Here is a 104,420-nt window from a genome sequence, read left to right as displayed (position 1 = left end):
ATAAAATTGTGTTAATTATTTTAACATTTGTTGCACTAAATTTCTGAAACGGCGTATTTCATCTTTATATCTCACATAATAAGGTCTTCCACTTGTTGAAATAACAGTTTTCACACTGTCATTAAAATCAACACCTTTTGCATAGAGACGAACGGTTAGAGTTCTATGATTTCCAATATCAGTAATTGCTTCTTTTTTGGGAATTTTTCCAATATTTCGCATTTTCACTGTCTTCCAGATCGTCTCTTCAAACCCTTTCACTCTTTTCTTCCCTGATAGCAACTGCTGTGAAAGACCTTTATTGCGCGACCTAAGTTCTTCAATGGTTTTTTGGCAGGTTTCTATGGCTTTGTCCCAGGCGGAAAGGATTTCAGCGATTTTTTGCTGCTCGGGAAGTGGGGGAAGCGGGATTTTATAAGGATAAACATCATTCCTATTTAATGTCGGAACTCCTGAACCCGAACCAAACCGATTAAAATTCAAATAATTAAAAAGAAAATAAACATATTTTGGTTCACTATCAATAAAGTTTGTAACCCAAAGTGAAGTATTATGAGGCCAATAATCTTCCGTTATATAAAAAACCTTTCCAATTGTTCCAGAACGTCCGGTAACAATACCTGGTGCTTTTGCCTTAAATTCATTATGAAACTTTAGTATGCCATTTGAAAAAACAACAGGGAAATTTCCAGAAACTATATTATTAATCGGCAAATCAAATCCTCTTTGTAAGGGAGCAAATTCATCAACTCTCTTCACCTTCCAACCTTCAGGAATGAGTCCGATGGAAGTTTGTTTGTAGCCTTGTGGTACTTCCATTCTAGACTAAATTTAATTCTGTTAAATATTTTTCCATTTGTGCTTCCACTTCGCTTAATTGCTGTTTCAGCGATTGGATATTGGCGTGCACGGTTTTTATGTCCACTTCTTCCTCTTCCTCAAAAGTGTCCACATAACGCGGGATATTCAGGTTGAAGTCGTTTTCTTTAATATCTTCAATCGTTGCACGGTAAGCGTATTTGTCTTCCAGCACTTCGCCTTTTTCCTGCTGTAAAGGTTCGCTGTTTCTGTAGTTTTTGTAAGTGGTAACGATATGCTCAATATCCTTTTCGCGCAGAACATTTTGGTTTTTACCGCTTTCAAATCCTTTGCTCGCATCAATAAACAACACATCTTTGTTAGCGCTTCTCGCTTTATCAAAAATGAGAATAGCCGCAGGAATTCCCGTTCCAAAAAACAGATTTGCCGGTAAACCAATTACGGCATCCAAGAGATTTTCCTCAATCAGTTGCTGACGGATTTTACCTTCGGAACTTCCACGGAACAACACCCCGTGCGGAACAATTACGCCAACACGACCGTCGGTTTCATTGGCAGTTTCAATCATATGGCTGATAAAAGCGTAATCGCCCTTACTTTTTGGCGGCACACCACGGTGGAAACGCCCAAATTCATCAGCCGCTGCATTATCGGCTCCCCACTTATCCAGAGAAAATGGCGGATTTGCAACGACAATGTTGAATTTCATCAGATTATCATTCTCTAAAAGCAGAGGATTGTTAATGGTATCGCCCCATTTTATGGTCGCGCTGTCCTGCTCGTGCAGAAACATATTCATATTACACAAAGCCCAGGTGCTTCCGTTGTTTTCCTGTCCGTAAAGCGAATAGTTTTTTCCCGGAATTTCTTTGGCCACTTTAATCAATAGTGAACCTGAGCCACAAGTAGGATCGGAAATACGATTGCCTGGTTGCGGATCTACCAGTTTGGCCAACAATGTGCTCACTTCCGCCGGCGTGTAGAATTCTCCCGCTTTTTTGCCTGCTTCACCTGCAAAGAGAGAAATGAGGAATTCATAAGAATCGCCAATCACATCATTGCCATCCAAATGCGAAGGTTGCAGATCCAGTTTAGAAAAATCTACCAATAGATTTTTCAAAATAGCGTTACGCTGTTTGGTAGGACCAAAAGCCGTTTCGGAATTAAAGGAAACCGAACGGAATACCATATTTAATTTTGCACGGTTGGCATCTTCCAGCGCCGCCAATCCCATATCTATAATTTCGCCCACATTGGCTTCGTTGCGGTTTTCAAAAAGATAATCAAAGGTGCTGATTTCCGGAACCTGAAAACGCTCGCGCTGCAACTGTCTTTTTACCATTTCTTCGTTGCCAGGATATTTTTGGCGGTATTGCTCCTGTTTATCTTTCCATACATCAGAAAGGTATTTCACGAAGAGTAAACTGAGGACATAATCCTTATAAGAACCGCTTCCCATCACAGGACGGAGGGAATCGCAGGCTTTCCAAACGATATTGTTGATTTCTTTTTGGGTAATTTTATTTTCAGGCATTATGAGTTATTTTAAAATGTTATTAATGGCGGTTTGGTATAATAGTATTTTCTGATCTTTAATAGCGTCGGCAAGTTTCATTTCTTCATCGTGCAGTTTTTTCATCGCGACAATTTTTTTTTGCATTTCCAAAGTCGGAATTTCAATCTCAAAATCTGCCAATTCTTTTTTACGCAGTGAAGGAATATTACTTCCGGCTCCAGCCTGCTGAAAATAGGCAATGTTTTTTGAAAGGTTCAGCACTGCTGACAGAAAGCCCGGCAACACTTTATTTTCATCCACCTTAAGCACATAAAATAATGAGGAAGGAATGACTTCTCCCCATTTTTCTTCATATTCCACAGCAAAAAAACGGCTTCCTTTTCCTGCAAAGAGAATGTCTCCCACCTGCAAAGCAAAAGCGCGAGTGTTTTCTCTGTCCGGAACAAAAGCATCAAAATTGCCCAACAAAGTACCGGTTTCCGAAAAATTCTTTGCCTGTAAAAATGGCAAAGAACCTTCTGCAGACGGCTTTAGATAAGAACCGAACTGAATTGAGCAGACTTCATTTAGTTTAACTTTTTTCATAAAATAGTATTGTAAGTACTCTACAAAGTAGTGCAAATTAAAATAAAATAACTAAAATATGCAAATTTATTTTTTTGTAGAATTATTCAAATTTATATTTTATTTAAATTAATTTGTTTTTATTAATGTAGAAATGATAAATTTACAAAACAAATTTTGTGGAAAACTTTTAATTAAGACGCTCATTATCTGATAATTAGACAATACGATTTAGAAAATATCCACCTTTTCAGGCTCATTTACTTTCAAACCCCTCCTTAAACTTCAAAAACTTTTCCCCATCTTTCTGATTTTTCTTCATCCATTTGTTCATCAAATCTGTATTATATTTGAGTTGATTGTAGTCTTCAATTTCGAAAATCGCTTTTCCATCTCTCTTGATTTCATCCAAAATCTCCTGCCGAATTTCACTTTTGGCTCTAATGCTTTCGGAATACCATTTGAAAGAAAAATGTCCAGTCCCAAACAAAATTATCACTGCTAAAGACAAAATAGCGAGGCTTCTAGAAAAAATAAATTTTACAAGTTTTTCAATTCTTTCAAAAAAGCTGAGCGTGGTTTCCGACAAATGCGCAGGAATGCTTTCAGGAATTGAAGTTTTGTAATCCCAAATAGAATCAAGTTCTGTTCTAACAAACTGAATCGCTTTCTGCATCATATTGGTTGAACCAATAATCGCATTTTGTGCAGATTGATAAAAATTACGTGCTTCTAAATGAATTGTCTCTGCTTGATTAGCAGATTTAATGCTTTCTTCATTTGTTTCAACCACCTTTTTCAGCAGTTCATAAATATCGATTTGTGGTTCGTTTGGTGCTGTGTTTTGATGTTCCATTTTATCTAAATTTTCGTTTTTTTCGTTTTAATAATTCATCGTCGGGAGCGGTGTACGTTGGTTTTAAAAACTCATCAACCGTTTTTCCAATCTCTTTGGAGATATTGGTTCTTGAAATTTCCGTTTCTTCATTTTCTCGCATTTGCTCAAGCAAGGTTTGAATATGTTCAGCCCTCTCGAAGTTGGAATTCAAAGTTGTCTTGATATCTGCAATTTTCAGTTTGTTGGTAATTTCTGAAAGTTTATAGCCGGGTTTGTATTGTCGTTCGGTTTGGTAGTTGATGTCTTCATATCGCACAATCCGCATTCCCGAAATTCCGTCTTTCACATTTTGTGAAAGAGTTACTCGATAACCTTTTAGATGCATTTTCATTACAAGATCATCGAAGTTTTTAGCGTATTTCAAAGAGTTTGTCAAAGCATAATACATCATCTGTTTCTTCTCTTTTCCAATCTCGATATCTGTTTTCAGATTCAGTTTCTGACAAACTTCTCGGACTGCTTTACCAAAGTTTTCTCCGATTTTGTGTGCGGTAATCGTGTTCTCGCCAAAAGTGTTCACTCGGTTTACAATGAAGTGAATGTGCTTTTGCTTCGTGGAAGAATGAATATCCAAACGAATTTGATTATCATCCGTAACTCCGACTTTTTTTAATGCTCTCAAGGCTAAATCAGTCAGTTCTTCATTTGTCAGCTTATCGCCAATAGATTTCTCCGGAGAGATATATCCTGTTAATGCCCAATTTTTTACATTTTTATTTCTGTTGGCGACTGCTTTCATTTCCTTGAATTGTATTTCGGGATCCTCGCTCAAAAGATTATTGCAATAAACCATTTCCGCAGTTCCTCTATCGTTTCCATTATATTCCACCGCGATTTTGGAAATTCGTCTTGTCGTGGCACTGTTATTCATCTTCTCGGAAGTCCCCTTCTGTTCTAGCGTTCATTTTGTTGTAGAGATAATCGTGGATTAGTTTTGTCACGATCTCAACCTCTCTTAAAATCACTTTGGTGTGGTCCAATTGCGAAAATTCACTACGCCGAAACATATTTTTGATTCTGATGAAATTATTTCCATAGTCAAGCAAAGTTTCATGTTCTTTAAATTCATTAATTCTAAGTTCTCCGTTTGTGATTTTTATTCGGGTATATTTTGAAAATTTGAGATTGTATCGCTTCGCTTCTTGTATGGCTTCATCAAATTCTTTCTGCGTTAATCTTGTTGAAACCACTCTCGTAAATTGGTTAGAAGTCTTCTTTTTCAAACCTCCTTTTCTGCCAATTTCTTTGAAGTAATTTCTTCGTTTTTCTTGTGCAATTTTCTTTTCCTGTTCTCTTGAAATTTGTTGTACAAATTGTCTTAATTGATCATTTTCCATTTGATGTTTTTTCTTTTCTGAAGCAAAAATTTCTATTTTTTGCCGTTAATATTTTTTGAATTTTGTTTGATTTTTTCTCTGAATTTTTCCCTAAATGAGTGTCTGTTTTAAAGTTTTCGACGGTAGGAGAAAACCAAAATGTTCCAATTTTACAATCAGCGGACACGCTTATTGTAAACATTGGGTACTTTTTGCACTAACTATCTGCCGATTTTGCGTGGAGTTATTTTACCCACCTCTTCACTTTCGATACCTGTATCTATTTTACGCAGGTCTGTTTCTTCCAATCCTCTATCTCTTTTGCGCAAGTTCCCATTGATTAAAAACTCATTTAAGTCTTTGCGATTTTTGAATATAATCCGCTCGTCCGACACATTGGAGTTTTGCTTTTTGAGAATTTCGGTGACAGAATCTCCTGTCCTGTCATTGTCCAAATAGAGTTCAATTTGTTGATAGTTTTCGAGTTGATTTTTGACTTTTGAAATCATCGAAATCGAATTCAAAATGATGTAATCCGAAGGTTCTTTTTCGAGTGATTTTTCCAAAATTTTGAACGACAGATAGTCTGCAAATCCTTCAAAAATTCTTAAGGTTTTGGACTGATTTTTTATCGAAGTGAGGTCTTTTTTACCCAAACAAATTTTGATGTATGGATTCCTGACTTCGTATCCCTCCGAATCATTTTTGAAACCTAAACCGAAATATTTTCTGCCGTTCAGTTCATAATGGATTTCTTTGAGTTCAGATTTCTGGGAATCGAGTTTTCTTGATTTTAAGTATTCAATCAAACTGGGATGTTCCACTTCTTTGATTTCAAAAATTTGATATCCTGATTTTGGTTTATAATCTTCGTTTTCCATTTTCTTATCTGTTGGAATTGAATAATCAAATCTTTTCAGATATTCCAATGCTTCGGAAACTGAGCATTTCTTAATGCCTTGAACCAAGGAAACATTATCGTATTTCATTCCTGTTCCGAAATCGAATGCAGTGTTTTGGTTAAAGTTCACCACCAAACTCGGCGTTCTTTCTTTTCGGTCGAAGGCGTAATAAAAGGCGGTTTTACTGTTGTCTTTGCTCGGGAAAAGAGAAAAACTCTCCAATATTTCCCTAATACTGATATTTTCGTTTGCCTGTTTGCAATTCATAATAGTGTGTTTTTTTGTTTTGGGATTTTTGTGTTTTGTGTTTTGTTTTATAAAGTTTTTTGGTGTTTCTACCTACCTTCTTACCTAAGTCTTTAGCAGAAAGTGTTGAGAGTGATTTGGTTGACTTACCTTGACTTACCTTTCTACATATATTTTTTAATATTTTTTCTCTTTAAAATTCTATTATTAGGTAACTTTAGGTAAGTTTATTGTCTATTCTTACCTCTTATAAAAGTGTTTATTAATAATATTTTCAATGGATTTTAGGTAAGCAGGTAATTAGGTAGGAGGATTTTTAATTATTTTTTCATTCATTTTTTTCATCCTCAATTTTCCGTTTGATTAAATAGCCGTAAACCTGCTTTTTGGAATGCTTGATTCTTTCAAAGTTTAAGGCAGTCAATGCTTTTCCGATTTTGACATTGTTCATTCTCACTCCCAAAGCGTTGCTCATTGCAAGCATAATCTCTGTTGCGGTGAGGAAGTCGTTTTTGTTTTCTGATTTTTCAAAGTGTGTGATGAGGATTTCCTGTTCAAGCGTTATTTGCTTGAATTTTTCGTTTCGTTTTTCATTCTCAATTAAATCCTCTGCGGTGAGTTCGGGATTGTAATTTTTCCTTTCAAAAGCATTATAGTATGCTTGCGCCCAAACTTGGTTGATGTCGATTTCTTTGGAATAACCAAAATCAATTCCCAAAACTTCAAAAATGATCCATCGCACACTTCCTGTTTCATCGGTCAAGAAATCGGAACGGTTGGTTGAACCACAGAACGACGAAGTTCTAAACATCAACGACGATTTTCTGTCATAAGGCAATCTTGCATTCACGGTATTCTTAGAAATAAACGCCTTCAAAATATTGACATCCGTTTTGGACATCACCGAAAGTTCATCGATATTGATGATGAAGTTTTTGCAAAGCGCAATGAGTCCGTCCTTGTCCACACCAATATCTTCGGTGTAGTATTTCTCCAAACTTGGCGGAATCAGGAATCTCAAAAAACTTGTCTTTCCACTGTTTTGCTTGGTATTGTAGAGGACGAAGCATTGTTTGTTGATGTAACCTCTTTTCAATGCACACAAGACTGACCTTGTCAACCATTTTTCAAAATGGATTTGGAAAGATTCCGTATCTGTTGTCTTGACAAAACTTGTCAATCGTTGGATGTGGTTTTCACCGTCCCATTTTTCAAGGTTCTGAAAATAGTTCTCGAATGGATTGAAAATCGAAATCAAATGGCTTCGCATCAATATTTCAAGTTTGTTGAAAGCGATATTGATTCCTGCCTGAGTGAGTTCGATGTACAGAGAGTTTAAATTCAATTCCGTCCAATCGCCATTCTCTGTTTTTATCTCGAATTCCAATGCAATTTCGTTGAAACGGAGTTGGTATTTCTTCCCGATATACTTGATTATTTTGTCGAAAACCGTGACCGAACCTTTACTGCTTTGATAGAGTTCTTCTTCCGAATTCATAACCAATTACTTTTTCCATTTTTCTAAAATATCCCCCTCAAAATCATCGTAGTCATTACTATCTTCAACATCATCTGATGAGCTGTTGGAAATGAGATACTCTTCCAAATCTTCTTTTCGGAAATAAATTTTCTTTTGCCCTTTCTTTTTGTAAGCTTTCAACTTTCCGTGAAACTTCAATTGATAGAGATAATCGGGGTCAAGATTTAGAAACAATGCTGCTTCTTCTTTAGAATAAATGGTTTTTGCACTAAGAGCTAGAAGCTGTAGTGCTTTCGATGTAAATTCCTTTTGGGAATTTACTAGAACTGAAACTTGGGTTTCAATTAACTGTAATCTTTCTTGGTCATTCATGTTGTTGAATTTTGTTGTGACCAAGATATTCTAGGATGAAAATACCACCTAAAAGCGACTAAAAAAGTTTTTTGTAAAATAAAGTATAATAAATAATTGAACTTGTAGGAGCAATTTATTCTTTATGATGTTTTAGAATGGTTTGAAGTGAACACGAAAAAATATCGTGTTTATAAAGCTGATAATCAGTAAAATAATTTTTGAAAAATTTTTGAGTTCGAATGAATTTTGATGAAATTTTCAACAAAAAAGTGACCTAAGAAAGGTATTTTGAGAAATTCTTCGGATCTATGGGGTCTTTTTTCGGTATTCCGTGCTTATCGTTTGCCAAAACAATTTCATTGATGATTTTTATGGCTTCAGATTGAGTAGTTGTTTCTTCCTCATTAATTTCTTTGTTCTTGCACTTTTCAATCAAATCTGTATATTTTGAAAAGAAGTCCAAAATTGGTTGAACGCTCACGCCATTTCTTGCAGTTTTTGTAAAGATTATTTTACCACTTTTTCTTTTTTTAAGCAAAAAATCTGAAAGGATCTCCTCAGAATCTTTACTGATAAAATAATCTTCCATCACATCTGCCAAAATCAAATTGGCGTTATTCCGAATTTCAAAATCGAAATCTGAAGTTTTTAACAGTTGATTGTTTTCGGTCGCCAATTGATGAATTTCTCCACTTACATTTTTTTGTTGCAGGATTTCTTGAGATAAACTTTGCTTTGAAATTTGAATCTCTTTTTTTATTTCTTCAGAATGAAGGAGAATAGCATCATCAGTTCTAACTTGCTTTGCAAAAACAAAACGCTCATCATATTTATTTTCACGAAATTTTCTATAAGCGTCGAATGGCTTGAATGAATGATCCATTTTTCCTTCCAAAAGAACGAAACATAGTATTTGTAATAAAGTGTAAAAAAGAATTGACGTAAAATCGATTTGAGCTTCTTTGATTTTCTCTAAAATTGATAATCCCCAAAATAAAGAAAGTACAGATGAAATGAGAAATAAACATAGTACTATTATAAATCGGTTGGTATTCCAGTCATTATACCAATTTTTCTGTTCAGAAGAGTAGTAGTTGATTACAAATGGACTAAAAGCGAACCAAACCCTTCCTGCGAGATAAAGTGGAAAAAATATTGTGAGTAATAACACAATTAAATATACCGCTATATAGAAGGTGTCCATTTTTTTACTACAGTATTATAATGCTAATATATGGAGAAATAAAATACAAATGTTCGTCAAATGTTCGTCAAAATAAAAAAGAAGGGATTTTACATTGCTGCAAAATCCCTTAAAAAGTGGCCCCACTTGGGCTCGAACCAAGGACTTGATGATTATGAGTCATCTACTCTAACCAACTGAGTTATAGGGCCTTATGAATTTTTATATCTAAAAAATTCTAAAAATTTGTTTCCACTTTTTTCAACCTCGTTTTTCCCTTCAAAATGGCTTCGGGCTACTGATTATGAGTCAGCTACTCTAACCAACTGAGTTATAGGGCCTCAAAATTTGGTTAAATTTTGTGAGTGCAAAAATACTAATTTTTCTGTGCTATGCAAATTTTTTATGGCTTTTCTTGGCATAATTCTACCAAGACTCCATTTGTAGATTTTGGATGTAGAAAGACAACTATTTTATTATCAGCACCATCTTTAGGTTCTTCTGATATAAATTGGAAGCCCGCGTTTTTTAATCTTTCAATTTCGGAATGGATGTCGTCAACGCCAAACGCAATGTGATGAATCCCCTCTCCTTTCTTTTCAATGAATTTTGAAATGGGACTTTCTTCTTTTGAAGCTTCCAAGAGTTCTATTTTGGAATCACCTACTTGATAGAAAGAGGTTACAACGCCTTCGCGTTCTACACTTTCTTGCTTGTAAGAGTTTTTTCCTAATAGTTTTGAGAATACGTCGTCGGATAATCCTAAGGATTTGACGGCGATGCCGAGATGTTCTATTTTCATGTTTTAGATCTTATTATGTTTGCGTGAGGGCGAAGTGCATTGTTGGAGCTCTTCCCCAGTGGCGGCTCCGCCTCCACTGGGGAAAGCGACTGCACGCAGACCGACCCGATTGTTTTTGGCCTAGGCAAGCTTCTGGCTTTGCTTTGGAAAAACAACGGGGCACGCCCATATTATATCAAACAAAAGTATTAAATTTGCGCCATGAACGAAAGTAATAGACAAAGAAAAGTCGCACAAATTATACAAGAGGATTTTGCTGAGCTTTTTAGAAAACAATCTGCAGATAGTAACCAGAATTTTCTAATTAGCGTTAGCGACGTTAAAGTGACTACCGACCTTAGTATTGCTAAGATATATTTGAGCATCTTCCCTGCGGAATTGCGCAAACCAATTATGAAGGAGATTGAGGAAAATAAAACCCAGTATCGTAATTTTATTGGGCAAAAAATGGGCAAACAGGTGCGTATTATTCCTAATTTATCATTCTATCTTGATACAAGTCTTGACGATGTAGAACGTATCGAAAAGGAACTAAAAGGCGAAGGCGACAATCCTATTTTGTAAGATTTGTGAGAAATAATCCGCTTTATATCGCATCGCGTTACATTACTGCTAAAAAAGGTAGTCATGCTGTAACTTTCATCACTTGGCTTGCTGCTTTTGCTATGATGATTGCGGTGGCGTCGATGTTTGTAATTGTCTCTGTATTTTCTGCATTAGAAGATATTAACAGCGATATGATTGCAAATCTACATGCGGATCTCACTATTAAAAGTAAAAACGGAAAAACGCTTACAAACATTAAAGACATTAATCGTCTTCTAAAATCGAATACTAATGTCGAAAGTTTTTCTAAACTAATAGAAGAAAAAGTCTACATCAATTACAAAGATAATGGTGAAATAGCCTATCTGCGTGGTGTAGATTCGGCTTATACACTCGTAAATCCTATCAACAAAACAGTGTTATACGGGACTTATCCAAGTTTTGAATATTCTAACGAAGTTTTGATGGAAGGTCAACTTGACAATCGTCTGGCGATACCAGTTAACTCTTCGCAAGATTTTGCGACCATCTATATGCCGAAAGCTGGGAAAGGTATTATCCAGCAAGAGGATGACATTTTTAACAGAAAAGAAATTTATGTTACTGGGATTTTCCCGAGCAATGATCAACTCAACAATTATATTATTGCGCCAATTGAATTATCTCAACAGTTATTAAATCTTCCAAAAGACGCCGCTTATGAAGTTGTTATTAAACTTAAAAATCCAGAATTAGCAGACCAAGTTAAATTAAGCTTATTAAATCAACTGAAAAATACAGTCGAAATAAGTACAAAATCTGAAGAGAATGCAGCTTTTTGGAAAATGATTAACACCGAAAAATTGATGATCTACTTGATATTCTCATTGGTGATTTTCATTACAACATTTAATTTGGCTGGAGCTGTTATTATTTTGCAACTAGATAAAGCGCCACAAGCCAAAACACTTCGCTCGTTAGGTTTTACGCAAAAAGATCTTAATACAACATATTTTAACACAGGTCTACTAATTGTAGTTATTGGTGTAATTTTAGGTCTGGCTGTGGGGACAATTTTATGTTTTGTACAGATACAAACTAACTTCTTTATGGCTGGCGAGAATCTCCCTTTCCCTGTCAAGATTACTCTTTTCAACTATGCAATTGTTTCCGCAGTTGGTTTATCTTTCGGATTATTAGTTGCTTACATATTTTCTAGAAAGCTAAAACGCTAAATTTTAATGAAAATTTAAGTTGTTAATTTAAAATATTCTGTACCTTTACCGCCCAATTTTATTGAAAATGAAAAAAATCTCTCTTTTATTAGGATTAGCTGCATTTGGATTTGCATCAGCGCAGATCCCCGCAGGATATTACAATGGCACAGATGGATTATCTGGAGCTGCTCTTAAAACAAAATTAAGCGCTATTATTAGTGCTGGTTATGTTACTAAAAGTTATGACAACTTGTACAACGGTTATCCATCAACAGATACAGACAAGTATTCGATTGCTGGTTACGAAAATGACGGAACGGTGTTAGATATTTATTCTGAAAATCCAAATGGTCCAGACCCTTACAATTACATACATGGTCAAAGAAAATGCGGAAGCTATTCTGTAGAAAACAACTGTTATAATAGAGAACACATAATACCACAAAGTATTTTCGATAAAAATTCTCCAATGGTTTCTGACATGCACCACATCCGTCCCACAGATGGAAAAGTAAATGGAATGAGAAGCAACTATCCTTTTGCAAAAGTAGACTCGCCCACCTTCACTTCCAAAAACGGAACTAAAGTTGGCAATTCTAGTTCTCCAGGTTATTCAGGTTCTGCCGCTGAACCGATTAATGAATTCAAAGGAGATGTAGCGAGAATGGTCTTATACTTCGCAACAAGATACGAAGATAAGTTATCTAGCTTCAACACTAATGAAATATTATCAACTTCAAAATTCCCTGGACTACAGACTTGGGAGCTTAACACGCTTCTTCTTTGGCATCAACAAGACCCGGTTTCTCAAATAGAAATCGATCGCAACAATGCAACCTATATTTATCAAAACAATAGAAATCCTTTCATCGATAATCCAGAATTCGTTACAAGAACATGGGGATTATCTCCGTTAGCTGTTGAGGATACAGGTTTTTCTAAAAACTACAAAATCTATCCCAACCCTGCTAAATCTGGATCTTCTATTACGGTACAAGGCAGCGATCTAAAACAATATGACAAAGCTTGGATCTACAACATGGTAGGACAAAGAGTACAAGAGATTGATCAACCATTCAAAAATGGAAATACTATCCAACTTAATAACCTTCCAAAAGGAATCTATATTCTGAAAACTAGAGAATTGAATACGAAATTCATCGTAGAATAATTTCTTTTTTAAACAACATTTCGAAAGCATTCAGAGTTTTCTGGATGCTTTTTTATTTTAATATTAAACCATTATTTAACGTCTTCCATCATCTTTGCAGATTTAATAAAAATGAAAAAAAATGAATTTTAAAAATTCACAAAACCTTAGCATTCTGCCTTTTACAAATAAAAAAATATTGTTTATCTTTGATGCCCTTTCAAAAAAAATATTGGACTTGAAATGAATATAAAAGGTCAAATTGTCGAAATCCCCTCAAACTCGCCGCTTTATGGACTTCAGAAACCTGAATTCCAAAATAAAGAAGCTGAGCTTACTTGGGAAGCAGAACATCCTAAGTATTCATTATTTGACGGAATTTTAATTGGTGACCATGATGGTATCGAACATTTTAAAATCGGTCAAAGAAAAGGTGTTAATAAAATAGGTGGCGCAAAAGAATCTCTTTATGTTATCGCTATCGACAAGTCTGAAAACAGAATTTTTGCTGGTGCAGGACACAACCATCCAGGTTTATTTGCGAAAGTTTTTAAATTTTCAAAATCAGATTTAAAATGGAACAACGACGTTTTAATCGATTCACCAGTTAGTATTAAAATTGAAAATCAGTCAACTAAAAAAAATCTAGACGGAACGCTTTATCTATTTGAAGAAATTATTTTTTTAGAATTTGAAAAAGAGATTGAAAAGGCAATTTTTAATGATTCGATTAACATCGTCAACAACAATAATATTATCGCAACAATATAACAAGCTTAAAATAAGAATCGAGTTTATGAAACTAAAGCTATCTTTTTTAGCATCTATTATTACTTTTGTAGTAAATGCGCAATCGGCACCTGCTTATTATAATCAGGTTGATTTTAAAGCAACTGGTAATCAAATGAAAAGCCAGTTAGCAACAACTATCACCAGTACTCACACGACAACGATCTCTTACTCTCAACTTCAAGACCTTTTGAAAGTGAGTGACGTTGACAAAGATGTGGCTGGTAATCTGTTATTAATCTACGGATCTCAAAGTTCTGGTACACACCAAAGAAGTAGAAGCATCAACGGATCTTGGAACAGAGAGCACGTATATGCTAAATCTAAAGGTACACCTAACTTAGGAACTTCGGGTCCTGGTGCTGATGGTCACCACTTACGTCCAGCTGATGTTACATTAAATAGTACAAGAGGAAATCTTTCTTTCGATGATGGTGTGGGCACAATGGCGCAAAAGTCTAGTCGTGGAGGTTGGTATCCCGGCGACGAATGGAAAGGTGATGTTGCAAGAATCCTTATGTATATGTACGTGCGTTACAACGATAGATGTAAACCACTTAACATCACAATGGGTCCTAGCACTTACTCTTCAGACTTCCCAGATATTTTATTAAAATGGAACATCGAAGATCCAGTTTCTGCTTTCGAAGTACAACGTAACAACATCGTTGCTAACAAGCAAGGAAACAGAAACCCTTTCATCGATAATCCATATTTAGCAACAGTTATTTGGGGCGGTCCAAATGCACAAAACACTTGGCCAGATTCATTTAATGGTGCTACTTCTACCGATACACAAGCGCCGACTGTTCCTACTAATTTGGCAGCTAGCAATATTACTTCAACTGCGGCTAATTTAACTTGGACAGCTTCTACAGACAACGTTGGTGTAGCTAATTATACAGTTTTCATGAATAATGAATATGTACAAACGGCTTCTACTAACAGCATCAACATTACAGGTCTAGCGCCAGAAACAACTTACACTTTCTTTGTTAAAGCTAAAGATGCTGCTGGTAACGTATCTGCTGCTAGTAATACAATAGAAGTAACAACTACAAAATCTAACGGAAACGGCGATGGCGATGGTGGCAACACAGGAACAACTTGTGGTACCGAAACTTTCGACAACATCCCAGTTCCTAGTCAACCACCTGCATCAGCTTATTCATTAAGAGAGTGGTCGACTAATGGCATTATCTACGAAGCAACTAATGCAAGAACTGACAAACAAATCTATATCGACGGTGATACTAACAAAGCAATCAACATCAAAACTGGTGGTACTAATGCTGGAAGCCTAAAAGCAACTGGAATTACCGGAGGTATCGGAAGTCTTTCTCTTAAAACCTATTTGCCTTTCGGGACAGATAAAGCTGGAAGTCTTAGTGTTTTAGTTAATGGTCAAAAAGTAGGAACAATCGATTATTCTACAAGCAAAAAAACTTACACTATTTCTAATATTAATATTGAAGGAAATGTAGAATTAGAAATTCTTGATCAAAACCTAAGCGCAAGTAATCGCGTGTCCCTTGACAACTTATCTTGGACTTGTTATACTAAAATGGCAACAGACGAAGTGAAAAACGCTGATAACAAAATTAAAGTTTATCCTAACCCTGTTAAAAACCAAGAGATTTTTGTTGAAGGTATCAAAGCTTCAGAAAATATAGAAATCTACAACCTTAACGGTCAAAAAGTTCAAAACTTTAACCAAGTTAAAAACAAGCAAAAATTTAACTTGAACAAATTGCCAAAAGGAATGTACATTTTAAAAACTTCAACTTCTTCAATTAAATTTATTGTTGAATAATATTGAAAATAATCATACTAAAGACCGGAGATTTCTTCGGTCTTTTTTTATAACTTTACTCTATGAATCAAGCGCAGCAATTTGGACTTTTAGGAAAAAACATCTCCTACTCTTTCTCAAAAAAATATTTTGAAGAAAAATTCAAAAAATTATTCTTACAAAATCATTCGTACAACTTTTTTGATGTTCAGGATTTAAATAAAATCAGTGACTTATTTAATACATCAGAGCTAAAAGGTTTTAATGTAACTATTCCTTATAAAGAAGCGATTATTCCTTTCTTGGATGAATTAAGTGAGGAAGCCGAAAAAATTGGCGCCGTTAACTGTGTCAAAATTATTGCTGACAAAAAAATTGGTTTTAATACCGATGCTTTTGGATTTGAAAAAAGTCTTTTAATTCATAAAAAACCACATCATACCAAAGCTCTTATTTTGGGTGATGGCGGTGCTGCAAAAGCCGTTAAATTTATCCTCGAAAAACATAACATCGAGTACAAAACGGTCTCTCGAAAATCTGAATTAAATTTTGAAAACCTCACATCGGACATTGTTTCAGAACATTTTTTAATTGTACAATGTACGCCAGTTGGCACTTTTCCTAATGTTGATGACTGTATAAAATTCCCTTTCGAGGCTTTAACTAATCAACATTATATTATTGATTTGATATACAATCCGACCGAAACGTCTTTCATTAAAAACGCTAGAAAACAAGGCGCTACAACCATGAATGGCTATTATATGCTAGAACAACAAGCGGAAAAAGCTTGGTCAATTTGGACAAAATAGCTTTTAAAAATCGTTTCAAATATCAAGGATTTAATAAAAAAGCCTTAAAAGTTGGCTATTTCCATAAAAAAAAATTAATTTAGTACGATAAAAAGTTCTTATTCTAATAAAAAGTTGGGTTATGATAACAGAGACTGGAAATCCTGAAAATGAAGAAAACAAAGTATCTTTAGATGAATCTCAAAACAATTCGGAGCAAAATCATCATCACGATGACATCGATTATGAAGCAGAAATAGAAGCTTTGCCCGAAGAAAATCCGATAGAATCCTTGTCTTTGGATCAAATATTGGACGAGTTGGAGAAAATTGTCAACCTAAAAGACGCTGGCTCTCATTCGAGAAAATTCCAACAACTGCGAGATGCTGCTAATCTTCATATTCACGACGAAATTGAAGAGAAAAAACATCAATACACAGAAGAAGGTAACGACGAGACCAACTTCAGTTATCAACATCCAAAGGCGTCGCGCCTTTCTGCTTTAGTCAACATTTATAAAGAAAAAATGGATGACTTCCACAAAAAGCAAGAAGAAGAACATTCTAAAAACTTAGCAGAACGTCACGATATCATCGAAAGATTAAAAAATCTTTATACCAATACCGAAGCTGGCACTAACCTTTTCAAAGCGATTCGTGAGATTAAAGAAGCTTGGTCTAATGCTGGACAAGTTGCAAAATCAGAATTTAAAAACCTGAATAACAACTATTTCCACCATCTAAAGATGTTCAACGAGATGTTAGATCTTAACAAAGAATATCTTGAGCAAGAGTACAGCCACAATCTGGAAAAACGAAATCATATTATTGATCGCGCCAAAGAGCTTCTTAATGAGCCTTTGGTACAAAAAGCACTTAACGAGTTACAATATCTTCACAAACTTTGGAAAGAAGAAGCAGAGCCAGTTGCAGAAGAATTCCGTGAAAAAACTTGGGAAGAATTCAAAGATATTTCGCAAAAAATCCACGAAAGAAAATCTGAACTTTTTGCTAATTTAGAAAAAGATCAAGAAGCTAATCTTGCGAAGAAAACCGAGATTATCGAAGAATTAAAAAAACTTGCTTCACCAAACCAAAACGTCAACCACAATTATTGGCAAAACGCCATTAAAACTGTTGAAAATCTTCGTCTTGAATTTTTAAAAACGGGAAGTGTTCCAAAGAAAGTCTCTAATCAAACTTGGACAGATTTCAAACAAAATCTTCGTGCTTTTAACACTGCTAAAAATAGTTTTTATAAAAACTTAAAAGATTCTCAAATTAAAAATTTGGAAACGAAATTAGCTTTAATAAAAACGGCGCAAGACAATATGTTATCGGAAGATTGGGAAACTATTGTCCCGCTTTTCAAAAAACTACAAGAAGATTGGAAGCATGTTGGACATGTACCAAGATCACAAGCCAATAAAGTTTGGGACGAATTCCGTGAGGCTTGTAACACGTTTTTCAAAAACTTCCGTGACAAAAACAACGCAACAACTGACAATTGGAAAGACAATTTCAAAAATAAACGTGCACTTTTAGATCAATTAAAAACGATTTCTAACGAAGAAGGTAGCATCGAAAAAATTGAGCAAATCAAAAACCAATGGAATGCCATCGGTAAAGTTCCGAAAGATAAATTAGGCATCAATACAGAGTTTAACAAAACGTTGAGAGATAAGCTTAAACTTAACAAAATTAATGAGTTTGACTTAAATGAAGAAAATCTAACAGAAAATCAATTAACAGATAAAGCAAGAAAAATTAAAAATCAAATTTCTGATCTAGAAGCTGAAGTTGTTAAATTGGATAACAATATTTCGTTCTTTAGTAATGCGTCGCGAGAAAATCCATTATTAAAAGACACTTATCAAAAATTGGATGAAAAAAAAGAGCAATTAGAAAGTTTAAAACAAACGCTTCACAACATTATTACCAGCAACGATAACTAAAATCTAAATATCATGTTGAGAAAATTATCATTCCTTTTGATTTTCGGTTTTGCTTTTCTACAGCTAAGTGCGCAAGAAGATACAAAAATCGAAGGTCGCGATGTCGCAGATTATATTTCGGTTCCGGGACCTTTAAAAATTGGAGATTCTGAGTTTTTTCTATATTGGAGTAAAAAAAATTCGGCAACATGGTTTCAACAAAAATATTTGAGAAGTGATGATAACTATGATAATTACGAAGAATTAGTTAATATTTCTTTTTTCAACAAAGAGATTGATATCGATGACGCTGTTAAGAAAAAAGTAGACAACATCACGAAAAGAAAGACCGACCTTAATGACAATTATTCGTTCATCGATGTTATTGAAAGTCCTGATGGCACTGAGTTGATCGTAGATTATTTGGTAACTATTGTTCCAAAAGAAGATAATGGAGAAGCTTATGCAGAATATAATATTGATCGATTTCGTCCTACTAAAAACGTTGATCAAAATGGATTATTAATTTTTTCTTATTCAAAGAGATTATATGGTTCAGATTTTAGAAGTGCTTCCAAATACATCAACAAGCAACGCAACAAATTGCTAGATTATGTAATTACAGCACCCATGCCAACAATTAAAGTTCTCGCTAAGTAAGCATAAACAACCTAATAAAAATTTCAAAACACTTAACTTTGCTTAAGTGTTTTTTATTAATATGACAGACAAATTTTATCTTCAACGCTGCATACAATTAGCAGAAAAAGCGATTGGCAAAACTTACCCTAATCCCATGGTTGGTGCAGTCATCGTTCACAATGATAGAATAATCGGCGAAGGTTATCACAAAAAAGCGGGCGAAGCACATGCAGAAATCAACGCTATTAATTCTGTTAAAGACGAAGATTTTAATTTATTAAAAGAATCTACGATTTATGTTTCTTTAGAACCTTGCGCACATTTTGGAAAAACGCCACCTTGCGCTTTAAAAATTAAAGAAATTGGTTTCAAAAAAGTGGTGATTGGTATTATAGATAGTCACGATAAAGTCAGTGGAAAAGGTATCAAAATAATTGAGGATGCTGGCATTTCTGTAGAATCGGGGATTCTCGAACAAGAAAGTTTGGCGCTTAATAAAAGATTTTTCACTTTTCATCAAAAAAGAAGACCTTACATCATTCTGAAATGGGCAGAATCTTCCGATGGATTTATGGACAAAAACTTCCAACCAACCCAAATTAGTGACAGTCTTTGTAAGCAATTTGTTCATAAAATGAGAAGCGAAGAACATGCGATTTTAGTTGGAAAAAATACGGCTTTGCATGACAATCCGAGTTTGACAACGCGAGAAGTTACAGGAAGAAATCCTATCAGAATTTTAATCGATTTTAAATTGGAAGTTCCTGAAAATTTTACCATCTTCAACCAAGAAGCGGAAACAATTGTTTTTAATTCTGAAAAAAATGAAATTAAAAATAATATTCAATTTATTAAGATTGAAAAAGAAAATTTCGTTCAGAATTTAATGGAAAAATTATTCGAGCTAAATATACAATCGGTTTTGGTAGAAGGTGGATGTTTTACCTTGCAACAATTCATCAATTCTAATATTTGGGACGAAACATTTGTTTTAAAAAATCCTGATTTAAAATTACAAAACGGGACTAAAGCGCCAATTTTTAATTTTAAAACCAAAGAAAAAATAGATTTCCGTGATAACATAATGGAATATTACATTAATCCAAACAACAATTTTATATAAAAAATGTTCGAATATCAAAGTATAGAAAAAGCAGTTGAAGATGTTTTAATAAAGGAAAAAGGCAGCAAATTCATTGGATTTGCTTATCCTGTTGTTTCTGAAGAAGAAGTAAAATCTTGCCTGCAAAAACTCTACGAAGAACATCCAAAAGCAACGCATCATTGTTATGCTTTTCGATTGGGAATTTCTGGTGAAAATTATCGCGCAAATGACGACGGCGAACCAAGTGGAAGTGCTGGTTTACCAATATACAACCAACTTCTTGCGCACCAACTAACCAATATTTTGGTTGTTGTCATTCGTTATTATGGTGGAACAAAATTAGGTGTTTCGGGTTTGGTTAAAACTTATAAAGAAACTGCAAAATTTACTTTAGAATCTGCAAAAATCATCACTAAAGAATTGGAAAGCGATTTAAAATTAAATTTTAAATTCAGTCAGCAGAATGTTATTTTTTCGTTATTAAATAAAAACGGTGCGCAAATCCTCAACTTCGACGCGCAGCAAATTTGCACGATTGATGCCCGAATAAAAACGGCTCAAAAAGAAAACATCTCCAACCAATTGGCGGAGATGCTTCTAGATTTCGAAATTATCGATTTATAATATTTGTTAGTCGCGACGACCTCCAAACAGCATAGATGCCCAGTAGAGCAGCTGTCCAAGAGAGCCAATCGCAGCGACAACATAAGTTCTTGCCGCCCATTTTAGACTATCTTCTACGCCAACATATTCTTCTTCGGTTACAGTTCCAGTAGATTTTAACCACTTCATTGCGCGATTGCTTGCATCGTATTCCACTGGTAACGTCACAAATGCGAACAAAGTTGTCACTGCAAAAAGCGCTACACCGATTGCTAAAATCCAAGTGTTACCTTGCGGATTGTCAATCGTTCTAGACGCGAACATGACACCAATACCCGCCATAATTACGAATTGAGATAAGGTAGAACTAATGTTGACCATCGGCACCAATTTCGATCTTAGTTGCAACATCGAATAACCAACAGCATGTTGAACTGCATGTCCAACCTCGTGCGCTGCAACTGCCGCAGCCGCTGCATTTCTTTGCATGTATACAGCTTCCGAAAGGTTAACTGTTTTATCAGAAGGATTGTAATGATCCGTCAATTGTCCTGGCACTGAAATAACTTGTACATCGTTGATGCCATTATCTCTCAACATCTTTTCTGCCACTTCTTTTCCGGACATTCCGTTCCTTAAGTGGACTTGAGAATAGTATTGGAACTTAGATTTTAACCGATTGGATACAATCCAACTCGCTAACATCGTAAGACCAATAATTAAATAATAACCCGTCATTTTTATATATTTTTATAACTTTTACTTTGACCAAATTTGAGTAAAAAGTATGCCAAAGTATTGTAATAACTGCCATTTGCGCTTATATTTGTTTAATTTTGAAAATTATGTCACAGATCATTATAAAAAAGGTTGAAACTAAAAAGGATTTGGCAGACTTTGTCCAATTCCCGAACGATTTGTATCGCAACAACAATAATTACGTTCCGCCTTTAACCAACGACGAACTTAATATTTGGAATCCTAAAGAAAATCCTGCTTTAGAGTATGCAGATGCACAACAATTTTTAGCATTTAAAAATGATAAAATCGTTGGTCGTATTGCTGTAATGATCAATCATAAGGAAGAAAAAGATTTAGGCATTAAAAAAGTGAGATTCGGTTGGTTAGATTTTATCGATGATCAAGAGGTCTCTAAAGCTTTGATTGATGAAGCTATTAAATATGCTAAAGCCAACAACATCACGAAAATCGAAGGTCCAATGGGCATTACCAATCTCGACAAAGCAGGAATGTTGACACTTGGATTTGATAAGCTTGCAACAATGATTGGCATTTATAATGAAGCTTATTATCCAAAACACTTGGAGAATCTTGGACTTGTAAAAGAAAAAGAATGGGTAGAATTCGAAATTGTTTTCCCTGATGTTTTACCAGAAAAAGTGGTGAAATTCAATGACTTAATCAAAGAAAAATATAAACTGAAAGTTTTAGAATTTAATTCAAAAAAAGAAATTCTTCCTTTGGTAGAGCCAATGTTCAAACTTTTGGATGAAACCTACAAAGGATTGTCGACTTACACGCCGATTACAGACGAGCAAATCAAACATTATAAAGAGAAATACTTCGGTTTTATCGACAAAGATTACATTATTTGTATTGAAGATGAAAACCACAATTTAGTATCCTTCGCGATTACAATGCCTTCCTATTCTCGTGCACTTCAAAAAGCCAACGGAAAACTTTTCCCTTTTGGTTGGTGGCATCTTTTAAATGCAGGAAAGAAAAACGATCGCGCTAATTTTTATCTAATAGGTATCCATCCAGAATACCAAAGACGTGGCGTTACGGCAATTATTTTTAAAGAAATTTATGAGACTTTTAAGAAAAAAGGCGTTAAATTTTTAGAAACCAATCCAGAATTAGAAGAGAACAAAAACATCCAACTTTTGTGGCAAGATTACAATCCTATTAATCACAAAAGAAGACGCACTTATAGCAAAGAAGTCTAAAATATTGGCGAACGGTAAGTTTTATCTAAAAAGGAAAATCACAGAATAATGAAGACTCAAATTATCATATACGCAATTCTTATCATCATATTTTTAGCTTTCAACTTTATTGATCCAATTAAAGATCCGAAAACTAACACATTGATTAACATAGTTTTCGCAAGCATTCTATTCCTTTACATTGCATACATCGCATTTGTTATATTAAAAAAAATGGCCAAGAAAAAATAAGAATCCACTTATTTTTAACAATTCTAAATTAGCTTTTTTACGCCATTCTAAAAAGACTTAAAGCCTAGGTTTTTTCAATTATTCGATCTTAATTTTGTATTTTTGCAGGTGCATAAATTAGGTACAATAATGAATTTACCAGAAAATTATATTCCGATACTCATCCAAGCAGCTGTAGGCCTTGGATTTGTGATAGTTTCTTTATTAGGCGCTCACTTTTTGGGACCAAAAGTAAAAAGTGAAGTTAAAGACCAAAGTTGGGAATGTGGTGTGGAAAGTGTGGGTAATGCGAGAACGCCGTTTTCGGTGAAATATTTCCTAACTGCTATTCTATTTGTTTTATTCGATATCGAAATCGTATTCTTCTACCCTTACGCTGTTAACTTCCGCGAGTTGGGTGTTGATGGCTTTTTAGCTATAGTAACTTTTGTATCCATCTTTTTCCTTGGTTTCTTTTATGTTCTTAAAAGAGGCGCTTTGGATTGGGATAAATAATTTTTAACATTAAAAGATTTAAACCTTAAATAATTGAATTTTGTTTCAAACTTTAAAAACATTAAATCTTTAAATATTTAAATCATAAACAAAAATGTCAGATAATAAACCAGTCGTTAACATGAACAACCCTGCTCCTGCTGGTTATGAAGGAGAAGGATTTTTTGCGACAAAATTAAGTAGCGTTATTGGTCTTGCCAGAAGTTATTCGCTTTGGCCATTACCATTTGCAACATCTTGTTGCGGTATCGAATTTATGGCGACACTTAACCCTAACTATGATGCAGCAAGATTCGGGATGGAGCGTAACTCCTTCTCACCTCGTCAAGCTGATATGTTGATGGTTTGCGGAACTATTTCTAAAAAATTAGGCCCAGTTCTTAAGCAAGTTTACTCACAAATGGCAGAACCAAAATGGGTTGTAGCTGTTGGTGCTTGTGCTTCTAGTGGCGGTATTTTTGACACTTATTCTGTACTTCAAGGTATTGACAAGATTATCCCAGTGGACGTGTATGTTCCGGGATGTCCTCCAAGACCAGAACAAATTATCGAAGGTGTAATGCAAGTGCAAGAACTAGCACAAACCGAAAGTCTTAGAAGAAGAGACTTGCCAGAATACAAAGCTTTGTTAGGATCTTACGGAATTAAATAAATCAGGAAACAATGACAAACGAATTTGTATTAGAAGCTTTAACAAGAGAATTTCCTGATTCTATCCTTGCATCATCGGAGCCTTATGGCATGTTAACCATAGAGGTTAAAAAAGAAGATACTAAAAAGATGATCCATTATTTAAGAGATTCTTCTTTAGAATTTAATTTTTTAACAGATATCTGTGGTATTCATTATCCAGAAACACCAGACAAAGAAATCGGCGTTATATATCATTTACAAAATATGATGGCGAATTTCAGATTACGTCTTAAAGCTTTTATGCCAAGAGAAAATGCTGAAATAGATTCTTTAACAGAATTATTTGCAGGCGCTAACTGGATGGAGCGCGAGACTTACGATTTCTATGGTATTAACTTTAAAGGACATCCTGACCTAAGACCAATTCTTAATATGGACGATCTTGGTTATCACCCAATGTTAAAAGAATATCGACTGGAAGACGGAACAAGAACGGATAAGAACGACAGCATGTTCGGAAGATAAAAAATAATGCAAGAAGCCATAAGCAATAAGCTACCAGCTTAACGCTTAGAGCCTAAAGCCTAAAGCATTAATATTATGAAAGACAACGAATTATCAAACATACTTAACCAATACGAGTCAAAAGAGCAGATTGACGGGCAACTATACACCCTCAACCTTGGACCAACCCACCCTGCAACGCATGGTATTTTCCAAAACGTTTTAACCATGGATGGCGAGCGTATTCTTCATGCTGAACAAACAGTTGGATACATCCACAGAGCTTTTGAAAAAATCTCCGAAAGAAGAAATTTCTCGCAAATTACAACACTTACTGACCGTATGAATTACTGTTCTGCACCTATTAATAATCTAGGCTGGCACATGACAGTTGAAAAGTTAATCGGTTGCGAAGTGCCGAAACGTGTAGATTATATGCGCGTTATCTTGATGGAACTTGCAAGAATTGGTGACCACCTTATCTGTAACGGTGTTACAGGTATGGATGCCGGAGCCATTACTGGTCTAACTTATATGTTCATCGAGAGAGAGCGTATTTATGATATGTATGAGCAAATTTGTGGTGCTCGTATGACAACTAACATGGGTAGAATTGGTGGTTTCGAAAGAGACTTTTCTCCAAAATTCCATGAATTATTAAAAGATTTCCTTAAAACTTTCCCACCACGTTTCCAAGAGTTCTGTAATCTATTAGAAAGAAACAGAATCTTTATGGACAGAACCATCGGTGTTGGAGGTATTTCTGCGGAACGTGCTTTAAGCTATGGTTTCACAGGACCTAACTTAAGAGCTACAGGTGTTGACTATGATATTCGTGTAGCGCAACCTTATTCATCTTACCAAGATTTTGATTTCGATATACCAATTGGTACAGCTGGTGACACTTATGACCGCTTCATGGTACGTCAGCAAGAAGTTTGGGAATCGATTAAAATTATAAAACAAGCTTACGAAAACTTACCAGAAGGACCTTTCCATGCAGATGTTCCAGATTTCTATTTACCAGAAAAACCGGACGTTTATACCAAAATGGAAGCTTTAATCTACCATTTCAAAATCGTAATGGGAGAAACTGAAGTGCCTCGTGGTGAAGTTTATCACGCTGTAGAAGGCGGAAACGGCGAGTTGGGATTTTATTTAGTAAGCGACGGCGGAAGAAGTCCATACAGATTGCACTTCCGTAGACCTTGCTTTATTTATTATCAAGCTTACCCAGAGATGATTACAGGATCTGTAATTTCTGATGCGATTGTAACGATGTGTAGCATGAATGTGATTGCAGGCGAGCTAGACGCGTAATTTGTACGAAGTACAAAGTAAAATGTAAAAAATTTAAATATTATTAAAGTACGCTGTACATTGTACATTGTACATTTTACAAGAAATAAAAATGAGCGAAACTATAGCTTTTAAACCTGAAACTTTAGAACAGGTTAATAAAATTATCGCTAGATATCCAGAAGGTCGTCAAAAATCGGCTCTTATTCCTGTTTTGCATATTGCTCAAAAGGAATTTGGAGGTTGGTTAGACGTACCAGTTATGGATTACGTTGCACAAGTTCTTAGCATCACACCAATTGAGGTTTATGAAGTTGCGACATTCTACACAATGTTCAACATGAAGCCAGTTGGAAAATATGTTTTGGAAGTTTGTAGAACAGGACCTTGTATGGTTAGAGGTAGTGAAAAAATCCTTGATCACATTCGCACAACTTTAAATATTAAAGATGGCGAAACAACGGCTGACGGGTTGTTCACATTAAAACCAGCGGAGTGTCTTGGTGCTTGTGGTTATGCGCCAATGCTACAACTTGGTAAGTTTTATCATGAAAATTTAACCATAGAGAAAGTTGACGAAATCTTGGAGCTCTGCAGACAAGGTCAAGTTGATTTGGGTTAATAAAGTTTTAAAAGATTTGATTTTTTTTTTGAATTAAATCAAACCTAGGTAATAATATTAAAATGCAAAAAGCCGATACACCAAACTTATCGAAGTGTAAAAGCCAATTGCAATAAGCAAATAAAAATGAGTAAAAAACTTTTACTTAAAGACGCCCACGTAGAAGGCATTAGATATTTCGATGTGTATCGAAAGCAAGGTGGCTATGAGGCTGTTGAAAAAGCTTTGAAAATGACAACCGATGAAGTTTTGGAAGAGGTAAAAACTTCTGGACTTCGTGGTCGTGGTGGTGCAGGTTTCCCTACTGGTATGAAGTGGAGTTTCTTAGCGAAACCAGAAGGCGTACCAAGACACTTGGTAGTTAACGCCGATGAGTCGGAGCCTGGGACTTTCAAGGATAGATATTTGATGGAGTTCATTCCGCATCTTTTGATAGAAGGGATGATTATTTCATCTTACACTTTAGGTGCAAACACTTCTTACATCTATATCCGTGGCGAATATTCTTGGATTCCTGACATTCTAGAAGAAGCAATTGACGAAGCTAAAAAAGCTGGTTTCTTAGGTAAAAATATCTTAGGAAGTGGTTTCGATTTAGAAATATATGTTCAACGTGGTGCTGGTGCTTATATCTGTGGAGAAGAAACTGCTTTGCTAGAATCTCTTGAAGGTAAAAGAGGAAATCCTCGTCTTAAACCACCTTTCCCTGCTGTTAAAGGACTTTGGGAAAGACCAACCGTGGTTAACAATGTAGAAACAATTGCGGCAGTTGTCCCGATTATCAATATTACTGGCGCTGAATATGCCAAAATTGGTGTTGGACGCTCAACGGGAACTAAATTAATTTCGGCTTGTGGTAACATCAACAAACCAGGCGTTTACGAAATTGATATGACAATTTCTGTGGAAGAGTTTATCTATTCTGAAGATTATTGTGGTGGAATCCCGAATGGTAAAAAATTAAAAGCTTGTATTCCTGGAGGTTCTTCGGTGCCGATTTTACCAGCGAATTTACTTTTAAAAACCATAAATGGTGAACCTCGTTTGATGAACTACGAATCTCTTGCAGATGGTGGTTTCGCAACAGGAACAATGATGGGTTCTGGAGGTTTCGAAGTTTTGGATGAAGACCAATGCATTGTTGAACATACAATGACTTTGGCTAGATTCTACAATCACGAAAGCTGCGGACAATGCACACCTTGCCGCGAAGGTACAGGATGGATGTACAAAATCTTAAAGAAAATCAATTCTGGAAAAGGAACTTTAGCAGACATCGACCTACTTTGGGACATCCAAAGAAAAATTGAAGGTAACACCATTTGTCCATTAGGAGATGCAGCGGCTTGGCCAGTTGCAGCGGCAATTCGCCACTTCCGTGATGAGTTCGAATGGCACGTTAACAATCCGGAATTATGTTTAACTCAAAATTACGGCCTGGCTAATTATGCCGACCCAATTCCTGTAGTTGCAGGAAACTAAAATGAAAAAATTAATTGTAGCTGGACTTTGTGCCTTGTCAACAACTTTAGGTTTTGCACAATCGCAAACTTCCCAAGAGCATAGTTCTTTAACTAAAAAAGGAAAAATATTTTTATTCTGGGGTTGGAATACTGCAGCTTATAGTGACTCAGATATTCATTTTAAAGGAAATGGTTATGATTTTACATTGAAAAGTGTAAGCGCTCATGATAGAATTACACCATTTACTTTTAAAGATTATTTTGCGCCAGACAGTTGGACAATTCCACAGACTAATGCTAGAATTGGATATTTTGTAAAAGATAATGTTGCAGTTGTTTTAGGTCTTGACCACATGAAATATGTGATGGATCAAAACCAAACTGTTGGCTTCGAAGGTCACATTTCGGATCCGACTTATGCCAATATGATCCAGTCAGGTTCGGCTGTTAATCTTACGAATGAGCAGTTTTTAACTTTCGAACATACCGATGGACTTAACTACATCAACGTTGGTGTTGAAAAATACCAAAATATCCTTAACAAAAAAGGATTCGATGTAGAATTTGCTTACGGAGCTGGTGTTGGCGCTCTGTTTCCGAAAAGTAATGTTAAATTATTTGGAAACGAAAGAAGCGACAGATTTCATTTAGCGGGATTTGGAGCTGATGCGAGAGCGAGTTTCAATGCTATTTTTGCAAATCATATTATGTTGAGATTAGAAGGTAAAATTGGTTACATCAATATGCCAGATATCAAAACGACATTAAATAATAAGTCTGATAAAGCGTCGCAAGATTTTATGTTTGCGCAGGCTAATTTAGGAATCGGATATATTTTCGGTTTAAAAAAGAAAAATTAACAGGCTTTTGCCTTAATGATAAGCTTATAACAATAAGATAATGAGCGAAGAAATTAAAAAATTCAAAGTAACCATCGACGGACAAACAACCGAAGTTTTGCCAGGTACTTCTATTTTGGAAGCTGCTAGACAAATCGGAGGCAAATCTGTTCCGCCTGCGATGTGTTACTATAGCAAGTTGGAAACCAGTGGTGGCCGTTGCAGAACATGTTTGGTAGAAGTGTCAAAAGGTTCTGAAGCTGATCCTCGTCCAATGCCAAAATTGGTCGCTAGTTGTAGAACTGCTGTTATGGACGGTATGGAAGTTAAAAATTTAACTTCGGAAAAAGCACAAGAAGGTCGCAAAGCGGTAACCGAATTTTTATTAATCAATCACCCTTTGGACTGCCCTATTTGTGACCAAGCTGGAGAATGTCATCTTCAGGATTTGGGTTACGAGCACGGCGTTGAAGGCACTAGAACGGAGTTCGAAAGAAATACTTATGATGCTGATGATATCGGTCCTTATATTAAATTAAATATGAACCGTTGTATCCTTTGTGCAAGATGTGTCTTGGCAGCTAATCAGTTGACTGAAAAGCGCGAGCACGGTATTTTGTTCAGAGGAGATCATGCTGAGATTTCGACTTATCTTAACAAAGCTTTGGACAATGACTTTATCGGAAACGTTATCGATGTTTGTCCAGTAGGCGCTTTAACAGACAGAACGGCGCGTTTTGCAAGTAGAGTTTGGTTTACTAAACCTGTTAACGCAACTTGTAAGTGCGAAAAATGCAGTGGTAAAGCAGTGTTGTGGATGAAAGGTGACGAGATTGTACGTGTAACTGCTAGAAAAGATCAGTACGACGAAGTGCAAGATTGGATCTGTAACGAATGTCGTTTCGAAAGAAAAGATCCTAAATATTGGAGCATCGAAGGTCCTAGACATATCGACAGACATTCTGTTATCTCTCTTAACCATTACGAAAAGCCACAAGATTATTACAGACAATTGGATAATCCTGACGCTAAAGAAATTGCTAAAAAAGACGAGGAGAAAATCGAGAACAATAATTAATTTGAAAATTAGATAATTTGAGAGTTTGCCGAAGGATTTTATTCTGAATCGAATTTCAAATTTCAAATCAAAAATATGGAACTATTAACTTTTAAACTAATATTAGTCTTAGCTTTATTCTTGCTAGCACTTACGGTAGCAGCCTACTCGACTTGGGCAGAACGTAAAGTGGCAGCAATTATGCAAGACCGTATTGGACCTAACCGTGCGGGACCTTTTGGACTTTTACAACCTTTGGCAGATGGTGGAAAATTCTTCTTCAAAGAAGACTTTACACCTGCGAATGCCGAAAAATTCCTATTCGTAATTGGACCTGCCTTGGTGATGTTTATTTCATTAATTACAGGTGCGGTTATCCCTTGGGGAAAAAGCCTTAACATTGGTGGACAGTCTTTTGACCTTCAAGTTGCTAACGTGGATGTTGGTGTACTTTATCTTATCGGGATGGTATCAATCGGTGTGTACGGAATCATGATTGGAGGTTGGGCTTCTAACAACAAGTACTCTTTGATAAGTGCGGTTAGAGCGTCTTCACAAATGATTTCTTACGAATTGGCGATGGGACTTTCGTTGCTTGCAATCATTATGATGGCTGGTTCTTTAGATTTAAAAGTTATTACTGAATCTCAAACGCATGGTAAGCTTTGGGGCATAATTCCTGAAATTTCTGGGATGAACTGGAACATCTTCTACCAACCCGTTGCATTTATTATTTTCTTAATTGCAGCTTTGGCAGAAACCAACCGTCACCCATTCGACTTACCAGAATGTGAGTCTGAACTTGTAACAGGTTACTCAACAGAATATTCTTCGATGAAGTTAGGATTATTCATGTTTGGAGAATATGTTAACATGTTTATTTCTAATGCTTTAATTACCGTTTTATTCTTTGGGGGTTTCAACTATCCAGGAATAGATTGGGTTACTCAGAACTGGGGCGAAAACGTTGCTGGTATCTTGAGTGTTGTAGCATTTTTAAGTAAAACAATATTCGGTATTATCTTATTTATGTGGATAAGATGGACGTTACCGAGATTTCGATACGATCAATTGATGCATTTAGGATGGAAAACTTTAATTCCATTAGCATTGGTTAATCTATTAATAACAGGCGCATTAATCTTGTTATTCGGACATTAAAAAAGTGATAATATGATGATGTAAGATGTGCTATCAGATAGAATTTATCTTTTAACATCTAACGTCTAACATCTAATATCTATAATTAAATGAAACTAACAAACAGATCAAAAGTTGTTTCTAACAAGAAAATGAGTTTGAAGGAAAAACTGTACTTGCCTGCAATTGCACAAGGTATGGGGATTACTTTGAAACATGCTGTACGAAATCTTGTTAAAGGCGTACCATCCGTACAATATCCTGAAGAGCAAAGACCTCGCGCTATTATCTGGCGTGGACAACATGTGTTAAAACGTGATGACGAAGGTAGAGAGCGTTGTACTGCTTGTGGATTGTGTGCTGTAGCTTGTCCCGCAGAAGCGATTACAATGACAGCGGCAGAACGTACTAAAGACGAAAAACATCTTTATAGAGAAGAAAAATACGCCGAAATCTACGAAATCGATATGCTACGTTGTATCTTCTGTGGTATGTGCGAGGAAGCTTGTCCAAAGCAAGCCATCTTCCTTACAGATCGTCTTGTAGATGTTGAAATGATAAGACAAAATTTTGTCTATGGTAAAGACAAGTTAGTTGAGAAAATCGAACAACGTATCGATATTAGTGAACGTCAAAAGAAAACTTATTAAGAATGGATCAGATATTATTTTTCACAGTTGCTTTTATTGCAATTCTTAGTGCTGTGTATTTTGTATTTGCAAGAAATCCATTATACAGTGTTTTGTCTCTTATCGTAACATTTTTCAGTATTGCTGCGATGTATATTCTTCTTAATGCTCAGTTTTTAGGAATTGTACAAATCATTGTTTACGCTGGAGCTATTATGGTGCTTTTCCTTTACGTATTAATGATGTTAAACCTTAATGCGAAAGACGAAAGTAAAAAGAAAAACCTTCCAAAATTCATTGGGATTTTCACGGTTTGTATTTTGTTTATTGGGATGTTAGGCGCTTACAAAGGTCTTACTGGTAACACCACAGCAGCGGCAACAGTGGACAGAGGCGTTGGATTGACAAAAAACTTAGGAAGACTATTATTTAACGAATATGTTTTACCGTTCGAGCTAGCATCAGTCCTGATATTTGCAGGTATTGTTAGTGCGGTATTAATTGGTAAAAAAGAAATATAAAAATGGGAGAAGTTAACAGTTTTATACAATCTGTACCTAAGGAGTATTTTATTATTCTAAGTACCATTTTGTTTTGTTTAGGCGTTTTGGGCGTTCTAATTCGTAAAAATGCGATTATCATTTTGGGTTGTGTGGAGTTAATGCTTAACTCGGTCAATCTTTTGTTAGCAGCTTTTTCTGCATACAAAGGTGATGCGCATGGACAATTATTAGTATTCTTTATCATGGTTGTAGCAGCTGCCGAAGTAGCAGTTGGACTTGCAATTATCGCTATGATGTACAGAAATACTAAATCTGTAGACGTAAGTATATTTAATAAATTAAGAGGATAATTAGGAATGGAAAATTTAGTTTACGCAATTATTCTTTTACCATTAGCAGGTTTCCTCATCAATGGTTTGTTTGGAAAGAATCTTCCTAAAGCTCTTGTTGGTGGATTAGCAACTTTGGTTGTTTTTGGATCTTTCCTTATTGCTGTTAGCATTTTTATGGGAATGTCGAAAGACAGCGCACCTGTTATTGTAAAAGCATTTGAGTGGTTCACAGTTAATGGGATGCAGGTTAACTTCGGGTTCCAAGTTGATCAACTATCAATTATGATGGTGATGATTATTACAGGAATCGGGTCGTTAATTCACCTTTATTCTATTGGCTATATGAGCCATGACAAAGGTTTTTATAAGTTTTTTACATACCTAAATCTTTTCATCTTCTCGATGTTATTGTTGGTATTGGGAAGCAATTATCTTATCCTATTCATCGGATGGGAAGGTGTAGGACTTTGTTCTTACTTATTGATTGGCTTCTGGTACGACAATGTTGAATATGGTAAAGCAGCTCGTAAAGCCTTTATCATGAACCGTATTGGTGACTTAGGATTGTTGTTAGGTATTTTTGCTTTAGCACATCATCTTAACGCGATTGACTTCATGAGCGTTGCAGAAAATTCAACAGTTTTTGAATTGGACGGCAATGCGATTATCTTCATCACAATATGTTTATTCGTTGGGGCTGTTGGTAAATCTGCTCAGCTTCCGCTTTTTACTTGGTTGCCAGATGCGATGGCTGGACCGACGCCAGTTTCAGCTTTAATCCACGCTGCAACGATGGTAACTGCAGGTATTTATTTAGTAGTAAGATCAAATTTCTTATTCACGTTAGCACCGACTACACTTAATGTTATTTTGTTAATCGGTTTAGCAACATCTTTGGTTGCAGCTTTCATTGGTTTAAGACAAAACGATATCAAAAAAGTATTGGCCTACTCGACTGTTTCGCAGTTAGGTTTCATGTTTATTGCTTTGGGCGCTGGCGCATACACAACTGGAATGTTCCACGTTATGACGCATGCTTTCTTCAAAGCTTTATTATTCTTAGGTGCAGGATCTGTAATCCACGCCATGAGTGGCGAACAAGATATGCGCTTTATGGGAGGACTTAGAAAGAAAATACCAGTAACCTATTGGACATTCTTAATCGGTACTTTGGCAATTTGTGGTGTTCCGCCATTGTCAGGTATGATTTCTAAAGACGAAATTTTAGTAACGATTTATGAGAAGAGTCCTTTTCTTTGGGCATTGACGTTATTTAGTGCTGCAATGACAGCTATTTATATGTTCAGATTATTGTTCTTAACCTTCTTCGGAGATTTCCGTGGAACTGAAGAACAAAAGAAACACATCCACGAAAGTCCAGCTTCTATGACGATTCCATTAGTTGTTTTAGCGATTCTTTCAGTAGTTGGTGGTTTCATCAATCTTCCGCATTTTATTGCACATGGCGAATATCAAAATTTGGCAGCGTGGTTAAGTAAAGTTTACAAATATCCACAAGCTGCGGCTGAGATTCCGTTTAACATCGAAATGATTTTGTTAGCGCTAACCATTATTATGGTTGCTGTTATCTTCTTCGTTGTTAAAAATATCTATGTTAACAAAAAGAAAGTGGCGCTTCCAGAAGACGAATATACTGGTTGGGAAAGACTTTCTGCAAAGAAGTTGTTTATCGACGAAATATATCAAGCTTGTGTTGTAAAACCAGTTGAAGGACTTGGAAAAGCAGCGTCAATGTTCGATAGATCTGTACTTGACCCGATTGTAACTTTCATTGGACTAGGCGCAGCGGACTCTGGTAGAGCAGCCAAGAGATTGCAAAATGGTAAGGTCGAAAACTATGTTTTGATCATGTCTTTAGCAATCGGAATAATTTTAATTATTAACTTTTTATTGAAATAGTAATGTCATATTTAGCAACACTATTACTATTACCTCTTGTAGGTTCGGGATTGGTTTTTGCATGGAGAAATTCTTCTAGCAAGCATCTTGCGCTGGCAATTGCGTTTATACAAATGTTTTTAGCATTCTACATGTTATCCAATTTTGATTTTGGACCAACGGTAGATTCTAGATTACAATACGAAATCCAATATCCGTGGTTTCAGTTTATTAACAGTACACTTCATTTCGGGATAGATGGGATGAGTATGCTTTTGGTGATACTAACTAATATTTTAGTACCATTAATCATACTTTCTTCATACAACGAAAACAAGCCTTACAACAACAATTTCTATGCGTTAATCTTGTTAATGCAATTTGGATTAATTGGTGTTTTCACAGCATTGGATGGTTTGTTATTCTACATCTTCTGGGAAGTAACTTTGATTCCGATATGGCTAATCGCAGGAGTTTGGGGACAAGAAGACAAACGTATTAAATTCACAACAAAATTCTTTGTTTACACTTTTGTTGGGTCTTTATTTATGTTACTTGGTTTCATCTACATTTACAACTATTCGGCGTCGTTTGCAGTAACAGACATGTACAATGCAGCGCTTAATCTTAATCAGCAAACGGTTATATTTTGGTTTATTTTCTTTGCATTTGCAGTTAAATTACCAGTATTTCCGTTCCATACTTGGCAACCCGATACGTACACTTATTCGCCGACACAAGGTTCGATGTTGTTATCAGGTATCATGCTAAAAATGGCTGCTTATGGAGTTTTAAGATATTTATTACCGATTACACCTTTAGCAATTGGCGGAATTTCGGGAGATATTGTTGTTATTCTTGCAGTTGTTGGTGTTATCTATGGTGCATTAATCGCCATTGTCAACAACGATTCTAAAAGAATTATAGCTTACTCTTCCCTTTCTCACGTTGGGTTGATGGTTGCAGGGATTTTTGCTTCTGCAATTTTGACAGTGCGACTTGCTAATGCAGCGTCTTTGGTTATCGAAGGCGCAGAAGGTGCTTTGGTACAGACATTTGCACACGGTATCAATGTTGTAGGTTTATTCTACTGTGCTGATATTCTTTATAAAAGATTTAAAACAAGAGATATTAGACAAATGGGTGGTTTGGCAAAAATCGCACCTAAGTTTGCAATTCTTTTCATGATTATCTTACTTGGTTCTATGGCAGTGCCATTAACTAACGGATTTATCGGAGAATTTATCCTTCTTAAATCAGTTTTTGATTATAACCTAATCATGGGAGTTTTATCAGGATTAACAGTAATCTTGTGTGCCGTGTACATGTTGAGATTGTACGGAAAAGCAATGTTTGGTAAGACAGATGACATGTTATTATCAACCGCAAAAGATCTTTCGACTGCAGAGTTTTCAGTTCTTGCAAGTTTATCTGTTTTTGTAATTCTTATGGGTATTTTCCCGCAAGTTATTATCGAAATGGTGGGTAGTTCGTTGAAGTTTATCTTCTTATCAATGATAAGTTAATTTGATATATAAAAAATGAGTGTTTTTATAGTATTATTCATTACCGCAGTTTTAGCATTATTTGCTGGTGTTTTCGAACAAGGCAAATATTCAAGATACATCGGCATTGCAGGATTGTTAGTAGCTTTATATGTAAGTTATCTTCCAGATTGCGATTTTTTCGCAGCCTACAAAACGATGTTCGATTACAGTACTAATGCTGCTTTGTTTACCAAAATATCTATCGTAACGACTTTGCTAATTTTCTTTATCGGAGGATTTGCATTTAGTAATCATAGAAGCCACCAGTCGGAGTTGTATGCTTTGATGTTGATGTCATTATCTGGAGGAATTGTACTTTTTGGTTATCAAAATTTAGTAACATTATTCATCGGTATCGAAATTCTTTCTATCCCATTATATGTAATGGCAGGAAGTAACAAAACTGACCTTCGCTCTACAGAAGCCTCAATGAAGTATTTCTTAATGGGAGCTTTTGCAACAGGGTTTTTATTATTCGGTGTGGCATTAGTTTACGGATCGGCTGGTAGTTTTGATCTTTATCAAATAAGTTCGTTCGCGATTAACGATCCTAAGAATATGATGCTAATTGTTGGATCAATTCTTATGTTATCCGCAATGGCTTTCAAAGTCTCGTTAGCGCCTTTCCACATGTGGAGTCCAGACGTATACCAAGGTGCACCATCATTGATTACAGCTTTCATGGCAACAGTTGTTAAAATTGCAGGTTTCTATGCGTTCTTAAAATTAATGACCATGGCATTTGGAGGAATCGTAGGAGAATGGATTAACATTGTTGGCGTATTATTAATCGTGACTTTACTTCTAGCAAACGTAATGGGACTGGTACAAACCAACGCAAAACGTATGTTGGCTTACTCGAGTGTTTCTCATGCTGGTTATGTGACGCTAATCTTCTTCGGCATGAATAGCCTTTCACCTTACAACTTAGCATTCTATTTATTCGCTTATTCGTTATCTACGGTTGGTGTTTTCATGGCATTAATCTGGGTAGAAAAAGTGAAAAGAGAAACCTCTTTCAATGCCTTTAACGGTTTAGGAAAAAGACATCCATTGTTGGCAATTGCTGCTGCAGTTTCGATGATATCAATGGCGGGTATTCCTTTAACAGCGGGATTTATGGCTAAGTTTTCGTTATTCAACCAAGCAATTAAAGGTGGTTTCGAATTCTTAGTATTAATCGCAGTTTTCGGTTCTGCATTGAGTATCGCTTATTATTTACGATTAATCATTGCGATGTTTTTCTATAAAGAAAGTACTTTCAAAACTTCAGAAAAAGTAAGCATCACTTACAACATTGTTGCGGTTGTTATTATCTTAGCCATTATCAGTCTAGGTGTTTATCCGGATTTGTTTGTCAAACAATTTGGACTTTAATAAAATTTAAAAAAAGCTTCAGTTCTTCTGAAGCTTTTTTGTTTGCAATAGTGGATAAACAGTAAAAACATTGTATTTTTAGATTCGAAAAATTTCACATGGAACTCATTATCCTAATTGCATTAATATTACTGAACGGCGTTTTTGCAATGTCTGAAATGGCGTTGGTTTCTTCTAGAAAATTCAAGCTAGAAAGTTTGAAAAAGAAAGGAAGTCCCGCTGCTAAAACCGCTCTCAAGCTAATGGACAACCCTACCCGATTTTTGTCAACCGTACAAATTGGGATTACGCTAATTGGGGTTCTTTTAGGTATTTTCAGTGGTGAAAGTATTACAAAAGATTTAAAAAATCTACTTCTAAAAGTGGATGTTCTTGCGCCTTACGCCAATAAAATTGCAATTTCGGGAAGTGTAATTATCATTACCTATTTTTCTATTGTAGTTGGCGAATTATTCCCGAAAAGACTTGGAATGACTTTCCCAGAATCCATCGCCGTTATGTTGGCTAGACCGATGAATTTACTTTCTAAAATTGCTTCGCCATTCGTTTGGTTGTTATCCATTTCTAATGATTTTTTATCTAAAATATTTAGAATTGATGATAAAAACGACAACACGATTTCTGAGGAAGAAATCGTTTCTATGGTGAAAGAAAGTGCGCAAGGCGGCGAAATCTTAAATATAGAACAAGATATTGTAGAACGTGTTTTTGAGCTTGGGGACAGAAAAGCAAGCGCTTTGTACACGCCGAAAAGTGATATGATTATTTTTGATACTCAAGATTCTTGGGACGACATTCGGTACAAAATACAAGACGGAAAACATTCTGCTTATCCCGTTTGCGAAAACAACAACGTAGATAATATTTTAGGAATTGTAATTTTAAAAGACTTGTTTTTAGCCTCAAATACGCCAGATTTTAAAGTTTCAAATTATATAAAAGAGCCTTTATATTTCAATGAAGCTGCAAAAGCTTATCAAGTACTTAATCTGTTCAAAAAAACAAAAATCCATTACGGAATTGTAATCGACGAATATGGAAGCGTAAAAGGCATCATCACTTTAAATGACCTCATCGATGAGCTAGTTGGTGATACGATGCATGATGAAGAAAAAAATCCAGAGATTAAGAAAATAGATAATGACACCTGGATTGTAGATGCAGGAATGGATATTTATGACTTCCTAGATTATTTCAATAAAGAAGAGGAAGAAGAGCACATCAACAACCAATACAACACCGTGGCTGGTTACATAATCAACAATATCAACAATCTACCACAAGTGGATGACGAATTTGAAATAAAAGATCTAAAATACACCATTTTGGAAAAGAACGGACAACGTATTTCTAAGATTAAGATTGAAAAATAAACATGAATTTTGCAACAAAACTACATAACCCAAATCTTACCAAGTGTATCAATATTTTCCTGATTATTGCGACTTATGCAATGATTGTCATTCGATTTTTATTGAATGAAAAAGGTCGCGTCAATCCAGATTCGATTCGATATATGCGACAAGCGCACATGTTGCCAGTTATCGACAATACAACAGCGCCATTAGGCTATCCTTTTGCGATTTGGTTGTTCACTAATTTTGGCTTGGACGAATTCTGGAGCAGTAAAGTTGTTGGACTTTTAGCCTACACAGCAATGTTGGTATTCGCTTGGAAAAAAAAATTCTACTTCAAAGAAATCTTGATGATTTCGGCGCTTTTTAGTTTTGTATCGGTGTTTTCTTACACGATGAGCGAAGCACCAATTTTGCCATTTGTCTTTTGCCTTTTTTATTATTCTAAACAAGTTATAGCCGAAAATTTTAAAGGTTTAAAAGCAGTTTTGATACTGAGTTTGTTTTTAATTATTTGTTATAATATTAGATATAGCGCTTTGTTCTTGATGGCTGGTTTGGGCTGGTTTGGTCTACTGAAAATAAAAACAACTTATGGTAAATACTTTGTTTTATCGGCACTTTTGGGAGTTTTGTTTGTGGTGCTTTTCAAGTTGTTGTATGTCGATTACTTTAATGAAGATTATATCAGAGATTTTCTAAATATTGGACTAAAACCAACTTCTAAACTTCTAACCGAACTATGGCAAGGCCTTGCCACGACTTTTGATCCTTTTGTACATATTGCTGATCCGTCTGGCGGTATTGTCAATTATGGGATCTATGGTATTGGCTTAATCAATATTGGTCTTACTTTATATTTCGTTATTAAAACAAAACATTCGGATTTTGATTTATTATTGCTTTGGACAGGATTTGTTGGTATTGTTTGTTCTTATTTTGTACAATATTTTTATTCGGTTAACGCAATAGATTATCGATTGTTAGCGCCTTTTAGTCTTCCGATTTGGATGTATTATTTTCGAAGATTATGGACGGTTTTTGGGAATTTGACTTATTTAATTTCTGTAGGAAGTTTGTTAACGGGATTTGCTTTTACATGGTTATCAAAAGGAAATTATTTGGAAAACCGTGAAGAAATACAAACTTTTCTAAAAACCGAAAATAAAGAAACAGGAACGATAAAATTTTGGTTAAAATCGGAAGAAGATCTCGGAAATGTACGATCTGCAGAAATTATTAGTACGGTTAATCCGATGATTTATACTACTTTTTCGGCGAAAGATACTTTGGATCCAAAAGTCTTAACGCCTTATCGTGTTGATTCTAAACTAAAAATAAAGAGAAACCAGTTTCAGAAGTTTGATAAGAAATAGCTTGTCGATTTCAAAAAATATGATTTTCTCCGAAATCTGAATTTTCGGTTTTCGGAATAAGATTTTTTGTTATCTTTGATGCAAGGATTGAGTCTTTGGACTAAGAACGAAGGATGGTTATCGATAGCCCCGATTGGCGTGGAAATCCTTTTTGCGAGAGGCTTTGCCGAGCAAAAAGATTGTAACAAAAAGCGGGACAAATTGTCTAAAGTATGAGAAAATTGACTTGCTCCTAAAAAAAAAATTATTAGAAACTATTAAATTTTATAGATATGACTTTACCCAAGTTTTTATTAGCAGACAACACAGATTTTCCAGAAGATCTTTTTGTAGTACATACAGAATATCCTCGTTTTATCCTTAACGTTGAAGAGGAAGAAGTTGAGTGGTTGGATGATCTAGAAGGTGATGACGAAGAAACTTTGGCTAATGAGGCTACTAAAGTAGTTGAAGAGGCTTTCAAATTCTGCGATGCTGAGTTAGCCAAATACGATGACGAAGAAGAAGAGTAATCTAAATCGATATTAAAAAATGAAAACGGAACCCAAAATTGAGTTCCGTTTTTTTATTATTTTTTGTTGAATTTTAGCAACAATAGATTGTCTTTGTACAGCTCTAGACTTTCGCCATTTACGACATATCTGTTAGCTTGTTGTAGCATGTTAAGAAATCCTGTCTCAACACTCATATTCATACAAGCTTTTCTTGTAGATCCAACCTCGCTTGCTGCAAATGTACCTGCTTTGGCATCGATAGCAACGCTGTTAGAAAAATAATTGTTACATCCTGTATTACCCGTAATCTTGCCTGCTTCTACAACCAAAGTCGGCTGCTCGGTGCTTACTTGTTCTGCCAAAACCCAAGAGCTGCCTTCTAATGCAACTTGGTTTCCGCCTTTTTTAACAGAATAGTTAGACGCGGCACATGATGCCAACATAACAGCTGCTGATATTGTAAGAATTAAATGTTTCATAATTTTAAATTTTTATGATTAGCAATGTCTTGCTTTTCTTTTTCAAAGATAAAATTAATTTTTAAAAAAATTAAACATTGTAATAAAAAGAGGCACCACATCTACTATATGGTGCCTTTATTATTTTCAACAAAGAATGAATTACCAAATTTTAACTCTTTCTTCTGGTTTTTTGTACAATTTATCGCCTGGTTTTACGTCGAAAGCTTTGTAGAACGCATCGGTATTAACCAACGGTCCAAAACTTCTAAAATAACCTGGGGAGTGTGGGTCTGTTTTCACTTGCATTGTCATATATTTATCGCTTGATAAAGTTCTCCAAACTGTTGCCCAGCTCAAGAAGAATCTTTGGTCTTGCGTGTAACCACTGATTGTTCCAGGATTTTCTTTATCTTTTAGATACATCTGCAAAGCATCGAAAGCGATATTAACACCTCCTAAATCTGCAATATTTTCACCATTTGTGAAAGTTCCGTTTACGAAAGTTCCTTTTACTGGCTCGTACTTGTCATACTGCGCTGCTAAAGCTTTTGTAGCTTTTTCGAAGTTAGCTTTGTCAGCTGGTGTCCACCAATCTACTAAGTTACCGTCAGCATCAAATTGTGCTCCAGAATCATCGAAACCGTGTGTGATTTCGTGACCGATAACCGCTCCAATTCCACCGAAATTAACCGCTGCATCAGCATTTGGATTGAAGAAAGGCGGCTGAAGAATTGCAGCTGGGAAAACGATTTCGTTGTTTACTGGGTTATAGTAAGCGTTCACCGTTTGCGGCGTCATTCCCCACTCTGTTTTATCAACTGGTTTTCCGATTTTTGCTAAATCCTTACTGTATTGCCATTCTGTGATATTTTGTAGGTTTTTGTACAATGTTCCACCTTGGTTTTCAGAAAGGATTGTCAGTTTAGAATAATCTTTCCAAGTGTCTGGATAAGCTACTTTAACCGTGAATTTATTTAACTTTTCTAAAGCTTTAGTTTTTGTAGTTTGAGACATCCAAGAAAGATTTTTGATGTGCACATCGAAACTCTTCTTAAGATAATCTATCAATTCTACCATTTGCGCTTTTGCAGAAGCTGGGAAGTATTTTTCAACATACAATTTACCAAAAGCTTCACCCAAAGTACCGTTAATTAACTGGTAACCTCTTTTGTTCAAAGCTCTTTGCTCTTGTTGCCCACTTAGATATTTACCATAGAAATCAAATCTCATATCGCCCAATTTTTGGCTTAAATAAGAAGCACTTCCGTGAATCATGTGGAACTTCAGATAATCTTTAATTAAAGGTAAATTTTTGTCGTTAAAGAATTTATCAAAACTCTTGTAATAACCCAATTCACCAATAATTGCTTTATCAGTTGTTACACCAACGCTTTTAAGATAAGCAGGAAGATCTACATTTTTAACCAAAGTTTTAAGTTCAGCCATTGTTTTTGGATTATACATTAAAGTATTATCACGGCTTTGCTCGTTTGTTAAATAAGTTTTAGCGATTTGCTTTTCAAAATCAACGATTTTCTTAGCAACTTCGTCAGCGTTTTTGTAACCGATTTCTTTTAGCATCGAAGCAACATATTTCTGATACTCAGCTAAAGTTTCTGTGTTTTTTTCATTTACTTTTTGGTAATAATCTCTTCCTAAACCTAAAGAAGCGTCACCAAGATAGATAGCATTCATTTTAGAATCCTTCAAATCTGCATCAACACCCCAACCGTACAAAGTATTTTCTCCTTCTTTGGTTACAGAAATCATATATTTTTGCAAATCAGCCATGTTTTTGATAGCATCAATTCTATCCAAATTGGCTTGAATTGGCTTAATTCCCTCAGCGTTACGCTTGTCCATATTCATGTAAGTAGCGTACAAATCCTGGATTTTTTTACCCTCACTTCCGTCAGCGAATTTATCCTTCAAAAGTGAATTCAAAATCGTCATAGAGTTGTTATCTGTATCCTCAGCAAGTTTGTTAAAACTTCCCCAAGTTGGCTTGTCTGCTGGAATCTTTGCAGTTTTCATCCAAGAACCATTTACATAATTGTAGAAATCATCCTGTGGACGAACCGATTTGTCCATAGCAGAAAGGTCTAGACCGTTTTCTTTTGTTTGGCTCATCGTAGTTTTATTTTGTGCATGAACTAAAGTCTGTGAACAAACTCCTGCTAACAAAAATAGTGAGATTGTAAGTTTTTTCATTTAATATAATTTGTTGAAATATGTCGTAAAAACTTTGTTTTTGTTACGGAACCAAATGTAATTTTTTTTGAAATGTTTTTTCGTTTAAAAAAAATAAACAAACTGTACTTTCATGAAGTAAATTAAAATTTCGCAACTTTAATATTGTACTTAATTTAAAATTCTATTACGGGTTGGTGGCAATATCTTTTACGTTTCCTGTTCGTTTAAGGAAGCCCCAAGTTTTTAATTCGCCTTGTAAAGCTTTTCTTAAACTTCGGAACAAAACAATGTACATCAACCATCTGTAACCAAATCTTTGTGGAATGATGTAGAATAAATCTGTCCATTTTTCCTTTTGCATAAAGAATGCGATAAAGGCTAAAGCGGCATCCACAACCAAAAACAATAAATAGTAGGTGAAAATCTTGCTGCCATTTCCTGATAAAATTCCGAAAAACATAATTAAATCTGCCAACGGCGAGAAAAACGGAATAATGTACTGGAACAACAAAATATTCGGCATCGCCCAAAGTCCCAAACCTTTGTATTTTGGATTGAGGAAAGTTTGACGCTGTTTCCAGAACATTTGCATAATGCCGTAAGTCCAACGGAAACGCTGTTTTAGGAATTGTTTTACGCTTTCTGGAGCTTCGGTAATTGCAACAGCTTTATTTTCGTTGGCAATCGTGTAGCCGTTTTTCAAAATTTTAACCGTTAAATCGCAATCTTCCGCCAAAGTATCCGACGAATAACCACCCGCTTCATCAATCACCGATTTTCGGAAAGCACCAATCGCACCAGGAATTACCGTAATCGCATTGATGTTCGCATAAGCCAATCTATCAAAATTCTGGCTCGTCGTATATTCAATCGATTGCCATCTTGTAAGCCAATTGACGCGGTTTCCGACTTTTACATTTCCTGCAACAGCGGCGATATTTTCGTCTTCTTTAGCATTTAAAAATCGAGCGATTAAATATTTTACAGCATCTTGCTCCAATTTGGTGTCCGCATCGATACAAACCACATATTCGTCGTCTGTTTGCGAGATTCCATAGTTGAGCGCAGTTGCTTTTCCGCCATTTATTTTAGTTAAAATTTTAAGTTTAGATTCGCTGGAAAAAGCTTCTTTTAGCTTTTCCAAAGTCGCATCTTTACTGCCATCATCAACAAATACTATATCAAAATTAGGATAAGTTTGATTCAATAAATTTCGAAGTGATGAAACAATATTCACTTCTTCATTATAAGCTGGAACGATAATCGAAACTTTCGGATAAACTTCCAAAACTGGAAATCCACCAAGTTTTTTCTCTTTTTTATGTTCGCGAATTGCCCAATAAAGCATGAGCAATAATCGGATGATTCCGAGGCCAATAAAAATCGCAAATAATGCCACCAAGAAATGACTTACACCATAAATAACGGTTGCCAAAACCAAGTTAAGTTGCATAATATAATATGCTTTGGTTTTTGGAACTTCTGGCATTAATTCTCTTTTACTTTTGTGCAAAATTGTTGTCAAATTCGTGAAATGATAACCTTGTTTTTGCAGCATCGGAATTAAAATTTTCAAAGCTTTCACCGTTTCCGCACGCGAATCACCACCTGCGTCATGAAGCAAAATAATGTTTCCACGTTCTTTTTTTAAACCATCCAAAACTCGGGCAACAATTTTGTCCGCTTTTACGCCTGGTTCCCAATCTTCGGGGTCGATATTTTCGCCTATATCCAAATAATTTTGTTGTCTCGCCAAAGCCACCGGAATAATTTCCTCGGGCGTTGTAGGCTCGGAATCCGCATTATAAGGCGCACGGAACAAAATCGTGCTATGTCCAGTCACACATTCTATAAGAAGTCGCGTTAATTTTAATTCCATTAAAGCGCGCTCTGGGGCGACTTTTGCAATATTTTCGTGCGTGAAAGTGTGGTTTCCGATTTCGTGACCTTCTTTGTAAATACGTTTTACGAGTGGCAAATTTTTCTCGGCATTAATTCCGACCAAAAAGAAAGCAGCTGGAACATGATATTTTGATAAAACATCCAAAATTTGAGGTGTATAAGTCTCATCTGGACCGTCATCAAAGGTTAAAACCAATTGCTTTTGTGGCGCTGCGCCATATTTTTTAACCTCATATGAACTTGGATAAGTCACATAATTTTCATCCGTGATAATTTGTTCGTTATGGTCAACTTCTAACTTAATTTTACCATCGTGTGGCGTATTCAGAACATCCAAAACTTCGCCGTCACCGATGTAATCGACCATGGTTTGCCCTTTTACATTTTGAAGTTTTTGAACATTAAATTTCTGAATTCCGTCATAAGTTAAATCCTGATTGTAATACAACCAAGTTCTGCTGTCTTCACTTCCCAAACGCCACAAAGCCGTTCCTGCCAACGGATATTCCGAAGCGAAACGCATTGTATTAAACAACGAAGCCGCATCATTAAAATAAACGGTATGCGTGTTTTTTTGACTGTCTTGATAAGAATAATTGAGGTTAAAAGTATTGTCATCAAAATTGATAGAAGCCTTACTGGCATTGGCTTTTGTAATAGCTTGCATGTAAGTTCCGAGGTGTTTTGGTCTTTGTTAGAACTCCAATCATAGCCATAAGCTCCGAGTCCCAAAATAACTTTTTGAGGACTTGTTTTTTTAATCATTTTATCGGTTTGCGCTTCAATCCATTTTTGAGATGAAACTGGCCCTGCATCGCTATCCGCAGAATATTCGTCGTAAGCCATCAACACAAAATAATCTACGTAAGGGTCAAGTTTTTGAATGTTGTAATCGTCATTATCTGTCATCACATCCATCGTAATTAAAAGATTATTTTTCTTGAAAACCGTCCTCAAATCTTTCATAAAATCTACCAAAACTTGGTCTGAATTAAGATTTAAATCTTCGAAGTCGATGTTTATTCCTTTGAAATTATTTTTCACACATTGTGTCGCAACTTTATCAATCAAAGCCATACGTTTTACAGGATCGCCCAAAATCTTCCCAATACCTTCTGAATGGAATTCCTGATTGGAGTTGTTACTCAAAATTGGCATCGCAGCCACTCCAGTTCTTTTAATGATTTTGTAACCTTCGGGATCCATTTGCGTTTTTAAATCGCCCGTTTTAGCATCAATAAAAAACCATTCTGGAAAGACAAGATTTAGGTTTTTGATATTTCTTTTTAAAGACATCAAAGATTGCGGATCCCACGCAACATAGAAAGCAGAGCGAATCCCAGCAGGAAATTGATACCAGTTTTTGCTTTGATTTTTTACACGATCTTCTCTAGCTTTTGTGATTTTTTCTTCATTGGTTTTCATCCCTTTCGCATGAATAAAACTTCTAAAACCTTGATATTCTTTAGAAATTTTGTTCTCTTGCAAAAAAGGTTTATTAGCCGAAATCACAGCTTTGAAATCTTCATGAAAAGGAAGTTGGGGATTTTTGTCTAACTTCATCATTAGCGCTAAAGCCCCGAAAAGTAGCACGATACAGAAGATAATGATACGGCTACTCCATTTTACATTTCTCCAACGTTTTGTATTTTCCGTTTGAAAAATTTGTCTTGATTTTTCCACTTTCTACTCTCTTTTTTCTGATGTGCAAAGATTTACAAGAACCATGAAAAACAACTTAATTTGAACTTAAAATAAAATTAAATTTTAACAAAAAACTCGCTTCTCAAAATTGAAAAGCGAGTTGATTTTTTATTGTAAAAACAATCTATTTTACTGCTGCATCATAACGTTTTGAGATTTCGTCCCAGTTAACCACGCTCCATAAAGCAGTTAAATAATCTGCACGTTTGTTTTGATATTTCAAATAATAAGCGTGTTCCCAAACATCAATTGCGAAAATTGGTGTTCCTTTAACTTCCGCAACATCCATCAACGGATTATCTTGGTTCGCAGTTGATGTAATTGCTAATTTTTTATCCGGTGTAACGATTAACCATGCCCATCCAGACCCAAACCTGTCAGCTCCAGCTTTTGCCATTTTTTCTTTAAAAGCCTCTATAGTTCCAAAATTATCTGTAATTGCTTTGGCTAATTTTGCAGACGCTTTTGTGTCTTTTTTCGGTGTTAAAACCGTCCAAAATAACTCGTGATTATAATGTCCGCCCGCATTATTTCTTACAGCAGGCGACTCTTTAGAAATATGAGAAAGAATCGTGAAAAGACTTTCCTTTTCCATCGGTGTTCCCGCAATCGCTTTGTTGAGATTTGCGGTATATCCAGCTGCATGTTTGCTGTAATGAATTTCCATTGTTTGTGCATCCACGGCAGCTTCTAGAGCATTATACGCATAAGGAAGTGGTGCCTGTTTAAATTGTGCCGACATAAAACTTGAAGCCATCAAAAAACCGATAGCTGCTATTTTCAATACTTTCATTTTTAAAATTTTCGATTAAACATTAATTTAATTGTCTTAAAGATACTTTATTCATGCCTTAAACAACGTACCGTTAACATTAATTAACGCCTATTTTAGAAGTTTTTTGATGTCTTCAATCAAAAGTTCGCGGTCTGGATGAAATTTTCCAACTAAACTGGTTTTGGTTCCCGCTTCGTCTTCGTAATTGAGTCCAGAATAATACAAAATTGGCATTCCATCTTTCCCAAAACGACAACGGATGTTTCCATCTTTATCTACCAAAGCAATTTCTCCGCTGTGGTTTAGACTTTCCGCTTTGTCTTTTTGGTCTCCAACATAAATATCAAATTTCTTGGCAATGTCACCAATGTAAGTTCGATCACCAGTCAAAAAATGCCAGTTTGGAGATTTAGCACCGATTTTTTTTGCGTGTTCTTTTAAAATTTCGGGTGTATCATTTTCGGGATCGATACTTATAGATATTATTCCAAAATTTGGATCGTTGATTTCTTCTTCGATGTGTCGCATATTGGTATTCATCACAGGGCAAATCGTTGGACATCGACTAAAGAAAAACTCCACCAAATAGACTTTCCCGAGCATATCTTTGTTGGTAATCGTTTTATTATTTTGATCTTTTAAAGAAAATTCTGGGACTTTCATCACCGTAAAAAGCGACGAATTCATGTATTGTCGAACACCAAAAACCAAAGCAGCAATCAGTAGAATTACCAAAATGGGAATCCATGTTTTTTTTGATTTTGAAGTTTGGGTATTTTCGGTTGTTGACATTTTATTTTAAATAAGAATTTGGATTTTTCTTAAATTCATCTTTACACATCGAACTGCAAAAACCATAAACCTGACCTTTATAAGTCAAGGTATCACTAAGATGCTCAGCGGTTTTCATGTGACAAACAGGGTCTTCTTCATTTACCACTTTTGCCGAGATTTTAAGTCCAGATTCCATTTCGGAAGCGTGTTTAACTTCAAGATTTTTCTTTTCACAAGAAATCAATGCAAAAGCGACTGCTCCAATTAAAACTAAATTTTTCATAAATGAATTATAAACCTATCAAAGCTACAAAAGAAAATATTGATGCGAGAATTTCAGACAATGAGAATTATCAATGATTCTGCACCAACATCGCCACCAAATCTTGCAAAATACGTTGTGCAACGAAATTCATAAAATCTGTGCGCTCCATATAAGGCAAATGCAAATGCGAAACTTTCTCTATATCGTCGATTCGAATTGAGTAAAAAACGGTTCCGACATCTTTGCCATCTTCTCCTTTGCTCGGTCCAGCAACACCAGTCGTAGAAAGACAAATATCTGTCCCAAAGAGTTTTTGTCCACCACGAGCCATTTCTAAAGCGACTTCTTCGCTAACAACTGTATTTTTAGTAACAGTTTCATCAGAAACTTTTAAAATATCGATTTTCTTTTGGGTTGCATAAGTAACAATTCCGCCAAGAAAGTATTTAGAACTTCCCGAAACCGACGTTATTAATTTTGAAACTTCGCCACCAGTACAGCTTTCCGTTGTTGAAATAGTAAGTTTTCGATCCGTCAAAATTTCGCCTAAAATCTTTTCGATTTTATCTTCATAAGTTGCAATTACGTTTTCACCAATAATTTTTAATAAAGATTGAATTTGCGTTTCAACATCATTTTCTAATTGTGAAAAATCTTTTCCAGAAGCGGTAATTCTCAGTTTCACACGGTTACCAATTGGCAGATAAGACAACAAAATGTGAGAAGGCAAATAATCTTCCCAATCTGCGATTCGTTCAGCCAAAATACTTTCGGGAACGTTAACCACCGAGACAATTCTCGTAAAAATAGAATCGAGCTCGAATTTCTCTTTTAAATAAGGAAGAATTTTATCTTTTATCAAAGGTTTTACTTCGTAAGGAACGCCTGGCAACGAGAAAACCAATTTGCCATTTTGCTCAATCATCTGACAAGGCGCTGTGCCGAAATCGTTTTGAAAAACCACAGCTTTTGATAAAACGTCGGCTTGACTTTTATTTAATTCCAACAAATCTTGTCGATTTCTGGAAATCAAATATTCCGACAAATGCTTAAATGTTTTTTCGTCCGAAATTAATTTATCATCAAAAAATTCCAGAAAAGCTTTTTTGGTTTTATCATCTCTGGTTGGTCCCAATCCGCCCGTTGTTATCACCAAATCACCTAAATCAAAAGCGTCTTTTAACGTAGATTTAATCACTTCTATTTCATCCGAAATCGTGAAAATTTGTTTTACAGAAATCCCGATGGATTTTAGCTCTGTTGCAATAAAGTTGGAATTGGTGTCAATGGTGTTTCCAGAAAGGATTTCATCGCCGATGGTGATGAGAATGGCGTTTTTCATATTTGAAATTTACAGGACAAATGTCGGTAAAAGTCCGCAAATCTTTTTAAATTTAATAAAGTTTAAAACAGATTTAAGATTATACATCCTCCATCCTTTGCTTGATTTAAAAAAAATACAAATATGCCCTGAAATCCTGACGCTTATAATCAATTTAAAAATATTAGATACAAACCTTTTTTTGATTTGATGGACTTGATCAAGATAAAAATAATATGAGCGCCATCGATTTGGGTTGCGGAATTGGCGAACAAACGTCGATTCTTGCAGAAAAATTTTCGACGTCCAAATTTTTACGAATTGACTCATCACCCGAAATGTTAGAACAGTCGAAAGTCTTTAAAAAAGAAAATTTAAATTTTAAAATATCAACAACCGAAGCGATTATCGAAGATGACAAAACTTGGGATTTAATCTTTAGTAATGCGTCTTTGCAATGGTCGGACAATCATCAAAAATTGTTTCCTAAAATTATTTCTAAACTAAATAAAGCTGGACAATTGGCTATGCAAATGCCTTATCAATCAGAAAATAAACTTAACCAAATACTTTTCGATTTAGCGGTAGAGCAAGCTTACAAATCCCAACTTAACAACTGGAATCGCAAATCGGCGGTTTTAAGCATTGATGAGTACGCGAAAATCTTTTTTGAGAACGGATTGTCCGATTTAGATTTATCGTTCAGAATTTACCCTATTATCGCTGAAAGTCATGATCAGCTATTTGATTTTATTTCGGGTTCAGCTTTAATTCCGTATTTAGAAAATATGGATGAGGCGCATCGCGAGGATTTTATCAAGAAATATAAAAATCGAATCGCGGACAATTTCCCAAAACTCCCAGCGATCTATGCTTTTAAAAGACTTTTATTTTATGGAAAGAAATCTTAGTTATGAGTAAGCTTTTTTGAAATCGTTTAAAAGTTCGTCAAGTTTGTGGCGTTCTACGAAGACTTTTTTCTCTTCGTCGTAACGTGGCGATTTGTAAGTCACTTCATGAAAAGACATACTGCCGTTGCCAACTTTTTGGATTTTAATAACATTGATACCCAATTTTTCTAGTTCTTGCTTGAAAGCCTGAAACTCGTCTTCGATACTGAACATATTAATAATTTTTGTAAAAATAAAAAAAGCATCCTTAACCCAATCGTTATAGATGCTTTTTCTTACTAACTAAAATTTTTAATCTTAATCGACAATTTCATATTCGATTGGAAGATGACCTGCTGATAGGCTACCAATCTCTTCAAAGGCTGCTCTCGACATATCAAACGCTCTACTTTTTGTAAAAGGACCTCTATCATTAATTCTTACCACTACACTTTTACCATTACGAAGATTCGTAATTTTCACCTTTGTCCCAAACGGGATTGTTCTGTTAGCAGCTGTAAGGTCGTCGTTATCGAAAATCTCACCGCTTGCTGTTTTTCTACCTTCAAACTTATCGTGGTAGTACGATGCAAAACTTGTTTTAGCATCTGTGGCATCACTCTTGTAAGTAAAAGAGAAAATACCAAGTGTTGAAATCATCATTATGATTACTAGAATGAATCTTTTCATCATGTTGAACATTTTTTTAGTTGTTTTGACGCCGCAAAGTTATCTCGAAATGACTTCAACCCGCAAATTCGAGGGCGACAAGTCTTAAAATTATGTTAAAATTAAATTAACACAAGCTCTAAGTCTTTTATTTACAGTCATTTTCAAAGATTGTTAAAGAATGTTAATTTTATCTTGATTTTGTTAATTTTTAAAAGAAAATCTAATATTACAAAAAGCTTAAAATCTACTTAAAACATTGATATATAAGGTTTTTTAATATTTATTATGAATTTCATATTTTTAAACATATAATAAATCTAAAGCGGTTTTATAAAAAATTCAAAAATTAAAATAGATGAAAATATTATCATATTCGTAAAAATAATATCAAATAGCAATCAATACTTTAAAATATTAAAATTTACAAACATTTAAAACAAATAAAACACTGATTTACAATAGATTAAATCAAAAACAGACAAAATTTAAGAAAAACGAAAATTTGAGCATAAAAAAACCTTGAGGAAGTCTCAAGGTTTTGTGTTTATTTGGTTTTAAAACTAAACTAATTCGCCATACAAATCGAACTCTTCAGCCGATGTAATCTTGACATCCGCAAACTCACCAATCGATATATAAGTATCTGTAGCCTCAACTAACACTGTGTTATCAACATCTGGAGAATCAAACTCGGTACGTCCAACAAAGTAATTTCCTTCTTTACGATCGAAAATACAACGATAAACCTTTCCAATTCTTTCCTGATTCTTCTCCCAAGAAATTTGCGATTGCAACTCCATAATTTCTTCTACACGCGCCTCTTTAAGCTCTTGCGGGATGTCATCTTCTAGAACATGCGCCGTTGTGTTCTCCTCATGCGAATAAGTGAAACAACCCAAACGGTCAAAACGCTGCTCTCGAACCCAATCTTTTAATTCTTGAAAACGTTCTTCCGTCTCACCTGGATATCCAACAATTAAAGTTGTACGAATTGCCATATCAGGAACTTTCTCACGGAATTTTGCTAAAAGAGCATTAGTCTTCTCATGTGTTGTACCACGTTTCATAGACTTCAACAAATCCGAATTGATATGTTGTAAAGGTATATCTATATAGTTGCAAATCTTTGGTTCTTCACGAATAATATCTAAAACATCTTCTGGGAAACCCGATGGGAAGGCGTAATGCAATCTAATCCACTCGATACCTTCAACCTTGATTAATTCTTTTAATAATTCGCCAAGTGCACGTTTTTTATAAATATCAAGACCATAATAAGTCAAATCTTGAGCAATAAGAATTAATTCTTTAGTGCCTTTTTTAGCTAATTTGGAAGCCTCTTCAACCAACTTTTCTATCGGTGTCGAAACGTGTCCTCCACGCATTAAAGGAATGGCACAAAACGAACATGGTCTGTCGCAACCTTCAGAAATTTTAAGGTAGGCATAATGCTTCGGTGTTGTTGTTAAACGTTCGCCCACTAATTCGTGTTTGTAATCAGCACCAAGATGCTTCAGTAAAATAGGTAAATCACGCGTCCCAAAATATTGGTCAACATCAGGAATCTCACGAATTAAATCTGGCTTGTAACGCTCTGACAAACATCCCGTCACAAAAACTTGCTCTACCTCTCCTCTACTTTTCGCTTCAACATAGTCCAAAATCGTATTAATAGATTCTTCTTTGGCATTGTCAATAAATCCACAAGTGTTAATGACCACGATGTCTCCTTTGTCTTCATGAACGACCTCTTTGCCATTAGCTTGCAACTGTCCCATAAGAACTTCGGAGTCGTAGACATTCTTAGAACAACCCAGTGTTACTATATTAATTTTCTTTTTACCTGTTGATTTTGTACGCATTATTAAGAATTTGAGTTTGCAAATTTAGGAATAAAAAAAGAACCAAAATTTGGTTCTTTAATATTTATAAAAATTGTTCATCTTTAAAGCTAGGGGATTGTTTATCTTTTTCTGAAAGAATTACATTTTCTAAAGGAATTTGCCAATCGATTCCAAGATATGGATCATCCCAAGCTACGGCACCTTCCGAGTCTCTTTGATAAAAATTATCACATTTGTAAGAAAACACGGCTGTATCACTTAGTACGGAAAAACCATGACCAAAACCTCTTGGAACATAAAGTTGTAACTTGTTTTCCGCAGATAATTCAATGCCGAACCATTTTCCATAAGTTGGAGAATCTTTTCTAAGATCAACTGCAACATCATATACTTTTCCTTCAAGACAAGATACTAATTTTGCTTGTGCATGCTCTCCTTTCTGCAAATGTACTCCTCTAACTACGCCATAGGAAGATTTAGAAATGTTATCTTGAACAAAATGCCCATTCATACCCGTTAATTTTTCGAATTTATTTTCATTAAATTTTTCAAAAAAATAACCTCTTGCATCTTCAAAAATAGTAGGTTCTATTATATAACAATCTTTTAGTGGGGTTTCTTTAATCGTCATTATTATTATTGCGTTGGTTGAAGTTTCTTCTGTTCTTGTTCAAAAACTGCTTTTTTTAATCCAGAAGTAGAGAAACGATGATCTCTTTTATTATAATAAATTTCAATACCTTTCTCCTCACAATATTGCTTACCTGTGAAGTCTGCATCACGATAGTCATCCCCAATTATACGAACATCGATAACAAAAGATTTTAGGATATCCATAAGATCCTCCTCGGTGTTATATGGAACAATCTCATCAACCGAACGACATGCTTTTAGTTGAATATAACGTTCAACGATGGATTGTGTGGGTTTATTCTTATGTGGTCTATCCAAGGTGGGATCCAATTGTAAAGCAACAATTAAATAATCACAGACAGTTTTTGCTTCTTCCAACATTTTGATATGCCCCGCATGTAACAAGTCGAAAGCGGAAAATGTAATTCCAATTTTTTGAGTTTTCATTTCATTAATTTTCAACAAAAATATTAAATTTAGATTAATATCCAATTATAGCAGCGCATCTAAGATTTATCTTATATGATATTTCTTTACCAAATTTTGTTTTAATCCTAAGTAAACTAAACTACCAACAACTAGCAAACCAATTGCCATTAACCATTGAAAATTCACAGATTGGGTGGTTGAATAAATAATTAACAAACCTACTACCAACTGAACGCTACCATAAACTGTCGATATCAATAAACGGTTTGTTTTATTTTCATTTGCAAAAAACTGATATAAATGCGAACGGTGAGCTTCAAAGATATTTTCTTTTTTTAAAAGTCTTCTTATAATTGTTAAAACCGTATCTAACCCGTAAACTAATAAAAATAAAATGTAGATAATATTGCCTGTTTGTACAATTAGTTTTGCTAAAAGAAAAAGTATAATAAAAGCCATTGCAACAGACCCTACGTCTCCCGCAAAACATTTTGCTTTATTTCTAAAATTAAAAAATCCAAAAACCAAGCATGACAAAATCGTATAATAAATAAGATCTTGATCAACAAATCCTAGAGAATTATTTACAATCGCTAATAAAATAAGTACAGCTAAACTGTTTGAAACAGTTATTCCATTAATACCGTCCATAAAGTTGTATGCATTAATTGTCCCTACAGAAACGACAAGAGCAATTGGTATAATCCACCATGCAAGAAAAAATAAGCCTACTTGATAAAACATTAATATCATACTAACCAATTGTACAAGAAGTCTTATTCTATTAGATAAAGTCATAACATCATCCATAAAACTAATAAGCGTGATTAATGTTAATCCTAAAAAAAAATAGGGATACTGAAAATCTGAAACGATAAAGTATATTACCGTAGCAAAATAAAAAATAACTCCTCCACCACGCAAGGTAATCTGCGTGTGAGAACTCCTCTCGTTCGGTTTGTCTATAATATTGAATTTATCTGCAATTTTGAAGTAAACAAGCTCCGCAACAATGAGTGAAATAAATACAATTAAGTAAATCATTTTTTATAAATTAGTCAGCACAAAAATACATCTTTACAGAATAAAAAAATAATTATAGTTAAATTATCATGAAAAACTATCTTTTTTCTATTTCGTTAGTGCTGGCACTATTACTTTGCCCCGTAATAATCTCTGCAAAAAAGATATCGCAACAACATGAAAATGATCCAGCAACGACAATTTCGTTACTACAGTTTGGCGCTAAAGGAGATGGTATAACTGATGATTCGCAAGCATTTAAAAAAGCGCTAGAGGTTGTATCAAAATCTAATCAAAAGCACCTAATTATCCCTGGTAATTATGTATTTAACCTTGGTAATAACGTCATAGATTTTGAAAATTTTGCTTCTCAGATACTTTTAGACTTTCAAGGAGGTATATTAATTAATGGTAAGCTAAATGGCAGAGTGACACAAATTAAAGCGGATAGGATAAAAATTTTCGAAAACATTGTTTTATCTGGTAAATTTACTTCCGTAACTGATTATGCCTACCCTGAATGGTTTGGAGTATTCCCATATAACATTTCTGTAGATCTTGTAGATGCATTACAAAAGCTAGAGCCTGTTTTTTATGATATTTCTTTAGGTGTTGGTGATTATTATACCAAAAAGGGAGAGTACAAAATAAATGGGTTGAAGGGAGTTTCTATGGCAAAAACTAGGGTAATTATGGAAACCGACAAATCTAACACCTACATTTTTTCGTTAGGAAAGGTTGGAGGAAATGTTAAGGAACGTAATTATGATTATAATTATATTAAAGACATTACCTTAGTAATGTCAACCCCAGGCAAAGTCCGAATAAAAGGTAATAGAGGACTTATTGTTGGCGCAGCTCACAAGCCAACAATAGAAAATGTGAAGATATTCTTATTTGGAGATAAATTGCAATTTTCAAAAACAGATTTAGAACAGTTCTTGGGTTATCAAAATAAAATGGAAGAAGCTAATGTTGGTGTCGAATTTAATGGAGATTCGGAAGTTACTAACATTAATAATTTATTCACACTATCTGACGTGGGAATTTTATTTTCGAGTTTCTGCGATTTTGTTACCGTAAGAGACTATATGCATTGGGCTGGTAATTATGGTTTAACAACTGTATATTATAAATCGGTAGCCTTACCTTCACAAAATATACTTTTCACGGGTGGTCAAAGTTGGTGCCAAGGCTTGTATGGATTGTACGCCGAAAACTCATCAACATATAATTCTTTTGCAAATGCTAAATTTGAAAATATTAGAATTGAACAACTAGTGTCAGATATAAGAAAAGAAAACAAACTACAAGGTGCAAATATATGGATTGGAGAAAACGAAACAATTTCTAACCTTCAATTCCAAAATGTTATGTTTGCCGGTGTGAGTAATGGTCTACATATTGGAAAAACGACATATGGAAGAGTTTTTTTAGAAAATATTATCACTTGGGGGGATACGAAAGTTAATAAAGATTTTGCACTAGATATTAACTATAAAATTCCCGACGCGTCACTACTTATATTTCTAAAAAACGTATCACTACCGCCAGATATGAATTCAAATTTCAATAATGCTAAAATTATCTACAATGGTTATATTCAACAAAATGTACATGAAGAAAAAAATCTTTTTGCAGATAATTTGATCATGGGAAAAACCATTAATCTTAAAAAGTCAAACTCAGAAAGTGATGAATTAGTAACCAATCAACAATTAACAATCGTTAATAATAATAAAGACTTTATATCACTGACCAACTCTAAGCTTTCGGAAAACAAAAAAAACAATACGACTGTTAAATACTCAATAGAGATTTTGGCACCAGATATTTATGATACATTTGAATTTATATTATTTAATAATGGAAATTTTCAGATATTGAAAGATAGTAAATACTTCACTTTAAACAAAGAAAATCGCTTTGAGGACAAAAAAATTAATTTTTTACAGGATAAGGATTCTGGATTAATTTTTCTTTATAATAGATTAGGAGTAGATAGCAAAGTTAACGTAACGGCTACAGAATTAAGATAAAAATCACATTCAACATCGCTGATTTCTAAAAACGGCAATCAACTTCCTTCTATTCGATTAAAAAATATCGTTTATGAAAATTTTCGTGTTTACAGTGTGATAATATATTCCTACAAAGCTAACTTGTACAAATATTTAGGATTTAAAACTTTTAATCGTTATTTCAAGTCCTTGTTCAGCTGACAAAGGTAGATTTTCAATTTGTAAGGCAGCTTTAATTTTATGATTAGAAAGTATTAAATTACTGGTCATTTTTTTCAACCTCTTCGTATTTAACGGTATCGGAATAACGTCACCAACTTTAGCCAGGCCTTTCACTATGGTTTTGGGAATGCTAAGATTCATCACGTTTTTATTTTCAACTTTTTTAATAATTTCTATTATTCGATTAGTTGAAATAGGTTCGTCATCAGAAATATGATAAATGCCAGATACTATTTGATCTTGTTTCTTAATAATCTCTTTAATAAAAAAAGAAAAATTGTCAATAGAAATAAAAGATCTACTATTATCAAAAGAAGCCAAAGGATAAGGAATCCCTTTAGAAATTAACTTGTATAATAATCCAAGATTTCCTTTATCACCAGGACCATGGACCATCGGAGGTCTTAGAATAACTATCTTTTTATTTTGTGGTAAGACTTGTGCCAAAAGCCATTCTTCCGCTGCTCTTTTCGATTTTCCATAGAAAGACTGCGGATTAGCCTTTTGACTTTCTGATAAGGGATTATTACTTTCAAATTCTTCAATTGCTGCTAACGAACTTATATGTATTAATAACTTCGCGTTTGACTGTATAAACTCATTGAAGATTTCCTTTGCCAAATCAAGGTTTGCGTAAAAATAATCGACCTCAGTAGCGGTTCCTTTATGGTCATGCGCTTTTCCAACAAGATTTATAAAAATGTCAGAATCTTTAATTGTAGTCTTCCAACTCTTATTTCTTAAAGAAACAGCTTTAACATCAAAACTATTTGGTAATTTTTTTAATAAATTTTGACCGATAAAACCAGACGCTCCAAAAATTATTACGCTTTCCATATTTATTAGTGAGAAACAAAATTATAAATTAAATCTAAAACAACATTAGATGAAAACTTCTCTTTTGCTAAATTTTGATTTCTTGACATATAACCTTGTATATTACTTCTCTGTAAGGAATTAAGAAATCTTAAAATCTCATTTTCTTCATTCCATGAAAATGACCAACCAATATTATTTACATTATTCAGCATGTCAATTTCCGAACCTTGATCACCAATGTATAAAACAGGTTTTCCCATCGCTAATAAATTATAAGTTTTCGAAGGAACTCCAAGTCCAAACATTCCCTCAGAAAGCGATATTAAACCAATGTCGAACCCGTTAATAAAATCACTTTGCTCGCTTCTTGGCAATGAACCACGAAAATAAATATTCTTTTTCGTAGCAAGTTCTTTGCAGCTTTCTAAATTCGCTCCCTCACCTATAATTTCAAGACGCAGGTTGGAATTTTCTGTTTTGTTGAAAATATTTATAAATCGTTCCAATGCTTGAACCCTACCTATATTTCCGGCAAAGCCAATAACAATATCTTCATTAGTTTTTGGTTTTTCAAAATCTGGAATTATAAGCTCGTCATCGTACCAATTAGGAATGATCGCAATTTTATTGGGCGAAACACCTTTTGCAATAATCAACTGCTTCATATCTTCCCCTAGTACTATAACTTTTGACGGGCATTTGTAAGCCCAGTTATATACTTTTAATAGAATTTTGTAAACAAAAGAATCTTTCTTATTGATTCCCGCAGGAATTGTATTTTCAGGGAACACATCATGCACTAATAGAACATAATCAAAACGCTTTATTTTACTTAAAATACCTAATAAAATTATAAGAAAAAGAGGATTTGTAACTGCGAAAACAGTATCTCCCGCCTTTATTTTTCTAGCAGTCGTCCATACTAATCCAATACTATTAAACAAAGCACTAAAGACTCTGCTGAAAAAAGAATTTTTATTTCCTCCAAAACTTTTACTCTTAAAAACTTCAATAGCTTCTAATTCTTTTCCTACTGTTACATTTGAATCATATTGAATTTTAGATGTAACAACTTTTACATTATTTCCTTTTGCTGCAAAATTTTTTGCAACTTCGGTCATGATGTACGCAGTTGAAGTTTGATTAGGGTAAAAAAGTTCAGAAACAAAAAAAACATTTTTCATATTTCCTCCGACCAAACTGTTCTTTTAATATAATCAGCGTAAGAAATAATAATTCTCACCACTTTTTCAGAAACATTCGGCATCGAATAATCTGCAACAGGACGGAAGTTTCTTTCATCACCTACTTTCTGCTGCAACACTTGAACTAAACCTTGCATAATTCTTTCTGGAGACAAACCTACCATCATTACAGATGCTTCTTCCATCGCTTCTGGACGCTCATGCGCTTGACGAATATTTACTGCTCTGAAGTTAAGAATAGAAGATTCCTCAGAAATTGTTCCTGAATCTGAAAGACATGCATACGCATGCATTTGCAACGCATTGTAATCGTGGAAACCAAGTGGTTTAAGAAACTGAATTTCTGGACGCATCTCGATTTGCATCTTATCAATCATGTTTTGCGTACGTGGATGCGTAGATACAATAATTGGATATTGATACTTTTCTGCAATTGCGTTAAGCGAAGTCATTAATCCACGGAAGTTTTTCTCTGAATTGATGTTTTCTTCACGGTGAGAAGACACAACGAAGAATTTTCCTTTTTCCAAACCTAATTTTTCTAAAACATTAGATGCTTTAATTTCTGGTAAATAATGATTCAGAACTTCAAACATTGGTGAACCTGTTTTGATAATTCTGTCTGCAGGAAGACCTTCTTTCAATAGATATTCACGAGCAATGTCAGAATAAGTTAAGTTGATATCCGCAGTATGATCTACAATCTTACGATTCGTTTCCTCAGGAACACGTTGGTCAAAGCATCTGTTCCCTGCTTCCATGTGGAAAATCGGAATATGTCTTTTCTTAGCAGGAATCGCACACAAACAAGAATTAGTATCTCCTAAAACCAAAAATGCATCAGGTTTCAATTCTTCTAAAAGTGGATCAATTTTAATTAAAATATTTCCAACAGTTTCTGTGGCTGTTTTTCCCGCAGCTTCTAGGAAATAATCTGGTTTACGAAGTCCTAAATCTTCGAAGAAAATTTGGTTCAACTCGTAATCGTAGTTTTGTCCCGTGTGGACTATTGTATGTTCGATGGCTTCAGAGTTGTCCAACGCCATTAATACTCTTGATAATCTTATGATTTCTGGTCGTGTCCCTACGACCGTCATTACTTTCAATTTTTTCATGCTTATTAAGTTAAAAGGAAAAAGGAAAAAGGAAAAATTAAATCGTTGTCTTTAATTATTTCTAACATTTTTCACAATGGCTCCTAATATATTATTAATTTCTTTTGATTCTTTTATTTTATTATAACAGTGAGTTCAGATGATTCTTTTTCCAAAGCTTCAATTAGTCTTAAGCAATAATTTGCCTCTCTTGCTTCTTTAAGAGAGATATTTACTTTATTTATAAAATCTGCTTTAGACGATCCAGCTTGTGCTTCTTCATAATTAGCACCAATAGATGTTGATGACTTTATCAGCTGATACTTTATTATTTTCAAATCACTACTGTCAGGCAAAGTTCTTAAAAAATTAATAACTGCTATACCAAATAAAAATGTTCTATTTAACAAGTCTATTTCCATTACTAAAATACTTTTACCTTTTTACTTTACACTTTTTACCTCTCTGCTACACTTCTAAAAAATAGGTATCAGAATCTTCAGGATTGAATGGTTCATCGATCCAGAAAATAGTATACAAATCTTCAGTTCCTATGTTTTTAATATTATGTGTATACCAAATTGGCATATCTACATAAGCTGGTTCGGTTCCGTCTAAGTAAAAATCAAGAACTTCATCCGTATCAATTTTTCTTAATTGAATTAAAGCTTTTCCTTTAATCACAGCAAATCGTTCGATTTTACGTGTGTGGTAATGGTTTCCTCTTGTAATATCTGGAACCGTTGTTGAGAATGAACATTGACCGCCAATTCCCAAACGAATAACTTCAACAAAAGCTCCTCTTGGATCCGTATGTTGTGTAAATTTAACTGGGAAATGCGTTTTATAATCGATGTAAGAACGATAGGTATTGAATAAATTATGTTGGAATTTATCAGTCAAAACTGGGATTTCGCCACCGTCAAAATATTTAGTTTTGTAATCGTTTAATAAAGCTAAAACTTCAGAAACTTTTTTAGTTGCAGTTGGCTCTACAGATAATTCTGGTTGACTTTTCTCTGAACGAATTTCATTAATAATCGTCATCACCAATTCTTGAACGTAGATAAGTTTAACTTCTCCATCGTTGGCGATTGTTGGCGTTTCTCCATGCGTTAATTGATGACAAAACGTTGCGATAAATGAATTATAAAAAGGCTTACCGTATGCTCCAAAAACATTAGGAATAATAAGGCCTGTAACTTTTCCGCTAGCTTCATTTGCCCAATTTACAATGGCTTCGCGACCTTCACGTTTTGATTTCCCATAAAGATTATCACGTTCTTCTTGTGTTGAAGAAGAAATTAAAACATGCGCTTTGGAATTTGTTCTTTTTAAAGATTCAACCAATTGTTGAGCTAAACCGACATTGGTTTCGTAAATAAACTGTTCTGACTCGTGACGATTCATTGCTGCTAAATGAACAATTACGTCACATTTTGCTGTAAATTCATCCAATTTGGTTTCATCTTCAAAGAATTCTTTTTGAAAATCTACTCTTTCAAATTCTTCTGGGAATAAACCTAAAGTATTGTACAAATGCTTTCCTACGAAACCATTTTGTCCTGTAATTCCTATTTTTTTCATTATTAGCTTTTAAAATAATCTAATGCAAACCTATATTCATCTTGAATTTCGCCCAAGGCATAATCTGCTAGAACCAACAATTTACTACCTTCCTTCTTTGCCTGGATTGCGGTAATGTGTCCAGAAGGAACATGCAGGTAAGTTAAACATTCATCATTTAAATGATATTTCGAAATCTTCAAATCTTTCGAAGGTTGATTAAAATCATCAATTTCAATGACAGAAATTTCAAATTCACCTTCTATTGCGGCAAACCAACGCTGTTCAACTTTATGCCCTTGCCAACCTCGAATAAAATCTAAGGAATGATTCTCTATGGTGTAAATACGTTTGATTTCAGAAGTATCAAATTCATTATTAAATGTGATGATTCCTCTTTCGTCTTGATGCTTTTTACCTTCAAAAATCATATTCTTGAAATTTCGAATTTAAAATTAATAAGGATACTGCATTACATCTTCACCAAAAATCTCTTTACGGATTAACGGTAGAGTTGAAATTAGTTTTTTAAGACCCTCAACACCTTGTTGCTCCGTATTGTGAGAATGATAATCTTCAATTTTAGAAACATCTTCTTCTCCTTCGGAAAAATATTTAGCATAATTGAGATCACGGTTGTCAGCTGGAATACGATAAAAGTCACCCATATCTTCGGCTTTCATCATTTCCTCTCTTGTACAAAGGGTTTCATACAATTTTTCGCCATGACGTGTTCCAATTATTTTAACAGGAACTTCTTTACCTGTCATTTCGATTAATGCTTTAGCCAAGTCTCCGATACTTCCTGCAGGAGCTTTGTTTACAAATAAATCACCTGGATTAGCATTTTCGAACGCAAATAATACCAAATCTACCGCATCTTCCAATGACATGAAAAAACGAGACATATTTGGATCTGTAATCGTGATAGGTTCTCCCTTCTGAATTTGGTTCAAAAATAAAGGAATTACCGAACCGCGAGATGCCATAACGTTACCATAACGTGTTAAACACACAACAGTATCAGTCAAGTTTCTTGCTTCTGCAACCGCTACTTTTTCCATCATTGCTTTAGAAATACCCATGGCATTGATTGGATAAGCTGCTTTGTCGGTAGAAAGGCAAATTACCTTTTGTACTTTATTAACTGCAGCCGCACGAATAACATTCTGTGTCCCTTCAACATTGGTTTTCACGGCTTGCATTGGAAAAAACTCACAAGATGGTACTTGCTTCAATGCTGCTGCATGGAAAATATAATCTACTCCTCGTGTTGCTGGCTCTACCGAACTGTAATCGCGAACATCTCCGATGTAATATTTTATTTTTTCATTTTTATAAAGATTGCGCATGTCATCTTGCTTCTTCTCATCACGAGAAAAAATGCGAATTTCTTTAAAATGATCTGTTGCTAAAAAACGATTAAGGACAGCTGTTCCAAAAGAACCTGTCCCACCTGTTATCAGAAGTGTTTTATTTTTTATTTGCATTTGGTTAATCTTTCAATAATTTTATAAGTTCATCAATATTGTTATAAACATTTTGTTTACTATCAGGTAGGTTTTGGCTAGTGGCTATACAAAAACTATTATAAATGCTATTTTCATCAGTTGGATCAAAAGTTAAGCTCGGTTCACAAGCTTCGTACATATATGCAAGATCAGCCCCAATAACTTTACATCCATTTTCAATAGCTTCAACAATTCCTAATCCAAAGCTTTCTGCTAATGATGGGAATATCAAATACTCAGATTTTCGATAATACAGACACAATTCTTCATGTGTTATAAATCCCAAATTTTGAATTGGGTAGCCTAGCTTCACTTTATCTGCAATAATACCTTTAACTTCTGGAAAACTATCACTAACGGTTAAGATAAGTCTTCCTATTCCAAATTTATCATAAAAATTACAAAAAGAGTTGATTAATCTAATATGATTTTTGTTAGGAGTCGCATTACTGACAAATATAAAAGTATTTTTTTCTCTTTCTACAGTATCTTGTGTTGAAAAAGGTGGATAGAAGGGAATTTCTAATATCCTGTCGCTGTTAATCTTAAATTTTTCGCCTAGTCCTTTTTTAATAAATCTATTCTGAACAATCCAAAAATTGGTGTTTTTATCAAATTTTTTCAGAATAAAAATCTTCATATTAAACTTAATTTTTTCCATTAAGCTAAATTCTCTAGGTATACTTAAATACATTGGTTGATGAAAATATGTATAAGTTGTAGCATTCATTTTTATATTTGGAGGTATGTTTCCAAAACATAAAACTTTTTCAAACTTATTTCTATTTTCTTTTAAATATTTATTCCTTTCAGAAAATGTTTTGAGAAAAACACAATTGATGTGCGTGCTTTTTTTGGCTTCGTACTCATCCTTAATACGTTCGTCAATAAGCATGACTATATTTAATGACGTTTTATCTAAAACGTCATACAGATAATCGAGTAAAATTTTCCCTCCTCCGTTATTAATGAAAATAGCGTCTATTAGTAGCATTATTATCTGTCACTTAATTTGTTAAACAATTCAATCCACTGATTCATAATAAATGGTTTTGAAAACTTTTCAGAAGTTTCTTTCGCTGCCTTTCCTTTCGCTCTTCTTAATTCAAAATCATTCATTAAAACACCTAAAGCTTCTGCAAACTTATCAATATTAGAATCTTCTACCAAAATACCACAATCGTTATTAATAATTATCTCATTTGGACCTGTTTTACAGTCAAAACTAACAACAGGAACCCCACATGTAATACTTTCTAAAAGGACTAATGGAAATCCTTCATATCGAGAAGATAGAGCAAAAATAGAACTACCGAGAATTTTTTCAGTCACATTCTTAGTTTGACCTTCGAAATAAATTGAATCAGAAAGATTAAGTCTTTCTGTTTGATCTTTCAAGCTTTCTTCAAGCTCACCAGTTCCATAAATCTTTAAAGTCCAATCACGATGTTTTTGAGAAACAATAGACCATGCTTGGATAAGTCGATCGAATCCTTTTTGTTCTGTTAAGCGACCGACAGCAATAACCACGTTATTATCAAGTTGAGAAACCTGATCCGACTCAATTGCGCTAAAGTTGTATATCTGATCTACGTTAGAATTTGTAAGTTTCCAGCTTTTTTCGTCTTCTTTTGTTAAAACAACAAGTCTATCTAAGCCTTGACATTGTTTAATAAATTGCTTGGTTCTATAATCACCAATTAATTCCCAAAAGAAACTAAGATTACGAGATAAATAAGCCTGTTTCCTATATTCTTTTGAAAAATGTAATTCACACACTTTTTTGCAATTTGCCTTAAGTTTATACAAAAACTCTATTTCTTTTGCGCCTGTTGAAATACAAATATCTATAGATTCCGAAATTAAAAGTTCCTCAAGTCTAGCTTTATAAGTTTTAAGTTTTTTATGTGTATTGATGTACTTACGGTGTAATTTATCGTTGAAATGATCGTTAAAATTAATATTAAATTCAACAATTTTAATTCTAGTATCAATAGAAAAGAAAGGTTTTGCATTAATACCCTCTGTTGTTACAACAATAACATCAATATTATTATTAACTAAAAAATTAATCTTCTCGATTAGAATTCTTTCAGTTCCTCCACTTGTTGATAAGGATGGGATACAATACAAAAGTTTCATATTAATCTATTGATGTTAAAATATATAAAATAAAACCATAGTTATCATTAACTAAATCTAATTTTTTTAGTTGCAAAGAAAACCACGACTAAAGTCCAAATCAAATATCTCATAAAGAAGAAATACTCCGCTCGTGCTAAATATACTGCATAAGAAATAAGAACCCCATATACAGTCATGGAAAAAATATTATACTGAGCATTTTCTCTATTTTTATTAATAAAATATCCTAAAAATGCCATGAAGATAAATATTCCGAAATCTCCATATGCAATATAAACGTCTGCAACTATCGTTGTACCTACTCCATAAAACTTCGCTAATTCTTCATATGTCAAATATGTGAAAAGTTTTTGAGACGTAATATCTTGCTCTTCGAGCCCCATCTCAAGCAGTAAATTTTGAAAAAAAGGAATTGGTGCTACAAATTGTGATAACAAAGATGTTCCATAAGTGAGTCCATTATTTTTCACTTCTTCAATAGCAAGAAAATTATTTCGATTATTAATAATCAAGTCCATCACAATATCGGCACCCGAAAATTTGCTATCCTGCTTATATCCTCTCGTTACAACAATTGTAAACATTATACCGAGACCTAGAATAATGAAAGAAAAAAATTTGAGTAAAGAAATTTTCTTATACAATAATGAATATAAACCAAATACCATCAATATGACTTGTAAAGGAATAGTCCTACTACCTGCTAAAATTAATCCTCCAACAATGACACCTGTTGAAATATATGCAATTACGTTAATTTTTCTAAATAAAAACTTATCGGGCGAAAGCCGTTTCATATTTGAGAAGTCACAAATAATACCTGCAAATAAAAATGGAGCACAAAACAGATTAATATATTTTGATACAGCATTTGCTTCATAATTACCACCAGAATAAACTGCGCGTAATTCTTGATATCCACCTGTTAAAATATATAAAACAAATAATGTTAATGCAATGAAATAGAATTTCTTAGTTTTTATTATTCTCGTTAATTGCTGCACTTCATTTGGTTGGGTAATAGGTCTTGGTTTTTTCACAAACATTAAAGCACCAAAAATATAACATGCTACACCAAGAACCGCTATAGAGGAGGACTTCGGAATTACATGATAATCATAGGGAAACAAAAAGAAAACATATCTCGTGGCATCCGTTTCGTACATAAAAATCGGATAATACAAAGTCACAAAAAAAAGGGTAAAAAAGAAAAGCGAATCAAAATCGAAGTAATTATCCTTTTTTCTAACTAAATAATATACAATGATTACAGCCAAATAAACTATCCCACAAATTATACTGTATGAATAGTCATATTTACTTGGTGCAAAATAACTTACTAATACACCTGCTAGTAGAATAAGAAATGCAAATATTTTATCCATGTTACTCTATATGTTCTTAAGTTTCATGTATTGCGTAAAGATATCTGTTCTTAAATAAATAACTAAATAAACTACAGCAGCTAAAAAATTCATAAACAAATAAGAAGAAGTCAAATATATTGCTCCCTCTTTAATATTCCAAAAAAATACTAAGTAAGCAAAAATTAAAAAAGTAAAAGAATCTTTAATAAAACAAATAATGAATACCAACCAATTTTTGGAAACGGAAAATAAAAACTGTTCAAGAACATTAATAATACTAGAAAAAACAGGAATAAAAACAATAATTCTTAACACTAAAGTTAACTCAGAAAATGAATTCCCATACATCTGCGATACCCAAGGAGCCATAAAAAAAATAATAGCAGCAGGTATGAGAGTGGTAATTATAGAAATTAAAACAGCATTTTTAAGAACCGATGATCTCGAACCAGATTCATTTCTTGAGAAATATGATAAAATAACATTCCGCAAAACCGTAGGAATAAACAACAAAACGACATACCATTGCATAGCTGCGGAATAAATCGCGACCTCGTCATAGTTTTGATAATTTTGAAGCAAGAAATAATTTAACCATAAAAAGATCGAAAAAAAAGCTTCTATTAACGTTAAGGGAACAGAAAATAACAAAATATCTTTATACTCAATATCTACTGCATTTGCTGATTCAGAATTGGATTCTATAATTTTGAGTTCTTTTTGTATAAGAATATAGTTCAAAATACTATTAACAAATTGTATTAGAAGCAAAGCGATACATGCACCAATTAATCCATTAGTATACGATAGAACTGGGAGTAGAATTATTGTAATAATTCCCATTACTACATTAATTAATGAAAGTTTTTTAAAAATACCTAGTCCACCAATAATCCCGTTTTGCGATGTTGATATAGCCGTAAGTACTACCCAAACTGCCAACAACTTAATTTCATTAGAAAACTCACTATTTTTATAATAAAATGACGAAACGTTAGTTGAAAAAACAAATAATAACAATGAAATAACGCCACTAAATGTTATAGTTATACGATATATTTGATTAACAAGCTTTCTTAAATTCGTTTTTTTTGAATGTAAGAAATCAGCAACAAATTTTGTAGAGGTATATCCCAGTCCAAAAGTTGTAAAAACAGCCAAAGTAGTAAGTGTATTTTTCAAGGAGTTGAACTCACCAAAAGTTGTCTTCAATAAAATATGCGCAAGCATAATTGATGACACCAATGCCGAGCCTCTCAAAATGACACTTCCTAATAATGCCCAAAAGCTGTCTCTAAAAAAACTATTTTGAAAAACTTTATCAAGAATTTGTTTCATTATTACTTACCAAATAGTTTTTTCCACCAAGATTTTTCTTCAGTTTGATTATAACCATAACCATACTTATTCCCATAACCAAAGTGATCTTTTGATACGTCATTTACAACAAAAGCAACATTATTAATTTTACCTGTCGCAATTGTGTCATTTGCAAAACTTATTATATTCTTCTCCGTATATCCTGATCTAGTCACATATAGAGTTACATCTGAAAGATAAGAGAACAATAATGAATCTGTAACTAACATTAACGGCGCGGTATCAACAATTATGTACTCATAATGAGGTTTAAGACTTTCTATAAGTTGCTCGATTCTACCATTACTTAACAATTCTGTAGGATTAGGAGGAATACTACCCGAATAAATAACGTCCAGATCTGGATTAAATGTCGAAACATGAGTTATATCCTTAGTATTTTTACTACTGTCGTATAAATACTCCGTCAAACCTTCGAAACCTTTACGACTGGTATTATATCTCTGCAACTGTGGATTTCTAATGTCTGCTCCAATAATTATTACTTTAACTTTTGGTGAGGCAAGAGTTAAAGCTAAATTAACAGAAGTAAAAGTTTTACCTTCACCTTTAACAGAAGAAGTTACAAAAACAACCTTCCCTTTGTCTTTTCTAGGAAGCATAAAATTCAAATTAGTAATTAAAATTCTAAATGCTTCAGCTAAAGGCGACAAATCATTAGGCTGAACTACTTCCGCGCCTCCTTTTACAACACTTGGTAACTCGCCAATTATACTTGTATTTGTATATTTTTCTAAATCGTGCTTAGATCTAATTTTATCATTTAATAATTCTTTAATATAAATAAGTGCAAAAGGTATTGCAAAGCCACCAACCATAGCAAGCAATAAAACAATTAGCTTTTTAGGAGCAACAGGTTTCTCACTAGGATAAGCATAATCAACAATTTTAGCCTTTGGTGTTGTATTCGCTAAAGCAATCGCCGACTCTTCTCTTTTTTGTAATAAAATTAAATAAAGACTTTCCTTAATAGATTGTTGTCTCTCTATACTTCTAAACATTTTTTCTTGAGTAGGCACTCTGCTTATTTTAGAACTAGTATTTTGTAACTCAGACTGTAACTGATTGCGTAAAGCTTCTATATTTGCTTTGTTCTTATATAAGTTATCAATAACCGCATTTTTTACATTCGAAATTTGTTTAGTTAAATCTACAACAGCAGGGTTTTGCGGTGTTGCATTTTCTAAAAGTCTATTTCGCTGCATTATTAAGTCATTGTAGATGCTGATATTTGCTGATGCTGTGGGATTATTTAACCCAATTGCAGAAGGAAGTACTTGGTTACTACCCTGCTTTTGGAGATAATTAATTAAACTGTTGTTCAATTCCAACTGGGTATCAACGCCAACCAAATCCAATCTAGTCTTAGTTGATGTCTCAAGATTTAGTTTGGCTTCCTCGACAATGTCAGTTATCTTATTTTCTTTTTTGAATCTTTCCTTTTGATCTTCAACCTCACCTAATTCTTTTGCAATAATACCAATTCGAGAATCAATAAATTCAATTGTCTTCTGTGATTCAGAATTTTTATCGATAATAGCATCTTGATTAAATGCATCAACTAGCCTATTAATATAGGCTTCACCTTTTTCAATATTTGATTCTTCAATACTTAAACCAACAACTGTTGCTTCTTTATCAACAAGTTTAACATCCGACTCTTTCTGAAGTGCAGTGATGGTCTTGCTAATGCTTGTGTACTCAAAAGATAATTCTCCTAGCGTCTTTTTATAAAGATTATTAAACTTTGGATTTTTTAATATAATTATAGTTGCGTAAGGTAAATTAATCGTTTTATTATATGTTGTAATAATAGGCTGAGGTAAATTATCCCCGCTTAACTCTAATCTATCACCTTTAATATCAATATCAACAGGTTTAATTTTCTTTTTTGAAAGGGCATATTCTTTTGTATTCCTTTCTGAAACCAATTTCACTATAATCGGAGAAGATTCACCGTAAATTTCTTGTTTTAATAAATCTTTTTTGGAAAATACTCTAATCTGCAAATTGAGATTTTCCACAACATCTTTAATTAATTTTTTTGATTTGAATATTTCAAGCTCATTATTAATTGCACTTGACGTCTTACCTCCAAAGCTCGATAAGTCAGCAATAGCACCAAAGTCTAATGCAGATTTTTTAACGTCACGAATTAAAACCGTTGATTGGATTTCATAAACAGATGGCGTTGTTTTGATATAGAAAAAAGCAAGAGCTAGTGTACATAGTAATGAAATAAAAAACCATCTCCATTTATTAATATATGGTTTAGCAATTTCGCGAAGATTAATTTCGTCAGAAGAAGTTATTTCAGTTTTAGAAGAAGAACTCATCAATATAGATTAATGTTATTAATTTTTAAAAATAGTAATAAAGATACCTGCCAATCCTATTACCATACCTGCTACAGCCATATAAATGCCTGTATTCGGATCTTGTCTTGCAATTTTCTCTTTTGTTTGATTAGCTGAAACATAAATAACATCATTCTGTCTCAATTGAAATGCTGGAGAATTGAAAAAAGAAGCATCCATTAGATTAATTCGCTCTTTCACAATTTCACCATTAACCGTTCGTACAAGAAGTACGTCATCTCTTTTTGCGTAAATTGTTAAATCGCCTGCAAGGCCAAGTGCGTTAAAAACAGTAGAGTTCTGTCCCTCCGGTAAAGTGTATTGTCCAGGTCTATTAACTTCACCTAAAATTGTAACTTTATAATTCGTGATGTTAATATATACTGTTGGATTAATAATATACTTTGTCAAACTAGTACGAAGCTCATTTTGAAACTCCGTTAATGTTTTTCCTGTTGTATTTAATTTTCCTAAAACAGGAAAATCAATATCCCCATTAGAATCTACCAAATAATATGGACTTGTTGAACTATCTAAATATTGCGAATTAGGTACAAATGCTCTTAGAACACTCATATCCTTTGCGACAATGCGTATTCCCAATTGATCTCCCTTTTGGATTGTAGAAACTGCATTCTGCATTGCAACCTCGGTAGCAATTTTTTCTACATTTTGCATATAATTTATTTCACTTGCCTTTTCCTTTGTTTTACATGATGTAAATACAATAAAAGAAGAAAGCAACAAAAGCTTTATTTTTTTATTCATACCCCTTATTAAATGTACAATTTTGCAAATATAATATAAACTTATTTATCTAACGATTCATATTCTGAATTATTACTTTTAAACTCCTTTACTATTTGCTTTATTCTGCCTACAATTTCGAACTTAGTATCTGTCTCTAAAGATTTTAACATGACTTGAAGTAATTCATTAATTTCTTCAAATTTCATCACTGGATCTTTAGAAATTAAGATTTTGTCATGATCTGTTGGTAAAGTCTTTGTATCATCACTTAACAATTCTTCATACAACTTTTCTCCAGGACGTAATCCTGTATATATTATTTTAATATCTGTTTCGGGTTCAAAACCTGAAAGTTTAATCATTCTAGTCGCTAGATCTAATATTTTAACAGGTTCTCCCATATCAAAAACATAAATCTCTCCTCCATTTCCCATTGTGCCAGCATGTAAAACTAATTCACAAGCTTCAGGAATTGTCATAAAATATCGTACAATATCTGGGTGAGTTATTGTAATAGGACCGCCTTTTTCTATCTGCTTTTTAAAGTGAGGTATAACCGATCCATTAGACCCTAAAACATTACCGAAACGTGTTGTAATAAATTTTGTTTTATTCTCTGGCAGCCCTTGTAATGATTGGACAAAAAGTTCAGCAACCCGTTTAGTAGCACCCATAACATTAGTAGGATTAACAGCTTTATCTGTTGAAACCATTACAAATCTATTAACCTCATACTTACTAGAAAGAGTCGCTAAATTTTTTGATCCCATTATATTAACACGTACAGCTTCTTGTGGATTACCTTCAACTAATGGGACATGTTTGTATGCTGCTGCATGATACACCATTGAAAAACTGTGTTTTTTAAATAGTGGCTCGATTCTCTTGACATTAGAAACATCTGCAAGAACGAATTTAAAATTAACATGAGGAAATCTTTCCCTTAAGCTCAATTCCACCTCATATAAAGGTGTTTCTGCTTGATCAACAACAACAACTAAAGATGGATTAAATTTTGAAACTTGATTAATAATCTCCGAACCGATAGAACCAGCTCCTCCAGTAATCAAAACCTCTTTATTAAAGTGTCGTTTTTTTACTTCTTCATCATTTAACTTAATAGGCTTTCTGTTAAGTAAATCTTCTATTTGAACAGCTTTAATAAAATTAGCATTGTCCGTACTTCTTAATTTTTGTACAGATGGTGCTTTTAATATTTTTATGTCTTTTTCCAACAATATTCCAATCCATTCATCTAACTCTTCTTTAGTTAAAGACTCCTTTATTAGAATAACACCTTCTATATCCAATTCAGACTTATCTTTCTTAATAAATTTTGATTTACTAAGAATAGTTTTTCCCAAAATTTTAGCACTAACATTTCCTAGCTTCTCATTAAAAGAGATAAAATTAGTAATCTGATATGGAAGTTTTGGGTTATCAAGTATTGCTCTTGCAATAGCTACAGATTGTTCATCGACGCCGAGTACCATGATTCTTTTTTTCATTCCACTCCTAGAAATCTCTCTCGCATAATGAAATATTTCTTTCACAACTAATCTAAAAGTAAAAAGAAACATAGAAGAAAATAGAAAATAGAGAATGATAAAAGAATTAAGGAATGCCTTTTCATTATCAATAATTAAAAATGCAGAATTAATTAAAAATAATACAGCCAGTGTACAGAAGCTTGCTAGCAATATCTTCAATAAATCAACAAAGGTGGAATGTCGAATTACACCTGCATATGTCTTAAACACATACATGAAAAAAACATTAACTATAATTGCTATAGATGAAGCTTGAAAAGAATTGATGACATCATACGGCTTTGCTTTTAATTTAAAAACAACAAAAAATGTCAATAGTATTGATATTATTAAAAATAATACATCTATAATTAATACAACCCATCGTGGGAGATACTTAATATCTGTAATGCCGATAACATTATCACCATTGTAAATTTTATTATCTAATATCGATTTAAACATAATATACGATTTCTCGTCAATTTTATTTGGTTATTGTTTTTTTTTATATTACATAAACACACACACTTGTAACATTTCTTTACAATAAATTCAATAAAACATTTTTTATATGTATTTTTTCATTTTCCGTCAAATTAGAGCCTGAAGGCAAACACAATCCTTGAGTAAAAAGTTTTTCAGAAACACCAGTACCATAAAACCTACTAGTTTTAAATACAGGTTGCAAATGTAATGGTTTCCATAAAGGTCTCACTTCTATGTTCTCTTTGAGCATTCCCTCTCTTACACTATCTCTGTCTCGCTTTGCTTTACTAGGATCAATTAAAATAACCGAAAGCCAATAATTACAAAAATAATCTTCGTTAGGTTCTGAAAATAAAGTAACCCCTGGCAATTCACTTAAAAAAGAAGCATAAAATTCGTGATTTTGTCTTCTTTGAATTACTCTATCATTTAATACTTCCATTTGTCCTCTCCCAATTCCTGCACAAATATTACTCAGCCTATAATTATAACCTAACTCTGAATGTTGATAATGCGGAGCTGCATCTTTCGCTTGTGTTGAAAGGAAAACAGCTTTATCTTTATACTTCCTATTTTTGACAACAAGAGCACCACCTCCAGAGGATGTAATAATTTTATTTCCGTTAAAACTCAGAATTGACAAATCACCAAATGTACCACATTTGATACCTTTATACATACTACCTAAAGCTTCAGCACTATCGTCTATTAATGGAATTTGATATTTATCTGCAATTGCCCTAATCTCATCTACCTTATAAGGCATACCATATATACAAACTGCTATAATAGCCTTTGGCTTTTTCCCTCTCTTAATACCATCTACAATTGCTTCTTCAAGAGCAACAGGACTGATATTCCATGTTTCGTCCTCACTATCAATAAATACAGGCAATGCACCCATATAAACGATAGGGTTAGCAGAGGCAGAAAAAGTTAAACTTTGACAAAGAACTTCATCCCCAGGCTTCACATTTAATAAAATAAGTGCAATATGTATTGCAGATGTACCAGACATTAAAGCAGCAACGTGAACATTCTCCCCTAAAAACAATTCCAGATCATTTTCAAAACCATTAACATTTGGTCCTAATGGACTAATCCAGTTTTCTTCAAATGCCTGATTTATGTACTTTAATTCGGCGCCTCCCATATGTGGCGAGGATAACCATATTTTTTCTTTCACTTAAATATTATTCACTAAATCATTCATAAAATTCAACAAACGTGATTTGCAACAAAAATACATTAAATAAAACAAAAAACTTTATTTAATTTCAAATAAAATAAATTTCAAAATAAAAAAACTCCGAAACATATTCGGAGTTTTTTTTTTATTTCACATGATTTATTCTTTTTTTCAATATAAAATAACTAATTAGTGTTACTCCCACTAACAACAATCCTACTATACCTCCATCAATTGGAGTTGGATCACCAGGGTTTGATGGCACTTTTTGTGCAACATCACCTCCTTCTTCATAAGTGCTTGTACTAGTGTCATGATATTGCTCCGCATTACCTTCATTATTAAAACGATTATCAGATGCTTGTGAGTATCCGTAACACATAAGTATCATACATATAAAAAGCAATATTTTTTTCATCAATTTTCTTTTTTGCAAATATAAAAAAAGTATTTAAAATCATTAATTTCTTACTAAAGATGAAGCAACTTCACCATTCTTATAATAAATTTTAATTATATAAACACCATTACCCAAAGTACTTCTGTCTATATTAACAGTTTCATTATTAGTACTTACTGTACTTTTTAAAACGCCATTCATATCATACAATTCTGCCTTATGAATTGTTTTATCAGATTTTATATCATATGATGTACTTTCATAAATTACTTGTAAGTTAACTTCTTTCTGTGTTCTCACAGGTAAAACAACGTCATCTTTATAAATAATCTCAAAGCGATTATCTATTAAGCCTTTCACTTCTGTAAAAATATAATCTCCTTTTTTCAGATCGATTACCTTATTTAACTTTTTATCAAAAAGATAAACAGACTGACTAGTAAACAAACCTTCAGATTGAGAAATACTTAACTTGTATGTACCTGCAACAAAAGCGCGCATTCCTAATTTAACACGATCATTATCAACAAAAGTACTACGTCCTTGTATCGTCAATTTTGCTCCATCATCACTTTTGCTATATAATAAATCTGAAGCAGATTCATTAGGTAAATACGAGTCAAATTTATCAAGATTGTTATTTGATCTTTGCGCAAAATATGCAATAGCGGTATTTACTAAAAGTCCTTTTGGTGTAGTTAATTGTAGCCAAAAACGATCTTTTTGACCACCTTTAAAAAACACAGAATTTTGATTACCCGTTCTCTGTGCATTTTTATATACAATAGAGGTAGCAGTTGGTGCAACCATAACAATGAAACCTTGTCCAACTTTAAGATTACTTGTTGGAGTCTTTACAGCTCCAACTTGTGGCGCAGCTACACCTGTTTGGCTTTCAAAATTATATACTGCATAATTTAATCCAGAATAAGAACTTCCCATCTGCGTATAAACAGAATTATTCGTATTATCCCAGAAATAGGCAGTAGCACCATCAGCACTAGGATCTAAGTTTGAAACATTATCTTGATACCAGACATCCAAATTAAGGTTAGACGGATATGGATTTCCAATTAAATTATAGCGATTTCCTGCATTTGACACAATCCCAAGTCCAGTTCCATTGTTAGGTGCACCAGCAAATAATCCAGTTACATTAGGTTGAATTGTGGTTGAACCTTTAATAGAATAACCTTTTCCAAATTCTGATAGTGTACCTGCTGGAACAGACACTAATTTATCATTAGCCGTATTGTATCTCAAAATTAAATTGTTCGGTATACCTGAATACAAATTATATAAATTTTGACCCACAACTGGTGACGACCAATAGGCATATTCTTTAGTAGGAACATAAGCATTTCGTTTCACCAAAATCGCTTTACCATCATTAGTATTATTATTTGAAACTTGAATCAAATTGGCATCTGATTCCACAGTAATTTGATTATCACTATTCTGATAGATCCCTTCGTGTACAGTCACTGAATGACCTGACTGTATGTTTAAACTACCGGTTGTAAGTCTTAAATTTCTTGCCGAAAAATCTACATTCTGTTGATAAGGACCTTCGATAATAGCATTAAGACTTTGATCTGGTCCAACACCGTTAGACCAACTTGCCCCATTCCAAACAACAGAACCTGGCTTAATCATACCTGTAAATGCAAAGTCCAAATCTGAGCTATTATTTTGATCATAAAAATACCAAACACCTTGTCCTGTTTGTCCAGCAACACCTCCCCAATTTACAACACGGAAAGTAACTTGGTTATCATCATAAATATTCTGAAGATCTGGAATTCCTGCTAAATTTATGGGTGAAATGTATCCTGAATAAGCATAATTAATTGCTTGAATATCTATAAATGTATTACCTCCATCAATAGAATATTGCAACATCCCAAACCTAGGTCTGAAACCTACTCTTTTATAGCCAAATACAGACAAACTTGTCAATTCTAATTTATAATAAGTCCCTGCGCCAACAGTGAATGAAAAATACTCCTTATTAGCAATAGCTTCTTCTTTTGAATTGGACATCCAACCTAAACCACCCAAACCACGGCTAGATCCAGATAAAGAATTAGTAAGAACACCAGCCCCTCTCTCTAAACCAGACACAACCACGTTTGCATCTGCATAAGTTGCAGCATACGGCGAGGGTCCATAGTTTTTAACACCTCCTTTCAATGTGCTAAAATCCCAACCAAATAATAAATGTGGTAATTGCTCAACTTCTCCTGTAAATGCAAAATCTAAGTCTGGACTATTATTTTGATCATAAAAATACCAAACACCTTGACCATTTTGTCCAGCAATTCCGCCCCAGTTAACGATACGGAAGGTAATCTGATTAGCATTTTGTAAGTTCTGTAAATCTGGATTTGTTGATAAGTCTATTGCAGGAATCCATCCACCATAAGCATAATTAATTGCTTGAATATCACTAAAAGTCACTCCACCATCAGTAGAATATTGTAACATCCCAAACCTAGGTCTGAAACCTACTCTTTTATATCCAAAAAGAGATAGGCTACTTAAGTTTAATTTATAGTTTAATTTAGAATTTACAGTAAATGTAAAATATTCCTTATTAGCAATAGCTTCCTCTTTTGTATTGGACATCCATCCAACGCCGCCTAATCCGCGACTTGATCCAGACAAGGTATTAGTAATAACCCCCGAACCTCGAGTCAATCCAGAAACCTCCAGATTTGGATTAGAGAAAGAGGCAGGATATGGAGATGGTCCAAAGTTTTTTGCACCTCCTTTTAAAGTGCTAAAATCCCATCCGAAGATAACCTGTGTTGCTTTATTAACAACATTATTGTTTTGAGTTTGTCCAAAAACAATGCTTGAAATAGCAATTAACAAAGCAGAAACAGCTTTTTTAGATAGTATATTTTTAATCATAATTATCATCATTAAATGTGGGTAAAGATATAACAATTTATCAAATCTTTCATCATTTTATAAAAAAAATAAAAATTTAAGAATCAAGGTTTTTGTAAGAATATACCATCTATAAGCAACACAGCATATATTAACATGCTTTGAATAATAAATTTTAAGATTAATTTGATTATGTATTTCTATATAATACATAATAAGAATTTATAATTCCAAAAAAAGAACCTCATATTGAGGCTCTCTTTATATAGTTTTACTTCTATATTATTTCCTGATTTTATTAATATAAACTTGAGTTTTAGTTTTTGTCTTAATTATATAAACTCCATTCGCTAATACTTCGCTAGAAACTTTAAATGTTTTATCATTAAGCTTTTTTGCCAATAATAATTTACCTCCCATATCATACAATTCAATGTCTTCAATTATAGAGTCTGTCACACCAACAAAATCATTATTATTTCTATACACTTTCAAACCTAGTGCTTTGACATTATCTGTATCCAAAATTTTTGATTCTTGATAAGCAATTTCAAAACGATCATTAAATTCGCCAACCTGCGATGTATATATATATTGCTCTTTCGTTAGGTCAATTTCTTTATGTAGCAGTTTATCTCGTAAGTAAATTGATTGTGTACCAAAAGCACCTTCTCTATTACCTAATCTAATAATATACTGCCCCACGTGTCCCTGTCTAACCCCTACACGCACTCGATCTTCTAGATCCAATGGATATTGGCGACCTTGTATCTGCATTTTAGATTGATCTACAAAGCTATAAAAAGCGTTAGTTGGTTCTCCAAATAATTCTGCATCATAATTTCTATCGTAGGCATTAGTAGCACCTTGCACATAACCCAATAATATTGTATTAATAGACGCATTAGGAGCTTCCATCTCTAACCAAAAGCGATCGCTTTGATTATTCTTATCATTAAAAAATACTCCCGCTTCTGCACTTCTCATATCATTTGAAAAATTAAGTGTTTGGTTAAGTCCCACATTGTTAACCTCCACAATGAAACCTTGCCCCAACTTAACATATTGTGTTGGTGTATTTTGTACAACCGCACCACTATATTGCGTTGGCGGAGTACCACCCGTCAATGTTATCGTTGCATAAAAATTATCATAATACCCTGCACCTTGTTGCTGCACAGGAGCTCCTGGCACATTAGTCCAAAACCAAGCCTTACCAGATATTTTACCACTGTTTGCATTAAAGAATTTAACAAAATCCAAATTGGAAGGATAAGGGTTACCAATTAAATTATATCCGCCAGTCGTCGCCGTTTTCTTCTGTACTGTTACTGTAAATGCATCTCCATTATTTGGCACACCTCCGAATTTAAACAAATTAGCAGTCTCCGTATCAGGATCAAATCCATCTTTTCCTCTAATAGCATAACCCTTACCTGGAACAAAATGCGTTTCTGAGGTAGGAATTGCTTTTAGATAATCAGTTGCTTCCTCATAATAATAAATTCTGTTGTTGGGTGTTCCTACTGAGAAGCCATCATTTACGGCTGCATTATTTAACAACTTTTGACCAGCAACCGGACTAGACCAATAGGTATAATCCATTTTTCTCATATGAGCTTGACGCTCAACACCAATGCTTCCAATATTACTAGCGTCTACATCCTGCATCAACACGGCGTTATTTGCTAAAGTAATGACACCACCATTATTTTGTAAACCCTTTTTAGCATACAAAGCATTTGGCGCAGCATTATCAACAGTTTCAGCCACTTTTAGCTCACCTGATACAACACTTACAATATTATTGACTTTCGTAGTTCCAGATGCAGTTTTAACACCAGAGCCAGAAATTCTTAGGTTCTGATAATGTGCATCGCTAGGCGTACTTGGTTGTGCAGTTGTAATAATCTGGCTCGCTCCTGCATAATCGATTGTTGCCAACGGATCCAAAACAATACTTGGTGTATTGGTATTTTTAATTGCTGTATTTGTACCACCGCTAAATCCGTTAGTGTTTATGACTTTAAACACACCTGTATTGGTTACATGGAAGTTACTGCCTGATTGTAATGTTAATCCTCCCGTCGCAGTACTTATTCCAACATTACTTCCAGAAATTACAACATTACTATATAGTGGTGCAAGACGAATATTAGTAGCAGATGCACCAACAAATTCTATAGTAGAAGTTGGCGACAATGTGTAGATACCCCCAATATCTGGTTTAGTGTCAGAGCCTCCAGTTTTCAGCCAAGATGTATCTTGCATGGTAAGGCTAGTTGCTGTACCTCCAAAAGTTCTGGTACCTGTATCGACAATTGTATTATCCTTAATTAAAACAAATTTCACATTATTAATTGGCGCAACCAAAGTTTTTGTCCCACCATTACTAAAAGTCAAATTCTTATACGCAAAAGCAGTAACATCCTGATTACCTTCCAATCCATAGATGATAGTCGAGTTATCCCCCAATGTAGGCACTATAGATGGCAAAACTGTATTTGTTCCTGTAAATCCATCTTTATCTCTATTAACAAAGTTTCCATTAATAATAACCCTCGGCGAACCTCCAGACGAAGTTATTTTATTTTCACCACCGTTATCAAAAGCACCCCCTTCAGCAACATTTAATTCTCCATTTGCATTACTTAGATTTAGATCACTACCAACAGCTGAATTCAATGCAAAATAACCATTATTATTAACATTTAATGCTTCGGTAACTATGGTTGACGCTCCCGCAATATTATTATCTACATTGGCATTTATATTTAAAACTTTAAAATTTGTAGAACCTCCTAACACAAAAGGTGTAGTTGTATTACCGTCAAAAGTATAACCAGCCCCATTAGCCGAGAAACTATTTGTCCCTGACAAAGCTACAGAGCCGCCAACTCCTCCCGAATTAGAGGTCATAATATGTCCTGTAGCCGCTTGTGTAAAACTACCTGTACCCGACAACACATACTGGGCAAACTTCATGGTCCCATTATTCGTAACTCTCCCACTATTAATAACTTTGTTAGAAATCAACGTCAAGACAGTTGCAGTATTAATGCTAAGCCCTCCTGTTGCTAAAGTTAAACTACCTCCACCTAACTCAGCAGTCTTTCCATCAATCACTATTTCATGCGATCCTGTTTGCGTTACAGTACCTGAACCTCGTATACCATTTCTAAAGGTTTTTTTATTGCTATTTGTGAATGATGTACTTCCTGTTACCTCAAGGACACCATTGACAACTAAAGGCGAATTTATTCCCGCTCCTGCACTAGCATCTCCTGAGATTCTCAAAATAGGAATAGTCACATCATCTACATTTGGAAAATAAATAGTATTACCAAAAGCACTACTCTGCGGCCATTCTAACACAGAAGCATTTTTAAAAATATAATTGGATGCACTACTCGTGATTTGACTTACACTCCCTCCTGTCATCAATATGCGTCCACCCGTCTCTACAGATATCGTTGATGAGCCACTAAATGATGCTGCAGCATTTGAAGCGGTATGTTCCAAAGTCCCTCCAGACTGTATAATAATGTCATCACCAACACCGTCATTAAGTGTAAATGTATTTGATGACGCTAAGACACCACCATCTTCTATTACAACTTGATCTATATTAATATTGCTATCAATAGACACATTATGTCCGTTTCTTATGCTAATAGTTTTTGCAACACTAGTAGGCGTAGTCGTTGCCGCTACATAACTAACACCATCTACAGACGCTTCCCATGTAGATATATTAGTCCATGAGCCACTTTGCTTACTTCTATAATAACCATTTGCAGGATTAGCAGCTATTACAACATCATTACTTGTAACACCTCCAATATTCGTAGATATGGCTACTATTTTATAAGTACCCGCCGCATCTATTTGGATGTTATTAAATGTCGCGACGCCTGCAATAGCATTTGTTGTTAATGTTCCTGTCAAATTCCCAGAACCAGATACATTTATTTTACTCAAAGTTACAGCACCTGTATATTCCGTATCAACACTATTGTTAGGACGTCTTGCCTCAACTTTGAAAGTAGTTAAACTAACACCAGATGTACCATTCGCAGGAGGCCCCGGATTAAACACCAATTGACTCGCTCTAGCTAAAGTCGTAACAGTCTGTACATAACCATATATATAGGATGTACCATTATACACATAAGCTTTATAAGAATATTCGCTATTTGAACTCAACGACGGCAAGTCTATACTATAGCTACCAGTACCAACACCAGATACAGAAGATTTTGTTACGCCGACACCTCCTATGAGAGGATCGTTATTATTAGAACTTAAAGAATATACAAAACCCTTTTCTATAACACTAGGACATTGTCCTGATACACTATAGTTAGCATTAAGCCTTGCTGCAGTATTAGCTACATTACTTGCTACATTAGTAGTTACAACAGGCAATACAGGTGTTATTCCTATACCAATAAGGGAGTTACTAGTCGTTGCAGCTTCAGTGCTATTAACCGTAATTTGGGCGGATTTTGACCCTCCTGAAGTCGGGGTAAAAATTACATCATATGTAATCTTTCCTCCATTAGCTCCAATAGTTGTATTAGAAATATTACTAATTGAAAACTCTGGATTACTAGAAGTTATCGTCACTCCAGTTGCCGCAACACCTCCCGTATTACTAACAGTATAAGTCTGTTTAGCAGCAGCTACACTTGGACATATCGTACCGTGATTGGTAATATTACTACCTGTGTGACTCAACAGAGGAGAAGCTAATACCCATTGCGCATACATTGTTGTATTGCTAGCTGGGATTGTATAATTAGATCCTTCGGCATAGCTAGCTCCAGATCCATTGGCAGCAGTATTCCAACCAGTAAAAGTATATGCAGTTCTTGTAAAAGTATTATTACTTACTGTGACATTGGTATTATAATTTGCGCTTTGTGTCGTTGGTGCAGTACCTGTACCTCCATTAGCGTCATATGTGACATTATATTGATTAATCAACCATTGCGCAAATAGAGTCATATCTGCACTAAAATCATAACTAGCTCCATTAGCATAATCTACACCGCCACCTGTCGATACAGTATTCCATTTATCAAAAGAATAACCTGTTCTTGTAAAAGTATTGGCTGTCAAGTTAGCCGCTGTAGAAGAGGTTTGGGTCTTTGTTATAGGTGTTGTTCCATAATTACTATTGAAAGTAACTGTTTTACCAGCTACCAGCGGAATTGAAATTACTATATTTTTTATCCTAACACTCGGAACACCTGCAACTGGATCATAAAATCTAAATTTCACGTTAGAAGAAATAATAGATCCTGAAAAGGTCACACTAGATCTAACGTAAGTCGTACTACTAACCGTAGGATTTGAGGTTTGTGTAGAATTCCAACTAACACCTCCATCCAGTGACATATCTACATTTAATGCAGTTGTACTAGCCGATCCATAAGTTGCAATATCAAAGAATATGCTTACGGAATTTGCTCCATTTATTGAAGAGTATACATTAGAAGTGACATAATCAAGATTCGAGGTTGTTCTTTCAACTAAATAATAGCCACCCTGTTGTATCGATTGAGTAGTAACATTATTACTTGATGTCCAACCAGTAGGAATACTGACTCCTGTTGCTGTATTATCAATGATTGTCTGACCCCAAACTTTCCCTGACAACACACTAAAAAACACAACAACTAAAAGCCTTAAAAAAGATATATTTTTTTCCATAATCGTTTGTAATTAAAATGGGCGGTAAATATAAAATATTTTAACAATCATTTATTATACTTATCAAAAACTTAATAATAATTTAAGAAATCATAATAAAACGAAGCCTTAACATAACTCTATTTAATTATTTCAAAACAAATAATATTCTATTTTTTAATATTTGGTGCTCCTGTTTTTAGTACTAAAATAATATGTCATTCAAAAATTTTCGACAAATTAATAAACCCTAAGACTATGGCCCGGCTTATAACTAGCATAATTGATCGACATTTGTGGTCTCCGCAATATACTTGCAGCTAGCAAAGCCGAAGCACTACTTTATCATCAAAATCTCACTAAAAAGATTCTCCAAATGCAATATCCGTTGGAAAGGACTTTTAATAGCTTTCAACACTTCAGGTCTCTGGATGTAGCTATATCGCGAGGACATATTATGCATATTCGATACGAGGATTAACCAACACTCATCAATCTTGCTTTTATAGAGAGGATATTTAACATTTTTCTTTTCTATAATGTTTAAGATTTTATTTGCGTGCAACTCATCGAACAAAGACAAGTTATAGTCTAAAACCAAAAGAACGCCCTTGTCATAAGGCGTTCTTCTAATCGATGTCACGTATTTAGTCGTTTTTTGTTGCATCACAGCTTTACAAATATCCTTTACTACTTTTTCTTGATGGTTGGTCGTCACAAGTCGAGAGTCCAGACCGATGTGGTAAATTCCTGAAGCCTTATCCGAGGTCGACAACCAATCTTCAACATATCTGAAAAGCTGATTGATAAGCGCCTCTCGCTTCTTTAGTTCAAAATGATTAATAACTTCCGAAATCTCCAAACCAATGCGTTTACCATTAATTCTTACAATAAAATCAGGACTTTCACCAGTTAGATTTTCGATTTCGATATCGGGATAATGTTGCAACAAAGTACTTAGGAGAAGCACTTCGGTTTTCTTTTGATAAGCTTCGCGCTCCGATAGCCGCTCGCGGTCAATCTCGCGCCACCAATAGCTCAACTTTTCGGCAGCATTTTTATGTCGCAACATACATAAAGCTAGAGATTTTCTAAGATCTTCGGTGAACAACATAACAACCTAGTTTACAATTAATCACATCTTAAAGCTAAGCATTATTTCTGCTATGTAATTGATTATTAATAAAATTTAATACCAAGACTCGCATAACATTTAATCCTATTTAAATGAAATACAATGCTTTTTCTAAAACTATTTTTATTCTAAATTCTTAAATTTGTCCACTCTAAACAAATGATAACTTAATGGATTTTAGAAACTTTAAGATGCCATACAGCATCAATCCTCAATATTCTAAAAGAACAGCTTACTTCTCGATGGAGTTTGCGATCGATCAATCGCTTAAGATATACAGTGGTGGACTTGGCTTTTTAGCAGGTTCGCACATGCGAAGCGCCTATAATTTAAAACAAGATTTAGTCGGTATTGGCATCCTTTGGAAGTTTGGTTATTATGATCAAGCTCGTAATCCGGATCAAACGCTTAATCCCGTTTGGACTAAAAAAATGTACTCTTATCTTGAAGATACTGGCATCCAGTTCCAAATCGAAATCCACAACGCGCCAGTTTGGGTAAAGGTTTGGTATCTTAATCCCGAAACTTTTAAGACTTGCCCAATGTTCTTTTTGAGTACCGACGTACCAGAAAATGATCACATTTCTAAAACCATTTGTCACAAACTGTACGACGCCAACGAGTCTACAAAATTAGCACAGTATATTTTATTAGGAAAAGGTGGTGCAAAACTTTTAGACGAAATTAATTGCGAGCGCGATGTTTATCATCTTAACGAAGCGCACGGACTTCCTGCAGCATTTTATCTTTTAAGAAAATATGGCGGCGATCTTTCTAAAGTTAAAGAAAAATTAGTTTTCACAACGCATACGCCAGAAGAAGCTGGTAACGAAAAACACGACCTTGGACTTTGTCACAATATGTCGTATTTCTGTGGATTGAGCAAAGAAGAAGTTAAACAAATTGAAGGTAGTGAGGACGAAAGATTCAACCACTCGCTTTGTGCGCTAAAGATGGCGAGAGTTGCTAATGGTGTTTCTCAACTGCACGGTGTGGTTTCTCGCGCAATGTGGAATAAATACCCTAACATCTGCGAAATAAAATCTATTACCAACGCTCAAGAATTCAAATATTGGGCGGACAAATTATTATACATTTCCAAAGATGATGGTGATACGGCAGCTTTCGATTTTAGAAAACATTATTTAAAGAAAAGAATGTTCCGCAATGTTGCCGATCAATGTGGTAAATTATTTGATCCTAATGTTTTTACAATTGTTTGGGCAAGACGTTTTGCAGGTTACAAAAGAGCCGATTTGTTACTAGAAGACAAAGAGCGTTTCCGTCGTTTATTAGAGAATAAAGAATTCCCGGTTCAGATTATTTGGGCAGGAAAACCTTACCCGATGGACTATTCTGCGATCTCGACTTTTAATAATTTAGTAGAAGAAAGCAAGAATTACAAAAACATGGCAGTTCTTACAGGTTACGAATTATCATTAAGTAAATCTCTGAAACAAGGTTCTGATCTTTGGTTAAATAATCCTCGCGTTCCTCGTGAAGCTTCGGGAACTTCTGGCATGACAGCCGCAATGAACGGTTCTGTCAACCTTTCTACAGACGATGGTTGGATTCCTGAGTTTGCAAGACATGGCGAAAACTCTTTTGTCGTTCCAAAAGCAGATTACGACAACATGACAACTTTGGAGCAAGATCAATACGACCTGCATAAGCTTTATGATATTTTGGAAAATGAAATCATTCCGACTTATTACAACGACAAAAATAAATGGCGCAAAATTGTAACTAACGCCATGGACGACGTACGATTCCAATTTAATAGCGATCGTATGGCAGACGAATATTACAAATTGCTTTACAACAATTAAATTTTAAACATAAATATAAAGCTAGCAGAATTTGACAACTGCTAGCTTTTTTTATTTCAAGACTAAAAAGCCTTTTAGAGTTTGAAACTGAAAGGCTTCTATACGTCAGTCCTAGAAACTTTTTAAGTCTAAAACTGCGCTGCTTCTGTAGAATCTTTCATCGCAACTGTCGCTGCCATTCCGTTGGTCACAACATTTTGTACTTCATCAAAATATCCAGTTCCCACAAAACTTTGGTGTTTCACCGCGCGGAAACCTTTCGCCTGCAAAGCAAATTCTCTTTCTTGCAACTCCGAATAACCCGCCATACCGCGCTCTTTGTAAGCCAACGCCAACTCAAACATCGCGGTGTTCAACGCATGGAATCCTGCCAAGGTGATAAACTGGAATTTATATCCCATTTTCGCTAACTCTTCACGGAAACTTTCCATTTCTTCAACACTTAATCGTGCTGCCCAATTAAATGATGGCGAGCAATTGTAAGCTAACATTTTATTTGGAAACTTTGCATGGATGCCCTCCGCAAATTGTCTTGCTTGCTCCAAATCTGGATTCGAAGTTTCCATCCAAATCAAATCAGCATAAGGCGCATAAGACAAACCACGATCAATACCTTGCTCTACGCCATTTTTAACAACATAAAAACCTTCCGAAGTTCTTTCTCCTGTAACAAATTTCTTGTCTCTATCATCAATATCCGACGTTAAAAGATCAGCAGCATCTGCGTCTGTTCTTGCAATAATCAAACTCGGAACACCCAATACATCTGCTGCTAAACGTGCTGCAATTAACTTATTAATCGCTTCTTGCGTCGGCACCAAAACTTTTCCACCAAGATGTCCGCACTTTTTCGCTGACGACAATTGATCTTCGAAGTGAACGCCCGCAGCGCCTGCTTCTATCATTTGTTTCATCAATTCGAAAGCGTTAAGGTTTCCTCCAAAACCTGCTTCTGCATCCGCAACAATCGGCACCAAATAATCTTTGTCGCCACCACCATTAACCGACTGAATTTGATCTGCACGCAACAACGCATTATTAATTTTCTTTACAACCGCCGGAACCGAATTCGCTGGATACAAAGATTGATCAGGATACATTTCGCCAGAAAGATTCGCATCCGCCGCCACTTGCCAACCAGAAAGATAAATCGCTTCTAGACCAGCGTCAACTTCCTGCACGGCTTGGTTTCCTGTTAAAGCGCCCAATCCAGCAACAAAATCCTGAGTATTCAATTTTTCCCAAAGTAACTCCGACATTTGCGTAGCGATCGTATAATCGAGTTTGTACTTCCCTCTCAGTTTTAAAACTTCCTCCGCAGAATAAGGTCTTGTGATACCTTTCCAACGTGGATTGTTTAACCATTCTTGTTCTAAAATCTGGATTTGTTCTTGTTTTGTTTTCATAATATTTTGTGATTTAATGTGATTAAAATGTTTAGTGCTTTGTTTTAAATTTTGAATAAAATCTCCTTTGTCACTCATTTTTACATTAAGTGACTTTTAAAAAATTGTCTTTAGAAATTGTTTGTTTTTCCTTGCTAAGAAAAAGTTTAATTAAAAATTTAAGCTAAATATGGATAGGCTTTTAAGGTTAAAAATTCGTCGAAGCCATTGGAGAAAATCATGTCATTAAATAATTCCACCGCCAAATTAAATTTTCCATTTTCAAATCGAGTTTCGCCAACATAAGTTTTGATATTATCTAATTCTTCTTTTTGAAGTTTTAAAATAAAATCTTTAGTTACAATTTCTCCACTCTCCAACTTCACCGAATGTTTTAACCATTGCCAAACTTGCGATCGCGAAATCTCCGCAGTTGCCGCATCTTCCATCAAATTGTAAATCGCCGCGGCGCCAACGCCCATCAACCAAGATTCGATGTACAGAATTCCGACATTAATATTTTTGCGAAGTCCTTTCTCTGTAATCGTCCCAACAGGAACTTCCAACAATTGACTTTCAGAAATTCCGTAATCAAACAACTTATGAATCTGATTAGCAGTCGGCATATATTGGTCAAAAACCTCCATCGCAACTGGCACCAAAGCAGGATGAGCAACCCAAGTTCCGTCGTGACCATTTCGCACTTCACGCTCTTTGTCTGTACGTACTTTCTCAAACGCTTCTTTGTTGGCTTGTGGATTATCTTTCACTGGGATTTGCGCTGCCATTCCGCCAATTGCAGGCACACGACGCTTGTGACAAATCTCAACAACTCTTCTGGTATAAGCGTCCATAAAAGGCGAAGTCATCGTCACTTGATCGCGATCGGGCACTAAAAAATGTGGAAGATTTCTAAACTTTTTGATGTACGAAAAAATATAATCCCAACGTCCACAGTTAAGTCCAGCGCTGTGTTCTTTTAGTTCAAATAAAATCTCATCAAGCTGAAAAGATGCCGTAATCGTTTCGATAAGAACCGTCGCTTTGATGCTTCCAGAAAGGATTTTAAGATAATCTTGAGCAAACAAAAATACATCATTCCACCAACGTGCTTCTTCGTAATGTTCAAGTTTCGGAAGATAAAAAAATGGTCCACTTCCCGTTGTTAAAAGTTTTTTAGCATTTCTAAAGAAGTAAATACCAAAATCCACCAACGAAGCTGGCATCGGCTCGCCATCCACCAAAATATGTTTTTCATCCAAATGCAATCCTCGAGGTCTAACCAACAAAACTGCCGTTTTTTCTTTTAATTGATAGTGTTTGCCGTTGGTTTCGAAATCGATTGTTCTGTTAATTGCATCCGAAAGATTAATTTGACCTTGCATACAATTGTCCCACGTGGGCGAATTGCTATCTTCAAAATCCGCCATAAAAATTTTCGCACCCGAATTAAGTGCATTAATGACCATTTTTCGATCAACTGGTCCAGTAATCTCTACGCGTCTGTCATGCAAGTCGCGCGGAAGTGGTGCGCACACCCACGCAGATTCGCGAACGTCTTTGGTTGCTTCCAAAAAGCTTGGTAATTTTCCATTATCAAATTCTTTTTGAATCGCTTCTCTCTGTTTTAGAAGACGCAAACGTTCTGGATTAAACTTGTGATGCAAAGCCAAAAGGAAAGCTTTTAATTCTTCAGTAAACAATTGTCGGTAAGAATCTTGCATTTCTATAGTTAAACTTTCTAAACTTGTCATTCGTACTTTTTATTTGTGATTGATTTGACAAATCTAATAAAAAAACTTTCACAATTAGCGAACGTTCGCTAATTTTTTTAAAAAAATATTATGCCGACAATCGCAATTATTTTATATTTGTTACATGAATGCCGATAGCGACTACATCCGTGTAATTTTTGGACTCAAATTAAGACAACAACGACAAAAAAAAAATTGGTCGTTGCAAGATCTAGCAAACCAAACTGGCTTGTCAAAATCCTATCTTAACGAAATCGAAAACGGAAAAAAATATCCTAAACACGATAAAATCATCCAAATTGCCGAAACTTTAGGATGCAGTTTTGATGATTTGGTATCGACAAAACTTGATCGAAGTTTAGCACCTATTAATGAAATTTTGCAATCGGATGTTTTCAAAGAAATCCCCTTAGATCTTTTCGGAATCAATCGTAACAACCTTATCGGGATGATAAGTGAGGCACCCAAAAAAGTGACCGCTTTCATTACAACGCTTATCGAAATTTCGCAAAATTACAATCTAGGAAAAGAACGTTTTTTCTTTGCTGTACTTCGATCATTTCAGGAATTATACAACAATCATTTTCCTGAAATTGAAGAAAAAGCAGAAGCTTTTTATCAGCAATACAACCTCAATCCACGTGAATTAAAATCCGGCGAATTAGAAAAGATTTTAATAGAGAATTTCGGTTATCAAATCCATTCTGTAGATTTTGATAAATTCGGGACTTTGCAACATCTTCGCTCGCTTTACATTCCTGAAAAGAAAAATCTTTTACTCAACCAAAGATTAGATGAAAATCAAAAAACCTTTATTCTAGCAAAGGAAATTGGGTTTCAGGTTTTGGATTTAAAAGCGCGTCCCAATACTTATTCTTGGGTGGACATCAATAGTTTCGAAGAAATATTGAATAATTATTACGCCTCTTATTTTGCCGGTGGACTACTTATTCCTAAAAAAGAATTGGTTAGAAAAACAGCAGATTTCTTCGATCATAAAGAATGGAATCCAACCCATTTTGAGGATTTAATTCAACATTTTACCAACTCGCCCGAGACTTTATATTATCGATTAACCAATATTTTGGCATCCGAATTTGGAATTAAAGATTTATTTTATTTATGTTTTGTGCAAAAGAAAAACAGTCCAAAAGTTCAGATTCTTAAAGAATTGCACCTCAATCAACAACAAGCGCCGCGCTCTAATGCGATGAACGAGCATTATTGTCGTCGTTGGGTTGCGCTTAAAAATATGGAGCAACTCGAAAGCAGTGATGCGCAATTAACCAACGCACAAATCTCACATTACAAAGATTTTGGATTGAGCTATTTGGTGATTTCGACGTCGCAAAAAAATCCATTTTCTGATGGTAGCAACCGCAGCTATTGCCTCGGAATTTTATTAAACACCAACTCTCTCAAAAAAATTAATTTCGCAAAAAGCGCCAATCTACAGACTGTTGAAGTCGGTGTTACCTGCGAACATTGCAGCATTAGCAACTGCGACGTGAGACAAGCGCCCGCTACACGTCTTGATAAAGAACTTTTCAACAACGATATGAAAAAGTCGATTGATAAAATTAGAAATCTAATTTTAGGAAAATAATTTTTTAGAAAATTCTCAGCTTACTTCATTATTAAAACACAAAATTTTAAATTAAAAAAAATCTCTACTAAAAATTCTTATATTTAAGTAAAGAATTTTGCCATGTTTTTGGATTTACTTTTCCCAAATCGATGTTTGGCTTGCGAAGAAATAATCTCAGCAAATACAATTCTTTGTGATATTTGTGAAGAAAAACTGAGTTTTAGCCATTTTAAATTTGATTCCGAAAATCCTTTAGCTCAAAAAGCAAAACTCCTTTTCCCCATCGAAAAGGCTTATGCTTTATTTATTTTTAAAGAAGAAAATTTAGCACAAAATCTTCTTCATCGACTAAAATATGGCGATCAAGAATTTATTGGAAAACATTTTGCACATTGGATTTTTGACAAAATTGAAATTACAAATATTGACGAAATTATCAGCGTTCCGCTTCATCCAAAAAAGTTGAAAAAGCGCGGTTACAATCAATTGACTTTATTAGGAAATGAGTTATCAAAACTTTATAAGATTCCGATAAATCATCAACTTCTAGAAAGAAATTTCCACAACAAAGCACAAGCTCAAAAAGACAAACAACATCGTACTGAAACCGAAAGTCTTTTCTCAGTTATTGGAAATCCCGAAAATAAACATATTCTTTTAATAGACGACGTTTACACAACTGGAAATACTCTTGCAAGCATTGCATGGGAAATCCTAAAACACCCGAATACAAAAGTTAGTATTTTGGTAGTTGCAATGGATTAAAAAAATTTACGATTTACGATTCTAAAATTAACGTTGTAATTTTTCGCCGTAAGATAAATCACCTGCGTCTCCCAATCCTGGCGTGATATAACCTTTCGAAGTCAAAGATGCATCGATAACACCAACCCAAATTTTAGCATTTGGAAAAGCTGCTTGAATAGCATCAACACCTTGTTGGCTTGCGATTGCTGCAACAATATGCATTTCTGTTGGCGTTCCGTTGGTTAATAAATCTTTAATCGCTTCAATCAACGATGCACCCGTTGCTAACATCGGATCCGCCACAATCAACGGACGACCATCTAGATTAGGACAAGTTAAATAATCTTGTTTAATGGAAAAATAATCGTTAGCATCATGTTTTCTGTAAGCGGCTACAAATCCACAATCTGCTTTATCAAAATAGTTAAGAACTCCTTGAAATAACGGAACTCCCGCTCTTAGAATAGTGGTAATAACGGGTTGTACTGCAATTTCTTTAGCTGCAACTTTATCCAAAGGCGTGGTAATTTCGACATCGACTTGCGCCATACCTTTACTAATTTCGAAGGCTGCAATCTCACCAATCCGTTCAAGATTTCGACGGAACTTCATGCGATCTTGTTGTACATCAACATTTCGCAAGTCATTAATCCATGAGTTGACTAAAGAAAATTCTTGGGACAATTCTGTTATCATAAAAGAGGAATTCTTTTTAAAAATATAAATGAGCTTTAAAGTTAAGAAATAAAAAGCCTTCCGAAAAACCGAAAGGCTGATATTTTATTTTTGTCTGAAATAAACTTCAATCGGAACACCCGAAAATCCAAATTCCTTACGCAATTGGTTTTCAGTAAACCTTTTGTAAGGCTCTTTAACATACTGCGGAAGATTACAGAAAAACACAAACTGTGGCGACGGCGTCGGCAATTGAACACAATATTTGATTTTCACATATTTTCCTTTAATAGCTGGCGGTGGCGTATTTTCAAAAATCGGCAACATTACTTCGTTAAGCTTAGACGTTTTGATTTTTTGTTTACGATTTTCATAAACTTCCATTGCTGTATCAACAGCTTTTAAAATACGTTGCTTGGTTAAAGCTGACGTAAACAAAATTGGAACATCGCTAAACTGACCGATCTTGTGACGAATTGCTGCTTCGAAATCACGCATTGTATTCGTTTTTTTATCCTCAACCAAATCCCATTTGTTGATAACGATCACGATACCTTTACGGTTTCTTTGTGCAATCCCGAAGATGCTCATATCTTGTGCTTCCCAACCTAAAGTTGCGTCCACCATGATGATGACAACATCCGAATTTTCGATAGCACGAACAGAACGCATCACCGAATAAAACTCTAAATCTTCAGAAACTTTATTCTTCTTACGCATACCAGCTGTGTCAACCAACACAAACTCGTGACCGAATTTTTTATATAAACTCTGCACAGAATCTCTCGTGGTACCAGCAATATTGGTTACAATATTTCTTTCGTTGTCAAGTAAAGCGTTTGTCAATGTCGATTTACCAACATTCGGACGACCTACAATCGTAATTTTTGGAAGTCCTTCGAAAGGATCATTGTACTCTGTCGTAGGAAAATCCTTTACAACATCATCTAGCAATTCTCCCGTACCAGAACCAGTTGCAGAAGATAAAGTATAGTATTTATCGATTCCTAATTGATAAAATTCAGTTGCAGCCAATTCTTCTTTTGAAGAATCAACCTTGTTAATAACGATGTATATTGGCTTGTTCGCTCTACGAAGCATTTCGTAAATCTCTTGATCAGTCTCTGTAAGACCTTCCTCAACATTTAGCATAAATATGACAGAAGTCGCTTCGTCAATCGCTAATTGTACTTGTTTTGAAATCTCTTCTTGAAAGATATCATCATTATTAACATCATAACCTCCTGTATCGATCACCGTAAATTCTACACCGTTCCAGTCAGATTTTCCGTAATGACGGTCTCTGGTAACACCAGCAGTCGAGTCAACAATAGCTTCTCTTCTTTCTAATAAACGGTTGAATAAGGTAGATTTCCCAACATTAGGGCGGCCAACAATGGCAACAATATTTGACATAAAAAAATGTTTAATAATCCTTAGCTGTGTAGTATTTGCATTAGGACTTGATTATTAATGAGTCTCTCCGACTTTCGGAGCCCAATTTTTTTTTGCAAAGATAAACTTTTTCAAATAAAAAATTTTGCGCTACATATTAATTATCAATTAAGTGCTAGAATATTAATAGTTTAAGCATTTATTTTAAATTTAATTCAAAGTAAATTTTGAAAATGATTAATAAAAAAGAAATAAAACTATTAGTTGAAATTTTCTTAAATTCACTTTTTTAAAAAAGCTTTCGGAAATGAAAAAAGTAATTACGGTACTTTTGGTCGCTTTCATCATGATTCAGTTTTTTCCAATTGATAAAATTAATCCTGAGATCAATCCGCAAATGGATTTTGTAAACACGAAAAAACCATCAATAACAGTTGCTAAAATTTTGAAAACATCTTGTTATGATTGTCATTCTAACGAGACAAAATATCCGTGGTATGCAGACATTGCGCCAGCATCTTGGTTTTTAAAAAATCATATTGACGAAGGTAGAATTAAATTAAACTTCTCAACTTGGGCGACTTACGAACCAAAACGCCAAGCCCATAAATTGGAAGAATCGATAGAAATGTTGGAGAAAGACGAAATGCCTTTAGAATCTTATCTTCTCGGTCATCCAGAAGCGAAACTAACGCCAGAAACAAAGAAATTGCTTATCGAATATTTTCGACAAGTTAAACAAGATACCGAAGAAGCTAATATTTTTTAATGGAAAAATTACCAGACAATTACCGCGATAAATACATTGTTTTTTATGATGGTGATTGTGGATTTTGCAACTTTTGGGTGCAATGGATTTTGGATAGAGATAAAAAAGACCAATTTCTGTTTGCTGCTTTACAATCTAATTTTGGACAAACTTTTTTAAAACAAAGACAACTCGAACACCAAGATTTTGACAGTATTTACCTTTGGAAACCGAATTCATTTTATCTTAAAAAATCGGATGCCGCTATAAAAATCGCAAGAACATTAGGCGGAGTCTATCACACCGCAATTCTTGGAAAACTACTTCCTTATTTTATCAGAGATTTTTTATACGACCAAGTTGCAAAACGTCGCAAAAATTTGATGTCTCAACATTGCAGAATTCCGTCAGAAAAAGACCGAAAAAAATTTATTCCCGACTAATTTTAGTTAAAAAAACGACCGATAATTTAACATCTTGATAGAATATTGAACTATCAAAAATTTCTATTATTTCCTATATTTGCAGTTATGGAATATAACACCCAAAGAAATGCGCTTCAGATGCCACAATATGGCAGAATGATCCAAGAGATGGTAGAAATCTGTAGAACACTACCAACCAAAGAAGAGCGAAATGATGCCGCAAGATCCATTATAGAATTTATGGGACAGCGCAACCCGCATCTGCGTGACGAAGAAAATTACAAACACAAACTTTGGGATCATCTATTTATTTTAGCCAATCATGATCTCGATGTAGATTCGCCATATCCGATTTTGACACCGGAAGAATTAACGACCAAACCTAGAAAAATGCCGTATCCGTCTTATGATAACGAATACAAATTCTATGGTAAAAGTATTTTGCAACTTATCGAACGCGCTATTGTTCTTGAAGATGGAGACGAAAAAGATGCCTTAATACAAGTGATCGCAAATAACATGAAAAAATCTTACAATGTTTATAATAAAGAACATGTACAAGATGATGTTATTATCCGTCATTTAAAGGATTTATCACAAAATAGACTCGATTTGACAGGTATAGATTCTTTGGATAAGAGTAAAATCTATTACAATAACAATCGTAATAATAACAAAAATAACAGAAACCAAAACACAAATAACAACGCGAAAAAAAGACATCACCACAACAACCAAAATAATCAAAACAATCAGAAAAATAACAGAAAATAATGAACGGAGCTTTTGAAATACGAGGAGGAAAACAACTACATGGCGACATTACACCGCAAGGTGCTAAGAATGAAGCGCTTCAGATTCTTTGTGCTGTATTGTTAACGGACGAGGAAATTAGAATTAATAATATCCCTGACATCCATGATGTTAACCGTTTGATTGAAATTTTGGGTGACTTCAATGTGAAAATCACAAAAAATGGTCATGGTGATTACACCTTCAAAGCGGACGAAGTTAATTTTGATTACATAAAATCTCCTGAGTTTAAAAAAGATGGTGCAAAACTTCGTGGTTCTGTTATGTTGTTAGGTCCAATGTTAGCGCGTTATGGCGAGGCTTATATGCCTACGCCTGGCGGTGACAAAATCGGAAGACGTCGTCTGGATACGCATTTCCAAGGTTTTGTTGAATTGGGCGCTGAATTTTCTTATGATGAGGAAGAACAATATTATTCTTTAAAAGCGAAAGAACTACAAGGGAAATTCATCCTTTTAGAAGAAGCTTCCGTTACAGGAACTGCCAATATCATTATGGCAGCGGTTTTAGCAAAAGGAAAAACAAGAATCTACAACGCAGCATGCGAGCCTTATCTGCAACAACTTTGTAAAATGTTGAATCGCATGGGCGCAAATATTTCGGGGGTTGGATCTAATCTTTTAACGATTGAAGGTGTGACGTCACTTCGCGGGACAGAACATACGATGCTACCTGATATGGTGGAAATCGGTTCTTGGATTGGTCTTGCTGCAATGACTAAGTCTGAAATCACCATTAAAAATGTTAACTGGAATCAGCTAGGAATTATTCCTGATACATTTAGAAAACTTGGGATCCAATTAGAGAAAAGCGGTGACGATATTTTTATCCCAGCGCAAAAACATTATAAAATTCAGAAGTTTATTGACGGATCGATTTTAAATATTTCTGATGCGCCTTGGCCAGGCTTTACGCCAGACTTGTTGTCAATTATTTTGGTAGTTGCGACGCAAGCAAAAGGTACTGTTTTGGTACATCAAAAAATGTTTGAATCAAGATTATTCTTCGTTGATAAATTGATTGATATGGGAGCGCAAATCATCCTTTGTGATCCACACAGAGCCACAGTTGTTGGACTAAACCACGAAACACCTTTACGAGGAACAACAATGATTTCGCCAGATATTCGTGCAGGAAATGCCTTGCTAATTGCAGCGCTTTCGGCGGAAGGCAAATCAACCATCCACAATATCGAACAAATCGATCGCGGTTACGAAAACATTGATGGTCGCCTTAAAGCGCTTGGCGCAGATATTAAGAGAATCTAATTCTAAAAAATAAACAAAAGACATTCTGAAAAGGATGTCTTTTTTGTTTTAAAACAAATATGTTCCAGGAAAATTCATTAATTTTAAATCAATAAAAAAATAAAATGATGGACAAAAAACATATTGACATTTTTGTAGGAAGTCTTAGAAAAGAAGCTTTTTCAAAAAAAATTGCAGAACAACTAATTGCTTTATCTCCAAAAAATTTGACTTTAGAAATTATCCCAATCGGACAATTAGCTTTGTACAATCAGGATTTTGATGACCACGATGAAGCGCCAGAGAATTATAAAGAATTTCGTGAAATCGTAAAAAAATTGGATGCTTGTCTTTTTGTAACGCCAGAATACAATCGCGGCATACCAGCAGTTCTTAAAAATGCCATCGATGTCGCTTCTCGACCAGGTGGAAAAGGCGTTTGGGGCAAAAAACCTGGCGCAGTTATTAGTAGTTCTCCTGGCATGTTGGGCGGTTTCGGGGCTAATCACCATCTAGGTCAGACTCTGACATCGGTTAATATCTACACGATGCAACAGCCAGAGATTTATTTAAGCCAAATCGGAAAAGCTTTTGATGAAAATGGAAAACTAGATGAACACACAACTGAATATCTTAAAAAATTTATGACCGCTTTTGTTGATTGGTGCACTATTTTTTGGAAATAAACTCTGAATTAAACATCTTTTGAAACGTTTCAAATTTGTTTTAATAATACTAAGTCTATTAATTATTTTGCTGATAGGCTTATTTTCGTTTTCGAAACCGAAAAAGATTCTCATTGCAGAATACAACCCACAGTACCTGTCGATTTATCCAAAAATAAATTTTATAAAATTCGAAAATAAAGATTTTTTAATAACAGAAATTTATAAATATCGGATAAATCTTTTGACGGAAATTCAGTTTTCGGGAGGTGAGGGTTTTGCAACTCAAAAAGTAGATATCTCTGATTTTATTAAAACCAAAGAAAAAGCAGGCTTTCCAAAATTTTCAAAGTCAAAAAGAAAGACAACGAGATTATTTAAAACTCCGAAGTTTATCCAATTACAGAGCAACGTCAAGACAGTATTTTTTCAAAAATTAATGAAAATAAAATAATCTTGTTTATAAATTAGATAGCATTAATAGAGCTTACCATCCGCCGCCACCGCCACCGCCGCCAGATGAACCACTTCCCCTAGAACCGCTAGAGCTAGAACCTCCCGAATAAAAACTCGACGATGAGGATCTAGAAGATGAGGACGAATCTGATGAGGAAGACGTAAAACTCGCTGGTGCAGGAGGATTACTAGACTCTAAAACCGACATCGAAAATGCCGAAGCAAAAGTAGAATCAAAAGCAAATTCAGAAAACTCGGTTGTAGCAACCAAAGATGATTTTAATGAACTTCTGAAGCGCTGTCCCCAGATATCTTGAACATCAAGAACAATGGCATAAGGCAAAAATTTATCTTGAAAAGATGTTTATCCAATTAAAAAACTCAGGATTAAAACCAAGTGCAGACTATATTCTTCTGACCGGAAAAGATTTTGAAACAGGTAAAAATGTGAGCGAAAAAGTGAAAATTTAATCTAAAATTTTGATGCGTTCTAGCTTTTCAGAAGCTGCCAATCCATTGGGATTACACCCCAACTTACCTTCTGGAACTTCGAGATTTTTCTTTTGATAAAAATCTTTCCAGAAAACATTTGTTACACCAGTTTTTGGATCGACAAACGTCATAGGTTCGAGTATAAAAATATCATCTTTTCGAAAAGATCGTTCGATAAAATCTGAGCAATAATAAGCGTTTTCACTTAAAATATAATCAAAATTATAAGGCTTTCCGACCAAAGAATTTGCTTGTTCTATCGCATAAGGAATACTTTTCTGAAATGGATTTTTTAAACGATAAACTACAATATGTTGACCTTTTTGCTTTTGTTCTTTCACAAAATCTGACATCGCTTGTCGTTGAGAACCGCCTCGTGGCGCAGCATGCAATACAAAATAATCTTTTCCAGCTTTTTCTACCAAGCCGATATGATCATAATTGGCGCTTTCTTCTTTTTGTGTCACATTATTAATTGCCCCAGAAAGTCCCTCCTGTTGTGCCGTTACAAAAAGCAAATCTCCGTTTTCCACACCTTTATATTTTACATGAGAAGCACAACTTACTATTATTAAACATAGTCCAACAAAGAATAATTTCAGTTTCATACCGCTTCATTTTTACGATTGCAAATTTACAAAAGCATTTTAAAACTTTTGAAAACCGATGCTTTAAGCGTTTAAATATTATTAAATTTGATGCAAATCCTTTTTTTATGAAAAAACTCTTACTTCCTTTTTTACTGATTAGTGCTATGACAATGGCTCAAAAAAAATATGTTATGGTCATCCACGGTGGCGCTGGCACAATAACTAAAGCCAATCTAACACCCGAAAAAGAAAAGGAATACCGTGATAAACTTACTGAAGCGTTGCAAAAAGGCTATTCTGAACTCAAAAACGGAAAATCTTCATTAGACGCAGTAACAACCGCAATTATGGTGATGGAAGATTCGCCTTTATTTAATGCAGGAAAAGGCGCCGTATTCACCAACGAAGGCAAAAACGAGTTGGATGCATCGGTGATGACAGGCAACAATCTAAAAGCTGGCGCAGTGGCTGGTGTAACTACGATTAAAAATCCTATTCTTGCGGCAAAAACTGTTATGGAAAAATCTGAACATGTAATGATGGCTGGCAAAGGCGCGGAAGATTTTGCAAAATTACAAGGTTTAGAAATTGTTGATCCTAACTACTTTTGGACCGAAAAAACTTGGAATAGTTTACAAAAAATGAAAGTTAAAGAATCTGAAAAGAAAATTTCGGCAACGCAGCAAAAACAACCAGATTACTTTTTAATCGATCAAAAATTCGGGACCGTTGGCGCTGTCGCTTTGGACAAAAACGGCGTCATCACCGCAGGAACTTCAACTGGTGGTATGACCAACAAAAAGTATAATCGTATCGGCGATTCTCCAATTATCGGCGCCGGAACTTATGCTAATGACCAAGTTGGACTTTCAGCAACAGGTTGGGGCGAATTTTTCATCCGTACAGTGGCATCCAAAACTGCAGCCGATCGTATGAAGTTTTTAAAAGAAAATGTTAAAGATGCCAGCCAAGCAAGCATCGATGAAATCGGAAGATTAGGCGGCAGCGGCGGAATTATCGCTTTGGACAAAGACGGAAATATAGCGATGCCTTTCAATACAGAAGGTATGTATCGTGGCGCGGTAACCGACAAGGGTGAAATTGAAGTCTTGATTTACAAATAAATTCAAAATAAAAAACTCAGCAAAGCTGAGTTTTTTATTTATCGTTTATAGTTTGATTCGTAACAGTTAATCCAATCTTTAGCAGTCATTTTTTGACAAAGTTCAGCGATTAAATCTAATGGTATATCATCCATCTTTTTGAATCGAATGCAAGATTTTCCCATGTCCAATTTTCGTTTAGAATGCTTTGGATATTCTTCCACAAACCAATCTAACAAATCAGGTTTTGCATAAATTCCCATGTGGTACAAAGCGATAAAATTCTTTTGCGATGCCAAATTAATAAACGGTAAAGGTGTCCCAGGCGCACAATGATAACCCGCGGGATAATCTTTTAAAGGCACTGCCCAACCTAGCATTCCGTAGCTTGTGATATTTTCAAAACCTTTTGGAAGATTTTTATTGATGACATCAATCATTTGTCTAATAATCTCTTGACGTTCTTCAGGAATTTTAGAAATATAATCTTCAACAGTTGTCGCTTCTATTTGCATACTGGTTCTAAATTTTAGTTTAAGGAAAAAATGAAGTTTAAATTTAGAAAATTAAATCTTATTTTTGCCATACAAATTTTTGAAATTATGCCAAAAATATCACAACGCGCTAAGCACATGCCTGCTTCGCCAGTTAGAAAATTAGTTCCTTTCGCTTTACAAGCCAAACAAAAAGGTACAAAAGTATACCATCTTAACATTGGGCAACCTGATATCGAAACGCCTCAAACAGCTATAGATGCTATTAAAAATATCGATTTAAAAGTTCTAGAATATGCACTTTCTGAGGGAAATCTTGAGTATAGAAAAGCCTTAACAACATATTACAATACATTAGGTTTCGAAGATATTACACCTGATAACTTCATTGTAACTAACGGTGGATCAGAAGCTTTAAACTTTGCAATCTCAACGCTTTGTGATGACGGGGACGAAGTAATTATCCCTGAACCTTATTATGCGAATTATAATGGTTTCACAAGTACATTTAATGTGAATGTTGTGGCCATCCCATCAAGTATTGACAGTGGTTTTGCGTTGCCGCCGATGGAAGAATTTGAGAAAAAAATCACGGATAAAACGAAGGCAATTATCATCTGTAATCCTGGTAACCCAACAGGATATCTTTACACCAAAGAAGAATTGCAACAATTGGCGGACATCGCTCTTAAACACGATATTGTTGTGATTTCGGATGAAGTCTACAGAGAATATGTCTACGATGGCAAGCAACAAATTTCGATGTTGGCTTTCCCAGAATTGTCAGAAAACTGCATCATAATTGATTCTGAATCAAAACGTTACTCGATGTGTGGTGTAAGAATCGGTTGTATGATTACTCGTTCTAAAAAAATACATGATGCCGCAATGTTGTTTGCACAAGCGCGACTAAGTCCAGTATTATTGGGACAAATTGCTGCAGCTGCGGCACACGTTAACGACGACGCCTATATCCGTGGTGTTCGTGAAGAATATACAAAACGTAGAAATCTTTTAGTTGACTTGTTAAACAAAATCCCAGGTGTTATTTGTCCTAAACCAAAAGGTGCTTTCTATTGCGTTGCAGAACTTCCTGTTGATGATACTGAAGAGTTTGCACAATGGCTTTTGGAGAGTTACTCTAACAATGGAGAAACTATTATGGTAGCGCCGGCTGGAGGTTTTTATAGCAATCCAGAATTAGGAAAAAAACAAGTTAGAATTGCTTACGTTCTAAAATCTGAAGATCTAAAACGTAGTGCAGAGATTCTTCGAGATGCTCTTAAAGTCTACAACGACAGATAAAATAAATAGTGAAGCGGGAAAATTTTCCCGCTTTTTTTATGATGCTTTATGAAGTCAATTTCTTTTAATTTTGATAATTTAGCAGTTTCAAATTCTAAGAATGATTCAGAAAAATCTTTCCCTAAAAGCTTTCAACAGTTTTGGTGTTGAAGCGAAATCTAAATATTTTGTAACAATAAAATCTGTTGAAGCGCTTCTCGAGGTGCTTCAACATCCCGAAATCCCAAACGAAAATATATTGTTTTTGGGTGGCGGAAGCAATATTCTTTTAACAAAAGATTTTGATGGTTGTACAATTCAATTAGATTTAAAAGAAATTTCTGAAAAAAAACTAGACGATAATCATGTTTTGGTGACCGCCAATGCTGGTGAAAATTGGCATCAATTTGTACTTTATTGTTTAGAAAAAAATTATGGCGGCTTAGAAAATTTATCTTTAATTCCTGGAAATGTTGGCACATCGCCGATGCAAAATATTGGCGCTTATGGTACCGAAATAAAAGATATTTTTGAATCTTGCGACGTTCTTAATCTTGACTCTTTAGAAGTTGAAACTTTCGATTTAGAAAAATGTAGATTTGGTTACCGCGATTCTATTTTTAAACAAGAAGGAAAAGGTAAATATGTTATTTTGAATGTTACTTTTCGTTTGACAACGCATCAACATCACATCAAAACCGAATACGGCGCTATAAAAGCTGAACTCGAAAAAATGAATATAGAGCATCCGAGCATCCAAGAGGTTTCTAAAGCTGTGATTGCGATTAGAGAAAGCAAACTCCCGAATCCTAAAGAAATTGGAAATGCCGGAAGTTTTTTCAAAAACCCAACAATTCCGTTAAGTCAATTCGAGGTTTTAAAAGATAAATTCCCGAACATACAAGGTTATCCAAATGGTGATTGGGTAAAAGTTCCTGCAGGTTGGCTCATCGAACAATGTGGCTGGAAAGGCAAACAAATTGGAAATGTTGCGACGCATCATCTTCAGTCTTTGGTGATTATCAATAAAACAGGAAATGCGACTGGCAAAGAGATTTTCGATTTTTCAACAGAAATTATTAATTCGGTTAAAGAAAAATTCGGAATTAAGCTTGAACGCGAAGTAAATATTCTTTAATGCAAACCTTTTAAAATTAAATTCCGAAAATAGATTTTAGAATAGTTTTCTTAATAATTTAAAAACAAAAGGATAAAATAACTATTTTTAAAAAAAATTAAAATACAATTATCCAAACTATTATTTAAACATGAAAATCTGCGTTCTCGGAGCTGGCAATATGGGCGTCTCCTTTTCTAAATCTTTTTTAAAGTATGAACTTATCAAAGCTTCCGACCTCGAACTAATTGTTAGAAGCGATAACAAAGCCGAAAAACTACAATCAGAATTCCCGAAGTCTCATGTTAGCACTTTTGATAAAGTTGAAAACATCGAGGCTGATCTCATCATTTTAGCCGTAAAACCGCAAGATTTTCAATATGTTGTAGAACATCTTCCATTCAAAATAAAAGAAAATCAAATGCTTTTATCCATAATGGCTGGTGTCAAAATCGAAAAAATTCAGAAAGCATTTAATCATAAATTGGTAGTTCGTGCGATGCCAAATTCGCCAACGCTACTCGGCATGGGCATTACAGGTTACACTGCTGCTGACGGCATCAG

At 34.5% G+C, this 104,420-nt stretch carries 96 protein-coding genes and 1 tRNA gene (1 of these 97 only partly in view); 44 read left to right on the top strand and 53 right to left on the bottom strand.

The genetic code is table 11. The features are described from left to right. Positions 1 to 15: 15 nt before the first annotated feature. The 12 genes from RT037_RS04395 to mce form a co-directional block, all read right to left on the bottom strand. A complete protein-coding gene (locus RT037_RS04395; RefSeq protein ID WP_313028428.1) occupies positions 16 to 819 on the bottom strand; it encodes a restriction endonuclease subunit S in 804 nt (267 codons plus the stop codon). A 1-nt stretch (position 820) separates the two neighbouring features. Further along, positions 821 to 2,353: a type I restriction-modification system subunit M gene (locus tag RT037_RS04390; RefSeq protein WP_313028427.1), complete on the bottom strand. Its 1,533-nt coding sequence runs from the start codon at positions 2,351 to 2,353 to the stop codon at positions 821 to 823. A 6-nt stretch (positions 2,354 to 2,359) separates the two neighbouring features. After that, positions 2,360 to 2,920, bottom strand: a complete 561-nt coding sequence (locus tag RT037_RS04385; protein ID WP_313028426.1) for a restriction endonuclease subunit S — start codon at positions 2,918 to 2,920, stop codon at positions 2,360 to 2,362. A 235-nt stretch (positions 2,921 to 3,155) separates the two neighbouring features. After that, positions 3,156 to 3,755, bottom strand: a complete 600-nt coding sequence (locus RT037_RS04380; protein ID WP_313028425.1) for a hypothetical protein — start codon at positions 3,753 to 3,755, stop codon at positions 3,156 to 3,158. 1 nt (position 3,756) lies between these two features. Next, a complete protein-coding gene (locus tag RT037_RS04375; RefSeq protein ID WP_165136728.1) occupies positions 3,757 to 4,668 on the bottom strand; it encodes a relaxase/mobilization nuclease domain-containing protein in 912 nt (303 codons plus the stop codon). Continuing rightward, entirely contained in the window at positions 4,661 to 5,134 is a 474-nt protein-coding gene (locus RT037_RS04370; RefSeq protein WP_165136725.1) for a special sigma factor, read from the bottom strand. Before RT037_RS04370 ends, RT037_RS04375 begins: the two co-directional genes overlap by 8 nt. A 200-nt stretch (positions 5,135 to 5,334) precedes the next feature. Then, a complete protein-coding gene (locus RT037_RS04365) occupies positions 5,335 to 6,282 on the bottom strand; it encodes a toprim domain-containing protein (RefSeq protein ID WP_313028424.1) in 948 nt (315 codons plus the stop codon). Positions 6,283 to 6,589: 307 nt separating this feature from the next. After that, positions 6,590 to 7,759, bottom strand: a complete 1,170-nt coding sequence (locus RT037_RS04360; RefSeq protein WP_313028422.1) for a VapE domain-containing protein — start codon at positions 7,757 to 7,759, stop codon at positions 6,590 to 6,592. Positions 7,760 to 7,765: 6 nt separating this feature from the next. After that, positions 7,766 to 8,113, bottom strand: a complete 348-nt coding sequence (locus RT037_RS04355) for a helix-turn-helix domain-containing protein (RefSeq protein ID WP_209389145.1) — start codon at positions 8,111 to 8,113, stop codon at positions 7,766 to 7,768. 256 nt (positions 8,114 to 8,369) lie between these two features. Then, the gene (locus tag RT037_RS04350) at positions 8,370 to 8,978 is read right to left on the bottom strand and encodes a hypothetical protein (protein WP_313028420.1); all 609 of its coding nucleotides are present in this window, start codon (positions 8,976 to 8,978) and stop codon (positions 8,370 to 8,372) included. Between the two features lie 438 nt (positions 8,979 to 9,416). Then, positions 9,417 to 9,490 (bottom strand) — tRNA-Ile (locus RT037_RS04345). 191 nt (positions 9,491 to 9,681) lie between these two features. Next, a complete protein-coding gene (gene mce / locus RT037_RS04340; protein WP_313028418.1) occupies positions 9,682 to 10,080 on the bottom strand; it encodes a methylmalonyl-CoA epimerase in 399 nt (132 codons plus the stop codon). Between the two features lie 201 nt (positions 10,081 to 10,281). Between mce and rbfA the strand changes: the two genes are divergently transcribed. From rbfA to RT037_RS04290, 10 genes are all read left to right on the top strand, one after another. Then, positions 10,282 to 10,644 carry a 30S ribosome-binding factor RbfA gene (gene rbfA / locus RT037_RS04335; protein ID WP_313028415.1) on the top strand — a complete coding sequence of 121 codons (363 nt, stop codon included), beginning with the start codon at positions 10,282 to 10,284 and terminating at the stop codon, positions 10,642 to 10,644. 5 nt (positions 10,645 to 10,649) lie between these two features. Continuing rightward, positions 10,650 to 11,840 carry an ABC transporter permease gene (locus RT037_RS04330; protein WP_313028414.1) on the top strand — a complete coding sequence of 397 codons (1,191 nt, stop codon included), beginning with the start codon at positions 10,650 to 10,652 and terminating at the stop codon, positions 11,838 to 11,840. A 67-nt stretch (positions 11,841 to 11,907) separates the two neighbouring features. Next, complete coding sequence (locus RT037_RS04325) at positions 11,908 to 12,993, top strand: endonuclease (protein ID WP_313028412.1); 1,086 nt, start codon at positions 11,908 to 11,910, stop codon at positions 12,991 to 12,993. A 222-nt stretch (positions 12,994 to 13,215) separates the two neighbouring features. After that, positions 13,216 to 13,743, top strand: coding sequence for a tRNA methyl transferase PRC-barrel domain-containing protein (locus tag RT037_RS04320; protein ID WP_313028411.1), 528 nt, complete (start codon positions 13,216 to 13,218; stop codon positions 13,741 to 13,743). A 25-nt stretch (positions 13,744 to 13,768) separates the two neighbouring features. Then, positions 13,769 to 15,574 carry an endonuclease gene (locus RT037_RS04315; RefSeq protein ID WP_313028409.1) on the top strand — a complete coding sequence of 602 codons (1,806 nt, stop codon included), beginning with the start codon at positions 13,769 to 13,771 and terminating at the stop codon, positions 15,572 to 15,574. A 62-nt stretch (positions 15,575 to 15,636) separates the two neighbouring features. Beyond that, entirely contained in the window at positions 15,637 to 16,365 is a 729-nt protein-coding gene (locus RT037_RS04310; RefSeq protein WP_313028407.1) for a shikimate dehydrogenase, read from the top strand. 121 nt (positions 16,366 to 16,486) lie between these two features. Next, positions 16,487 to 18,298 carry a DUF349 domain-containing protein gene (locus tag RT037_RS04305; protein WP_313028405.1) on the top strand — a complete coding sequence of 604 codons (1,812 nt, stop codon included), beginning with the start codon at positions 16,487 to 16,489 and terminating at the stop codon, positions 18,296 to 18,298. Positions 18,299 to 18,310: 12 nt separating this feature from the next. After that, positions 18,311 to 18,937: a hypothetical protein gene (locus tag RT037_RS04300; protein WP_313028404.1), complete on the top strand. Its 627-nt coding sequence runs from the start codon at positions 18,311 to 18,313 to the stop codon at positions 18,935 to 18,937. 61 nt (positions 18,938 to 18,998) lie between these two features. Next, complete coding sequence (ribD, locus tag RT037_RS04295; protein ID WP_313028402.1) at positions 18,999 to 20,042, top strand: bifunctional diaminohydroxyphosphoribosylaminopyrimidine deaminase/5-amino-6-(5-phosphoribosylamino)uracil reductase RibD; 1,044 nt, start codon at positions 18,999 to 19,001, stop codon at positions 20,040 to 20,042. Positions 20,043 to 20,045: 3 nt separating this feature from the next. Continuing rightward, positions 20,046 to 20,648, top strand: coding sequence for a YigZ family protein (locus RT037_RS04290; RefSeq protein WP_313028401.1), 603 nt, complete (start codon positions 20,046 to 20,048; stop codon positions 20,646 to 20,648). A 6-nt stretch (positions 20,649 to 20,654) separates the two neighbouring features. Here RT037_RS04290 and RT037_RS04285 read toward each other — a convergent pair whose 3' ends face one another. Continuing rightward, positions 20,655 to 21,365 (bottom strand): zinc metallopeptidase, encoded by a 711-nt coding sequence (locus tag RT037_RS04285; protein WP_313028400.1) that lies wholly within the window; start codon positions 21,363 to 21,365, stop codon positions 20,655 to 20,657. 107 nt (positions 21,366 to 21,472) lie between these two features. Between RT037_RS04285 and RT037_RS04280 the strand changes: the two genes are divergently transcribed. From RT037_RS04280 to RT037_RS04190, 19 genes are all read left to right on the top strand, one after another. Then, positions 21,473 to 22,597: a GNAT family N-acetyltransferase gene (locus RT037_RS04280; protein WP_313028399.1), complete on the top strand. Its 1,125-nt coding sequence runs from the start codon at positions 21,473 to 21,475 to the stop codon at positions 22,595 to 22,597. Between the two features lie 360 nt (positions 22,598 to 22,957). Continuing rightward, positions 22,958 to 23,323 (top strand): NADH-quinone oxidoreductase subunit A, encoded by a 366-nt coding sequence (locus tag RT037_RS04275; RefSeq protein WP_313028397.1) that lies wholly within the window; start codon positions 22,958 to 22,960, stop codon positions 23,321 to 23,323. A gap of 94 nt (positions 23,324 to 23,417) precedes the next feature. Then, complete coding sequence (locus RT037_RS04270) at positions 23,418 to 23,975, top strand: NADH-quinone oxidoreductase subunit B (protein WP_313028396.1); 558 nt, start codon at positions 23,418 to 23,420, stop codon at positions 23,973 to 23,975. Between the two features lie 11 nt (positions 23,976 to 23,986). Then, positions 23,987 to 24,481 (top strand): NADH-quinone oxidoreductase subunit C, encoded by a 495-nt coding sequence (locus tag RT037_RS04265; protein ID WP_313028395.1) that lies wholly within the window; start codon positions 23,987 to 23,989, stop codon positions 24,479 to 24,481. A gap of 75 nt (positions 24,482 to 24,556) precedes the next feature. Beyond that, positions 24,557 to 25,780 carry an NADH dehydrogenase (quinone) subunit D gene (gene nuoD / locus RT037_RS04260; RefSeq protein ID WP_313028394.1) on the top strand — a complete coding sequence of 408 codons (1,224 nt, stop codon included), beginning with the start codon at positions 24,557 to 24,559 and terminating at the stop codon, positions 25,778 to 25,780. Between the two features lie 91 nt (positions 25,781 to 25,871). Then, positions 25,872 to 26,381 carry an NAD(P)H-dependent oxidoreductase subunit E gene (locus RT037_RS04255; RefSeq protein WP_312322305.1) on the top strand — a complete coding sequence of 170 codons (510 nt, stop codon included), beginning with the start codon at positions 25,872 to 25,874 and terminating at the stop codon, positions 26,379 to 26,381. Between the two features lie 126 nt (positions 26,382 to 26,507). Further along, entirely contained in the window at positions 26,508 to 27,863 is a 1,356-nt protein-coding gene (gene nuoF / locus RT037_RS04250) for an NADH-quinone oxidoreductase subunit NuoF (RefSeq protein WP_312322396.1), read from the top strand. 1 nt (position 27,864) lies between these two features. Further along, positions 27,865 to 28,704 (top strand): hypothetical protein, encoded by an 840-nt coding sequence (locus RT037_RS04245; protein WP_313028393.1) that lies wholly within the window; start codon positions 27,865 to 27,867, stop codon positions 28,702 to 28,704. Between the two features lie 40 nt (positions 28,705 to 28,744). Beyond that, a complete protein-coding gene (locus tag RT037_RS04240) occupies positions 28,745 to 29,761 on the top strand; it encodes a 2Fe-2S iron-sulfur cluster-binding protein (protein WP_312322398.1) in 1,017 nt (338 codons plus the stop codon). Between the two features lie 75 nt (positions 29,762 to 29,836). Further along, positions 29,837 to 30,901, top strand: a complete 1,065-nt coding sequence (nuoH, locus tag RT037_RS04235; RefSeq protein ID WP_312322399.1) for an NADH-quinone oxidoreductase subunit NuoH — start codon at positions 29,837 to 29,839, stop codon at positions 30,899 to 30,901. 89 nt (positions 30,902 to 30,990) lie between these two features. Continuing rightward, a complete protein-coding gene (locus RT037_RS04230; protein ID WP_079666885.1) occupies positions 30,991 to 31,530 on the top strand; it encodes a NuoI/complex I 23 kDa subunit family protein in 540 nt (179 codons plus the stop codon). A 2-nt stretch (positions 31,531 to 31,532) separates the two neighbouring features. Further along, positions 31,533 to 32,030, top strand: coding sequence for an NADH-quinone oxidoreductase subunit J (locus RT037_RS04225; RefSeq protein WP_313028389.1), 498 nt, complete (start codon positions 31,533 to 31,535; stop codon positions 32,028 to 32,030). Between the two features lie 2 nt (positions 32,031 to 32,032). Next, a complete protein-coding gene (nuoK, locus tag RT037_RS04220) occupies positions 32,033 to 32,362 on the top strand; it encodes an NADH-quinone oxidoreductase subunit NuoK (RefSeq protein ID WP_312322402.1) in 330 nt (109 codons plus the stop codon). Between the two features lie 6 nt (positions 32,363 to 32,368). Continuing rightward, positions 32,369 to 34,264 (top strand): NADH-quinone oxidoreductase subunit L, encoded by a 1,896-nt coding sequence (gene nuoL, locus RT037_RS04215; RefSeq protein ID WP_313028387.1) that lies wholly within the window; start codon positions 32,369 to 32,371, stop codon positions 34,262 to 34,264. A gap of 2 nt (positions 34,265 to 34,266) precedes the next feature. Beyond that, positions 34,267 to 35,769, top strand: a complete 1,503-nt coding sequence (locus tag RT037_RS04210) for an NADH-quinone oxidoreductase subunit M (protein ID WP_313028385.1) — start codon at positions 34,267 to 34,269, stop codon at positions 35,767 to 35,769. 15 nt (positions 35,770 to 35,784) lie between these two features. Then, positions 35,785 to 37,167 (top strand): NADH-quinone oxidoreductase subunit N, encoded by a 1,383-nt coding sequence (locus RT037_RS04205; protein ID WP_313028383.1) that lies wholly within the window; start codon positions 35,785 to 35,787, stop codon positions 37,165 to 37,167. A 98-nt stretch (positions 37,168 to 37,265) separates the two neighbouring features. Continuing rightward, complete coding sequence (locus RT037_RS04200) at positions 37,266 to 38,540, top strand: hemolysin family protein (RefSeq protein ID WP_313028380.1); 1,275 nt, start codon at positions 37,266 to 37,268, stop codon at positions 38,538 to 38,540. 2 nt (positions 38,541 to 38,542) lie between these two features. Continuing rightward, positions 38,543 to 39,898, top strand: coding sequence for a hypothetical protein (locus tag RT037_RS04195; protein WP_313028378.1), 1,356 nt, complete (start codon positions 38,543 to 38,545; stop codon positions 39,896 to 39,898). Between the two features lie 272 nt (positions 39,899 to 40,170). Beyond that, a complete protein-coding gene (locus tag RT037_RS04190; RefSeq protein WP_079666841.1) occupies positions 40,171 to 40,410 on the top strand; it encodes a hypothetical protein in 240 nt (79 codons plus the stop codon). 56 nt (positions 40,411 to 40,466) lie between these two features. Here the strand turns inward: RT037_RS04190 and RT037_RS04185 are convergent, their stop codons facing one another. The 8 genes from RT037_RS04185 to RT037_RS04150 all read right to left on the bottom strand — a co-directional run bounded on the left by RT037_RS04185 (position 40,467) and on the right by RT037_RS04150 (position 49,808). Beyond that, entirely contained in the window at positions 40,467 to 40,871 is a 405-nt protein-coding gene (locus tag RT037_RS04185; protein ID WP_313028376.1) for an META domain-containing protein, read from the bottom strand. Positions 40,872 to 41,012: 141 nt separating this feature from the next. Further along, on the bottom strand, positions 41,013 to 43,064 hold the full coding sequence (locus tag RT037_RS04180) for a M13 family metallopeptidase (protein WP_313028375.1): 2,052 nt from the start codon (positions 43,062 to 43,064) through the stop codon (positions 41,013 to 41,015). 166 nt (positions 43,065 to 43,230) lie between these two features. After that, positions 43,231 to 45,315, bottom strand: a complete 2,085-nt coding sequence (locus tag RT037_RS04175; RefSeq protein WP_313028435.1) for a glycosyltransferase — start codon at positions 45,313 to 45,315, stop codon at positions 43,231 to 43,233. A 59-nt stretch (positions 45,316 to 45,374) separates the two neighbouring features. Then, entirely contained in the window at positions 45,375 to 46,631 is a 1,257-nt protein-coding gene (locus RT037_RS04170) for a glycosyl hydrolase family 18 protein (RefSeq protein WP_313028373.1), read from the bottom strand. A 145-nt stretch (positions 46,632 to 46,776) separates the two neighbouring features. Further along, positions 46,777 to 47,445, bottom strand: coding sequence for a superoxide dismutase (locus RT037_RS04165; RefSeq protein ID WP_313028371.1), 669 nt, complete (start codon positions 47,443 to 47,445; stop codon positions 46,777 to 46,779). A 90-nt stretch (positions 47,446 to 47,535) separates the two neighbouring features. Further along, positions 47,536 to 48,219: an SCO family protein gene (locus RT037_RS04160; protein ID WP_313028370.1), complete on the bottom strand. Its 684-nt coding sequence runs from the start codon at positions 48,217 to 48,219 to the stop codon at positions 47,536 to 47,538. A gap of 1 nt (position 48,220) precedes the next feature. After that, a complete protein-coding gene (locus RT037_RS04155) occupies positions 48,221 to 48,484 on the bottom strand; it encodes a YHS domain-containing protein (protein ID WP_313028369.1) in 264 nt (87 codons plus the stop codon). Positions 48,485 to 48,554: 70 nt separating this feature from the next. Continuing rightward, positions 48,555 to 49,808 carry a CinA family nicotinamide mononucleotide deamidase-related protein gene (locus RT037_RS04150; protein ID WP_313028367.1) on the bottom strand — a complete coding sequence of 418 codons (1,254 nt, stop codon included), beginning with the start codon at positions 49,806 to 49,808 and terminating at the stop codon, positions 48,555 to 48,557. A gap of 215 nt (positions 49,809 to 50,023) precedes the next feature. Here RT037_RS04150 and RT037_RS04145 point away from each other — a divergent pair, with 215 nt between their 5' ends. Further along, complete coding sequence (locus RT037_RS04145; RefSeq protein WP_313028366.1) at positions 50,024 to 50,698, top strand: methyltransferase domain-containing protein; 675 nt, start codon at positions 50,024 to 50,026, stop codon at positions 50,696 to 50,698. Here the strand turns inward: RT037_RS04145 and RT037_RS04140 are convergent, their stop codons facing one another. The 6 genes from RT037_RS04140 to RT037_RS04115 form a co-directional block, all read right to left on the bottom strand. Next, positions 50,699 to 50,911 (bottom strand): hypothetical protein, encoded by a 213-nt coding sequence (locus tag RT037_RS04140; RefSeq protein WP_313028365.1) that lies wholly within the window; start codon positions 50,909 to 50,911, stop codon positions 50,699 to 50,701. An 84-nt stretch (positions 50,912 to 50,995) separates the two neighbouring features. Beyond that, on the bottom strand, positions 50,996 to 51,370 hold the full coding sequence (locus RT037_RS04135) for a septal ring lytic transglycosylase RlpA family protein (RefSeq protein WP_313028364.1): 375 nt from the start codon (positions 51,368 to 51,370) through the stop codon (positions 50,996 to 50,998). Between the two features lie 539 nt (positions 51,371 to 51,909). Further along, positions 51,910 to 53,211 carry a 30S ribosomal protein S12 methylthiotransferase RimO gene (gene rimO, locus RT037_RS04130; protein ID WP_313028362.1) on the bottom strand — a complete coding sequence of 434 codons (1,302 nt, stop codon included), beginning with the start codon at positions 53,209 to 53,211 and terminating at the stop codon, positions 51,910 to 51,912. 64 nt (positions 53,212 to 53,275) lie between these two features. Beyond that, complete coding sequence (gene rfbC / locus RT037_RS04125) at positions 53,276 to 53,824, bottom strand: dTDP-4-dehydrorhamnose 3,5-epimerase (protein WP_313028361.1); 549 nt, start codon at positions 53,822 to 53,824, stop codon at positions 53,276 to 53,278. A gap of 5 nt (positions 53,825 to 53,829) precedes the next feature. Further along, on the bottom strand, positions 53,830 to 54,273 hold the full coding sequence (locus tag RT037_RS04120; protein ID WP_312323101.1) for an adenylyltransferase/cytidyltransferase family protein: 444 nt from the start codon (positions 54,271 to 54,273) through the stop codon (positions 53,830 to 53,832). 66 nt (positions 54,274 to 54,339) lie between these two features. Beyond that, positions 54,340 to 55,299 carry a glycosyltransferase family 4 protein gene (locus RT037_RS04115; RefSeq protein WP_312323100.1) on the bottom strand — a complete coding sequence of 320 codons (960 nt, stop codon included), beginning with the start codon at positions 55,297 to 55,299 and terminating at the stop codon, positions 54,340 to 54,342. 68 nt (positions 55,300 to 55,367) lie between these two features. Here RT037_RS04115 and RT037_RS04110 point away from each other — a divergent pair, with 68 nt between their 5' ends. Further along, positions 55,368 to 57,317, top strand: coding sequence for a hypothetical protein (locus RT037_RS04110; RefSeq protein ID WP_313028359.1), 1,950 nt, complete (start codon positions 55,368 to 55,370; stop codon positions 57,315 to 57,317). Between the two features lie 135 nt (positions 57,318 to 57,452). Here the strand turns inward: RT037_RS04110 and RT037_RS04105 are convergent, their stop codons facing one another. The 19 genes from RT037_RS04105 to RT037_RS04015 form a co-directional block, all read right to left on the bottom strand. Continuing rightward, the gene (locus RT037_RS04105) at positions 57,453 to 58,358 is read right to left on the bottom strand and encodes an NAD-dependent epimerase/dehydratase family protein (RefSeq protein ID WP_313028358.1); all 906 of its coding nucleotides are present in this window, start codon (positions 58,356 to 58,358) and stop codon (positions 57,453 to 57,455) included. A 5-nt stretch (positions 58,359 to 58,363) separates the two neighbouring features. Beyond that, positions 58,364 to 59,524 (bottom strand): glycosyltransferase family 4 protein, encoded by a 1,161-nt coding sequence (locus RT037_RS04100; RefSeq protein WP_313028355.1) that lies wholly within the window; start codon positions 59,522 to 59,524, stop codon positions 58,364 to 58,366. Continuing rightward, entirely contained in the window at positions 59,521 to 60,660 is a 1,140-nt protein-coding gene (gene wecB / locus RT037_RS04095) for a non-hydrolyzing UDP-N-acetylglucosamine 2-epimerase (protein WP_313028353.1), read from the bottom strand. Before wecB ends, RT037_RS04100 begins: the two co-directional genes overlap by 4 nt. Before the next feature lie 113 nt (positions 60,661 to 60,773). Then, the gene (locus RT037_RS04090; RefSeq protein WP_312323095.1) at positions 60,774 to 61,061 is read right to left on the bottom strand and encodes a four helix bundle protein; all 288 of its coding nucleotides are present in this window, start codon (positions 61,059 to 61,061) and stop codon (positions 60,774 to 60,776) included. A 46-nt stretch (positions 61,062 to 61,107) separates the two neighbouring features. After that, a complete protein-coding gene (locus tag RT037_RS04085; RefSeq protein ID WP_313028351.1) occupies positions 61,108 to 62,226 on the bottom strand; it encodes an NAD-dependent epimerase/dehydratase family protein in 1,119 nt (372 codons plus the stop codon). Positions 62,227 to 62,228: 2 nt separating this feature from the next. Then, on the bottom strand, positions 62,229 to 62,636 hold the full coding sequence (locus tag RT037_RS04080; RefSeq protein WP_312323078.1) for a WxcM-like domain-containing protein: 408 nt from the start codon (positions 62,634 to 62,636) through the stop codon (positions 62,229 to 62,231). Between the two features lie 24 nt (positions 62,637 to 62,660). Continuing rightward, complete coding sequence (locus RT037_RS04075; protein WP_312323077.1) at positions 62,661 to 63,695, bottom strand: polysaccharide biosynthesis protein; 1,035 nt, start codon at positions 63,693 to 63,695, stop codon at positions 62,661 to 62,663. Between the two features lie 4 nt (positions 63,696 to 63,699). After that, a complete protein-coding gene (locus RT037_RS04070) occupies positions 63,700 to 64,710 on the bottom strand; it encodes a glycosyltransferase (protein WP_312323075.1) in 1,011 nt (336 codons plus the stop codon). 2 nt (positions 64,711 to 64,712) lie between these two features. Next, positions 64,713 to 65,858, bottom strand: coding sequence for a glycosyltransferase family 4 protein (locus tag RT037_RS04065; protein ID WP_312323073.1), 1,146 nt, complete (start codon positions 65,856 to 65,858; stop codon positions 64,713 to 64,715). Between the two features lie 47 nt (positions 65,859 to 65,905). Further along, entirely contained in the window at positions 65,906 to 67,246 is a 1,341-nt protein-coding gene (locus RT037_RS04060; RefSeq protein WP_313028346.1) for an O-antigen polymerase, read from the bottom strand. A 6-nt stretch (positions 67,247 to 67,252) separates the two neighbouring features. Next, complete coding sequence (locus RT037_RS04055; RefSeq protein ID WP_313028345.1) at positions 67,253 to 68,566, bottom strand: oligosaccharide flippase family protein; 1,314 nt, start codon at positions 68,564 to 68,566, stop codon at positions 67,253 to 67,255. A gap of 2 nt (positions 68,567 to 68,568) precedes the next feature. Further along, positions 68,569 to 70,944: a polysaccharide biosynthesis tyrosine autokinase gene (locus RT037_RS04050; protein WP_313028343.1), complete on the bottom strand. Its 2,376-nt coding sequence runs from the start codon at positions 70,942 to 70,944 to the stop codon at positions 68,569 to 68,571. Positions 70,945 to 70,962: 18 nt separating this feature from the next. Then, the gene (locus tag RT037_RS04045) at positions 70,963 to 71,733 is read right to left on the bottom strand and encodes a polysaccharide biosynthesis/export family protein (protein ID WP_313028341.1); all 771 of its coding nucleotides are present in this window, start codon (positions 71,731 to 71,733) and stop codon (positions 70,963 to 70,965) included. A gap of 41 nt (positions 71,734 to 71,774) precedes the next feature. Further along, entirely contained in the window at positions 71,775 to 73,709 is a 1,935-nt protein-coding gene (locus RT037_RS04040) for a nucleoside-diphosphate sugar epimerase/dehydratase (RefSeq protein ID WP_313028339.1), read from the bottom strand. 79 nt (positions 73,710 to 73,788) lie between these two features. Next, the gene (locus tag RT037_RS04035) at positions 73,789 to 74,919 is read right to left on the bottom strand and encodes a DegT/DnrJ/EryC1/StrS family aminotransferase (RefSeq protein WP_313028337.1); all 1,131 of its coding nucleotides are present in this window, start codon (positions 74,917 to 74,919) and stop codon (positions 73,789 to 73,791) included. Positions 74,920 to 75,067: 148 nt separating this feature from the next. Beyond that, on the bottom strand, positions 75,068 to 75,340 hold the full coding sequence (locus tag RT037_RS04030) for a hypothetical protein (RefSeq protein WP_313028335.1): 273 nt from the start codon (positions 75,338 to 75,340) through the stop codon (positions 75,068 to 75,070). 42 nt (positions 75,341 to 75,382) lie between these two features. Then, complete coding sequence (locus RT037_RS04025; RefSeq protein ID WP_313028334.1) at positions 75,383 to 78,238, bottom strand: T9SS type A sorting domain-containing protein; 2,856 nt, start codon at positions 78,236 to 78,238, stop codon at positions 75,383 to 75,385. A 261-nt stretch (positions 78,239 to 78,499) separates the two neighbouring features. Continuing rightward, a complete protein-coding gene (locus tag RT037_RS04020) occupies positions 78,500 to 83,935 on the bottom strand; it encodes an InlB B-repeat-containing protein (RefSeq protein ID WP_313028332.1) in 5,436 nt (1,811 codons plus the stop codon). 316 nt (positions 83,936 to 84,251) lie between these two features. After that, positions 84,252 to 85,028, bottom strand: coding sequence for a hypothetical protein (locus RT037_RS04015; RefSeq protein WP_312322362.1), 777 nt, complete (start codon positions 85,026 to 85,028; stop codon positions 84,252 to 84,254). 191 nt (positions 85,029 to 85,219) lie between these two features. Between RT037_RS04015 and glgP the strand changes: the two genes are divergently transcribed. Then, complete coding sequence (glgP, locus tag RT037_RS04010) at positions 85,220 to 86,878, top strand: alpha-glucan family phosphorylase (RefSeq protein WP_313028331.1); 1,659 nt, start codon at positions 85,220 to 85,222, stop codon at positions 86,876 to 86,878. A 128-nt stretch (positions 86,879 to 87,006) separates the two neighbouring features. Here the strand turns inward: glgP and aceA are convergent, their stop codons facing one another. Next, the gene (aceA, locus tag RT037_RS04005; protein WP_313028330.1) at positions 87,007 to 88,284 is read right to left on the bottom strand and encodes an isocitrate lyase; all 1,278 of its coding nucleotides are present in this window, start codon (positions 88,282 to 88,284) and stop codon (positions 87,007 to 87,009) included. A gap of 158 nt (positions 88,285 to 88,442) precedes the next feature. Continuing rightward, the gene (gene aceB / locus RT037_RS04000) at positions 88,443 to 90,017 is read right to left on the bottom strand and encodes a malate synthase A (RefSeq protein ID WP_313028329.1); all 1,575 of its coding nucleotides are present in this window, start codon (positions 90,015 to 90,017) and stop codon (positions 88,443 to 88,445) included. Positions 90,018 to 90,141: 124 nt separating this feature from the next. Here aceB and RT037_RS03995 point away from each other — a divergent pair, with 124 nt between their 5' ends. Continuing rightward, the gene (locus tag RT037_RS03995; protein ID WP_313028328.1) at positions 90,142 to 91,623 is read left to right on the top strand and encodes a helix-turn-helix domain-containing protein; all 1,482 of its coding nucleotides are present in this window, start codon (positions 90,142 to 90,144) and stop codon (positions 91,621 to 91,623) included. Between the two features lie 102 nt (positions 91,624 to 91,725). Beyond that, positions 91,726 to 92,370 carry a ComF family protein gene (locus RT037_RS03990; RefSeq protein ID WP_313028326.1) on the top strand — a complete coding sequence of 215 codons (645 nt, stop codon included), beginning with the start codon at positions 91,726 to 91,728 and terminating at the stop codon, positions 92,368 to 92,370. Positions 92,371 to 92,397: 27 nt separating this feature from the next. On the opposite strand, the gene upp is transcribed toward RT037_RS03990, so the two are convergent. Then, positions 92,398 to 93,048, bottom strand: a complete 651-nt coding sequence (upp, locus tag RT037_RS03985) for a uracil phosphoribosyltransferase (protein WP_312323704.1) — start codon at positions 93,046 to 93,048, stop codon at positions 92,398 to 92,400. 84 nt (positions 93,049 to 93,132) lie between these two features. Beyond that, entirely contained in the window at positions 93,133 to 94,443 is a 1,311-nt protein-coding gene (gene der / locus RT037_RS03980; RefSeq protein WP_313028325.1) for a ribosome biogenesis GTPase Der, read from the bottom strand. Positions 94,444 to 94,729: 286 nt separating this feature from the next. Between der and RT037_RS03975 the strand changes: the two genes are divergently transcribed. From RT037_RS03975 to RT037_RS03955, 5 genes are all read left to right on the top strand, one after another. Beyond that, positions 94,730 to 95,191, top strand: a complete 462-nt coding sequence (locus RT037_RS03975; protein ID WP_313028323.1) for a heme-binding domain-containing protein — start codon at positions 94,730 to 94,732, stop codon at positions 95,189 to 95,191. Continuing rightward, entirely contained in the window at positions 95,191 to 95,613 is a 423-nt protein-coding gene (locus RT037_RS03970) for a DUF393 domain-containing protein (protein WP_313028322.1), read from the top strand. The genes RT037_RS03975 and RT037_RS03970 overlap by 1 nt, the downstream gene beginning before the upstream one ends. An 87-nt stretch (positions 95,614 to 95,700) precedes the next feature. Beyond that, the gene (locus tag RT037_RS03965) at positions 95,701 to 96,369 is read left to right on the top strand and encodes a DUF4290 domain-containing protein (RefSeq protein ID WP_313028320.1); all 669 of its coding nucleotides are present in this window, start codon (positions 95,701 to 95,703) and stop codon (positions 96,367 to 96,369) included. After that, on the top strand, positions 96,369 to 97,676 hold the full coding sequence (gene murA / locus RT037_RS03960) for a UDP-N-acetylglucosamine 1-carboxyvinyltransferase (RefSeq protein WP_312324409.1): 1,308 nt from the start codon (positions 96,369 to 96,371) through the stop codon (positions 97,674 to 97,676). Before RT037_RS03965 ends, murA begins: the two co-directional genes overlap by 1 nt. A gap of 104 nt (positions 97,677 to 97,780) precedes the next feature. Then, positions 97,781 to 98,341 (top strand): NADPH-dependent FMN reductase, encoded by a 561-nt coding sequence (locus tag RT037_RS03955; RefSeq protein WP_313028317.1) that lies wholly within the window; start codon positions 97,781 to 97,783, stop codon positions 98,339 to 98,341. A 466-nt stretch (positions 98,342 to 98,807) separates the two neighbouring features. Here the strand turns inward: RT037_RS03955 and RT037_RS03950 are convergent, their stop codons facing one another. Next, positions 98,808 to 99,119 carry a hypothetical protein gene (locus RT037_RS03950; protein WP_313028314.1) on the bottom strand — a complete coding sequence of 104 codons (312 nt, stop codon included), beginning with the start codon at positions 99,117 to 99,119 and terminating at the stop codon, positions 98,808 to 98,810. A gap of 17 nt (positions 99,120 to 99,136) precedes the next feature. On the opposite strand from RT037_RS03950, the gene RT037_RS03945 reads away from it, so the two are divergent. Beyond that, complete coding sequence (locus RT037_RS03945) at positions 99,137 to 99,247, top strand: hypothetical protein (protein WP_313028312.1); 111 nt, start codon at positions 99,137 to 99,139, stop codon at positions 99,245 to 99,247. Here RT037_RS03945 and RT037_RS03940 read toward each other — a convergent pair. After that, positions 99,244 to 99,876, bottom strand: a complete 633-nt coding sequence (locus RT037_RS03940) for a YiiX/YebB-like N1pC/P60 family cysteine hydrolase (protein ID WP_313028311.1) — start codon at positions 99,874 to 99,876, stop codon at positions 99,244 to 99,246. The genes RT037_RS03945 and RT037_RS03940 overlap by 4 nt on opposite strands. 107 nt (positions 99,877 to 99,983) lie before the next feature. Here RT037_RS03940 and RT037_RS03935 point away from each other — a divergent pair, with 107 nt between their 5' ends. After that, a complete protein-coding gene (locus RT037_RS03935; RefSeq protein WP_313028309.1) occupies positions 99,984 to 100,982 on the top strand; it encodes an isoaspartyl peptidase/L-asparaginase in 999 nt (332 codons plus the stop codon). Between the two features lie 38 nt (positions 100,983 to 101,020). Here the strand turns inward: RT037_RS03935 and RT037_RS03930 are convergent, their stop codons facing one another. After that, positions 101,021 to 101,476 carry a DUF1801 domain-containing protein gene (locus RT037_RS03930; RefSeq protein ID WP_312324717.1) on the bottom strand — a complete coding sequence of 152 codons (456 nt, stop codon included), beginning with the start codon at positions 101,474 to 101,476 and terminating at the stop codon, positions 101,021 to 101,023. Between the two features lie 87 nt (positions 101,477 to 101,563). Here RT037_RS03930 and RT037_RS03925 point away from each other — a divergent pair, with 87 nt between their 5' ends. From RT037_RS03925 to proC, 3 genes are all read left to right on the top strand, one after another. Next, positions 101,564 to 102,760 carry a pyridoxal phosphate-dependent aminotransferase gene (locus tag RT037_RS03925; protein ID WP_313028433.1) on the top strand — a complete coding sequence of 399 codons (1,197 nt, stop codon included), beginning with the start codon at positions 101,564 to 101,566 and terminating at the stop codon, positions 102,758 to 102,760. Between the two features lie 100 nt (positions 102,761 to 102,860). Then, complete coding sequence (gene murB, locus RT037_RS03920; protein WP_313028307.1) at positions 102,861 to 103,877, top strand: UDP-N-acetylmuramate dehydrogenase; 1,017 nt, start codon at positions 102,861 to 102,863, stop codon at positions 103,875 to 103,877. A gap of 130 nt (positions 103,878 to 104,007) precedes the next feature. After that, positions 104,008 to 104,420 carry the 5' portion of a pyrroline-5-carboxylate reductase gene (proC, locus tag RT037_RS03915; RefSeq protein ID WP_313028305.1) on the top strand. It continues 391 nt past the right edge of the window, so only the first 413 of its 804 coding nucleotides appear in the window; its start codon is at positions 104,008 to 104,010; the stop codon falls past the right edge of the window.

This window comes from Soonwooa sp. (assembly GCF_032062245.1).
In the GTDB taxonomy this organism is placed as follows: Bacteria; Bacteroidota; Bacteroidia; order Flavobacteriales; family Weeksellaceae; genus Soonwooa.
The sequence above is the reverse complement of the archived record's forward strand: the minus strand, read 5'-3'. Positions and strand labels throughout refer to the sequence as shown.

Excerpts from the sequence above, each read along its gene's own strand:
- RT037_RS04395 (WP_313028428.1), bottom strand. The coding sequence starts at position 819 with ATGGAAGTACCACAAGGCTACAAACAAACTTCCATCGGACTCATTCCT.
- RT037_RS04390 (WP_313028427.1), bottom strand. The coding sequence starts at position 2,353 with ATGCCTGAAAATAAAATTACCCAAAAAGAAATCAACAATATCGTTTGG.
- RT037_RS04385 (WP_313028426.1), bottom strand. The coding sequence starts at position 2,920 with ATGAAAAAAGTTAAACTAAATGAAGTCTGCTCAATTCAGTTCGGTTCT.
- RT037_RS04380 (WP_313028425.1), bottom strand. The coding sequence starts at position 3,755 with ATGGAACATCAAAACACAGCACCAAACGAACCACAAATCGATATTTAT.
- RT037_RS04375 (WP_165136728.1), bottom strand. The coding sequence starts at position 4,668 with ATGAATAACAGTGCCACGACAAGACGAATTTCCAAAATCGCGGTGGAA.
- RT037_RS04370 (WP_165136725.1), bottom strand. The coding sequence starts at position 5,134 with ATGGAAAATGATCAATTAAGACAATTTGTACAACAAATTTCAAGAGAA.
- RT037_RS04365 (WP_313028424.1), bottom strand. The coding sequence starts at position 6,282 with ATGAATTGCAAACAGGCAAACGAAAATATCAGTATTAGGGAAATATTG.
- RT037_RS04360 (WP_313028422.1), bottom strand. The coding sequence starts at position 7,759 with ATGAATTCGGAAGAAGAACTCTATCAAAGCAGTAAAGGTTCGGTCACG.
- RT037_RS04355 (WP_209389145.1), bottom strand. The coding sequence starts at position 8,113 with ATGAATGACCAAGAAAGATTACAGTTAATTGAAACCCAAGTTTCAGTT.
- RT037_RS04350 (WP_313028420.1), bottom strand. The coding sequence starts at position 8,978 with ATGGATCATTCATTCAAGCCATTCGACGCTTATAGAAAATTTCGTGAA.
- mce (WP_313028418.1), bottom strand. The coding sequence starts at position 10,080 with ATGAAAATAGAACATCTCGGCATCGCCGTCAAATCCTTAGGATTATCC.
- rbfA (WP_313028415.1), top strand. The coding sequence starts at position 10,282 with ATGAACGAAAGTAATAGACAAAGAAAAGTCGCACAAATTATACAAGAG.
- RT037_RS04325 (WP_313028412.1), top strand. The coding sequence starts at position 11,908 with ATGAAAAAAATCTCTCTTTTATTAGGATTAGCTGCATTTGGATTTGCA.
- RT037_RS04320 (WP_313028411.1), top strand. The coding sequence starts at position 13,216 with ATGAATATAAAAGGTCAAATTGTCGAAATCCCCTCAAACTCGCCGCTT.
- RT037_RS04315 (WP_313028409.1), top strand. The coding sequence starts at position 13,769 with ATGAAACTAAAGCTATCTTTTTTAGCATCTATTATTACTTTTGTAGTA.
- RT037_RS04310 (WP_313028407.1), top strand. The coding sequence starts at position 15,637 with ATGAATCAAGCGCAGCAATTTGGACTTTTAGGAAAAAACATCTCCTAC.
- RT037_RS04305 (WP_313028405.1), top strand. The coding sequence starts at position 16,487 with ATGATAACAGAGACTGGAAATCCTGAAAATGAAGAAAACAAAGTATCT.
- RT037_RS04300 (WP_313028404.1), top strand. The coding sequence starts at position 18,311 with ATGTTGAGAAAATTATCATTCCTTTTGATTTTCGGTTTTGCTTTTCTA.
- ribD (WP_313028402.1), top strand. The coding sequence starts at position 18,999 with ATGACAGACAAATTTTATCTTCAACGCTGCATACAATTAGCAGAAAAA.
- RT037_RS04290 (WP_313028401.1), top strand. The coding sequence starts at position 20,046 with ATGTTCGAATATCAAAGTATAGAAAAAGCAGTTGAAGATGTTTTAATA.
- RT037_RS04285 (WP_313028400.1), bottom strand. The coding sequence starts at position 21,365 with ATGACGGGTTATTATTTAATTATTGGTCTTACGATGTTAGCGAGTTGG.
- RT037_RS04280 (WP_313028399.1), top strand. The coding sequence starts at position 21,473 with ATGTCACAGATCATTATAAAAAAGGTTGAAACTAAAAAGGATTTGGCA.
- RT037_RS04275 (WP_313028397.1), top strand. The coding sequence starts at position 22,958 with ATGAATTTACCAGAAAATTATATTCCGATACTCATCCAAGCAGCTGTA.
- RT037_RS04270 (WP_313028396.1), top strand. The coding sequence starts at position 23,418 with ATGTCAGATAATAAACCAGTCGTTAACATGAACAACCCTGCTCCTGCT.
- RT037_RS04265 (WP_313028395.1), top strand. The coding sequence starts at position 23,987 with ATGACAAACGAATTTGTATTAGAAGCTTTAACAAGAGAATTTCCTGAT.
- nuoD (WP_313028394.1), top strand. The coding sequence starts at position 24,557 with ATGAAAGACAACGAATTATCAAACATACTTAACCAATACGAGTCAAAA.
- RT037_RS04255 (WP_312322305.1), top strand. The coding sequence starts at position 25,872 with ATGAGCGAAACTATAGCTTTTAAACCTGAAACTTTAGAACAGGTTAAT.
- nuoF (WP_312322396.1), top strand. The coding sequence starts at position 26,508 with ATGAGTAAAAAACTTTTACTTAAAGACGCCCACGTAGAAGGCATTAGA.
- RT037_RS04245 (WP_313028393.1), top strand. The coding sequence starts at position 27,865 with ATGAAAAAATTAATTGTAGCTGGACTTTGTGCCTTGTCAACAACTTTA.
- RT037_RS04240 (WP_312322398.1), top strand. The coding sequence starts at position 28,745 with ATGAGCGAAGAAATTAAAAAATTCAAAGTAACCATCGACGGACAAACA.
- nuoH (WP_312322399.1), top strand. The coding sequence starts at position 29,837 with ATGGAACTATTAACTTTTAAACTAATATTAGTCTTAGCTTTATTCTTG.
- RT037_RS04230 (WP_079666885.1), top strand. The coding sequence starts at position 30,991 with ATGAAACTAACAAACAGATCAAAAGTTGTTTCTAACAAGAAAATGAGT.
- RT037_RS04225 (WP_313028389.1), top strand. The coding sequence starts at position 31,533 with ATGGATCAGATATTATTTTTCACAGTTGCTTTTATTGCAATTCTTAGT.
- nuoK (WP_312322402.1), top strand. The coding sequence starts at position 32,033 with ATGGGAGAAGTTAACAGTTTTATACAATCTGTACCTAAGGAGTATTTT.
- nuoL (WP_313028387.1), top strand. The coding sequence starts at position 32,369 with ATGGAAAATTTAGTTTACGCAATTATTCTTTTACCATTAGCAGGTTTC.
- RT037_RS04210 (WP_313028385.1), top strand. The coding sequence starts at position 34,267 with ATGTCATATTTAGCAACACTATTACTATTACCTCTTGTAGGTTCGGGA.
- RT037_RS04205 (WP_313028383.1), top strand. The coding sequence starts at position 35,785 with ATGAGTGTTTTTATAGTATTATTCATTACCGCAGTTTTAGCATTATTT.
- RT037_RS04200 (WP_313028380.1), top strand. The coding sequence starts at position 37,266 with ATGGAACTCATTATCCTAATTGCATTAATATTACTGAACGGCGTTTTT.
- RT037_RS04195 (WP_313028378.1), top strand. The coding sequence starts at position 38,543 with ATGAATTTTGCAACAAAACTACATAACCCAAATCTTACCAAGTGTATC.
- RT037_RS04190 (WP_079666841.1), top strand. The coding sequence starts at position 40,171 with ATGACTTTACCCAAGTTTTTATTAGCAGACAACACAGATTTTCCAGAA.
- RT037_RS04185 (WP_313028376.1), bottom strand. The coding sequence starts at position 40,871 with ATGAAACATTTAATTCTTACAATATCAGCAGCTGTTATGTTGGCATCA.
- RT037_RS04180 (WP_313028375.1), bottom strand. The coding sequence starts at position 43,064 with ATGAAAAAACTTACAATCTCACTATTTTTGTTAGCAGGAGTTTGTTCA.
- RT037_RS04175 (WP_313028435.1), bottom strand. The coding sequence starts at position 45,315 with ATGGTCGATTACATCGGTGACGGCGAAGTTTTGGATGTTCTGAATACG.
- RT037_RS04165 (WP_313028371.1), bottom strand. The coding sequence starts at position 47,445 with ATGAAAGTATTGAAAATAGCAGCTATCGGTTTTTTGATGGCTTCAAGT.
- RT037_RS04160 (WP_313028370.1), bottom strand. The coding sequence starts at position 48,219 with ATGTCAACAACCGAAAATACCCAAACTTCAAAATCAAAAAAAACATGG.
- RT037_RS04155 (WP_313028369.1), bottom strand. The coding sequence starts at position 48,484 with ATGAAAAATTTAGTTTTAATTGGAGCAGTCGCTTTTGCATTGATTTCT.
- RT037_RS04150 (WP_313028367.1), bottom strand. The coding sequence starts at position 49,808 with ATGAAAAACGCCATTCTCATCACCATCGGCGATGAAATCCTTTCTGGA.
- RT037_RS04145 (WP_313028366.1), top strand. The coding sequence starts at position 50,024 with ATGAGCGCCATCGATTTGGGTTGCGGAATTGGCGAACAAACGTCGATT.
- RT037_RS04140 (WP_313028365.1), bottom strand. The coding sequence starts at position 50,911 with ATGTTCAGTATCGAAGACGAGTTTCAGGCTTTCAAGCAAGAACTAGAA.
- RT037_RS04135 (WP_313028364.1), bottom strand. The coding sequence starts at position 51,370 with ATGATGAAAAGATTCATTCTAGTAATCATAATGATGATTTCAACACTT.
- rimO (WP_313028362.1), bottom strand. The coding sequence starts at position 53,211 with ATGCGTACAAAATCAACAGGTAAAAAGAAAATTAATATAGTAACACTG.
- rfbC (WP_313028361.1), bottom strand. The coding sequence starts at position 53,824 with ATGACGATTAAAGAAACCCCACTAAAAGATTGTTATATAATAGAACCT.
- RT037_RS04120 (WP_312323101.1), bottom strand. The coding sequence starts at position 54,273 with ATGAAAACTCAAAAAATTGGAATTACATTTTCCGCTTTCGACTTGTTA.
- RT037_RS04115 (WP_312323100.1), bottom strand. The coding sequence starts at position 55,299 with ATGATTTACTTAATTGTATTTATTTCACTCATTGTTGCGGAGCTTGTT.
- RT037_RS04110 (WP_313028359.1), top strand. The coding sequence starts at position 55,368 with ATGAAAAACTATCTTTTTTCTATTTCGTTAGTGCTGGCACTATTACTT.
- RT037_RS04105 (WP_313028358.1), bottom strand. The coding sequence starts at position 58,358 with ATGGAAAGCGTAATAATTTTTGGAGCGTCTGGTTTTATCGGTCAAAAT.
- RT037_RS04100 (WP_313028355.1), bottom strand. The coding sequence starts at position 59,524 with ATGAAAAATGTTTTTTTTGTTTCTGAACTTTTTTACCCTAATCAAACT.
- wecB (WP_313028353.1), bottom strand. The coding sequence starts at position 60,660 with ATGAAAAAATTGAAAGTAATGACGGTCGTAGGGACACGACCAGAAATC.
- RT037_RS04090 (WP_312323095.1), bottom strand. The coding sequence starts at position 61,061 with ATGGAAATAGACTTGTTAAATAGAACATTTTTATTTGGTATAGCAGTT.
- RT037_RS04085 (WP_313028351.1), bottom strand. The coding sequence starts at position 62,226 with ATGAAAAAAATAGGAATTACAGGACAAAATGGTTTCGTAGGAAAGCAT.
- RT037_RS04080 (WP_312323078.1), bottom strand. The coding sequence starts at position 62,636 with ATGATTTTTGAAGGTAAAAAGCATCAAGACGAAAGAGGAATCATCACA.
- RT037_RS04075 (WP_312323077.1), bottom strand. The coding sequence starts at position 63,695 with ATGCAAATAAAAAATAAAACACTTCTGATAACAGGTGGGACAGGTTCT.
- RT037_RS04070 (WP_312323075.1), bottom strand. The coding sequence starts at position 64,710 with ATGCTACTAATAGACGCTATTTTCATTAATAACGGAGGAGGGAAAATT.
- RT037_RS04065 (WP_312323073.1), bottom strand. The coding sequence starts at position 65,858 with ATGAAACTTTTGTATTGTATCCCATCCTTATCAACAAGTGGAGGAACT.
- RT037_RS04060 (WP_313028346.1), bottom strand. The coding sequence starts at position 67,246 with ATGGATAAAATATTTGCATTTCTTATTCTACTAGCAGGTGTATTAGTA.
- RT037_RS04055 (WP_313028345.1), bottom strand. The coding sequence starts at position 68,566 with ATGAAACAAATTCTTGATAAAGTTTTTCAAAATAGTTTTTTTAGAGAC.
- RT037_RS04050 (WP_313028343.1), bottom strand. The coding sequence starts at position 70,944 with ATGAGTTCTTCTTCTAAAACTGAAATAACTTCTTCTGACGAAATTAAT.
- RT037_RS04045 (WP_313028341.1), bottom strand. The coding sequence starts at position 71,733 with ATGAATAAAAAAATAAAGCTTTTGTTGCTTTCTTCTTTTATTGTATTT.
- RT037_RS04040 (WP_313028339.1), bottom strand. The coding sequence starts at position 73,709 with ATGTTTAAATCGATATTAGATAATAAAATTTACAATGGTGATAATGTT.
- RT037_RS04030 (WP_313028335.1), bottom strand. The coding sequence starts at position 75,340 with ATGAAAAAAATATTGCTTTTTATATGTATGATACTTATGTGTTACGGA.
- RT037_RS04025 (WP_313028334.1), bottom strand. The coding sequence starts at position 78,238 with ATGATTAAAAATATACTATCTAAAAAAGCTGTTTCTGCTTTGTTAATT.
- RT037_RS04020 (WP_313028332.1), bottom strand. The coding sequence starts at position 83,935 with ATGGAAAAAAATATATCTTTTTTAAGGCTTTTAGTTGTTGTGTTTTTT.
- RT037_RS04015 (WP_312322362.1), bottom strand. The coding sequence starts at position 85,028 with ATGTTGTTCACCGAAGATCTTAGAAAATCTCTAGCTTTATGTATGTTG.
- glgP (WP_313028331.1), top strand. The coding sequence starts at position 85,220 with ATGGATTTTAGAAACTTTAAGATGCCATACAGCATCAATCCTCAATAT.
- aceA (WP_313028330.1), bottom strand. The coding sequence starts at position 88,284 with ATGAAAACAAAACAAGAACAAATCCAGATTTTAGAACAAGAATGGTTA.
- aceB (WP_313028329.1), bottom strand. The coding sequence starts at position 90,017 with ATGACAAGTTTAGAAAGTTTAACTATAGAAATGCAAGATTCTTACCGA.
- RT037_RS03995 (WP_313028328.1), top strand. The coding sequence starts at position 90,142 with ATGAATGCCGATAGCGACTACATCCGTGTAATTTTTGGACTCAAATTA.
- RT037_RS03990 (WP_313028326.1), top strand. The coding sequence starts at position 91,726 with ATGTTTTTGGATTTACTTTTCCCAAATCGATGTTTGGCTTGCGAAGAA.
- upp (WP_312323704.1), bottom strand. The coding sequence starts at position 93,048 with ATGATAACAGAATTGTCCCAAGAATTTTCTTTAGTCAACTCATGGATT.
- der (WP_313028325.1), bottom strand. The coding sequence starts at position 94,443 with ATGTCAAATATTGTTGCCATTGTTGGCCGCCCTAATGTTGGGAAATCT.
- RT037_RS03975 (WP_313028323.1), top strand. The coding sequence starts at position 94,730 with ATGAAAAAAGTAATTACGGTACTTTTGGTCGCTTTCATCATGATTCAG.
- RT037_RS03970 (WP_313028322.1), top strand. The coding sequence starts at position 95,191 with ATGGAAAAATTACCAGACAATTACCGCGATAAATACATTGTTTTTTAT.
- RT037_RS03965 (WP_313028320.1), top strand. The coding sequence starts at position 95,701 with ATGGAATATAACACCCAAAGAAATGCGCTTCAGATGCCACAATATGGC.
- murA (WP_312324409.1), top strand. The coding sequence starts at position 96,369 with ATGAACGGAGCTTTTGAAATACGAGGAGGAAAACAACTACATGGCGAC.
- RT037_RS03955 (WP_313028317.1), top strand. The coding sequence starts at position 97,781 with ATGATGGACAAAAAACATATTGACATTTTTGTAGGAAGTCTTAGAAAA.
- RT037_RS03945 (WP_313028312.1), top strand. The coding sequence starts at position 99,137 with ATGTTTATCCAATTAAAAAACTCAGGATTAAAACCAAGTGCAGACTAT.
- RT037_RS03940 (WP_313028311.1), bottom strand. The coding sequence starts at position 99,876 with ATGAAACTGAAATTATTCTTTGTTGGACTATGTTTAATAATAGTAAGT.
- RT037_RS03935 (WP_313028309.1), top strand. The coding sequence starts at position 99,984 with ATGAAAAAACTCTTACTTCCTTTTTTACTGATTAGTGCTATGACAATG.
- RT037_RS03930 (WP_312324717.1), bottom strand. The coding sequence starts at position 101,476 with ATGCAAATAGAAGCGACAACTGTTGAAGATTATATTTCTAAAATTCCT.
- RT037_RS03925 (WP_313028433.1), top strand. The coding sequence starts at position 101,564 with ATGCCAAAAATATCACAACGCGCTAAGCACATGCCTGCTTCGCCAGTT.
- murB (WP_313028307.1), top strand. The coding sequence starts at position 102,861 with ATGATTCAGAAAAATCTTTCCCTAAAAGCTTTCAACAGTTTTGGTGTT.